Source organism: Geobacillus sp. B4113_201601 (assembly GCF_001587475.1).
GTDB lineage: Bacteria > Bacillota > Bacilli > Bacillales > Anoxybacillaceae > Geobacillus > Geobacillus icigianus.
In genome coordinates this window covers 1-110,691 of the sequence record NZ_LQYX01000099.1, presented here as the reverse complement: position 1 = coordinate 110,691, position 110,691 = coordinate 1, and the positions used below count along the sequence as shown (strand labels likewise).

General features: G+C 53.5%; 107 protein-coding genes, 5 pseudogenes and 2 riboswitches. Of the genes and pseudogenes, 95 read left to right on the top strand and 17 right to left on the bottom strand.

Annotated elements, in window-relative coordinates; genetic code table 11:
• The 20 genes and pseudogenes from B4113_RS20705 to B4113_RS14390 form a co-directional block, all read left to right on the top strand.
• A pseudogene (locus tag B4113_RS20705) lies at positions 1–356 on the top strand (transposase); the annotation flags it as partial.
• Positions 357–528: 172 nt separating this feature from the next.
• Entirely contained in the window at positions 529–1,851 is a 1,323-nt protein-coding gene (locus B4113_RS14485; protein ID WP_061912600.1) for an LLM class flavin-dependent oxidoreductase, read from the top strand.
• Between the two features lie 592 nt (positions 1,852–2,443).
• Positions 2,444–3,421, top strand: a complete 978-nt coding sequence (locus B4113_RS14475) for a YncE family protein (RefSeq protein ID WP_033023607.1) — start codon at positions 2,444–2,446, stop codon at positions 3,419–3,421.
• Entirely contained in the window at positions 3,418–4,092 is a 675-nt protein-coding gene (locus B4113_RS14470) for a response regulator transcription factor (RefSeq protein ID WP_033023606.1), read from the top strand. The genes B4113_RS14475 and B4113_RS14470 overlap by 4 nt, the downstream gene beginning before the upstream one ends.
• A gap of 3 nt (positions 4,093–4,095) precedes the next feature.
• The gene (locus B4113_RS14465) at positions 4,096–5,547 is read left to right on the top strand and encodes a cell wall metabolism sensor histidine kinase WalK (RefSeq protein ID WP_051962712.1); all 1,452 of its coding nucleotides are present in this window, start codon (positions 4,096–4,098) and stop codon (positions 5,545–5,547) included.
• A 23-nt stretch (positions 5,548–5,570) separates the two neighbouring features.
• Positions 5,571–6,155 (top strand): Uma2 family endonuclease, encoded by a 585-nt coding sequence (locus B4113_RS14460; protein ID WP_033023604.1) that lies wholly within the window; start codon positions 5,571–5,573, stop codon positions 6,153–6,155.
• Between the two features lie 791 nt (positions 6,156–6,946).
• Positions 6,947–8,995 (top strand): methylmalonyl-CoA mutase family protein, encoded by a 2,049-nt coding sequence (locus tag B4113_RS14455; protein ID WP_033023602.1) that lies wholly within the window; start codon positions 6,947–6,949, stop codon positions 8,993–8,995.
• On the top strand, positions 8,979–11,174 hold the full coding sequence (gene scpA, locus B4113_RS14450) for a methylmalonyl-CoA mutase (RefSeq protein ID WP_033023598.1): 2,196 nt from the start codon (positions 8,979–8,981) through the stop codon (positions 11,172–11,174). The genes B4113_RS14455 and scpA overlap by 17 nt, the downstream gene beginning before the upstream one ends.
• Complete coding sequence (meaB, locus tag B4113_RS14445) at positions 11,171–12,319, top strand: methylmalonyl Co-A mutase-associated GTPase MeaB (protein WP_033023597.1); 1,149 nt, start codon at positions 11,171–11,173, stop codon at positions 12,317–12,319. The genes scpA and meaB overlap by 4 nt, the downstream gene beginning before the upstream one ends.
• 32 nt (positions 12,320–12,351) lie before the next feature.
• Complete coding sequence (locus B4113_RS14440; RefSeq protein ID WP_033023596.1) at positions 12,352–12,789, top strand: BrxA/BrxB family bacilliredoxin; 438 nt, start codon at positions 12,352–12,354, stop codon at positions 12,787–12,789.
• 223 nt (positions 12,790–13,012) lie between these two features.
• Positions 13,013–13,298: pseudogene (locus B4113_RS14435) on the top strand (nucleotidyltransferase domain-containing protein).
• Positions 13,299–13,578: 280 nt separating this feature from the next.
• Complete coding sequence (locus B4113_RS14430; protein WP_235598015.1) at positions 13,579–15,453, top strand: N-6 DNA methylase; 1,875 nt, start codon at positions 13,579–13,581, stop codon at positions 15,451–15,453.
• Positions 15,454–15,727: 274 nt separating this feature from the next.
• Positions 15,728–16,141: pseudogene (locus B4113_RS20700) on the top strand (type I restriction enzyme endonuclease domain-containing protein); the annotation flags it as partial.
• Positions 16,142–16,159: 18 nt separating this feature from the next.
• Positions 16,160–16,330 (top strand): type I restriction enzyme endonuclease domain-containing protein, encoded by a 171-nt coding sequence (locus B4113_RS21260; protein WP_235207666.1) that lies wholly within the window; start codon positions 16,160–16,162, stop codon positions 16,328–16,330.
• Positions 16,331–16,542: 212 nt separating this feature from the next.
• The gene (locus tag B4113_RS14415) at positions 16,543–18,063 is read left to right on the top strand and encodes a hypothetical protein (protein WP_235598014.1); all 1,521 of its coding nucleotides are present in this window, start codon (positions 16,543–16,545) and stop codon (positions 18,061–18,063) included.
• Positions 18,060–20,042, top strand: coding sequence for a hypothetical protein (locus tag B4113_RS14410; RefSeq protein WP_033023585.1), 1,983 nt, complete (start codon positions 18,060–18,062; stop codon positions 20,040–20,042). Before B4113_RS14415 ends, B4113_RS14410 begins: the two co-directional genes overlap by 4 nt.
• Before the next feature lie 19 nt (positions 20,043–20,061).
• On the top strand, positions 20,062–21,015 hold the full coding sequence (locus B4113_RS14405) for a hypothetical protein (RefSeq protein ID WP_033023583.1): 954 nt from the start codon (positions 20,062–20,064) through the stop codon (positions 21,013–21,015).
• Positions 21,012–26,372 carry a DEAD/DEAH box helicase gene (locus B4113_RS14400; RefSeq protein WP_061912599.1) on the top strand — a complete coding sequence of 1,787 codons (5,361 nt, stop codon included), beginning with the start codon at positions 21,012–21,014 and terminating at the stop codon, positions 26,370–26,372. Before B4113_RS14405 ends, B4113_RS14400 begins: the two co-directional genes overlap by 4 nt.
• 142 nt (positions 26,373–26,514) lie before the next feature.
• Positions 26,515–27,495, top strand: coding sequence for an aromatic acid exporter family protein (locus tag B4113_RS14395; protein ID WP_033023579.1), 981 nt, complete (start codon positions 26,515–26,517; stop codon positions 27,493–27,495).
• A gap of 70 nt (positions 27,496–27,565) precedes the next feature.
• Complete coding sequence (locus B4113_RS14390; protein ID WP_061912598.1) at positions 27,566–28,072, top strand: L,D-transpeptidase; 507 nt, start codon at positions 27,566–27,568, stop codon at positions 28,070–28,072.
• A gap of 169 nt (positions 28,073–28,241) precedes the next feature.
• Here the strand turns inward: B4113_RS14390 and prli42 are convergent, their stop codons facing one another.
• Positions 28,242–28,334 (bottom strand): stressosome-associated protein Prli42, encoded by a 93-nt coding sequence (prli42, locus tag B4113_RS19645; protein ID WP_153017164.1) that lies wholly within the window; start codon positions 28,332–28,334, stop codon positions 28,242–28,244.
• 150 nt (positions 28,335–28,484) lie between these two features.
• Here prli42 and mce point away from each other — a divergent pair, with 150 nt between their 5' ends.
• The 6 genes from mce to gndA all read left to right on the top strand — a co-directional run bounded on the left by mce (position 28,485) and on the right by gndA (position 34,606).
• Entirely contained in the window at positions 28,485–28,910 is a 426-nt protein-coding gene (mce, locus tag B4113_RS14385) for a methylmalonyl-CoA epimerase (protein ID WP_033023576.1), read from the top strand.
• The gene (locus B4113_RS14380; protein WP_033023574.1) at positions 28,907–30,457 is read left to right on the top strand and encodes an acyl-CoA carboxylase subunit beta; all 1,551 of its coding nucleotides are present in this window, start codon (positions 28,907–28,909) and stop codon (positions 30,455–30,457) included. Before mce ends, B4113_RS14380 begins: the two co-directional genes overlap by 4 nt.
• Positions 30,458–30,687: 230 nt before the next feature.
• A complete protein-coding gene (locus B4113_RS14375; RefSeq protein ID WP_033023573.1) occupies positions 30,688–31,812 on the top strand; it encodes a tripeptidase T in 1,125 nt (374 codons plus the stop codon).
• A gap of 120 nt (positions 31,813–31,932) precedes the next feature.
• On the top strand, positions 31,933–32,406 hold the full coding sequence (locus B4113_RS14370) for a chemotaxis protein CheW (protein WP_033023571.1): 474 nt from the start codon (positions 31,933–31,935) through the stop codon (positions 32,404–32,406).
• A 204-nt stretch (positions 32,407–32,610) separates the two neighbouring features.
• Positions 32,611–32,805: a hypothetical protein gene (locus B4113_RS14365; RefSeq protein WP_033023570.1), complete on the top strand. Its 195-nt coding sequence runs from the start codon at positions 32,611–32,613 to the stop codon at positions 32,803–32,805.
• Positions 32,806–33,196: 391 nt separating this feature from the next.
• Complete coding sequence (gene gndA, locus B4113_RS14360; RefSeq protein ID WP_033023567.1) at positions 33,197–34,606, top strand: NADP-dependent phosphogluconate dehydrogenase; 1,410 nt, start codon at positions 33,197–33,199, stop codon at positions 34,604–34,606.
• A 135-nt stretch (positions 34,607–34,741) separates the two neighbouring features.
• Here the strand turns inward: gndA and B4113_RS20155 are convergent, their stop codons facing one another.
• The 6 genes from B4113_RS20155 to B4113_RS14330 form a co-directional block, all read right to left on the bottom strand.
• Positions 34,742–34,918 carry a hypothetical protein gene (locus tag B4113_RS20155; protein WP_165570960.1) on the bottom strand — a complete coding sequence of 59 codons (177 nt, stop codon included), beginning with the start codon at positions 34,916–34,918 and terminating at the stop codon, positions 34,742–34,744.
• Between the two features lie 20 nt (positions 34,919–34,938).
• Positions 34,939–35,586 carry a hypothetical protein gene (locus B4113_RS14350; RefSeq protein ID WP_231559844.1) on the bottom strand — a complete coding sequence of 216 codons (648 nt, stop codon included), beginning with the start codon at positions 35,584–35,586 and terminating at the stop codon, positions 34,939–34,941.
• A 1,123-nt stretch (positions 35,587–36,709) separates the two neighbouring features.
• Positions 36,710–38,635 (bottom strand): FtsX-like permease family protein, encoded by a 1,926-nt coding sequence (locus B4113_RS14345; RefSeq protein ID WP_033844131.1) that lies wholly within the window; start codon positions 38,633–38,635, stop codon positions 36,710–36,712.
• Entirely contained in the window at positions 38,632–39,387 is a 756-nt protein-coding gene (locus B4113_RS14340) for an ABC transporter ATP-binding protein (RefSeq protein ID WP_033844130.1), read from the bottom strand. The genes B4113_RS14345 and B4113_RS14340 overlap by 4 nt, the downstream gene beginning before the upstream one ends.
• A gap of 93 nt (positions 39,388–39,480) precedes the next feature.
• Positions 39,481–40,485 carry a sensor histidine kinase gene (locus B4113_RS14335; RefSeq protein ID WP_033844129.1) on the bottom strand — a complete coding sequence of 335 codons (1,005 nt, stop codon included), beginning with the start codon at positions 40,483–40,485 and terminating at the stop codon, positions 39,481–39,483.
• Positions 40,482–41,171 carry a response regulator transcription factor gene (locus tag B4113_RS14330; protein WP_033844128.1) on the bottom strand — a complete coding sequence of 230 codons (690 nt, stop codon included), beginning with the start codon at positions 41,169–41,171 and terminating at the stop codon, positions 40,482–40,484. The genes B4113_RS14335 and B4113_RS14330 overlap by 4 nt, the downstream gene beginning before the upstream one ends.
• Positions 41,172–41,542: 371 nt before the next feature.
• On the opposite strand from B4113_RS14330, the gene B4113_RS21025 reads away from it, so the two are divergent.
• From B4113_RS21025 to B4113_RS14320, 3 genes are all read left to right on the top strand, one after another.
• On the top strand, positions 41,543–41,665 hold the full coding sequence (locus B4113_RS21025) for a hypothetical protein (protein WP_255358731.1): 123 nt from the start codon (positions 41,543–41,545) through the stop codon (positions 41,663–41,665).
• 113 nt (positions 41,666–41,778) lie between these two features.
• The gene (locus B4113_RS14325) at positions 41,779–43,590 is read left to right on the top strand and encodes a YncE family protein (protein ID WP_033844127.1); all 1,812 of its coding nucleotides are present in this window, start codon (positions 41,779–41,781) and stop codon (positions 43,588–43,590) included.
• A gap of 255 nt (positions 43,591–43,845) precedes the next feature.
• Positions 43,846–45,213, top strand: a complete 1,368-nt coding sequence (locus B4113_RS14320; protein WP_033844125.1) for a glycoside hydrolase family 1 protein — start codon at positions 43,846–43,848, stop codon at positions 45,211–45,213.
• Positions 45,214–45,257: 44 nt separating this feature from the next.
• Here the strand turns inward: B4113_RS14320 and B4113_RS14315 are convergent, their stop codons facing one another.
• The 4 genes from B4113_RS14315 to zwf all read right to left on the bottom strand — a co-directional run bounded on the left by B4113_RS14315 (position 45,258) and on the right by zwf (position 48,633).
• Positions 45,258–45,674: a PIN domain-containing protein gene (locus B4113_RS14315; protein ID WP_025948590.1), complete on the bottom strand. Its 417-nt coding sequence runs from the start codon at positions 45,672–45,674 to the stop codon at positions 45,258–45,260.
• Positions 45,675–45,986, bottom strand: coding sequence for an AbrB/MazE/SpoVT family DNA-binding domain-containing protein (locus tag B4113_RS14310; RefSeq protein ID WP_033844124.1), 312 nt, complete (start codon positions 45,984–45,986; stop codon positions 45,675–45,677). It abuts the gene before it with no gap.
• Between the two features lie 222 nt (positions 45,987–46,208).
• The gene (locus B4113_RS14305; protein ID WP_033023555.1) at positions 46,209–46,826 is read right to left on the bottom strand and encodes a cyclase family protein; all 618 of its coding nucleotides are present in this window, start codon (positions 46,824–46,826) and stop codon (positions 46,209–46,211) included.
• A gap of 295 nt (positions 46,827–47,121) precedes the next feature.
• The gene (gene zwf, locus B4113_RS14300; RefSeq protein ID WP_033023554.1) at positions 47,122–48,633 is read right to left on the bottom strand and encodes a glucose-6-phosphate dehydrogenase; all 1,512 of its coding nucleotides are present in this window, start codon (positions 48,631–48,633) and stop codon (positions 47,122–47,124) included.
• A gap of 511 nt (positions 48,634–49,144) precedes the next feature.
• On the opposite strand from zwf, the gene rnz reads away from it, so the two are divergent.
• The gene (gene rnz / locus B4113_RS14295) at positions 49,145–50,068 is read left to right on the top strand and encodes a ribonuclease Z (RefSeq protein ID WP_033023553.1); all 924 of its coding nucleotides are present in this window, start codon (positions 49,145–49,147) and stop codon (positions 50,066–50,068) included.
• On the opposite strand, the gene namA is transcribed toward rnz, so the two are convergent.
• Together namA and proI are read right to left on the bottom strand one after the other, a co-directional pair.
• A complete protein-coding gene (gene namA / locus B4113_RS14290; RefSeq protein ID WP_033023552.1) occupies positions 50,065–51,087 on the bottom strand; it encodes an NADPH dehydrogenase NamA in 1,023 nt (340 codons plus the stop codon). The two genes, rnz and namA, sit on opposite strands and share 4 nt — an antisense overlap.
• A 135-nt stretch (positions 51,088–51,222) precedes the next feature.
• Positions 51,223–52,062 carry a pyrroline-5-carboxylate reductase ProI gene (gene proI, locus B4113_RS14285; protein WP_033023551.1) on the bottom strand — a complete coding sequence of 280 codons (840 nt, stop codon included), beginning with the start codon at positions 52,060–52,062 and terminating at the stop codon, positions 51,223–51,225.
• Between the two features lie 510 nt (positions 52,063–52,572).
• On the opposite strand from proI, the gene B4113_RS14280 reads away from it, so the two are divergent.
• The 6 genes from B4113_RS14280 to B4113_RS14255 all read left to right on the top strand — a co-directional run bounded on the left by B4113_RS14280 (position 52,573) and on the right by B4113_RS14255 (position 55,774).
• Positions 52,573–53,544, top strand: a complete 972-nt coding sequence (locus B4113_RS14280; protein WP_033023549.1) for an MBL fold metallo-hydrolase — start codon at positions 52,573–52,575, stop codon at positions 53,542–53,544.
• Positions 53,535–54,323: an SDR family oxidoreductase gene (locus B4113_RS14275; protein ID WP_033023548.1), complete on the top strand. Its 789-nt coding sequence runs from the start codon at positions 53,535–53,537 to the stop codon at positions 54,321–54,323. Before B4113_RS14280 ends, B4113_RS14275 begins: the two co-directional genes overlap by 10 nt.
• A 144-nt stretch (positions 54,324–54,467) precedes the next feature.
• Positions 54,468–54,812, top strand: a complete 345-nt coding sequence (locus tag B4113_RS14270) for an iron-sulfur cluster biosynthesis family protein (protein WP_033023547.1) — start codon at positions 54,468–54,470, stop codon at positions 54,810–54,812.
• On the top strand, positions 54,802–55,041 hold the full coding sequence (locus tag B4113_RS14265) for a YqkC family protein (protein WP_033023546.1): 240 nt from the start codon (positions 54,802–54,804) through the stop codon (positions 55,039–55,041). Before B4113_RS14270 ends, B4113_RS14265 begins: the two co-directional genes overlap by 11 nt.
• Positions 55,042–55,325: 284 nt before the next feature.
• The gene (locus B4113_RS14260; protein WP_061912603.1) at positions 55,326–55,523 is read left to right on the top strand and encodes a YqkE family protein; all 198 of its coding nucleotides are present in this window, start codon (positions 55,326–55,328) and stop codon (positions 55,521–55,523) included.
• Between the two features lie 17 nt (positions 55,524–55,540).
• Positions 55,541–55,774, top strand: coding sequence for a hypothetical protein (locus B4113_RS14255; RefSeq protein WP_033023544.1), 234 nt, complete (start codon positions 55,541–55,543; stop codon positions 55,772–55,774).
• A 66-nt stretch (positions 55,775–55,840) separates the two neighbouring features.
• On the opposite strand, the gene B4113_RS14250 is transcribed toward B4113_RS14255, so the two are convergent.
• On the bottom strand, positions 55,841–56,761 hold the full coding sequence (locus B4113_RS14250) for an aldo/keto reductase (protein WP_033023543.1): 921 nt from the start codon (positions 56,759–56,761) through the stop codon (positions 55,841–55,843).
• Positions 56,762–56,878: 117 nt separating this feature from the next.
• Between B4113_RS14250 and B4113_RS14245 the strand changes: the two genes are divergently transcribed.
• The 21 genes from B4113_RS14245 to lysA all read left to right on the top strand — a co-directional run bounded on the left by B4113_RS14245 (position 56,879) and on the right by lysA (position 74,699).
• A complete protein-coding gene (locus B4113_RS14245; protein WP_033023542.1) occupies positions 56,879–57,442 on the top strand; it encodes an NUDIX domain-containing protein in 564 nt (187 codons plus the stop codon).
• The gene (locus B4113_RS14240; protein ID WP_033023541.1) at positions 57,432–58,622 is read left to right on the top strand and encodes an endonuclease Q family protein; all 1,191 of its coding nucleotides are present in this window, start codon (positions 57,432–57,434) and stop codon (positions 58,620–58,622) included. The genes B4113_RS14245 and B4113_RS14240 overlap by 11 nt, the downstream gene beginning before the upstream one ends.
• A gap of 187 nt (positions 58,623–58,809) precedes the next feature.
• Positions 58,810–59,472: a stage II sporulation protein M gene (gene spoIIM / locus B4113_RS14235; RefSeq protein ID WP_033023611.1), complete on the top strand. Its 663-nt coding sequence runs from the start codon at positions 58,810–58,812 to the stop codon at positions 59,470–59,472.
• A gap of 97 nt (positions 59,473–59,569) precedes the next feature.
• Positions 59,570–60,028, top strand: a complete 459-nt coding sequence (locus B4113_RS14230; protein ID WP_033023540.1) for a Fur family transcriptional regulator — start codon at positions 59,570–59,572, stop codon at positions 60,026–60,028.
• Between the two features lie 101 nt (positions 60,029–60,129).
• The gene (locus tag B4113_RS14225; RefSeq protein ID WP_033023538.1) at positions 60,130–60,342 is read left to right on the top strand and encodes a YqzK family protein; all 213 of its coding nucleotides are present in this window, start codon (positions 60,130–60,132) and stop codon (positions 60,340–60,342) included.
• Between the two features lie 6 nt (positions 60,343–60,348).
• On the top strand, positions 60,349–61,245 hold the full coding sequence (gene xerD, locus B4113_RS14220; RefSeq protein WP_033023535.1) for a site-specific tyrosine recombinase XerD: 897 nt from the start codon (positions 60,349–60,351) through the stop codon (positions 61,243–61,245).
• A gap of 397 nt (positions 61,246–61,642) precedes the next feature.
• Positions 61,643–62,836, top strand: a complete 1,194-nt coding sequence (gene deoB, locus B4113_RS14215; RefSeq protein WP_172418505.1) for a phosphopentomutase — start codon at positions 61,643–61,645, stop codon at positions 62,834–62,836.
• Positions 62,837–62,881: 45 nt separating this feature from the next.
• The gene (locus B4113_RS14210) at positions 62,882–63,703 is read left to right on the top strand and encodes a purine-nucleoside phosphorylase (RefSeq protein WP_033023531.1); all 822 of its coding nucleotides are present in this window, start codon (positions 62,882–62,884) and stop codon (positions 63,701–63,703) included.
• Positions 63,704–63,718: 15 nt separating this feature from the next.
• Entirely contained in the window at positions 63,719–65,020 is a 1,302-nt protein-coding gene (locus B4113_RS14205; RefSeq protein WP_033023529.1) for a pyrimidine-nucleoside phosphorylase, read from the top strand.
• A 122-nt stretch (positions 65,021–65,142) separates the two neighbouring features.
• A complete protein-coding gene (locus tag B4113_RS14200; protein WP_033023527.1) occupies positions 65,143–66,318 on the top strand; it encodes a D-alanyl-D-alanine carboxypeptidase family protein in 1,176 nt (391 codons plus the stop codon).
• Between the two features lie 125 nt (positions 66,319–66,443).
• Positions 66,444–66,794 (top strand): anti-sigma F factor antagonist, encoded by a 351-nt coding sequence (gene spoIIAA, locus B4113_RS14195; RefSeq protein ID WP_033023525.1) that lies wholly within the window; start codon positions 66,444–66,446, stop codon positions 66,792–66,794.
• The gene (spoIIAB, locus tag B4113_RS14190) at positions 66,795–67,235 is read left to right on the top strand and encodes an anti-sigma F factor (RefSeq protein WP_033023524.1); all 441 of its coding nucleotides are present in this window, start codon (positions 66,795–66,797) and stop codon (positions 67,233–67,235) included.
• Between the two features lie 13 nt (positions 67,236–67,248).
• Positions 67,249–68,001 carry an RNA polymerase sporulation sigma factor SigF gene (sigF, locus tag B4113_RS14185; protein WP_033023522.1) on the top strand — a complete coding sequence of 251 codons (753 nt, stop codon included), beginning with the start codon at positions 67,249–67,251 and terminating at the stop codon, positions 67,999–68,001.
• Between the two features lie 139 nt (positions 68,002–68,140).
• A complete protein-coding gene (locus tag B4113_RS14180) occupies positions 68,141–68,764 on the top strand; it encodes a stage V sporulation protein AA (protein ID WP_033023520.1) in 624 nt (207 codons plus the stop codon).
• A complete protein-coding gene (locus B4113_RS14175) occupies positions 68,751–69,182 on the top strand; it encodes a stage V sporulation protein AB (RefSeq protein ID WP_033023519.1) in 432 nt (143 codons plus the stop codon). The genes B4113_RS14180 and B4113_RS14175 overlap by 14 nt, the downstream gene beginning before the upstream one ends.
• 17 nt (positions 69,183–69,199) lie before the next feature.
• A complete protein-coding gene (locus B4113_RS14170) occupies positions 69,200–69,628 on the top strand; it encodes a SpoVA/SpoVAEb family sporulation membrane protein (RefSeq protein WP_033023516.1) in 429 nt (142 codons plus the stop codon).
• Between the two features lie 16 nt (positions 69,629–69,644).
• Positions 69,645–70,685: a stage V sporulation protein AD gene (gene spoVAD, locus B4113_RS14165; protein ID WP_033023514.1), complete on the top strand. Its 1,041-nt coding sequence runs from the start codon at positions 69,645–69,647 to the stop codon at positions 70,683–70,685.
• Between the two features lies 1 nt (position 70,686).
• Positions 70,687–71,037: a SpoVA/SpoVAEb family sporulation membrane protein gene (locus B4113_RS14160; RefSeq protein WP_033023512.1), complete on the top strand. Its 351-nt coding sequence runs from the start codon at positions 70,687–70,689 to the stop codon at positions 71,035–71,037.
• A gap of 5 nt (positions 71,038–71,042) precedes the next feature.
• Positions 71,043–71,651: a stage V sporulation protein AE gene (locus tag B4113_RS14155; RefSeq protein WP_033023511.1), complete on the top strand. Its 609-nt coding sequence runs from the start codon at positions 71,043–71,045 to the stop codon at positions 71,649–71,651.
• Positions 71,602–73,077 (top strand): spore germination protein, encoded by a 1,476-nt coding sequence (locus B4113_RS14150; RefSeq protein ID WP_033023510.1) that lies wholly within the window; start codon positions 71,602–71,604, stop codon positions 73,075–73,077. The genes B4113_RS14155 and B4113_RS14150 overlap by 50 nt, the downstream gene beginning before the upstream one ends.
• Positions 73,078–73,379: 302 nt before the next feature.
• Positions 73,380–74,699, top strand: a complete 1,320-nt coding sequence (lysA, locus tag B4113_RS14145) for a diaminopimelate decarboxylase (RefSeq protein WP_033023610.1) — start codon at positions 73,380–73,382, stop codon at positions 74,697–74,699.
• A gap of 67 nt (positions 74,700–74,766) precedes the next feature.
• Here lysA and B4113_RS14140 read toward each other — a convergent pair whose 3' ends face one another.
• Positions 74,767–75,657: a DUF1002 domain-containing protein gene (locus B4113_RS14140; protein ID WP_033023508.1), complete on the bottom strand. Its 891-nt coding sequence runs from the start codon at positions 75,655–75,657 to the stop codon at positions 74,767–74,769.
• Positions 75,658–75,794: 137 nt separating this feature from the next.
• On the opposite strand from B4113_RS14140, the gene B4113_RS14135 reads away from it, so the two are divergent.
• From B4113_RS14135 to B4113_RS14110, 7 genes are all read left to right on the top strand, one after another.
• Complete coding sequence (locus tag B4113_RS14135) at positions 75,795–76,235, top strand: peptidylprolyl isomerase (RefSeq protein WP_033023507.1); 441 nt, start codon at positions 75,795–75,797, stop codon at positions 76,233–76,235.
• On the top strand, positions 76,222–76,350 hold the full coding sequence (locus tag B4113_RS21020) for a hypothetical protein (protein WP_255358730.1): 129 nt from the start codon (positions 76,222–76,224) through the stop codon (positions 76,348–76,350). Before B4113_RS14135 ends, B4113_RS21020 begins: the two co-directional genes overlap by 14 nt.
• A 44-nt stretch (positions 76,351–76,394) precedes the next feature.
• Positions 76,395–76,528, top strand: a riboswitch (FMN riboswitch).
• 211 nt (positions 76,529–76,739) lie between these two features.
• Positions 76,740–77,840, top strand: a complete 1,101-nt coding sequence (ribD, locus tag B4113_RS14130) for a bifunctional diaminohydroxyphosphoribosylaminopyrimidine deaminase/5-amino-6-(5-phosphoribosylamino)uracil reductase RibD (protein ID WP_081917083.1) — start codon at positions 76,740–76,742, stop codon at positions 77,838–77,840.
• On the top strand, positions 77,840–78,487 hold the full coding sequence (ribE, locus tag B4113_RS14125) for a riboflavin synthase (RefSeq protein ID WP_033023506.1): 648 nt from the start codon (positions 77,840–77,842) through the stop codon (positions 78,485–78,487). The genes ribD and ribE (B4113_RS14125) overlap by 1 nt, the downstream gene beginning before the upstream one ends.
• A gap of 27 nt (positions 78,488–78,514) precedes the next feature.
• Positions 78,515–79,708 carry a bifunctional 3,4-dihydroxy-2-butanone-4-phosphate synthase/GTP cyclohydrolase II gene (locus B4113_RS14120; protein WP_061912597.1) on the top strand — a complete coding sequence of 398 codons (1,194 nt, stop codon included), beginning with the start codon at positions 78,515–78,517 and terminating at the stop codon, positions 79,706–79,708.
• A gap of 18 nt (positions 79,709–79,726) precedes the next feature.
• Positions 79,727–80,191 carry a 6,7-dimethyl-8-ribityllumazine synthase gene (ribE, locus tag B4113_RS14115; protein WP_033023504.1) on the top strand — a complete coding sequence of 155 codons (465 nt, stop codon included), beginning with the start codon at positions 79,727–79,729 and terminating at the stop codon, positions 80,189–80,191.
• Between the two features lie 111 nt (positions 80,192–80,302).
• Positions 80,303–80,659: a GNAT family N-acetyltransferase gene (locus B4113_RS14110; RefSeq protein WP_033023503.1), complete on the top strand. Its 357-nt coding sequence runs from the start codon at positions 80,303–80,305 to the stop codon at positions 80,657–80,659.
• A 40-nt stretch (positions 80,660–80,699) separates the two neighbouring features.
• Here the strand turns inward: B4113_RS14110 and B4113_RS14105 are convergent, their stop codons facing one another.
• Positions 80,700–81,212, bottom strand: coding sequence for a DUF309 domain-containing protein (locus B4113_RS14105; protein ID WP_033023500.1), 513 nt, complete (start codon positions 81,210–81,212; stop codon positions 80,700–80,702).
• Between the two features lie 209 nt (positions 81,213–81,421).
• Here B4113_RS14105 and B4113_RS14100 point away from each other — a divergent pair, with 209 nt between their 5' ends.
• Complete coding sequence (locus tag B4113_RS14100) at positions 81,422–82,177, top strand: segregation/condensation protein A (RefSeq protein WP_033023498.1); 756 nt, start codon at positions 81,422–81,424, stop codon at positions 82,175–82,177.
• 142 nt (positions 82,178–82,319) lie between these two features.
• Entirely contained in the window at positions 82,320–82,946 is a 627-nt protein-coding gene (gene scpB / locus B4113_RS14095) for an SMC-Scp complex subunit ScpB (RefSeq protein ID WP_033023497.1), read from the top strand.
• A 361-nt stretch (positions 82,947–83,307) separates the two neighbouring features.
• On the opposite strand, the gene B4113_RS21255 is transcribed toward scpB, so the two are convergent.
• On the bottom strand, positions 83,308–83,481 hold the full coding sequence (locus tag B4113_RS21255) for a hypothetical protein (RefSeq protein ID WP_160331379.1): 174 nt from the start codon (positions 83,479–83,481) through the stop codon (positions 83,308–83,310).
• Between the two features lie 145 nt (positions 83,482–83,626).
• Between B4113_RS21255 and B4113_RS21065 the strand changes: the two are divergent.
• The 29 genes and pseudogenes from B4113_RS21065 to B4113_RS13950 all read left to right on the top strand — a co-directional run bounded on the left by B4113_RS21065 (position 83,627) and on the right by B4113_RS13950 (position 110,403).
• Positions 83,627–84,885: pseudogene (locus B4113_RS21065) on the top strand (superoxide dismutase).
• Positions 84,886–85,170: 285 nt separating this feature from the next.
• Entirely contained in the window at positions 85,171–86,316 is a 1,146-nt protein-coding gene (locus tag B4113_RS14085) for a D-alanyl-D-alanine carboxypeptidase family protein (RefSeq protein WP_231559843.1), read from the top strand.
• On the top strand, positions 86,309–86,905 hold the full coding sequence (locus B4113_RS14080) for a nucleoside recognition domain-containing protein (protein WP_033844099.1): 597 nt from the start codon (positions 86,309–86,311) through the stop codon (positions 86,903–86,905). Before B4113_RS14085 ends, B4113_RS14080 begins: the two co-directional genes overlap by 8 nt.
• Positions 86,905–87,438, top strand: coding sequence for a spore maturation protein (locus B4113_RS14075; RefSeq protein WP_033844098.1), 534 nt, complete (start codon positions 86,905–86,907; stop codon positions 87,436–87,438). Before B4113_RS14080 ends, B4113_RS14075 begins: the two co-directional genes overlap by 1 nt.
• A 118-nt stretch (positions 87,439–87,556) precedes the next feature.
• Positions 87,557–88,288, top strand: coding sequence for a pseudouridine synthase (locus B4113_RS14070; RefSeq protein WP_033844097.1), 732 nt, complete (start codon positions 87,557–87,559; stop codon positions 88,286–88,288).
• A 263-nt stretch (positions 88,289–88,551) separates the two neighbouring features.
• Positions 88,552–89,076 (top strand): thiol-disulfide oxidoreductase ResA, encoded by a 525-nt coding sequence (resA, locus tag B4113_RS14065; RefSeq protein WP_033844096.1) that lies wholly within the window; start codon positions 88,552–88,554, stop codon positions 89,074–89,076.
• Positions 89,077–89,089: 13 nt separating this feature from the next.
• Entirely contained in the window at positions 89,090–90,748 is a 1,659-nt protein-coding gene (locus tag B4113_RS14060; RefSeq protein ID WP_033844095.1) for a cytochrome c biogenesis protein ResB, read from the top strand.
• A complete protein-coding gene (gene ccsB, locus B4113_RS14055) occupies positions 90,735–91,922 on the top strand; it encodes a c-type cytochrome biogenesis protein CcsB (protein ID WP_033844094.1) in 1,188 nt (395 codons plus the stop codon). The genes B4113_RS14060 and ccsB overlap by 14 nt, the downstream gene beginning before the upstream one ends.
• Before the next feature lie 94 nt (positions 91,923–92,016).
• Positions 92,017–92,742 (top strand): response regulator transcription factor, encoded by a 726-nt coding sequence (locus B4113_RS14050; RefSeq protein WP_033021090.1) that lies wholly within the window; start codon positions 92,017–92,019, stop codon positions 92,740–92,742.
• Positions 92,742–94,535, top strand: a complete 1,794-nt coding sequence (locus tag B4113_RS14045) for an ATP-binding protein (protein WP_033844093.1) — start codon at positions 92,742–92,744, stop codon at positions 94,533–94,535. Before B4113_RS14050 ends, B4113_RS14045 begins: the two co-directional genes overlap by 1 nt.
• A gap of 243 nt (positions 94,536–94,778) precedes the next feature.
• Positions 94,779–95,999: an N-acetylglucosamine-6-phosphate deacetylase gene (gene nagA / locus B4113_RS14040; RefSeq protein WP_033844092.1), complete on the top strand. Its 1,221-nt coding sequence runs from the start codon at positions 94,779–94,781 to the stop codon at positions 95,997–95,999.
• Positions 95,971–96,732 carry a glucosamine-6-phosphate deaminase gene (gene nagB / locus B4113_RS14035; RefSeq protein ID WP_033844091.1) on the top strand — a complete coding sequence of 254 codons (762 nt, stop codon included), beginning with the start codon at positions 95,971–95,973 and terminating at the stop codon, positions 96,730–96,732. Before nagA ends, nagB begins: the two co-directional genes overlap by 29 nt.
• On the top strand, positions 96,729–97,460 hold the full coding sequence (locus B4113_RS14030) for a GntR family transcriptional regulator (protein WP_033844090.1): 732 nt from the start codon (positions 96,729–96,731) through the stop codon (positions 97,458–97,460). The genes nagB and B4113_RS14030 overlap by 4 nt, the downstream gene beginning before the upstream one ends.
• Positions 97,461–97,472: 12 nt before the next feature.
• A pseudogene (locus B4113_RS14025) lies at positions 97,473–97,655 on the top strand (glucose PTS transporter subunit EIIB); the annotation flags it as partial.
• 169 nt (positions 97,656–97,824) lie between these two features.
• A complete protein-coding gene (locus B4113_RS14020) occupies positions 97,825–98,439 on the top strand; it encodes a PH domain-containing protein (protein ID WP_033844950.1) in 615 nt (204 codons plus the stop codon).
• Between the two features lie 261 nt (positions 98,440–98,700).
• A riboswitch (cobalamin riboswitch) is annotated at positions 98,701–98,900 on the top strand.
• A 141-nt stretch (positions 98,901–99,041) separates the two neighbouring features.
• Positions 99,042–100,001 carry an ABC transporter substrate-binding protein gene (locus B4113_RS14015; RefSeq protein WP_061912596.1) on the top strand — a complete coding sequence of 320 codons (960 nt, stop codon included), beginning with the start codon at positions 99,042–99,044 and terminating at the stop codon, positions 99,999–100,001.
• Positions 99,967–101,022 (top strand): iron ABC transporter permease, encoded by a 1,056-nt coding sequence (locus tag B4113_RS14010; protein WP_061912595.1) that lies wholly within the window; start codon positions 99,967–99,969, stop codon positions 101,020–101,022. The genes B4113_RS14015 and B4113_RS14010 overlap by 35 nt, the downstream gene beginning before the upstream one ends.
• Positions 101,019–102,491 (top strand): adenosylcobinamide amidohydrolase, encoded by a 1,473-nt coding sequence (locus tag B4113_RS14005; RefSeq protein ID WP_061912594.1) that lies wholly within the window; start codon positions 101,019–101,021, stop codon positions 102,489–102,491. Before B4113_RS14010 ends, B4113_RS14005 begins: the two co-directional genes overlap by 4 nt.
• Complete coding sequence (gene cbiB, locus B4113_RS14000) at positions 102,488–103,459, top strand: adenosylcobinamide-phosphate synthase CbiB (RefSeq protein ID WP_061912593.1); 972 nt, start codon at positions 102,488–102,490, stop codon at positions 103,457–103,459. The genes B4113_RS14005 and cbiB overlap by 4 nt, the downstream gene beginning before the upstream one ends.
• Positions 103,416–104,486: a threonine-phosphate decarboxylase CobD gene (cobD, locus tag B4113_RS13995; protein WP_061912592.1), complete on the top strand. Its 1,071-nt coding sequence runs from the start codon at positions 103,416–103,418 to the stop codon at positions 104,484–104,486. The genes cbiB and cobD overlap by 44 nt, the downstream gene beginning before the upstream one ends.
• Positions 104,483–105,040 carry a bifunctional adenosylcobinamide kinase/adenosylcobinamide-phosphate guanylyltransferase gene (locus B4113_RS13990; RefSeq protein WP_061912591.1) on the top strand — a complete coding sequence of 186 codons (558 nt, stop codon included), beginning with the start codon at positions 104,483–104,485 and terminating at the stop codon, positions 105,038–105,040. Before cobD ends, B4113_RS13990 begins: the two co-directional genes overlap by 4 nt.
• Complete coding sequence (locus tag B4113_RS13985) at positions 105,037–105,825, top strand: adenosylcobinamide-GDP ribazoletransferase (protein ID WP_061912590.1); 789 nt, start codon at positions 105,037–105,039, stop codon at positions 105,823–105,825. The genes B4113_RS13990 and B4113_RS13985 overlap by 4 nt, the downstream gene beginning before the upstream one ends.
• Complete coding sequence (locus B4113_RS13980) at positions 105,783–106,433, top strand: histidine phosphatase family protein (protein ID WP_033021124.1); 651 nt, start codon at positions 105,783–105,785, stop codon at positions 106,431–106,433. The genes B4113_RS13985 and B4113_RS13980 overlap by 43 nt, the downstream gene beginning before the upstream one ends.
• Positions 106,367–106,783 (top strand): bifunctional adenosylcobinamide kinase/adenosylcobinamide-phosphate guanylyltransferase, encoded by a 417-nt coding sequence (locus tag B4113_RS13975; protein ID WP_033844085.1) that lies wholly within the window; start codon positions 106,367–106,369, stop codon positions 106,781–106,783. The genes B4113_RS13980 and B4113_RS13975 overlap by 67 nt, the downstream gene beginning before the upstream one ends.
• Before the next feature lie 18 nt (positions 106,784–106,801).
• Positions 106,802–107,380 carry a cob(I)yrinic acid a,c-diamide adenosyltransferase gene (locus B4113_RS13970; RefSeq protein ID WP_033844084.1) on the top strand — a complete coding sequence of 193 codons (579 nt, stop codon included), beginning with the start codon at positions 106,802–106,804 and terminating at the stop codon, positions 107,378–107,380.
• Positions 107,377–107,865 carry an ECF transporter S component gene (locus tag B4113_RS13965; RefSeq protein WP_061912589.1) on the top strand — a complete coding sequence of 163 codons (489 nt, stop codon included), beginning with the start codon at positions 107,377–107,379 and terminating at the stop codon, positions 107,863–107,865. Before B4113_RS13970 ends, B4113_RS13965 begins: the two co-directional genes overlap by 4 nt.
• Positions 107,858–108,574, top strand: a complete 717-nt coding sequence (locus tag B4113_RS13960) for a hypothetical protein (protein ID WP_061912588.1) — start codon at positions 107,858–107,860, stop codon at positions 108,572–108,574. Before B4113_RS13965 ends, B4113_RS13960 begins: the two co-directional genes overlap by 8 nt.
• Before the next feature lie 193 nt (positions 108,575–108,767).
• Positions 108,768–109,313, top strand: a complete 546-nt coding sequence (gene sigX, locus B4113_RS13955) for an RNA polymerase sigma factor SigX (protein WP_061912602.1) — start codon at positions 108,768–108,770, stop codon at positions 109,311–109,313.
• Positions 109,291–110,403: a GerMN domain-containing protein gene (locus tag B4113_RS13950; protein WP_061912587.1), complete on the top strand. Its 1,113-nt coding sequence runs from the start codon at positions 109,291–109,293 to the stop codon at positions 110,401–110,403. Before sigX ends, B4113_RS13950 begins: the two co-directional genes overlap by 23 nt.
• The last annotated feature ends 288 nt before the right edge of the window (positions 110,404–110,691 follow it).

Here is a 110,691-nt window from a genome sequence, read left to right as displayed (position 1 = left end):
TGGAGATGAACTTCTCTTTCTTGAAAGACCCGTTCTTTACGGATGAGATTTACGTCAAAAAACCAGAACGGGTCGCAGTATTGGGTTATTTGTTTCTGTTGGCCTTGGCCATTTACCGCGTCTTCCAGTGCCGGGTGCGTCAGCTCATTACCCCGGAACGCCCATGAAAGGGCGCGGGAGGCCGGAAACTGACCCGACCCACCGGACAGGCAATTTTTCAGTTGTTCCGGTATGTGAACGTCGTCCTACTGGAGCTGCCGGATGGGCACATCCAACGCGCGTTAGGGAAACCGCTCACCCTTGATCAGCGAAGGATCCTGCAGGGATTGGGCATGGATGAGAACATTTACGTGTAACGTCATACGGAACGACTAGAGATGGTAAAAAAAGGATTGCCGTTGCTCGTTGTGTTGGTCGAAATGGTATTCTAAAAAACGAAATAAAAAATCCTTTCTTTCTACCCTGTTAGGGTGCGAAATGTGAGTTAAAAAATAAAAAAACCTAAATAAATATTAGGAGGGGAATATATTGGTAAAAAAAATCTATATTAATGCATTTGAAATGAATTGTGTAGGTCATATCGCTCATGGGCTTTGGAGGCATCCTGAAAATCAGAGGCACCGTTATACAGATTTAAATTATTGGGTAGAACTTGCACAATTATTAGAAAATGGGAAATTCGATGCTTTATTTTTAGCTGATGTAGTTGGGATTTATGATGTCTATAAACAAAGTAGGGATACTGCGGTTCGTGAAGCTGTTCAAATTCCTGTAAATGATCCCTTTATGCTTGTTTCAGCGATGGCCTATGTAACAAAACATCTAGCATTCGCTGTTACATTCTCAACAACCTATGAGCATCCATATGGCCACGCAAGACGTATGTCAACACTGGATCACTTGACAAAAGGTAGAATTGCTTGGAATGTTGTAACTTCGCATCTCCCGAGTGCTGATAAGAACTTTGGTATTAAAAAAATACTTGAACATGATGAGCGTTACGATATGGCAGATGAATATCTAGAAGTGTGTTATAAACTATGGGAAGGGAGTTGGGAGGATAATGCAGTAATTCGAGATATAGACAATAATATATATACTGTTCCGAGCAAAGTACACAAAATAAATCACTCAGGAAAATATTTCGAAGTTCCCGGTCCCCATTTATGCGAACCCTCTCCTCAGCGTACGCCAGTCATTTATCAAGCAGGTATGTCCGAACGGGGACGCGAATTTGCGGCAAAACATGCAGAATGTGTATTCTTAGGTGGAAAAGATGTAGAGACTCTAAAATTTTTTGTCGACGACATAAGAAAAAGAGCCAAAAAGTATGGACGTAATCCAGATCATATTAAAATGTTTGCTGGAATATGTGTAATTGTTGGAAAAACACATGAAGAAGCAATGGAAAAATTAAATTCTTTCCAAAAATATTGGAGCCTAGAAGGGCATTTAGCACATTATGGAGGTGGAACAGGATACGATTTATCTAAATATAGTTCTAATGATTATATAGGTAGCTTATCTGTTGGAGAAATTATTAATAATATGAGTAAACTCGATGGTAAATGGTTTAAATTATCTGTAGGTACTCCAAAAAAAGTTGCTGACGAAATGCAATATTTAGTTGAGGAAGCAGGTATTGATGGATTTAATCTAGTACAATATATATCACCAGGTACTTTTGTTGACTTTATTGAACTAGTAGTTCCTGAATTACAGAAACGAGGTCTATACCGAGTAGATTATGACGAAGGAACCTATAGAGAAAAATTGTTCGGTAAAGGAAATTATCGATTACCGGATGATCATATTGCTGCACGATATCGAAATATTTCTTCAAATGTATAAAAGCTACCCGTGGTGCTAGTTGAGCGCTAGCGCTCAACTAGCACCACGGGTATATATTTACTTATTTTACCGATAATAGGTGTTTTATGGTTTTTAAATTTGGTGAGCTTTTTAAAGAATTTGTACAGAAATGAAAGCACACATAATCAAACAATGATCGGGGCTTTATTAACCTTTCTCTTTGTCTTTCTATATATGTACGGGTTTTTAGGGACACATTAATATTCAATCATCCTCCTGTACTAAAAAGATGGGACCGCCTCCACTTATTGGCTAATGCCGGTGGAAGTGGGGGATTCTTATTTCCTTTGCAAACAAAATACTGTCGATGATCCCTTCTTTCATGCCTTTGTCCTTTGGATCCCGCCTGGCGTTCAAACAATCCGTCTTGTACTCATTGAGCCAACTCTTCCATTCCGTTTCATCCCTTTTGAAGGAACGAAACCATATTTCCCTGTTTTTCTTCTTTTTAACGCTTCCCCCATCGCCATCGGTTGGCGGTGGGGGTTTTTGCATGGCGCGATTTCAAACTTCTTTCACAAATGTGAGGTATAATGAGGGCAGAAACGAACGTGCGGAGGAGAAAAACGAGATGAAACGAGCGAGCGTGTGGATGCTGTTAGGTTGCTTCTTTCTGCTAAGCGGCTGTGCCCATCCGTCGTTTCCCCCGGTGGCTGATTCGCTTTCCGTCGTCATCAGCCTCGATGTCAAAGGGGAAACGGTCACCTTTTTGAACGCGAAACATGGCGGCAAGGTCGCCCGTTGGAACATCAACGAACCGTTTCAAGGCGGGGCGTTGAGCGCGGACGGCCGGACGCTGCTTTTGTACGGGCGGGATCTTGACGGCGTTTACCGGTACGACCTTGCGACTGGGAAGCCGCTCGCCCAGTGGAAAACGGGGAGCGGCATTGTGAGTGCTGCTCCATCCCCGGATGGCCGCACGTGGTTTTTTGGCGACAGCGAACATCACGCGGTGCGCGTTGTGAGCCGGGACGGGGAAGAGATCGCCCGCCTTTCGGTCGGACGCTCTCCGATGACGTTGCTTGTCAATCGCGCTGGAACGAGGTTGTATGTGATCGATTTTCAAGACGAACGGGCGAGGGTCATCGATGTGGACCGCCGCCGCGTCATCCGTTCGTTTGCCGTGCCGAAGTTCGCTTTAGGCGGAGTGGTGCGCGAGAAGCAAGGGGAGCTGTGGGTCGGCGGGCACGGCAGCGGAAGCCGTGTGGAAACGAATATTCATGTTTACTCGCTGCAAGACGGCCGCTTGCTTCGGACGATCGCCGCGCCGGTCATGCCGGTCGATTTTGTTGAAACGGATCGCGGCGTGTTTGTGCTATGCCATGGCTCGAACACGGTTTATCGGGTTTTGCCAAGTGGGAAGCGGCTTGACTCTGTCTCGGTCGGCGCCAACCCGTTTGCCATGGAAGCGGCAGGAGGTCGTTTGTATATCGCGAGCTATGACAGCGATGAAATGATCGTGGTCGATGAAGCGACGCTGCGGCCGCTTGCCCGCTGGAAGACGGGCGACGGCCCGCTGCAGCTGCTCATTCGGGAGGGACGAACATGAGCGAACGAACCGTTTTGATCGTCGATGATGAAGAAGAAATGCGTCTATTGGTCAGCATGTATTTAGAAAACGCCGGCTTTCGCTGCTTGGAAGCGGAAGACGGGGAGGAGGCGCTGGCGCTGCTTTCCCAACATTCGGTCGATGCCGTACTATTGGACATTATGATGCCCAAACAGGACGGATTCGCCGTCTGCGCCCGCATCCGCGAGCAGTCGGACGTGCCGATTTTGTTTTTGACTGCGCTCGGCGAAGAATGGGATAAAGTGAAAGGGTTCAAGCTAGGCGGCGATGATTACATCGTCAAACCGTTCAGCCCGGGAGAGCTCATCGCCCGTCTCGAGGCGGTGCTGCGCCGGGTGCGGCGCGGGCGCGAGAACGATGGGCGGTTGCAGTTTGGCGACCTCGTTATTGACGAAAAAGGACGAACCGTGACCGTTGGCAGCGAACCGGTGAAATTGACGTTGAAAGAGTTTGAGCTGTTGCTGTTTTTGGCGAAACACCGCGGGCAAGCGTTCAGCCGCGATGACTTGCTCGTCCATGTGTGGGGGTATGATTACACCGGAAACGCCCGCACCGTTGACACTCATGTGAAAACATTGCGCATGAAGATGAAAGACGCCGGCCGCCACATCCAAACCGTCTGGGGCATCGGCTACAAATTTGAGGGATGAGAAATGAAACGGCTCCGCTTAGGGCAAAAAGTATGGCTGGCGATCGGCGCCGCGGTCGTGGTGACGCTGGCGTTTTCCTTTGGCCTTTTGAATTATTTTTACCGGACGGTGTACATGAAAGAAGTCGAGCGGACGTTGATCGCGGAAGGGACGAGCCTCGCCCGCGACTATCGGGGCGGGGCGATCGCTCGGGAATACCGCCGGCAAATCGAATGGTATGATGAAAAATCGACGGCCACCATCCTATTGATCGACAACCCGCGCGAACTGAGCGCCTGTTTTCCGTTTCCGGTCCACTATGACGCGTTAGTCAGCGGCCGCGACCGGGAAACGCTGCTAGCCGGGAAGCCGGTTGTCAAAACCGGCTACGAAAAGCGGTTTGGCCGCCGCGTGATGGCGGTCGCCGTTCCGCTTCTTGATGACAAGCGGCTTATGGGAGCGATTTATTTGTATATGCCGCTCGCCGACGTCCAAGCAGCAACGAAACAGGCAGCCGCCGCGTTTTGGCCGTTGGCCGCCGTATTCGCCGCCGCGCTTTTGGTTGTCGGCCGACGGATGGTGCGGCAACTGGTCGAGCCGTTGCAGGCGATGGAACGGGCTGCTGAGCGCATGGCGGAAGGGCGCTACGAAGCGGGCATCCCCGTGCGGAGTGATGATGAAATCGGCCGCTTGGCGAAGGCGTTCAACCAAATGGCCGACGCCATTGCCAAAGAAGACGAGCAAAAGCGCGAGTTTTTAGCGAACGTCTCGCATGAATTGCGCACGCCGCTCAGCTATATGAAAGGGTACAGCGAAGCGCTTCTCGCTGGTTTTGCGAAGACGAAGGAAGAAGAAAAGGCGTATCTTCGCCTCATCCACCGCGAAACGGAACGGATGGAGCGGCTTGTTGGCGATTTGCTCGATTTGGCGCGCCTTGAAGGGCAAAGCGTGCCGCTCGAGCGCGCGCCCGTGGCGTTCGCTCAAGTGATCGAAGATGTCATCGCCATGTACGAACCGATCGCCGCGCAAAAGCGGATCAAACTGTCATGCGATTTGGACTATGACGTCATCGTCAACGGCGACGCCGATCGGCTCGAACAAGTCGTGCGCAACTTGCTTGACAACGCCATCCGCTATACTCCGGAAGGCGGCGCGGTGACGGTGCGGCTTTCCCGCCTGTCGGAAGCAGAAGGAGAACTCGTGATCGAAGACACGGGAAAAGGCATCCCGAAAGACCAGCTCCCGCTTCTTGGCCAGCGCTTTTTCCGCGTCGACCGCGCCCGCACCCGCAAAGAAGGCGGCACCGGCTTAGGGCTGGCCATCGTCAAGCAAATCGTCGCCCTTCATGGCGGCGCCATTCAGTTCGACAGCGACCTCGGCCGCGGAACGACGGTATCTGTCCGCCTGCCGCTCGTTAGGGAAGGGGAAGAAACATACGTTCAAGACAAAGGAACGGATGGTGTATCATCAATATAAAAATTCGGAGGCAGGTGGAGGAAATGGGTTCAAGGGAAAAGGAACAGGCCCCGATGACCTACAAAGAGTATGCGACATGGCCGGAAGGAAAACGGTGCGAGGTGTTGGACGGGAATATCATCAGCATGGCGCCGTCGCCCACACCGGAACACCAATCGATTTCGCTCCAGCTTTCGATCGAATTCGGAATGTATTTCAGAGGGAAGGATTGTCGCGTGTTGGCCGCCCCGATCGATGTGTACCTTTTTGAAGATCATCGCAAGGGATGGATGGATGAAAACGTCCGAAATTGGGTATGTCCCGATCTTGTGGTCATCTGTGACAAAAACAAAATTCAAAAAAACCGCATTGTCGGTGCTCCAGATTTGGTCATCGAGATCTTGTCTCCCGCTACGGCCAAAATCGACCGGATGGACAAACGGATCGCGTACGAGCGGGCTGGGGTGAAGGAATATTGGATCGTTGACCCGGCGAATCAAGTCGTGGAAGTGTATTTGCGTGAGAAAACAGGGAAGTTCGAACTTCGCGGAGTGTACAGCCGCGATGACACCATTCCCGTTCATGGATGGGAGGATTTGTTCATCGATTTGCGAAACATTTTCGAATGAACAAATGGCCATTGACATCTTCGCTAGGCAGTATGTTGTCTAGAAGGCTAGTGAAAAACCGCTGTCGCACACCAATCGGCGGCATTTTCATTCAAAAAAGAAAGCTGGTTCTGCAAAGTTTCTCTAATTGAGAAATGGATGGAATCAGTAGCATTTTGCACGAAATCACCAGCCTCCTAGAAGGCTGGTGATTTACTCGTGGATACGGATTTACAATGTTATTTCTCAATTAGAAAAACCTTGTTCCATCGGTCCTGCTTTTCGCTCATTCCCCCATTGATGAAGGGAATCCGCCGTTTTTCCCCAGCCTTCTAGAAGCCCGGTGATTTAAAGAAGTATGCCGCTTACCAGCCTCGTTGCTCAAAGTAGAAAAGCCCTGTAGCATCGGTATCGCTTTTCACACGTTCCCTCCCATCGCTCAAGGGAATCAGCCGTTTTTCCCCAGTCCAGCCGATGTCGCATTCATTGGACGGCCCAGCGCAACGAACGCGGCATCGGCGGTTGATGGGGAACGTTCAGGGAACGGCTCTTCGGTTGAGTCATGTGGTCGGAAACAAAAGCGCACCTTCGCGGTTTGGTGCGTAGCTCTCCTTTACCAACAGCCAGGAACAAGGTGTTTTGTTCATTGCCCAAACGCGGCCGATGTACTACAATAAACATAGAACCCGTTTTTTCCCACCAAAGCGCGGCTTCATTCGGTTGGCGTGAGGCGCCATCGGGTGCGGCTCGTTTTCAGGCGAAAAAACGAAAGCGGTTTCTTTTTTGGCAGAAGACGCAAAGGGGGATGGGAAATGAGCGATGTCGCGAAGATGAAGGAAGCGGCGTTTCCGGCTCCGCCGATGGAGGAGTGGGAGCAAGAAGCGGAACGGTCGCTGAAAGGCAGGCCGCTCGAGCGGTTGGTGACGATGACGTACGAAAACATAGCGGTGAAGCCGCTTTATACGCGCCGCGATGTAGAGGCGCTCGGCCCGCTGGAGCAGTATCCGGGTTTTGGTCAGTACGTGCGCGGGGCGCGGCCGGAAGGGTATCGGGGCGAGCCGTGGAAGGTGAGCCAAGAGATTTCGGCGGCAAGCCCGTCCGACTGGAACGAGGCGGTGAAGCATGACTTAGCGCGGGGACAGACAGAAATCCATTTCGCTCTCGGGCGGCTGCCGTTTGCCGTCGAGTCGGTGGAGGATGTGGCCGCAATGTTGGATGGCGTGCCGCTTGACCGCTATTCGCTCCGTGTGGACGCCGGGGCGCGGTCGCTTCCGTTTTTGGCGCTTTTGGCCGCTTATTTCAAGGAACGGGGCGTCTTGCTCTCGAGCGTGCGCGGCGCGATCGGCATGGATCCGCTCGGCGCTTGGGCGGAACAGGGGACGCTCCCGTGTTCGCTTGAGCGGCTGGATGATGAAATGGCGGAAGTGACGAAGTGGACGATGGAACAAATGCCGGCCGTTCGCACGATTTTCGTGCGCGGCGAGCCGTACCATAACGGCGGGGCGAACGCCGTGCAGGAGCTCGCGTTTTCGTTGGCGGCGGCCGTCGAGTACATCCGCGCCGGGCTGGACCGGGGCTTGACGATTGATGACATCGCGACAAGGATGCAAGTGTCGCTCGCCGTCGGAGCCGACTTTTTCATGGAAATCGCCAAGCTGCGGGCGGCGCGGCGGTTGTTTGCGCAAGTGATCGAAGCGTTTGGCGGCAGCGAATCATCACGGCGCATCGAACTGCATGTGCGCACGTCACCCTTTACAAAAACGGTGTACGATCCGTATGTGAACATGCTTCGCGCCGGAGCGGAAGCGTTTGCGGCCGTTGTCGGCGGCGCCGATGGCGTGCATGTGTCGCCGTTTGACGAAGCGATCGGGCTCGCTGATGCGTTTTCGCGGCGCATCGCCCGCAACACGCAGCTCATTTTGCTTGAAGAGGCGCATCTCGCCCAAGTCATCGATCCGGCGGGCGGCTCGTATTATGTGGAGACATTGACGGCAAACATTGCCGAAGCAGCGTGGAAGCTGTTCCAGCAAGTCGAGGAAAAAGGCGGCATGAAACAAGCGCTTCAAGACGGCTTCGTGCAGTCGGAAGTGGAGGCGATTGCCAAGCGGCGGCTTGAGCGCGTCAAACAGCGGAAAGAAAAAATCGTCGGCGCGAACGTGTACGCCAATTTGGAGGAAACGCCGATCGAAAAGCCGAAGCAAGCCGCAGTGAACATGGTGCTGTCGTTGGATGAACAGCGGGTGGCCGACATTCGCCGCACGCTTGTCAGCGGAAAGTGGATGGAAACGATGATTCGTGCGACCCGCCGTCGAGCAACCGCTCGGGAAATGGCCGCGGCGCTCGCCGATGGGAACGAGGCGGCGGCCATTGCGCCGATTCGCGCATGGCGTTTGGCTGAGCCGTTTGAGCAGCTGCGGAAGGCGGCCGAGGAGCATGCGGAGCGCACGGGAAGCCGGCTTTCTGTTCACTTGATCAATCTCGGGCCGCTTGTCCGCCATCAGGCGCGCGCCGATTTCATCGCCGGGCTGTTTGCGGCCGGTGGGGTGGCGGCTGAGCGAAGCGACGGCTTTGCCTCGGTCGAGGAAGCGGTCGAATGGGTGCGGAACACGAACGGGACGCATTATATCGTGTGCGGCGCGGATGACGACTACCTAGGGTTCGTTCCGGCGTTGGCCGCGGCGTTCAAGCAAGCCAAGCCGAACGCGAAGCTGTATGTCGCCGGAAAACCGCCGGAAGAGCTCGAGAACACGTACGCGGAAGCGGGCGTGGACGGGGCGATCCATCTCGGTTCGAACGCGTACGATGTGATCGTGGCGTTTTTCACGGAAAGAGGGGTGGCGTTGGATGGCGAAGGACGTTGATTTTACCAAGATGCCGCTTTCCGCGGCGGCGGCCGATGTGGAGGAGAAACAGTGGAGAGACGCGGTGGAGCGGCGCGTGCAAGCGTCGATCGATGAGCTGTTGTTTCAGACGAACGAACACATTGCCGTGAAGCCGCTTTATACAAAAAATGACATCGATGGGCTCGATTTTCTTGATTACTTGCCCGGGCTGCCGCCGTACTTGCGCGGACCGTACCCGACGATGTATGTCGTGCGGCCGTGGACGATCCGTCAATACGCCGGTTTTTCGACGGCGGAGGAAAGCAACGCGTTTTACCGGCGCAACTTGGCGATGGGGCAAAAAGGGCTGTCGGTCGCCTTTGACCTGGCGACGCACCGCGGCTATGACTCCGACCATCCGCGCGTCGTCGGCGACGTCGGCAAAGCAGGGGTCGCCATCGATTCGGTGCTCGATATGAAAATTTTGTTTGACGGCATCCCGCTCGACCAAATGTCGGTGTCGATGACGATGAACGGGGCGGTGCTCCCGATCATGGCGTTTTACATCGTCACCGCCGAAGAGCAAGGAGTGACGCAAGACAAACTGTCGGGCACGATCCAAAACGATATTTTGAAAGAATATATGGTGCGCAACACGTACATTTACCCGCCGGAGATGTCGATGCGCATCATCGCCGACATTTTCGCTTATACGGCCAAATACATGCCGAAATTCAACAGCATCAGCATTTCCGGCTACCATATGCAAGAAGCCGGGGCGCCGGCTGATTTGGAGCTGGCGTATACGCTCGCGGACGGGCTTGAGTACGTGCGCACCGGCTTGAAGGCGGGCATTGACATCGATTCGTTCGCCCCGAGGCTGTCGTTTTTCTGGGCGATTGGCATGAACTACTTTATGGAAGTGGCGAAACTGCGCGCGGCACGCCTCATGTGGGCGAAAATGATGAAAACGTTCAACCCGAAAAATCCGAAATCGCTCGCATTACGGACGCATTCGCAAACGTCAGGCTGGAGCTTGACCGAGCAAGATCCGTTCAACAACGTCGTGCGCACGCTCATCGAAGCGCACGCGGCGGCGATGGGGCATACGCAGTCGCTCCATACGAACGCGCTCGATGAGGCGATTGCCTTGCCGACCGATTTCTCGGCGCGCATCGCCCGCAATACGCAGCTGTACTTGCAGGAAGAGACGGGCATTTGCCGGACGATCGACCCGTGGGCCGGTTCGTATTACGTCGAGACGTTGACGAACGAACTGATGAAGCGGGCGTGGGCGCATATTGAAGAAATCGAAAGCTTAGGCGGGATGGCAAAAGCCATTGAAACCGGCATCCCGAAAATGCGCATTGAAGAAGCGGCAGCCCGCCGCCAAGCGCGCATCGATTCAGGGGCGGAAACGATCATTGGCGTGAACAAATACCGTCCGGAAAAAGAAGAGCCGATCGACATTTTGGAAGTGGACAACACCGCCGTGCGAAAGCGGCAAATCGAGCGGCTGAACGAGCTGAAGGCGACCCGCGACAACGAGCACGTCGAAGCAGCGCTAGAGGCGATTACGAAAGCGGCGGAAACGGGCGAAGGGAACTTGCTTGAGCTCGCCGTCCAAGCCGCGCGCGTCCGCGCCACCCTCGGGGAAATTTCGTATGCGATCGAAAAAGTGGCGAAGCGCCATCGCGCTACCATTCATTCAATTAGTGGTGTATATAGTTCAGAATATAAGGATGAAGACCAACTCGTACGGGTGAAAGCAAAAGTCGAGCAGTTTGCAAAGCGGGAAGGGCGGCGTCCGCGTCTACTGATTGCAAAGATGGGACAGGATGGACATGATCGCGGAGCGAAGGTAGTTGCGACCGCATTTGCTGATTTAGGATTTGACGTCGATATCGGGCCGCTCTTCCAGACGCCGGAAGAAACGGCGCGCCAAGCGGTCGAAAACGATGTGCACGCCGTTGGCATCAGCTCGCTCGCCGGCGGCCATAAAACACTTGTTCCACAGCTCGTTGCAGAACTAAAAAAATATGGTCGCGATGATATAGTCATTGTTGTCGGCGGCGTCATCCCGCCGCAAGACTATGCTTTTTTGTACGAACACGGCGCCGCCGCCATCTTCGGACCAGGAACAGTTATCCCAGTATCGGCGGAAACCGTGCTTGATGAAATTAACGCCCGACTTGGTTATGAGGACGTGAGCGAATGAACGGCGAAGAAAAACGACGGGAACAGACAAGCGCCCAGAGCGCGGCTTCGGATGGGTCGCCGCGCCGCCCGGAATGGGCGGACGGCGAGAGCGCGTCATCCTACGTGCACGCCGAACGCCCGCCGGCGCCAAAGCGGATCGTGAGGCGGAAAGAGCGGTCGGTAGACGAGTACGTCCAAGGGGTGCTCGCCGGCGACCGCACGATGTTGGCGCAGGCGATTACGTTGGTCGAAAGCAATGCGGCTCGTCATATCGATCTTGCCCAGCACGTGCTTCATGCCCTCCTTCCGCACGTCGGCCGCTCGATCCGCATCGGCATCACCGGGGTGCCGGGGGCGGGGAAAAGCACGTTCATTGAAGCGTTCGGGACGTTTTTGTGCGAACAAGGGCACCGGGTCGCCGTCTTGGCCGTCGACCCGACGAGCTCGTTGACCGGCGGCAGCATCCTCGGCGACAAAACGCGGATGGAGACGCTCGCCCGACATCCGCTTGCGTTCATCCGCCCGTCGCCCTCCGGCGGGGCGCTTGGCGGCGTGCACCGGAAAACGCGCGAGACGATGATGCTGTGCGAAGCGGCCGGCTATGACATCATCCTCGTTGAGACGGTCGGCGTCGGGCAAAGCGAGTTTGTCGTCCGCGGGATGGTCGACTTTTTCCTCCTGTTGGCGTTAACCGGCGCTGGCGATGAGCTGCAAGGGATGAAGCGCGGCATCATGGAACTTGTGGACGCCATCGTCATCAACAAGGCCGACGGCGATAATAAAGAAAAAGCGAAAGCGGCGCAAACAGAATACAATCAGTTTCTCCATTACCTGCGCCCGGCCACGCCCGGCTGGGAGACGAAAGCGTACACGTGCTCGGCGCTGCTGGGCGAAGGGATCGCCGACATGTGGCGCGTCATCGAAACGTTCGTCGCGACGACGAAGCGATCCGGCGTCTTTTTCGACCGCCGCCGCCAGCAGCAAAAAGACTGGATGCACGCCATGATCAAAGAATATATCGAAACGCGCTTTTTCACCGACCCGATCGTGAAAGAAAAGCTCCCGATGCTCGAAAACAGCGTCATTTCCGGCGCCAAGCCGGTCACCGCCGCCGTCAAAGAGCTGATCGAGGCGTATGAGCGGAAGCGGAGCGGCGAACTATGATATGATAAAGGGAAAGCGAAGGAGGTGTCACGATGTTCCCATTTCAATTTCCGCTCTATAATGACATCGTCGAACAAGCGCGGCGCGAAGCGGTCGAAGCCGGATTTGCAGAGCTGCGCACGCCGGAAGACGTCGATGCCGCGTTTCGCCGTCCAGGCACAACGCTTGTCCTCATCAACTCCGTGTGCGGCTGCGCCGGTGGCATCGCCCGTCCCGCAGCGGCCCACGCCGTCCACTACGACAAGCTTCCCGATCATTTAGTGACCGTCTTTGCCGGCCAAGACAAAGAAGCAACAGCCCGCGCGCGCGAGTATTTTGTCGGCGAGCCGCCGTCCTCGCCGTCGTTCGCTCTGCTAAAAGACGGGAAATTGTGCGCCATGCTCCACCGCCACGACATCGAAGGGCACGAACCGGTGGCGGTCGTGCAAAAGCTGCAAGCGCTGTTTGACGAATATTGTGAGGAAGTGTGAAAGAAAGACCCGGGGGACGAAAAGGTCAAACTCCGGGTCTTTTTGCGCGATTAATTGGATCTTCTCCATCAGGGGACCAAACTACAGCATCTATACCGATTGTTTTTCGTTAGAGTCAATGATGCGATAGGAAGAAGAGAACCGTAGTTTTAAAGGGATAGAACGGAATGAGCAATAAACGATCCATCTTTATATAAAGAAATGATCGACCGTGACCGATGGAATGAGCCCGACCGTGTTTGAACGGCTGATGGCGTATTTCGCCGGTGAAGAGGACATTCAAAAAGCCGTTTTGTTCGGCTCGCGGGCGCGCGGCACGGCCGCCGCAACTCCGCCATTGATTTGTGCATTGATTATACCGGCAAACAAAAGGGGAAAATCAACGAGGAGATTGACGACATTGTCGGCGTTTACTCATGCCCCGCGCTGTTTTCGCCGCGCTGAACGAAGCGGTCGGGCGCGAAATCGAGCGCGATGGGAAAACGATTGATGAGAAATCTCCGTCGTGAGCCTAGGCGGCTTGCCTTGCATGAGTGGGCGGCTGTTTTTTTGTGTCCGGCGGCTGTAGGATGGGCGCGCACTATGTTAAAAAGGTGCAATTGCCACTCTTTGGACAAGAGAACAAAAAAGTAACTCAATTACTAACTTATTGTTGACTTTTTATTATTATTGGCATTATAATGCAGATAGAAAGTTTTTTGGTCGATACTTAAAGTAAGTAATTTTATTACTAAAGGAAAATAATGAGGTGACTTTTAAATGGTGTGTGAAAGAGAATTATCTCATTTCATGAATCAGTTGCGCAGCGAGGCGAATATAAGCGTAATCGATTCTGTGCAGACGATCGCGTCGATTGCAAGCGTGAAATTTTTAGAACTGGATAAGGAGCGTTACAGCCTTCCAGACGAACTCTCTTTAGGGGCGATTTTAAAAGAAGGAGCTTTTTTGGCGGAGAAGGTAAAGGCAGTTTTAAACGAAATAGAAGCACATGTCCCTTTCCTAAAGGGAGTATATGAGTTTTCCGACTTGTTTGACCGATTAAGTAACAATACATTATATCATTTGTTGTCGCGGATTCATTCTTTTGCATTCACGAAAGAGCAGTGGAAACAATGGATTGAATCGTTGTTTGTGTACGCAGGCAATATGGCCGGGGTTGAAGGTGTAGAGCTGATCACGCCGGCTGGTGTTAATGAGCTAGGCATTCGCCTTTTAAGTATGGAAGGAGGGGAGTTTTATGATGGTGCTTCAGGGCTGTCCGGCACGTTGTGTGCAGCAAGCGAATATGCACGGCGACATCATTGCGAAGTGGCGCTGTACGGTCAGGAAATCAATCAGCGAGCATGGGCGCTTGGAAAACTGCGTCTGTTATTTCACGACCGGACCGATGCTCGTTTGGTCAAAGGAGATACGCTTACTGAGCCTGCATTTGTAGAGGGAAACAAGTTGAAAAAGTTTGATTACATTATGATGAATTTTCCGTTCGGTATGAGAATAAACAACTATGAACAACTGATGAATGACCGTTATGATCGGTTTGTATACGGCCGATTGCCGCGAACGAGCGCTGACATGGCTTTCATTTTGCACGCTCTCTCTTCGTTGAAGGAAAACGGAAAAGCAGTTCTTGTCGTCACAAACGGAACGCTGTTTAGACGAGGGCCAGAGGAGGTGATCAGGGAGCATTTATTGGCCGCCGATATGATTGAGTCCATAATCGCTCTGCCATCATCTTTGTTTCATGGTGCAGCCATTCAGATCAACCTTCTTGTGCTGAATAAAAATAAAAGTGCAGAGAGGGAAGGAAACATTTTATTCATTAACGCGGAAAATTATTATGGTGAACGGAGAAGAGGCAGAAAATATTTGCGCCAAGAAGATATCGACCGGATTGTCGCCATATATCATGAGGGGCTGGAGATGGATGAAGTAAGCAAATTCGTATCTGTCCAGGAGATTGAAGAAGCGAACCTTTTAAGCAACCGCTATTTGCAAAGCAGTGAATGGACGATCGAGCCGTACGGAAAAGTGAAGTTTTACCATGATCACATAAAGAATTTGCCATGCGTACAACCATTGAAACGGATCGGCACTTTCTACCGCGGCATCAATATCTCAGCCAAAGACGCAGAAACAGAGAATGGGCCATATAAAGTGATTAAGTTATCTGACGTCCAAAATGGGGAGGTGTTGATCGATCAACTCGCGTCTTATGAAATTACAAACAATGCCAAAATTGAATCATATCTTGTCCAAGAAGGCGATGTTATTATATCGGTTCGGGGAGCGGGGATCAAAATAGCGGTCATCCCGCCGCATGAGGGAGATATACTGATTTCCCATAACTTTATCGGCATTCGTCCGCACCGCCATGTCGACCCATTTTACTTAAAGATATTCTTGGAAAGCCCTGTTGGGCAATATCTTCTTTTGAGCAAACAGGCAGGGACAAATGTTACGATTTTGAATATGAAAGATTTGGAGAACATTCCGATTCCGATGCGTTCGTTCGAAGAGCAGAAGGAAATCATCATGTCATATCTCGAAGAACAAAAACACATTCAAGACATGATGAAACAACTCGAGAAGCAACGGCTTGAATCGAGTTTAAAACTGTACGAAAAAATGGGAATTCGTTCGACGTTTACACTGATGCAATCGTAAAACTCAAAACGCCGCTCTCCCTGTTGTCGCCTGCCGATAGGTTGGATGACAGGGAGAGCGGGGCTATAGGAAATTAGTTCCTTAATGGCAAAGATTTTTATGGTAAAATGGACTCTAGAGGGGCGGTGAAAAACCGCTGTCACACACTAATCGGCGGTATTTTCATTCAGAAAAGAAAGCTGATTCTGCAAGGTTTCTTTAATTGAGAAAAGGATGGAATCAGTAGTGTTTTGCACTAAATCACCGGCCTTCTAGAACCCCTTTAAGAAAAGGAATGTTGGCCAAGATTGTTGATTACATCAGCTTAAAGAAAAATTTAATAGAAGCGTTGCAAACGCATACGAAGCGCGACCAAGATAAAGTGCAAGAAAACACCCAAGCCCGCGACATCGCGTTAAACATCCTCGAAGTGTTGCGCAATATGTTCCATTCGTTTGATTATCGCGCCTTTTTCGGTGATAGCGACAAAAAGCGTTATGAAGTCATTCGTGAAGGAGCAGAATTTGTGTAGCAAACGGAAAAAAGAAAATTGCTGTTTATGACGGAAACGAAAAAGCTGAAAGATGTTTATAAAATTTGCACCGGCTTGCTTTCGAAAGAACAAAAAGAGGAAATTTCCTATTTTATCGCTGTTCGTTCCTTTATTATGAAATCTTCGCGAACAGGCACACCTGACTTAAAAGAAGTGAATGAACGAATCGCGAAAATGTTGGAAGAAGCGATTTTGGAAGATGAAGTAATTCAACTCGCAAAGGATTTGGCGAAAACGGTAAAGGAAAACCGGACGCACGATTGGGATAAAAAAGCGCAAGCCCAAGCGTGCATGCGCCTTGAAATTAAGAAGGTGCTGCGCAAGTATGATTTATCCGCCAAATAAACAGCCGAAAGCGGTGGAAGATGTGCTTGAGCAGGCGAAGCTGCAGTGCATGAATATGTAAGGGATCAATCGGTGCTTTGAGGAGAGACAGTTATGGAGAATATGCTGTCTCTCCCCGCGAAATTCATCGTTTTGTCGCATTAGCAATAGTTTATTGAAGTGGTCAAGATATAAAACAACATCCAGTCATTTTTGTAAGGGGTTCTGTTCATATGGAAAGAGCATTTAACCCGTTAGGACAACTTGTTCATGCGAAAAACGCACATAAGTATGGGGTTGTCTATACGTGTCCATGCTGCGGCGCGAGAGTATTTAAAGCAGAAGGAAGGGTGCAGTCCGCTCACTTTCGTCACGAACGCGGGCAAGGGTCTGAACGATGCGAACTTTATGTTCAACGTTTGTCAGGTTCATCTCATCTTCATGATTATTCAGTGATGATAAGCCGCCCCTTTATTACATTTGAACCATTGGAACGTGATTGGGAGCTTTTTATTACCTTTCCTTATTTAACGCCTTCTCAAGTGATGCAATGTGACGTGCATCATTTGCACTTTAAAATAAAATGCAATGAAATGAATTCCTTTATTTCCTCTGCACAGCTTTGGCCTAACTCTAGTGAAAATAAACTGTGGATTGTTCCAAAGCAGAGCTACAGTTTTTCTTTTGCGACTAGAAAAGATGAAGAATGTTATGAGAAACTCCGCTTGTTTTGGCCTGAATATATTAAAGGGTTTCAAAACCATACATATTTGTTTCGGCCAATAAACCAAAGCTTTTGCATGATTGAGCCTAGAGAACTATCACTGAGTGACACGTTTTATATGATGTCACGGAAAAAAATAGAGTTTCCGAGGGAAATGGATGTAACACCATTAAATCAAAAGTATGGATGGTTTGCCTATAAAATCCGTCTTCCTTTTCTATTGGCGGAGCCGTTAATAGAGTGGTTTCGGCAATTTGGATATGACTTGAAACCGCCGTATTATTATTTGGATATAGTCGATCCTTCAGTTTTTGGAAGAAAAGGCGAAGCGATGTTAATCGGAACAGGAAAATGTAGAATCCAAATATCTTTTCGTGACTTTCAACTGCAAAAGTACAGCCTAGTTCATATTCAACCGGATTATACGAGTCGGGAATATCCGCTGTCGAGTTCTTATGTTGACATTATATTGCATAAAAAGGGCTTTCATACTTTTTACATTAAAAAACATGAAGGAAAGATGTTATATCTATTTTATGATCCAAACGCGAACCCATGTTTTTCGGAACGATTGGAATCCGGGGTTGTGGTTGACCAGCGGACATTGGCGCTGTGTGAGGAAAAGAGCATTTTGAAATATACAACGGTTTCAGTAACAGATCCTCTTTTGTTTCCTTACTGGATCAAAGAAAAAAATCGGTTTGCCAGAGAGCTCAGTCAAGGGGGAGAGTTTTTTCATCCATCTGTTGAGAAGCTTTTTATTCCTGGGGTTTGGGCGTTTGACTTTTCTGCTCAAGAGATGTGCGATTTAGCCCATCCCGATTGGCGCAAAGTTTTATTGGCGTATATGCAGCTTGAGCAAACAAAGTGTTGTTGGATTTCAAATGAACAATATCGTTTCCTAGAGTTTTGGTTGCAAAATGTAGGAGATAAAATATTGCGGGCAAAACTAGCCTACTATGTAAAGACGTATCGAAACAAGGTTCCAAAAATAGTAAAGGAATTTATTGATGGGGGGAGATCGTCGTGAAGACGATATTTGGGATTGTCGAAAAAGAAAGAAAGCCAAATAAAAAATATGTGTTTGTTAAAGTTTTAGCGGAATATCGCGATCACCAGTTAATTGAGGTTCAGGAAGCACGATTGCATTATCCAAGTGAGGGGGAAGTGATATGGTCTCCTGCTCCTGAAGACATTCACGCAGGGAAAGTGGGATTTTATACAATCGAAGAAAGAAATGAGGAAGACTACGCGGGAAGACTTGTATATTCAAAGTTTATCGTAAAAAAGGAATTGGAGAATTTGAAATATTACGAGGTATTTCCGATACCGTTTTCACTTGCGCAAAATCATGACATTGTTTATTTGATTCAGAACGGGGTTGATGCCCCGCAGCAGTTTAGTTCAGAAATTTTACTCTTAACGAACGATGATTATTTAGTTGGACCTTATCGTGTCAAACAGACAAAAGAACAAAAATGGGTGATTGATTCGTCCGACGATAAGTTGCTCGAAATACGAAAAAAAGGGATGCATCTCGTTAAATATAATGATAAGAACGTCGGGATCGAGCGATACTTTGTATCGGCGATGCTAGCGAGTCCTGTCGAAGATTATCTCGATTGTGCCACTAACGATCGGATTATGCGTTATGCTTTAAAAACGTTGAAAGATCAGCAACAGGTTCAGGAAATTTCACGAAAAGTCATCAGCCAGCTATCCGAATTGGTTAGCGATCTCCCTCCCCAAGTTCGTTATGAGCGCATTATGCGAGCCGTTGAGTTGTTGGATAAATATCAAATAACAAAGGAAGATATTGGTCAATTTGAAGAAGAATTATTACAGTACCCAGTGATTCAAAGGGAAATAGAGGATAAATTAGAAGAAAGGCTTGCTGCGGAGAAAGCAAGAATCGAAGATGAGCATCGAAAAGTATTGAACGAAACAGAACAGTTGCGTAGAAAAAAAGAGTATTTGCTCGTTGAGATGGAAGAAATCGAAAGACAGATAAAAGAAAGGGAAGAAAGACTAAAAAAAGCCGATAAGGCATTGGAATTAAAGATTAAGGAAATGAAAGATAATATTTTCCATACTTTGGTTGATTTACTACCTTTTACGAATTTAGGCTTAAATATCTCTGTGCATAATGAATCAGACGATCGAAATCATTCGCAATGGGTGGTGAAGGATGTTGATGAAACAACAGTTTATTATGAAGATATAAATCATTTAATGGCATCCATTGCAGAAAACCTATGCATGATTGGCATGCAGGAGAATAAAGCATGGTTGACAGCGAAAACGATCATCGGAGCGATTTTGTTTCGTAAACCAGTCGTGGTCAAAGGAGAATTTAGTTTTGAACTGTCACAGGCAATCGGCTGGGCGGTTTCAGGAAATGATCATCTAACGGTTTTTCCAGATATAAAGAATTTTACTAATAAAACGTTGATCAATTGCTTTTCTCATTATACACGGCCTGATTGTGTAAAGTCTCTTCATTTATGCCAAATTGAAAATTCGCCTGCTGAATTGTATTTACAATCGTTTCTCGACCATTGGCGCGTGTCTATTGATGAGTCGTTGCCAGAATTGATTTTGATAAGCATAAAAGAAGAAAGTGAGTTGACCGATTCGTTCATTCAAAAGCTATCGTTTTCGCCTGTGATTAGCGCAAATGAAATGATAACAACTCCTGATATTCGGTTACTAAGAAGGACGCACCGTTTAGTCTTTGGGTCCATCCCTGTACCTTTACTTGTAGAAGCTAAGATATTAAAAGAAAAGTCCAGTGAGTTCAATAATTTTGTGGAAATTGTGCAAGAAGTCATGTCGTTTACGAAACAAAAAGAAGCATTTAAAAAATGGTTTCGGTTATTAGAGGATGAACGGCTCGAGGAAGAAGCTGTGTCTGTATGGGTCACCAAGGTGCTACTGGAGCCGTACATTGCTCGTGAGCACGCAAAAAAGATCTTAGAAGAGTTTGACAGCGAAAATATTTTGATTTAGTAAGGGGGGAGCTCGGGAGATGTTGACAGATGCATGGAGGGATACAATTATACAGTTTAGACAGATAAAACGTCATGCCCTTTCTTTGGTGCACTTTTATGCGTTCGAGGACTATAAAATGAACGCGGTGCATTTTCAGCGGCTTATCCCGCCTTTGCAAAGATTGATAAAGGGATGTTTTTTTGAAGATCTTCGAAACGTTATGAAAGAAGAAGGTCAAACCGAAGCACAGTCATTGCTCGAATTGTTATCTGGTTTAGGGGAAATATTGAAGCTTGCCAATGGATATTATTTGCCGTTGCCCCCGCGCTGTGTCGAACTTCCCGTGTCTAAAAGCTTGGTTGTGCTTAGCAACCCTGAAGGAAAGAGCGACAAATATTACGGATGCGGCAACGGCTATATGGAAGAGGGGAGTCATGTTCCAACGTTGATGATTGACGAATGGATGCCTTCCCCGACTGTAAATGAATTTATCGAAACGCTCAAATTGCAGAACCCAGTAAAACTAAGCGATGAACCAACAGAACTATTTTTGCCTCAAAAACGGCGCAAATGGCACCCATTTCAAATGAATCTTGTATCAAAGTCTGATTGTTATATTGCTAGGTATGCATTAAAAAACAGTCAACCGCTCTACTTTTGGGTTGAGAACATGGGGAGGGGGGATGCGCGTTATTACAAGATACCCGAATATTATTTAGAAACGGCCAAGTATGCCTTAGAGTATAAGGCTCAGGTGAAAACAACGATAAAGTGTGCAAAAATTCGTGAGGATGTTATTTATGTCCGCCTTTTCAAAAAGCTTCCTATGTTTGAACAGAAGATGGCGATGCTTTTTTGTTTTCCCCTTTCTTTTATCAAACTGGTTGAGTGGATTGTGCCTTTGTGGCATTATTCAGATTTTATTTGGATTTTGCGGCGTTTGGGGATTGGTGAGGATTCAATACGATGGGAAGGAGTTGAAATGGAATGATGGAATTTACCATTAACTCTGTTTCTGCGCGGCTGCATCAAAAATTGCGCGAATATATTGAAGCGCAATATCCAATCAGTCATCCCTCTTTGCTGTTAGAGCGTAGAGAGTTATTGGATTCACCAGGGGTTATTTCGAAGGAGCCGTATATTGAGGCCACTCCTGTTTATGAGCTGGGGCCTACCTACGAGCAGATGAATTTGCCTGCTCATTGCAAAGAAGCAATGACTTATTTTTCGGAGTTATTTCCTAGTGTAGGAATTTATAAGAGGCCGTACGTCCATCAGCAGGAGGCGCTTGAATCATTTTTAGTGGACGGACATGATTTAGTTGTAGCGACTGGAACCGGCTCAGGTAAAACGGAATCATTCTTACATCCCATTTTAAACTCATTAATTGATGAAGGATTTAATAGAAGGGAGCAGTTTCAAACACATGCGGTTCGGGCGTTAATACTTTATCCGATGAATGCGCTAGTCAGCGATCAAATCACAAGATTGCGCCAGCTTTTTGGTGATGAGAGAGTGTCCAAGTACTTTCGAGATCATTTTGGTCGTCATCCATTATTCGGTATGTACACATCAAGAACACCTTACCCGGGAGAGCGGACAAAGGAAAAAGACGACTACCAGTTGAAGGAGATTATTGACTATTATTTGGATATTGAAAAGAATCGGCCACAGCTAGCGCTGGAAATGAAAAAAAGAGGAAAATGGATAGCGAAAAATTTAACAAACTTCTGTTCAGGCAAAAGAGGCGACTGGAAATCTCGATATTTGACCTCTCCTGATGACCGGGAATTGTTTACTAGACACGAGATGCAAACGATTCCCCCGGATATTTTGGTAACGAACTATTCCATGCTGGAGTATATGTTGATGCGCCCGATTGAGCGGCCAATTTGGGAGAAAACAAGACAATGGCTTGCAGAAGATGAAGCGAACACATTGATTCTAGTGCTTGATGAGGCGCATATGTACCGAGGAACGAGCGGTGCAGAGGTGGCTCTACTCATTAGAAGGCTGCAGGCAAGATTAGGAATTACACGCGATCGATTGCGCTGCATTCTAACGAGTGCAAGTTTGGGCGCGGAGGATGATGATTCGGCGGCTATTGAATTTGCTGAACAATTAACGGGTAAACTGAAAAAACGTTCGTTTAAGTTGATCAAAGGAGTGAAAGAAAAAAGAAAGCCCGGAAGAATTGGCACGACAGAAGAGGCCTATGCATTCGCCTTGCTAGACAGCGAGCAGTTTACCAATCGCATTCATCAGTACGATACATTGCGGTCGAATCTCCAGGCTGTAGCAAAGCGGCTTGGATGGGGAGATGTCCCACATAATTTAGATGAGCTGCCGTCGTATCTATATAAAAGTTTAGACGGATTTGGACCGCTCGAATTAATTATTGAACAAATAAGCGGAAATGCTAAAAAGTTCAGCGATATTGCCAAGTTGGTATTTCCAAGTGTCGATATGAAAATGGCCCAAAAAGCGACGAGCCATTTATTAATGTTGGCCAATGCAGCTAAAAATAATGAGCGAGTGTTATTGCCGGTAAGGATCCATTTATTCTTTAAAGGTGTATCAGGCATTTATGTCTGCACCAATCCGAAATGTGAGGAAAAAAGAGTAAAAGGAAACGATTCGATTTTAGGAAAAATGTATGATTCTCCGAAATTACAATGTACTTGCAGCAAGGAAGCAAGGGTCTACGAATTGCTTACCCATCGAAAATGTGGAACTGCATTTATTCGAGGGTATATATCGAAAAAGGACGGCAACTACTTATGGGCTGAAAAAGGGAAAGGCATTGTTGGCGAGGAGTTGACAGAGATTCACTTGCTGGTTGAACCGCCCTATGAAAAAATACAAAAAGGAGAACGATCGGTGCGTCCTGTATGGCTCGATATCAGGACGGGATATTTAATGAAGTCGCCGCCGGAAGATCCTGAAGGTTATCTAAAATTGTATTTGCCTCATGATGAGGCAAATAAGAACAAAAAGAAAAAGCAAACAATTACATTCCAACAATGTCCGTGCTGTATGAGAAAAGTGCAGGGAACGATTACGGACTTAAAAACAAAAGGTGAGCAGCCTTTTGCTAATTTAGTTCGCGAGCAATTTTTATTGCAACCTCCTGTAAAGCTGAATAAACAATTGCCTAATGAGGGACGGAAAGTGCTACTGTTTTCTGACGGACGCCAAAAGGCTGCACGTCTTGCCAGGGATATTCCCCATGAAGTAGAGCTCGACTCTTTTAGACAGTCCATTTTATTGGCGGCTCAAAAATTAATTGATCAAGATATTGAACCGAAACTGAGCGGCGCTTTATATTGTTCGTTGTTGCAAGTGATTGATGAGCATAAATTATACTTTTTTGAAGGACAGGATCGAAAATCGTTGGCCTATCATGTTCAAATTTTACACGAGGATTTTGATGGCGACTATGAGGAGCTGATTGAAAACGGCGACATTGAACTGCTGCCTCGTTTCAAAACAGAACTTCTTCGCCAGCTTTGCCATCCACTCTACTCGGTTTATACAACGGCCACAGGCTACGTAGAGCCTGTTAAAAGAGAAATGGCAAGAGTAGAAAGAAAGCTAAAAGAGATATTGTCGAAGGAAGACATTTATGTACTGACTATGCTGTTCATTCAAGAAATGCTGGATAGAGTGGCCATAGATTCAACCATTCATTTCTATGAGAGGCTGAAGATTAGAGGGTTCGGGGGCGATGATTGGGGAGTTGAGAAAGGTTATATACCGAAAAACTTAGAGAATATCATTCATCTTTATGTTCAAAGTGAGGAGCATAAGAAGGAAATTGTCGATGCATTGTTTAAATTGTGTACAGAGTCGGAAGGGAGATATTATTTATCTCCTAGAAAATTAAAACTGATTCCCGGCATTTATACAACTTGGTATAAATGCAATGATTGCAAAGAAATGAATATCGTTGCAGCAAAAAACAAATGTGTGAATTGTTTATCGGAAAATATCGAGATATTAAACGTGAACAGTAAACGGTTGGATTCAGAAAAAGGATTTTGGCGTTCACCTATACAAAAAATATTGACAAACCATGAGAAAATTTCGAACATCACCGTTGAAGAGCATACCGCTCAACTGTCGCAAAAGGATGCGAAAATAGCGATCGCAACAACAGAAGAGTACGAATTGCGGTTCCAAGATATCATATTAGATGTTTTGGAAGGACCTGTCGATATTTTAAGCTGTACAACCACAATGGAAGTCGGCGTCGACATCGGTTCACTGACTGCCGTTGGACTACGAAATGTTCCGCCACAACGGGAGAACTACCAGCAGCGTGCGGGACGTGCTGGACGGAGGGGAACGGCTTTATCGACCGTAGTTACTTATGCCCAGGGAGGGCCGCACGATTATTATTATTTTCAACAGCCTGAAAAAATGATCAGCGGTTCGGCTCGCAAACCCATTGTTTATATTGATAATAAAAAAATCACCAAAAGGCATTTGAACGCATTTCTCATTCAAACGTATTTTCATGAAAACGTTTCTACAAGTGCCGTTGCGTCAAGCATTCTCAGCAGTTCGTTAGGTGATACAAAATCATTTTTTGAAGGTACTCCGCCTTTTAATTATGAGCAGTTTAAAAAATGGCTGAATGACAATATCGCCTGTCGTTTTCGCGACTATCCGGTGATTTTTGACTTGATTCCGGATGAGGTTGTTTCGACAGAAGGAATATTAGGCGGGGATATGGTAGAGCGAAAATGGTATATTGTTAAGGAAGCATGTAATGAGCTAGTAAGCGAGTTGGAACGGAATTATGAGAAAGTCAAACATACAATACAACCCATCGATGGTGACGATATAGCGGAAGTAAATCCGAACGATAAATTTCTCGATTTTTTGTTCAATCACGGCTTGCTTCCAACCTATGCATTTCCACAAGATTTATGCAGTTTTTACATCGAAGGGAAGGATGAAAGAACGGGGAGAATAATCGTTAAACAACGACCGCAATTGGAGATAAACAGAGCGTTGAGCGAGTATGCGCCAGGAAGACAAATTGTTGTTGATAAGAAAACATATCGAATAGGGGGAATTTATGTACCTAATCCACACGATCCGTTAAAACCGGCTAAAGATTTGTTGCTTGACAGTTTGCCGGTTATCACCTATTGTGAATCGTGCTTATTTGTTTCTTTGGATCCAATCCAAACGAAAAAATGTTCAGTGTGTGGTGGTGAGTTGAAAAACAGTCCGTTGTTGCGACCAACGGGGTTTTCGCCTGAGAAAGGGATGGAGGTGAAGGAAGGAGATAGGGAGCAGGAATTCACCTATGCAGTTCCTCCTCAGTTACCTATTCCTGTGTCTGGCGAAAAACTAAGTTTGAAGGCTTATTCAGGTTCAGAACGGCTTCAATATGCTAATGAGATGAACAAACAGCTTATCGTCATGAATAAGGGGACGGATCGACAGGAAGGATTCGAAATCTGCACGGACTGTGGGGCTATTTGGCCAGCAGGGGAGAGTGAACATAAATTGGCCCATGATGTACCTTACAGGTTGAAAACACATCTTGGTCAAAGGGATAGCCGCTGTAGAGGAAGTATTATGAAAGTGTTTCTTGGAAATATATTTAACTCTGATTTATTACTATTGCGGATGAGTTTTGATGAAAAAGTCGATTTTCACCCGAATCATCAATGGGTTCATGACGGTTTGAAGACGATTGGCGAGGCGCTCGTATTGGCTGCAAGCCGGGTATTGGACATCGATTATAATGAATTGCTGTCAGGATATCGCATTCTTCCATTAGAAACAAAAAGTCCACAACATCTGTATCAAGCCGATGTTTATCTGTTTGATACTTTATCCGGGGGAGCTGGGTATTCACACATTGCAGGGGAAATGCTCCCTGATATTATTAAAATGGCAAGGGAAATTTTGCATGAATGCGAAAACCATTGCGAGACATCTTGCTATAAATGCTTAAGACATTACTCCAATCAATTTTATCATCATCAGTTAAATCGTTTTGTCGCCTTAGAGTTGCTTGATTATATCGTTAAAGGTGAATTGAAGGCATTAACATTAACGGAACAACAAAAAGTGTTAGCCCCTATTAAGCGCATGTTAGAAATACACAATGAAAAATTCGAGGAATTCGAAGAAGGAGGACAATATCTCATTAAAGTCAAATCGAAAGGGAATCGCTTAATTGGCGCAAAAAATAATATAGAAAGGATGTTGGTATGCGCATACAGCCATCCTGCTATTGCGTATGTTTCGGCTTATGAAGTTTTGCATGATTTGCCCAATGTATATTTAAATGTTGTAGAACGCAAACAACAGTTGCTCGTTTGAGGATGGTTAGAATCAATGCTAGCCGCTCAAAAAGAGGAATGGATTTATTTAGGATATACTCAACTCACGCAATGTCATCTTGCATCGAAAGCGCCGTCATCGGTACAATGAAGTCGGCAACCATTGGCAAAGGAGACGCGCGATGAAAATCGGCTATCGGACGTTGAAAACGGCGGTCGGTACGGCGCTGGCGATCGCCATCGCTCAGTTGGTCGGCCTTCACAACTTCGCTTCTGCCGGCATTATCGTCATTTTGTGCGTTCAAGTGACGAAAAAGCGGTCGCTGGAGACCGCGCGGGCCCGTTTGGCGGCGTGTGTTGTCGCGATCGGGTTTGCGGCGTTGTTTTTTGCCGTCTTCGGCTACCATCCGTGGACGATCGGGCTGCTGCTGTTAGTGTTTATTCCGGTGACGGTTCGGCTGAAAGTCAACGAAGGCATTGCGACCAGTTCGGTGATCATTTTGCATTTGTATGCGGCCAAGGAGATCACATGGGAATGGGTCGTCAATGAGCTGCTGCTGGTCGCTGTCGGCATCGGGGTGGCGCTCATCGTCAACATGTACATGCCGAGCGCCGAGAAGCAGCTCAAAGAGTACCAGCACATTGTCGAGGATTTGTTTCGCATCATTTTAAAAGAAATCGTGCGCTATTTGCGCACGAATGAGCTCGATTGGGACGGGAAGGAGCTGCCGCTTGCCGCGGAGATGCTTGAGCGGGCGAAAACGCTCGCGATGCGCCACGCCGACAACCAGCTATGGCGGAACGAAGACGAGTACGTCCGCTACTTCCGGATGCGCGAGCGGCAGCTGGAAATCATCGAGCATATGCTTCCGCTGGTGACGTCGCTGACGTACACGGTTGAGCAGCGGATGATGATCGCTGATTTTATCGACGAACTAAGCGATGCCATTCACCCGGGAAATACAGCTGCTCGGTTTTTGCGGCGTCTTTCGGCGATGCGCGAGGAATTTAAGGAAATGCCGCTGCCAACGACCCGCGAACAGTTTGAGGAGCGGGCGGCGCTGTTTCATTTGGTGCGCGAATTGGAGCGATATTTGCTGATTAAAAGCGAGTTCCGTCCGAAAAATGAACCGGAAAAACGGCGGTGGCCGTCGCTTGGTTGACCGAAAGGCGGCGCATACGCCCGCTTTTGTTGGCACACACTAAAGCCAAACGCCGCAAAGGGTGACTGATATGCGTAGATCGTTGCTGGTAGGTTTGTTGCTTGCTGTGCTGGTGGGGACGCCGTTTCGGACGGGGGCGGAGACGAAGCCGCTTGTGATCGTGAACAAAGCGATCAACAAACTTGCGCTCGTCCGCGACGGCCGGATTGAGGCCGTTTATCCGGTGGCGACGGGGGTGAATGCTGAACTGACGCCGGAAGGGCTGTTTACCGTCACGGTGAAGGCGGAAAACCCGTATTATCGGAAAAAAGGCATCCCGGGCGGAGCGCCGAACAATCCGCTTGGCACGAGATGGATCGGCTTTAACGCGCGCGGGACGGACGGGCGCATTTACGGCGTTCATGGAACAAACAACCCGGCCTCGATTGGCAGCTACGTTTCGCAAGGGTGCGTGCGCATGCACAACCGCGATGTCGAGCATTTGTACGAACGAGTGCCGATCGGCGCCCGCGTGCTCATTCTCCGCAGCCATGAGCCGTTTTCTGCCATTGCAAAACGATACGGAGCGGTTCGATGAACACCGCAAGCTCCCTTGCTTTGGAGCTTGCGGTGTTTGACGTCTAGGCGCAAAGAGTGCTCCCGCCGGAAAAGGCTGGGGCGTTTCCGTTTCTTTTCGTTCCGAAGGCGGCTTTCATCGGCGCCACGAAACACCTGCGCCCTAGCTGTTTCAACAGGTAGTGATGAAGCTAAAACCACATGCTGATGCCGGCAAGGAGCGTCGTCAGCAGCATGCAAGCGAGCATCAAATAGACAATAAATTTTTGCGTTTTGCGCGACAACGGTCCGTCCTCCTTCCGTCCGCTGTTCTACGTTTATTGTAACGGCAAACGGCAGGGCGGACAAGAAAAAACAAAAAGCAGGATTTTTCGCCGAAACGGCGAATAGTAAGACGTTGGCCTGATCATTTTGCCGCAAAGGGGATGACGACCATGCGTGTGAAAAAAGTCGATCATATCGGCATCGCTGTCCGTTCGATTGAGAAAGCGCTTCCGTTTTATACGGAGGTGCTCGGCCTGCCGTTTCTCGGCATCGAGGAAGTCGAGTCGGAGCAGGTGAAAGTGGCGTTTTTGCAGGCCGGAGAGGCGAAACTGGAGTTGCTCGAGCCGCTGTCGCCAGAGAGCGCGGTGGCGACATTTATCGAAAAGCGCGGTGAAGGGATCCATCACGTGGCGCTTGGCGTCGAGGACATCACCGAGCGCATCCGCGAGCTGAAGGAGCACGGCATCCGCATGATTCAAGAAACGCCGAAACGCGGCGCCGGCGGGGCGCTCGTCGCCTTCATGCATCCAAAATCGACCGGCGGTGTGTTGTATGAACTTTGCGAGCGAACGAACCAAACGGAGGGACACCAATGAGCGACATGTATGACAAAATCAACGAACTGTATGACCGCCGCCGCGAGATTGAACTGGGCGGCGGCGACGCGAAAATCGAACAGCAGCACGCGAAAGGGAAGCTGACCGCGCGCGAGCGGATTGACTTGCTTTTGGACGAAGGAACGTTTGTCGAACTCAATCCGTTCATCGAGCACCGTTGCACCGATTTTGGCCTCGGAGAAAAAAAGGGGCTGGGCGATGGGGTCGTCACCGGCTACGGGAAAATCAACGGCCGCATGGTGTTTGTCTTTTCGCAAGATTTCACCGTCTTCGGCGGGGCGCTTGGGGAAATGCACGCGAAAAAAATTGCCAACATCATGGATTTGGCGGCAAAAACAGGGGCGCCGGTCATCGGCTTGAACGATTCGGGCGGCGCCCGCATTCAAGAAGGGGTCTTGTCGCTGGACGGGTACGGGCACATTTTTTACCGCAACGCCATTTACTCCGGGGTCATCCCGCAAATTTCCGTCATCATGGGGCCGTGCGCCGGCGGGGCCGTCTATTCGCCGGCCATCACCGATTTTGTGTTCATGGTGGAAAAAACGAGCCAAATGTTCATCACTGGCCCGAAAGTGATTGAAGCGGTGACCGGGGAGAAAATCAGCGCCGAAGATTTAGGCGGCGCCCGCGTGCACAACACGATCAGCGGCAACGCCCACTTTGCGGCGGCGAATGAAGAGGAGGCGCTCGCCGAAGTGCGGCGGCTGCTTGGCTATTTGCCGTCAAACAATCACGAAAAGCCGCCGTTTGGCCCGATTCCGGACGGAGACGACTACCGGCCCGACTTGGCCGACGTCGTGCCGATTGACGCCGTCCGCCCGTACGATGTGCGCCACGTGATCGCCCATGTCGTTGATGACGGATCGTTTATGGAAGTGCAAAAAGATTTTGCGAAAAACATCGTGATCGGCTTTGCCCGCATTAAAGGCGAAGTGGTGGGGCTTGTGTGCAACCAGCCGAAATTTATGGCTGGCGGCCTTGACATCGATTCGTCCGACAAGGCGGCGCGCTTCATCCGTTTTTGCGATTCGTTCAACATCCCGATCATTACGTTTGAGGACGTCACCGGCTTTTTCCCGGGCGTCAAGCAGGAGCACGGCGGCATCATCCGCCATGGGGCGAAAATTTTGTACGCCTACTCGGAAGCGACGGTGCCGAAAATCACCGTCATTTTGCGGAAAGCGTACGGCGGTGCCTACGTCGCTTTAAACAGCAAATCGATCGGCGCCGATGTCGTCTATGCGTGGCCGAACGCCGAAGTGGCCGTCATGGGGCCGCAAGGGGCGGCGAACATCATTTTCGCGAGCGAAATTGAAAACAGCCCGAATCCGGAAGAAACGCGGGCGCAAAAAATTGCCGAATACCGCGAGAAATTCGCCAACCCGTACGTCGCCGCCAAATACGGGATGATCGATGACGTCATCGACCCGCGCGACACGAGAATCAAGCTCATCCAAGCGCTCGAGATGCTTCGCCATAAGCATGAAGAGCGGCCGAAGAAAAAGCATGGCAACATTCCGCTGTAAAAACGGGGTCAAACGGCCCCGTTTTGTCGGTTGGCCTCTATTTTGGCAAACCGATTCGCGTTCATCAAGCTTTTTCCGCTGCCTGTCTGTCAGCGTTGAAACTTGCGCTAGAACTTTTCCAACGCGTCTGTCAGCGCCTTGCCTGCCGATCGTTCCGCTGTCCGGTTGGCGTTGAGTGGAAACTTTCGGTATACTTGAGGTGGAATACATAAACAGGAGGAAGAAAGTTTATGGTCAATGAACAGCGTCTTGTCGACGAGTTTTTGGAGCTCGTGCAAATCGATTCAGAAACGAAGCATGAAGGTGAGATCGCCCAGGTGCTGAAACAAAAGTTTGCAGCGCTTGGCCTTGAGGTGATCGAAGACGATGCCGCCGCGAAAACAGGGCATGGCGCCGGCAACTTGATTTGCACGCTGGCGGCCACGAAAGACGGGGTCGACCCGATTTACTTCACCTCCCATATGGATACGGTCGTGCCCGGCAAAGGGGTAAAACCGTCGATTCGCGATGGCTATGTCGTCACCGACGGAACGACGATTTTAGGCGCCGATGACAAAGCCGGCTTGGCGGCGATGTTGGAGGCGATTCGGGTGTTGAAAGAGCAGCACATCCCCCACGGCTTGATTCAATTCGTCATCACGGTCGGGGAAGAGTCGGGGCTCGTCGGGGCGAAGGCGCTCAATCCATCGCTGCTCAAAGCGAAATACGGCTATGCGTTGGACAGCGACGGCAAAGTCGGCAACATCGTCGTCGCCGCGCCGACGCAGGCGAAGCTGAAAGTCGTCGTGCACGGCAAAACCGCCCATGCCGGTGTGGCTCCCGAGCGCGGGGTGTCCGCCATTACGATCGCAGCCAAAGCGATCGCGAAAATGCCGCTCGGCCGCATCGATGAGGAGACGACGGCGAACATCGGCCGCTTTGAGGGCGGCACGCAAACGAACATCGTCTGCGATCGCGTCGATATTTTAGCGGAAGCCCGCTCGCTCGTCCCAGAAAAAATGGAAGCCCAAGTGGCAAAGATGAAAGAGGCGTTTGAAACGGTTGCTGCGGAAATGGGCGGCCGCGCCGAGGTCGAGGTCGACGTGATGTACCCGGGCTTCAAATTCAGCGACGGCGATCATGTCGTCGAGGTCGCCAAACGGGCGGCGGCGAACATCGGCCGGCCGTGCGAGCTGCAGCGAAGCGGCGGCGGCAGCGACGCCAACGTCATTGCCGGCTTCGGCATTCCGACCGTCAACCTTGCTGTCGGCTATGAAGAAATCCATACGACGAACGAGCGGATGCCGATTGAGGAGTTGGTCAAACTGACGGAAATGGTCGTCGCCATCATCAAAGAAGTCGCCAATGCCGAGTGAGCATCCCGAAGACGGATGCCCTTTTTTTCTTTGGGTGCCGAAATCCGCTGAACATTCAGCTGGAATCGGCCGATAAAAAAAGCAGACACGATGTCAATCATTGAGAGAGGTGGCGGGGGAATGGACAAATATGTGGTCTTTCGCGTCGAGCGGGAACAGTACGCCGTTTCGATCGCGTATGTCGTCTCCATTGAAAAAATGACGGCGCCGACCGCGGTGCCGCATATGCCGGACTATATGGCGGGTGTCGTGCGCATCCGCGGCGAGCTCGTGCCGGTGCTTGATATGCGCAAGCTCCTGTACGGCCGGGCCATCGAAGAAACGGACCAGACGCGCCTTGTCGTCGCGGCGGTTGATGGTTTGTCAGTGGCGCTGATCGTCGATGAGGCGAAGGAAATCGCTGATATTGAGCCTGAGGCGATTCAGCCGCTTCAACTGATGTCCGCGGAACGGACGCCGTATCTTGTCGGGATGGCAACGCTTCCGGATCGATTGTTGACGGTGCTCGATCCGCGCGTGTTGTTCAACCATTTGGAAGAAGCGGAAGAGATCCGAGAACAAATCGCTGCTGTTCAATCGGATGAAGTGGTATAGAAGGTTGGTGAAAAACCGCTAATTTCCTTCACCAATGAGGGCAGGACCGCTGCAACAAAGTTTTTCTCGTTGAAAAATGAGATGGCAACGCCGCATCTACGAGTCAATCACCGGTCTCATAGGTGTTTGCCTATACCGTTTTGTTTTCCGCGCATATCCTAACCATGGAAACGAACTTCACCCGATGAAGAGGAGGCGCATTCCATGGTTCGACCGTTCGGCCCGTATATGGACGGCTTTTATCCGCCGTACTATGGCGGCTACGGCCACTATCCGTATGGCTACCACCATCATCATTGGCACGGGGGATATGACGGCTACCCCCATTTCCCATACGGGATGCCTTATGGCCATTACCCGTTTTCGCCGTATGGGTTCCCGCATTACGGGGGGTATTGAGCACGAGGGGCATTCAGCCCCTCCCTCGATGAGAGGGAAGGGGGTAGCCCGGATTAGCGAGCAAACAAACGTCCATGGCCGGCCAGTTCATCCGTTGATGTTGGGCGGTCTTTTTGAGATTCCATAGGACGGTGTAGAGCCGTTCTGCCAATGTCCGCGGGCGGCGTTTCCCAAACAGCCCCGATTGCATGCGGGGCAAGGCTGCTCTTTCTGATTGGCTGGGTGCAATGCGATTGGATTTTTAGCAACTTCCGCGCTTTCGCCCCCATTCTCACGGCTGATCAGCCTTTTTGCGCGCGCATCCATAAATCGATTTAGAAAACTTGCAGCCGATCCGTAAACTATGATATGTTCTTTGATGAACAATCAAAACAGAAAGGGACGTTGAAAGATGGCAAAACAGCAAATCGGCGTCATCGGACTGGCGGTCATGGGGAAAAACTTGGCGCTCAACATCGAAAGCAAAGGCTATTCGGTGGCGGTCTACAACCGTTCGCGCGAAAAAACGGATGAGTTTTTGCAAGAAGCGAAAGGAACAAACATTGTCGGTACATACAGCATCGAAGAATTCGTCAATGCCTTGGAAAAACCGCGGAAAATTTTGCTGATGGTGAAAGCGGGAGCGCCGACGGACACGACGATCGAACAGCTGAAGCCGCATCTGGAAAAAGGCGATATTTTAATCGACGGCGGCAACACGTATTTTAAGGATACGCAGCGCCGCAACAAAGAGCTCGCTGAACTCGGCATTCACTTTATCGGCACGGGTGTGTCCGGCGGTGAGGAAGGGGCGCTGAAAGGCCCGTCGATCATGCCAGGGGGACAAAAAGAAGCGCATGAGCTCGTGCGCCCGATTTTTGAAGCCATCGCCGCCAAAGTTGACGGCGAGCCGTGCACGACGTACATCGGCCCGGACGGCGCCGGCCATTACGTGAAAATGGTGCATAACGGCATCGAATACGGCGACATGCAGCTGATCGCCGAAGCGTACTTCCTGCTCAAACATGTGCTCGGCATGGACGCCGCTGAGCTGCACGAAGTGTTCGCTGACTGGAACAAAGGCGAATTGAACAGCTACTTAATCGAAATCACCGCTGACATTTTCACAAAAATCGATGAGGAGACGGGCAAGCCGTTGGTTGATGTCATTTTGGACAAAGCCGGGCAAAAAGGAACGGGCAAATGGACGAGCCAAAACGCGCTCGATTTAGGCGTGCCGCTGCCGATCATCACCGAGTCGGTATTTTCCCGCTTCATCTCGGCGATGAAAGACGAGCGCGTCAAAGCAAGCAAAGTGCTGGCAGGCCCGGCGGTGAAGCCGTTTGAAGGCGACCGCGCCCACTTCATCGAAGCGGTGCGCCGCGCGCTTTATATGAGCAAAATTTGCTCGTACGCCCAAGGGTTTGCGCAAATGAAGGCGGCGTCTGAGGAATACAACTGGAACTTGCGCTACGGCGACATCGCCATGATTTTCCGCGGCGGCTGCATCATCCGCGCGCAATTTTTGCAAAAAATTAAAGAGGCGTACGACCGCGATCCGGCGCTGCCGAACTTGCTCTTGGATCCGTACTTCAAAAATATCGTCGAAAGCTATCAAGACGCGCTCCGCGAAATCGTCGCCACCGCGGCGATGCGCGGCATTCCGGCGCCAGGATTCGCCAGCGCCCTCGCCTACTATGACAGCTACCGCACGGCGGTGCTCCCGGCCAATTTAATTCAAGCGCAGCGCGACTACTTCGGCGCCCACACGTACGAACGCGTTGATAAGGAAGGCGTTTTCCATACAGAATGGCTGAAGTAAGCAAAAAACCCTTAGAGCCGCATGAGGTTCTAAGGGTTTTTTGCGCTTGGTGAAACTTCGTCAACCGTTGCCATCGCATGGAAGTCGCCCGACATGATCGCCCGACGGACCTTTCTGTTCACGCTGGGCATCTGATTACGCGCGGCGATAAATGGCATCGCCGACAATAATCGTGATTAAAGAGATCAGCATCGTCAATTTGACCGCTTTGTAGTCTAAAAAGCGCAGCACTTGTTCTTCAAACATGTAGATGAAAAAGAATATGACCATCAGCACGGCGAGAAATAAGATAAATCGTTTTTTTCGATTCATGAACATAGATTCTCCTTCTATCAGAATGTATCCAATACATTGCCTGTCGTTTTGATCATATCATCAGAAATGTATACTCGCTTCAGATTTGTTCGCTTACTGTCGCTATAAACAAAATGATACGCATCGTATATATACTGATCATAATATTCACTGTAATAGCGTATGATTTTCACTGTTGTCCAGTATGGTTTTAGATTAATATATTCCCCTGCTAATGTACAAATCGAAGCAATAGTTGTTGCTGCTCCAGGGCCAAAGGTATACCCAGCTGCTGTAGCGATAGCAGTTAATCCTGTCTTTAATACACTGCTTACAAATTTAGCTGTATCGTTGTCAAAAGCATAATATCTAGTTCCAATCACAGTTCCATCGCCTGGATTAGGGATCACTTGGGGGATCACTAGGTTGTTATTTGAGGCGAAAAATGGTGAAGAATGTAGTAACTCTGAATCAATCATTTGCTCTGCGATCCTTATTTTCTCTGATGTACCCATGTTGTTTACGGAATCAATAATTATTTCAACTCCATTATATGTAATTTGATATGCATTGCTTTTTCTGGTCAAGCTATCCCTATTCTCTCGTGTTTCTGCCTCTGCTATCGAAAAACCAAATGACATAATGAGGAAACTGATAACAAGAACAGAAGATAATAGTTTCTTCATAATAAAAACCTCCTTCACGAATGATCTATCAATTGACCTTCTTATTCCTTTCAGTCAACAAAAGAAGATTCTTCTTACAAAAAAGGTTGTTGGACAAATTCCCAATTAGTTTAACGATATTACATGTCCATTACAGGTTATGGTGATGAACTAATATCATCAAACAAATACCTCCTTATCCTAATGAATATATTTATAGGCTCTTCACCAAAAGTTATACTTGATTTTTCCATCACACATCTTACTTATGCATTCACGAAAGAACAGAAAACAAATCATTTTTTTGCATACACCTATTCAGAGAAGTGCACCGTCTGTCAAGTACACATTGTGGCTAAGAACCATTTATAACTAATTTTACCGAAAATTTTTCAAAAAACAAGAGCCTTTATTCCCATTTTTCAACCTGTAGATAGGCAAATTCGATACATTGGCAACCAAAAAAAGAGACATGAACCGGACTTCACGGGTGGAATTGATGTCCACCGCCTGTCGACAAGGTCCATGCCTCATGGATCGATGAGCCGATGATCAAGGAAAAGGACAGCCTGATCCTTTCCTCCCCGGCCTTCTAGGAGACTGGTGATTTAGTGTAAAATGCTACTGATCCCACCTGTTTCTCAATTAGAGAAACCTTGCAGAATCTGCTTTCTTTTCTGATTGAAAATGCCGACGATTGGTGTTTGACATCGTTTTTTCACCAGCTTTCTAGAAGGATGGTGATTTCGTGCAAAATACTGCTAATTCCATCTGTTTCTCAATTAGAGAAATCTAGAAGAATCAGCTTTCTTTTCTGAATGAAAATATCGCCGATTCGTGTGTAACAGCGGTTTTTCACCGCCCCTCTAGGGGGGCGGTGATTTACTAGCGCAACCGCTTCCCAGAATCGTTTCTGAAGTAGAAAAACAGCTTGTATCAGCTTCTATGTTATCGATCAAGGCAAACATCGATTTTCCCCAGCCTTCGAGGAGGCTGGGGATGAAACCGTGCATACCGCTTCCTAGCATTATTTCTCAAATAGAAAAACCTTGCAACACTGCACACATTGATTCATCGATCAACGGAAACCGCTGTTTTTCCCAGCCTTCTAGGTGCTACATTCTGCCCGAGACCCGTTCTAAGCTCATAGCGCCTCACGAAGCAGCTGTTTGTCATAACGTACAGCCAACATGCCAAACAGCGAATAGCAGACCGTGTAAATCGCCATCACCGTCAACATCGGTGTCCACAGTTCGGTGCCGAAAAAGAACCAGCCGGAACGGACGGCAAAGTAGCTGTGAGACAATCCAAGAAGCAACGGAACCCCAAAGTAGAACAGCTGTTTCTGTCGGATGCCCGTGAAAAAGTCGTTTTCGGTGAATCCGAGTTTGCGTAAAATGGTGTAATTCGGCCGCTCTTCTTCGCCGGCGCCCATTTGCTTAAAATAAAGAATACAGCCGGAGGTGACCAAAAAGGCGAGCCCTAAAAAGGTGACAACAAACATGATCAATCCGAATGTCTGTTTTTGATAGCGGCTCATGATCAGGCGCGAATCGGCGATGGAGGAAAACTCCATGCGTTGAAACAGCTGATCAGCCCGCTCGATATTTGTTTCGTCAGTCAGGTGAATTCCGATATGCACCTTTTTCATTTGTGGATCGGTTTCTTTTTGCAAACGAGCAAACATCGTTTGATCGACGACGACGGTGGGCATGCCGTGCGTGAAATGGTAGTTGACGTAATAGTCTTTTTTCATCCCAAGGTAATGAAGCGGGACCATGCGGCCGTTTGCTTCTAAGCGAATCATTCCCGTTTCTTTAAACGGCAAGAATTGGCGGAGGATGTCCTGATATCCCGTCAGCACTGCTTCCCCGGGCTTGACATCGATGCGGCCTGTACTTGTGTCGCTGATCACCGATAGCGTAGCGGCGGACGGCTGAAACTGGAGCCGGCTTTGATCAGCGATGTCTAAAATCATTGAAATATCAGTCGGTGTTTCAATGACATCGATCATCGTTTCCCGATAGCGAATATCATGAGATCGCAGCGCCGCCGTAAAACGGGCGGCATCTTTTTTGTCCGTGAACGCAAAGTCGGCGGCAACGTAGTTTTGCGCGGCCTGTTCGGCGGAATAGTAGGAAATATAGCTTAACGAAATCAACCCGATCGCGATGGCCGACACGGTCGTGATGATGGTGAGCAGCAAAGCATTTGATTTGATGCGAAACATAAGCGATGACATGGAAAGCACGTCGTCGATCGACAAATAACCGCCTTTCCGCTTTCGCCATAGGTGGAAGAGAAAGCTGATCGTTCCTTTAAAAAACAAGTAGGTGCCGATGATGACCGCGCCTAAAATGAACGCCATGGCCATGAATAAGCCTTGAACGCTCTTCCAGTCGCTGCTAAACAATTTCATCGATATCCCATAGCCGCTGCCGATGAGGACGATCCCCGCCATTCCCACGACCATGTTCCATACGGATACATGTTTTGCTTCGGTTGTCGATGTCGTTCGGAACAAGGAGACAATCGTCTGTTTTTTGAGAAACAAGCGGTTCATCCCCATCATGAACACATTGATCACACTAAACACAATCAACGTTTGCACCAATGCTCGGCCCGAAAAAGAAAGAGACGCCTTGACTGGAATATCGATGATTTTAAACAAAATCATCATCAACAGCTTGGAAGCGGCAAATCCCATCGATATGCCGATGATTAGCGTGCCGTAATAAAGGATGGCGTTTTCGGCCGCCAGCATCAAAAAGATGTTTCGTTTCGTCATGCCGATCAACTGCAAAAGAGCGATCTCATGGCCGCGCCGTTGGATAAACAAGGTATTGGCGTACAAAAGAAAGATGGCCACAATCACAATAAGAAGCACCGCGCCCGTGCGGACGGCCGCCGCCCCTTTCACTCCCCCTTTGATGGCATCAAGGGCTGGGTCGTACTGCAATGTCACGAACGCGAAATACAAGGCGGAAGCAAACATCAAAGCAAATACGTACAAATAATAATGTTGAATGTTTTGTTTCAAGTTGCGGAAAACGAGTTGCTTCATGCTCATGACCGAACACCACCTAGCACGCCTTGTGTTTGCATAATGGCTTGGAAAAACTGCTGCTGCGTTTCGGTTCCTTTATACAGTTGCGTATACAATTGTCCGTCTTTGATAAAAACGACACGGCTCGAGAAACTGGCCGCGACCGGATCATGGGTGACCATGATGATCGTCGTCTTCCGTTGTTGATTCAGTTTTCGCAGCTTGTGCAATAAATCGGAAGCCGATTTCGAATCGAGTGCGCCGGTCGGCTCATCGGCAAAAATGATGCTCGGCTCATGGATGAACGCCCGCGCCGCGGCCGCGCGCTGTTTTTGCCCCCCAGAAATTTCGCTTGGATAGTGGTTTTGGATATCAATAATGCCAAGTTCAGACGCCAATTCGGCAAATTTCTTTTCCGCTTCTCGCTTGGGCGTTTTCGTAATCGATAAAGGCAAAAGGACATTTTCCTTCACCGTCAGCGTGTCAAGCAAATGATACTCTTGAAAAATGAATCCGACATGGCGCTTGCGAAATTCCGCCAGCTCCCGGTCTTTCATGGCGACGATGTTGTTTCCTTCGATGAAAATCGCGCCCTCGCTCACCCGATCGATGGAGGAAAGAACGTTGAGCAGTGTCGTCTTCCCTGATCCCGACGGGCCCATGATCGCGAGAAACTCTCCTTTCTCCACGCGCAAATCAATGCCTTTGAGCACTTCTTGTTGATTTTTCTTTGTTCCGTAAATTTTGCGGATGTTGGTTGCTTCGAGTATCATCATTTCTGTTTTCCTCCTTCGTTTCTATCATAAACAAAACGGTTCTTTTTCTCCTTTGTTTGCTCGAACAAAACAAGACAGCATGTGACAGTTTTGTCACATGCCGTGCATTCGGATCAGGTCGTTTTCTTGGGGAAATACGATCGTAAAGACCGTCCCGCGCCCCGGTGAAGATTCGACGTGAAAGTCAAGCAGAAGCGGTTGGGCGGCTTTTTTCGCCAAATACAGCCCCATCCCCGTCGCCGTTTCGTTTTGGTGTTCGGCGGTGGAGGTGAAGCCCTTGTCAAAAATGCGCGGCAAGTCCTTCGGATCAATGCCGCGGCCGAAATCTTGAATCTGCAAGTGGATATGGCCGTTTTCTAGAAAACTTTTCACGATAATGTCGCAAGACTCGCTATATTTCACCGCGTTCGTCACGATTTGCCGGATGATAAACGAAAGCCATTTGGCATCGCTGAGCACCGAGCGGACGTTCAATTGCAGATCAAAGCCGATGCCTTTTTGCATGCACCATGGCTGCAACGGTTTGATTTCATTGATGAGAAGCGGCTTGAGCTCGACGTGTTCGATGTATAAATCGTTTTCCATGTGAGGGAGCCGCCGCTGATGGAGCTGCTGATCGAGCAGCAAATGAATGCGCAGCCATTCGTATAGGAGCGATGATTTGGCGTTTTCCTCCTCGACTCGTTCGATCATGAGCCGCATGGCCGTCAGCGGCGTTTTCATTTCGTGAATCCATGTCAGCAGTTCGTCTCTCTCTTGTTCCAACGCTGTTCGCCAGACGGCCAGTTCCTGTTTCCATTGATCCATTTGGCTGGCCAGGGCGCGCTCAACGATGCGTTCAAACGGACTGGCCGCCTGCAGGCTGGAAGCGGGGTCCAAGGCAAGATGGCACGTTTGCAGCCGCTGATAAAATGCTGTTTCCTTTTTCCACCGGATGATGACAAAGACGGCAAAGAGGATAGATGTTAAAAAGACGATATAAAGAGCGGAGGAAAAGGGAATCGTCGGATCAAGATAAGCGACAAACAGAATGAACAGCTCGAGGAACAAAAAGAAGGCAAGCCAGCTTTTTCGTTCCATCAAGTAGTCTTTGATCATGAGCCGATCCCCTCTTCCTTTGCCATATACCCTTGTCCCACTTTCGTTTCGATGAAACGGCCCAAGCCCAGTTCGTCAAGCTTTTTCCGCAGCCGATTGACATTGACGGTCAGCGTGTTGTCGCTGATAAACCGTTCGTCCTCCCACAGCTGTTCGATCAGTTCTGTCCGCGTTACAATCGTGTTTTTCTTGTTCAACAGATGTTTTAAAATCAACAGTTCGTTTTTCGTCAGCTCCACCGTTCCTTGTTCATTGGTGACCGTGCTTTTGGCATAGTCGATGGTGGCGCCGCACCACGTTTGCAGGTGGATGGGGCCTGCATTGTAATCGTACACGCGCCGGAGCAGCGCCTGGATTTTCGCGATCAGCACGTCAAAATGAAACGGCTTTTGGATGTAATCATCCGCGCCAAGCTGCATGGACATGACCATGTCGGTCGGATGGTCGCGCGACGATAAAAACAAGATCGGGACGTTCGAATGCGCGCGGATTTGGCGGCACCAGTGAAATCCATCAAATTTCGGCAGCTGGATGTCAATGATGACAAGGTGTGGCTGGCAGTGCGAAAATTCTTCCATCACCCGGCTGAAATCGCGGATGCCGCAAACGTTGTATGACCATTGTTCGAGACGTTGTTTGATTTCTTGAAACAACGTGGCGTCGTCTTCAATGAGTAAAATGTTCAATTTTCTCTCACCACACTCGTTTCGATTCAACACTCTGTTTTCATTATACTTGTTTGAACGCGGGGGGGAAAGAAGACTAGGGGGATGGGGATTTACAGCGCATGCCGTTTCCTAGCATTGTTTTGCAAATAGAAAACTTTGTTGCATCGGTCCTTCTTTGCCCACGCTTACTCATCGATCAAGGGAAATGGCGGTTTTCCACCAGCCTTCTAGAAGGTTGGTGATGGAAGGTGAGATATCGCTTCTCAGCTTTGTTTCATAAATAGAAAAACTTTGTCGCATCCGTCCTGTTTTTCATGCATTTACCCATTGATGAAGGGAAACAACGGTTTTTCACCGCCCGGAAGATGGGAAAGCAATGAGAGACAAACATGGTCATGTTCGTGGCCTTGCCACTCATGAAAAAACAGCGATTGGCAGCAGTTGATGGGCGCGGCCGAACGGCGTGCGTATGGCAAAAAGAGCTTGAAGTGATGAGCAACGGTGGGCTATGATGGATATGGAGGATGGTTCAGGAATGGGCCAATAGCGGCGCTTGATTGTTTGCGCGATGCTATGCGCAAGGAAGGCATTGAAGTTAGAAATTATCGTTTGACGGGGGAGTGGAATGGGAACAACATTCAGGAAAGGTTGTTTATTTTGTCTCTTCTTGTTTATCTGTCTTGTCCATGTGTCTCCTTCCGCTAAAGCGGAAGCGGCCGGACCGCGTACGCAACAGCTTCCTGGGCGCGTGCTCGATTGGGTTATGGACGATCAAAACGGGTATATTTATGCGCTCACGGAAAAAGGGACGTTATTGTTTATTGAAGCCGGCACATTGTCGATCAAAAAGCAAGAAACCGTTTCTCTGCGGGCATACAGCGCTTTATGGCGGAAATATGCCCAACGGTCGATCACTCTTCTTTTGCGGAACGGGAAGCTGTATGTGCCGTCTGAAACATCGATAGACGTTTTTGACGTCAAAACGAAACGGCTGATTCAACGAGCCCCGTATAGCGGATTGCCGTTTGGCCTGTTGGGCAACAAAATCGTCACTTTCGGAGAGCAGTACGGGCGTGGGAAGACGACGTATGAGATGTATATGTGGGATTTGGCAACGAAACGCCAAACAAGCCGGCTGATTGCTGACCCCAACTTTTCTGCCGTTTTTTCAGCGGAAAATACGTTGGTGTTCGATGAGAAGCGAGGTCTTGCTTTCATCGGCCGCAATTTTGCCATTCCTGATTTAGCGGTGTTGCGCCTGTCCGATTTGAAGGTGGTGAAGCGAGTTTCGTATCAAGGGCCGACGGGCAGCGAGCCCACCCATCCGCTCATCGTTGACGGAAACGATGTGTTTTTTGCGGGTCGGCGCATTGATGCCGGAAATATCAACATGGTGCACGACTGTTATAACGGCCCTGTTTTGGATGTTCAACGGACCTACGTTGTGACAAATGAGGCGGTGTATGACCGTTACACCTCTGCCAAGGTCAGCGCGCTCCCGTTCCCGACGAACTATGCGCTGATGGATGTGAAGTACAATTTGTACTTGATCAAAGAAGGGGAAAATCGAATTTACAAATATCTATTGCCGGCCGATGAGAGCTATTACGTTCCATCGTCCCATTATGCTTTCACCAATGTGCCGATTTCCCATTTGGCTTATGATTCATCGACCGGATGGTTGTATGTGTTGTCCGCTGAAGACAGCAAACTGTTTGTCATTCGCGCCAGCGACATGAAAATAGTGAAAGAAATTCATCCCGGACCGCAGCCGACGGATATAGAAATTGATGGCGGCAAGGTGTATGTTGCACTGTCGGGAGCGACGAAGATAGCGATTTACGACGCCAAAACCATGCGGTTTCTTGGAACGGTGCCGCTGATCGCTGCTCCGCGCACATTGGCGATCGGGGGCGGGAAAATTTTCTTCACCGACAATAGCCGCACATTGACGGGAGCGGTAGCCGTTTATGATATGAAAACGAAAAAACAATGGCGGATCCCGAAGGCATTCATCAATCCGATGATTGTGTATGACAAAAAACAAAATGTATTGTATGTCGGACAGGAAGGAACATCGGATCACGCCTTGTATGCGGTCCGGCTTTCCGATTGGCATGTTTCGGAACTGTTGTCCCTCCCTGGAGGGGACGATGCCTTTTTTATGAACGGCGGGGAGATTTTTTACGGAACGGCGCGCATCCATCCAGCCCATTCTGGCGCATTGGTGGCCGCACAATTTTCGGAGCCGTTGCGGGCGGCGAGCCGTCAATATATCATTACCAGCCGAGCCATTTATAACCGGGCAACAGGAACGAAAATCGCCGATTTGTCATCGGAAGCGTTGCTTGCAGCGGCTGGGGATGATGGAATGATCTTCACGTATCAAAAAGTGGCTGGCAACCATTATTTGATTAAGCAAAAACCGTCTCGATAAACCGCCGCTGCTTGGGGAGACGGGTGCTTTGCCAGAGCGGCATGGAAAAGAAGCGAACCAAAACGTGTTCACAACGTCTAGACGGGCTCGCACCTCCGCCCGTCTAGTTTTATAACGCTGCCATACAAGCAGTCAAGGACGCATCAACATGCAGTCGCCTCATGACGTCTAGTTTTATAACGATGCCATGCAAGGATGATGTTTAAGGCGTTCAATCACGGAAACACGTCCGTTCATAGATAGGAGGGTCGTTCCATGTCACAACAGTGCAAATCGATCATCCCCGACGGCTTTTTATGGGGCGGGGCGGTGACGTCGTTCCAGACGGAAGGGGCGTGGAATGAAGGCGGCAAGGGGTTGTCGATCGTCGATGCGCGCCCGATTCCGGAAGGCCATTCCGACTGGAAAGTGGCGGTTGACTTTTACCATCGCTACAAAGAAGACATCGCTTTGTTCAAGGAGCTCGGCTTTACCGCCTACCGGACGAGCATCGCCTGGACGCGCATTTTTCCGGATGGGGAAGGGGAGCCGAATGAAGCGGGCTTGGCGTTTTATGACGCCGTGTTTGATGAATTGAGGGCGAACGGCATCGAACCGGTTATTACGCTGTACCATTTCGACTTGCCGCTGGCGTTGGCGAAGAAATACAACGGCTTTGCCTCGCGGAAGGTCGTTGACTTGTTTGAGCGGTACGCGCGCACCGTGTTTGCGCGCTATCGCGGAAAAGTGAACTATTGGCTGACGTTCAACGAACAAAACTTAGTGCTCGAACAACCGCATTTATGGGGGGCGATCTGCCCGGATGATGAAGACCCGGAAGCGTTTGCCTACCGCGTCTGCCATCACGTCTTTCTCGCCCACGCCAAGGCGGTGAAGGCGCTGCGCGAGATCGCTCCGGAGGCGAAGATCGGCGGGATGGCGACGTATTTGACAACGTATCCGGCGACATGCCGGCCGGAAGACGCTTTGGCGAACGTGCAGGCGAAAGAGCTGTTCATTGATTTCTTCTTTGACGTGTTCGCCCGCGGCGTCTATCCGCGCTATGTGACGAGGCGGCTAGAGAAAAAGGGGATCCGCTTGCCGCTTGAGGCAGGCGATGAGGAATTGCTGCGCGCGCAGACGGTCGACTTTTTGTCATTTAGCTACTATCAAAGCCAAATCGTCCGCCATCAGGAACAAGATGAGCGGATCATCAAAGGGCTTGCGCCGAACCCCCACTTGCCGAAGACGAAATGGGGCTGGGCGATCGATCCGCTCGGCTTGCGGATTGCGTTAAAAGACGTGTACGCCCGCTACCAGATGCCCATTTTCATCACCGAAAACGGCATCGGGCTTGAGGAGGAGCTAAACGAGAACGGCACGGTCGACGATGACGAGCGGATCGACTATATGCGCCGCCATATTGAACAAATGAAACTGGCGATCGAAGAAGGGGTCGAGGTGATCGGCTATTTAATGTGGGGGGCGACCGACTTGTTAAGCTCGCAAGGCGAGATGCGCAAGCGCTACGGCGTCATTTTCGTCAACCGCGATGATCAAAACTTGCGCGATTTGAAGCGTTATAAGAAAAAAAGCTTCTACTGGTTCCAGCGCGTCATTCGGACGAATGGGGAGGAGCTGTAAAACAGGAACGAGTTTCGGAAAAGGGCGGGGAAGCGCCCGCCTTTTTACCAGTCCTTAGGGCGACCGTGGCGAATGTTCAATCGTTTAAAATGTTTGTCCCAAGTAACGACATCTTCTGGGGGATTCGCTTTTGCATGAGCGGCGATATACGCGTCAATAAAATCGACCTTTTTCTCGCCGTAATCTCGAAGCGCCTGTTGCACAACATCTTTTTCCTCTGTTTCGATCCCAATCCCGTTGGTAAACTTTAATAAGGCGGCGGAAATGTCGGACGGCGATGCTTGATAGACGGAGGCCAGCACCCAGCAACATTCTGCGACGACGAGCGGATTAAGGCGCAAAATCAATTCTCCTGCTTCTACTTTCTGCAACATGTCCCCAACTTCTTCCGCAAGCTCTTGGGGATGGCCGGTCATGATTCGAATCACGACATTTGTGTCGATCCACAGCTTGCGAGCCACTTAGTTTTCCTCCCCGTCTTTCAATTCTTTTGCTCCTATCGTACGATATACTTCATCTCGGATTTCCTCAATGGGGCGGAACGGTTGATTGGTTTTGAGAATGCCGATTAATTGTGACAAGCGATATTTCTTCGTGACTTCCACTTTTATTTCTCCATCTTGGTTGACGATAAACGTCAGATCATCGCCTTCGTTGAGGCCTAATGTTTTCCGGATTTCAACAGGAATGACCACTTGCCCTCGGCTGGACAGCTTGCTTGTCGCTTTCATGACGACCGGTGATGGTTGATCCGAAACATTCATTTTCTCCATTGGTGCGTTTCGCTCCTTCCTAAACCTTTTTTATACTTACTTTTATTATATGTCTTATTTGTATGCTTGATCAATCATTGAAAATCATATTATTTTCGGTGTAGTAAGAAGTTGTGTGAGGGACAACAACAATGATAAGAATGTATGTTCATGCGTGGAAGAGGTCGGCTTCTCGGTTTGGTAATGATAAAAAAGCCGGTCCCATCAAGGGGCCGGCTGTTTTTACAGCTCACGGTCAAACAGCAAGACGCGCGCCGGGGCGGCGTCGGTGCCGACGAGTTTGAGCGGGGCGGCGACCATGAAATAGCGGCCTTCGGGGACCTCTTTTAGCCGCAGCCCTTCGATGACGATGACGCCGGCCGAAAACAATGTTTTATGGGTCGGATGGCCTTCTTGCGCCCGCTCGATGCCGAGCGCGTCGATGCCGACACCGCGGATTGATTTGGCGGCCAAATAGCGGGCCGCGTCTTCGGCGACGAAAATAAACTCGAAATTGAACGCATCCTCAAACGAATTTTTCGTTTTAAACAGAACGAAGTCGCCTTCCTGAATGTCGAGATGAGCGATGTCGTCTTTCGTAATCCGGTCGTTGACATGCGTCAAATCAAACAGTTTGCACGGGCCGACGAGGCGGTCAAGCGGAATCGTTTCAAATGTCGCGCCGCCTTCGACCATATGAAGGGGTGCGTCAATGTGCGTGCCGGTGTGCACGTCCATGTCAATGCGTGATTCAGTCACATAGCCGTTCGTCACCGTCGTGCGCTTCGGCTGTTTTTCCGGTTTGTTTTTGTAAACCGGCATGCCTTCGTAAATCGGGGCGGTGACATCATACATCTTCATCGTTCCTTCACTCCTTTGCTTCAACGACGGCGGGCCAGCGGTCGAAAACCAGCATGCCTGTCAGGGACTGGCGTTGTTGGGCGACGGCTGAGCCCGCTCTTTGTTTTGCCCGTGATCGTCCAGACGAACGGTGATGAAAACGGATCGCCTGACAACGTCTCGCCGAAGGGAAACGGCTGTGGATCGCCGGCCTTCTAGAAAGCCGGCGGTCACCGGTGCGTGCCGCTTCATTTCGTTGTTTCCCATTTTTGCGGCTCGGTTTGCGCGCCAGAAGGTGTGAGCGGAGGGGCGAGCGCTAGTTTGCCCCCGCCTTTTCGGAACGCGGGTGGCTGATCGGCCACCAATGGAAGCCGTCTTTTTGCAGTAGTTCATCGGCCGCTTTCGGCCCCATCGAACCGGCTTCATAGTTCGGGAAATCGGCCGCTTTTGTGTTGGCCCACACGTCAGAAATCGGGTCGATAAATTGCCATGACGCCGCCACTTCATCCCAGTGGGTGAAGTTCGTCGCATCGCCGCGCATGCAGTCGTACAGCAGCTTTTCGTACGCTTCCGGCGTGTTGATGCCGTCGATGCAGTTGTTGCAGTAATCGAGTTGAAACGGGGCGGTCGTCGTCGTTGACTCCCCGGTTTTTTTGCCGTTTAAGTGAAGGGTGATTCCTTCATCCGGCTGGATGTGAATAACGAGCAAGTTCGGGGCGATCGTTTCGTTTGTCCGGTAGTATAAGTTCATCGGTACATCTTTGAATTGGACGACGATTTTCGTTGACTTTTCCGCCATTCGCTTGCCGGTGCGGATGTAAAACGGCACCCCGGCCCAGCGGAAGTTGTCGATCAGGAGCTTCCCGGCGACAAACGTTTCCGTGTTTGAGTCCGGATCGACGTTCGGCTCTTCGCGGTACGCCGGCACGGCCTTGCCGTGGATCATCCCCCGCTCGTATTGGCCGCGCACGAAATAGCGGTCGACGTCATCGTGGGAAATCGGGCGCAAGGCGCGCAACACTTTCACTTTTTCGTGGCGGATGTCATCGGTCGTTAATTTGATCGGCGGCTCCATCGCCAAAAGCGCGACCATTTGCAGCATATGGTTTTGCACCATGTCGCGCAGCGCCCCGGAATGGTCGTAGTAGCGGCCGCGATCTTCCACGCCGAGCGTTTCGCTCGATGTAATTTGAATGTTGGCGATGAACCGGTTGTTCCAGAGCGGCTCGAAAATGGCGTTCGAGAAGCGGATGACCTCGATGTTTTGCACCATTTCTTTGCCGAGGTAATGGTCGATCCGGTAAATTTCCCGTTCGGAAAAGACGCGGCGAATCTCATCATTCAGCTTTTCGGCGCTCGCCAAGTCATGCCCGAACGGTTTTTCGATGACGAGCCGTTTAAAGCCGCGCGTTTCCGTCAATCCTTCCGACTGCAAGCGGGAAGTGACGGTGCCGAAAAATTCCGGCGCCATCGCCAAGTAAAAAATGCGGTTGCCTTCGGTCGCATATGTGTCATCGAGCTGTTCGAGGAGCGACTTTAAGCGTTGGTACGACTCGGCTTCCGTCACATCGAACGGGTGGTAATAGAAATGGGAGATGAATCGCTCGTCCGCGAGCGGTTGCTGAAACGCTGTTTCAACCGAGTCGCGCACATCGTTTCGGAACTCGTCGACCGACAACGGGCGGCGCGCGACGCCAACGACAGCGAATCGCTCGTTCAAATGCCCTTTTTCATACAGGCGGTAAAGAGACGGAAACAGCTTCCGTTTCGCCAAATCTCCCGTCGCTCCGAAAATGACGATGATCGATTTCGGGTTCATATTGTCCACCGTATGTACCTCGCTTTTGCCAAATTGACGTCTTCAATGAAACCATTGTAGAGGTTTGCCGGACAGAACGCAAATACTTTGTTGCGTTCCGAGGGCAGAGACCTTTGCCGGATAGGGCGCAAGGATTTGATTGCGTTCCGACGGCAGAGACGTTGGCCGGACGAAACGCTAAGGTTTGGTTGTGTTCCGGCGACAGAGACTTTTGCCGGATAGGGCGCAAGGATTTAATTGCGCTCCGGCGGGCGGAGACGTTGGCCGGACGAAACGCTAAGGTTTGGTTGTGTTCCGGCGACAGAGACTTTTGCCGGATAGGGCGCAAGGATTTGATTGCGTTCCGACGGCAGAGATGTTGGCCGGACGAAACGCTAAAATTTGAGCTAGGCACGCCCATTCATAAAGCCGGGCGGTGCTGAGCCGGCGGTGGTAGAGCGCAAAAGGAAGTTGAAAAGCCGTTCCGACATTGGTACGCTAACAACAGGCAACGTTGAGCGAGAACAAGGAGGGACGCCTGTTGGAACTGTTGTTTTTAGGCACCGGTGCCGGCGTGCCGGCGAAAGAGCGCAACGTCTCATCCGTCGCCTTGCAGCTGCTCGACGAACGGGGGGCGACATGGCTGTTTGATTGTGGCGAGGCGACGCAGCATCAAATTTTGCATACCGCCATTCGTCCGCGCCGCATCGAGCATATTTTGATTACGCACTTGCATGGCGACCATCTATTCGGCTTGCCGGGGCTGCTTGGCAGCCGTTCGTTCCAAAGCGGTGAGACGCCGCTCACTGTGTTTGGTCCGCGCGGTCTGCGCGCGTTTGTCGAAACGGCGCTCGCTGTCAGCGGAACGAAGCTTCGTTATGAACTGAACATTGCCGAGATCGAGGAAGGCGTTATTTTTGATGATGAAACGTTTCAAGTGATCGCCAAACGGCTCGATCACGGCATGCCGTCTTATGGCTTCCGCGTTGTCGAAAAAGACTTGCCCGGCCCGCTCTTGGTTGACCGGCTGCGAGCGCTCGGCGTCCGCCCCGGCCCGATTTATCAACAGATTAAGCAAGGAAAAACGGTCGTGCTCGAGGACGGTACCGTGCTTGACGGGCGCGAGTTTGTCGGCCCGCCGCAAAAAGGGCGAATCGTCACCGTGCTAGGCGACACCCGCTTTTGCGAAGCGGCGATTGAGCTCGCCCGCGATGCCGATGTCGTCGTCCATGAGGCGACGTTTGCCGCGGCGGAGCAGCAGCTAGCCCATGACTATTTTCATTCTACGACCATCGATGCGGCCGAGGTGGCGAGGCGGGCGCGGGCGAAACGGCTCATTTTAACCCATATCAGCTCCCGCTACCAAGGTGCGGCGGCGCAGCAGCTCGTCGCCGAGGCGCGCCGCGTATTTCCGAACACGGAGCTTGCGGCTGATTTCGCTTCGTTTTCGATCCCGCGCGGTTAAAACCGCCAGCCGCGCTCGTATTGCACCGGCGCTTCGATGCTCACTCCGAGCTCCCTCGCCGCGGCGTACGGCCAATACGGGTTGCGCAGCAGCTCGCGCCCTAAAAAGACGAGATCGGCGCGGCCGTTGCGCAGCACTTCTTCCGCCTGCCAGCCGGAGGTGATCAAGCCGACGGCGCCGGTCGGGATGTTTGCTTCGCGGCGGATCAGTTCGGCAAACGGCACTTGGTAGCCGGGATAAACGTCGATGCGCGCCGGCACGACGGCGCCGGAGCTGACATCGATGAGGTCGACGCCTTGTTCTTTCATGCGTTTGGCGTACGGAACGTAGTCGCTGGCTGTCAGCCCGTCCGGATGGTAGTCGGACGCTGAGATGCGCACAAACAGCGGGCCGTCCCACACTTCGCGGACCGCCTCGATCACTTCGCCCAAGAAACGGTAGCGGTTTTCCGGCGAACCGCCGTATTCGTCTTGGCGGCGATTGGCGAGCGGCGATAAAAATTCGTTGATCAAGTAGCCATGAGCGGCATGGATTTCGATAACGTCAAAGCCAGCTTCCTTCGCCCGCCGCGCGCCGTTTTGGAACGCTTGCACCGTCTCTTCGATGTCCGTTTTGGTCATTTCTTTCGGTGTGCGCGACGATTCTTGGAACGGAATGGCGGACGGGGCGATGATCTCTCCCGGCACTTCCGCTTTTCGGCCGGCGTGGGCAAGCTGGATGCCGATGGCGGCTCCCTGCTCTTTCACAAGCCCGACGAGTTCGCGAAGTCCGGCGATATGGTCATCGCTCCAAATGCCTAAGTCGCGTTCAGAAATGCGGCCTTGCGGCGTCACGCTGGTCGCTTCGACGATGATGAGGCCGACTTGGCCGACGGCGCGCGCCGGGTAATGGATTTTATGCCATGTGCGCACCGTGCCGTCTTTTGTCTCGCATGAATACATGCACATCGGCGACATGACGATTCGGTTTTTCAGTGTCAGCCCGCCGATCGTATACGGCGAAAACAGCATCGTGTTCATGACAAGCAGCTCCTTTCTATGCCACTGAATGGTTCATGACTGATGATAGCATGCCGCTTGTCAAAAACAAAATGAAACGGATTGATGCCCTGTTCGAATTAAGTGGAAAAGAGCGGTGCCCTGGGGCTATCGTGTTTACGCTTCGGCGATGGCGGCGAGCAGAGCGCTGCCGAGCTCCTCGGAGCGGGCCGTCGCCCGGCGGATGCAAGCGATGACCGCCTCCTGAAATCGGTACTGCTCAAGCACGCCAATGCCGGCTTCAGTCGTGCCGCCCGGGCTCGTCACTTCGCGGCGCAGGACGGACGGATGTTTGTCGGACGCTTTGAGCATTTCAGCCGCGCCGATGATCGTTTGCAAAATGAGCGGTTTCGCCACTTCAGGCTCAAGGCCGATGTCGGCCGCCGCTCTTTCCATCGCTTCGACCAAGTAGTACACATACGCCGGACCGCTTCCGGACAGGCCGGTGACCGCGTGCAAGTCGCGTTCCGGCACTACAGCGACGATGCCGACCGTTTCAAACAGTTGTTTGGCCACCTCAAGATGTTCTTTCGCGGCGAAGCGGCCGCCGGCGATCGCGGTCGCCGATAAGCCGACGGCGGCCGATGTGTTCGGCATCGCGCGCACGACAGGGATGTCGCGTCCGGCGAGCCGTTCGATCGTTTCGGTCGTGACGCCGGCCAGCAGCGAAAGGATGAGCGGGGTGGCGCCAAGGGCGGGGGTGATGGTGTGCATCGCTTCGACGACGTCTTTTGGTTTCATTGCTAAAACGATGATGTCCGCCTGTTCGGCAGCTTCACGGGCGTTTGGGGCCACCCGCACTCCGTAGCGGCGCGCCAGTTCCTCGAGACGGGCGCGGTTTTGCCGATTGGCAACGATGACGTCAGTTGGGCGGCAAAAAGCTTTCGTCATGCCGGCGATGAGCGCTTCTGCCATCGAACCGGCGCCGATCAGCGCAATCGTCTGTCCGTTGTTCATCTTTTCACTCCTCCTTCGCTTGCGGGTGTCGGGGCAAAAGAAAAAGGTTTTCCGTCCTTGCAAAAGGACGGAAAACCTTCGTTTCCGCGGTACCACCTTTTTTGGCCTAGCTTGGTCCAAACGCCAAACAGGCCCGACTCTGTCCCGATAACGCTGGGAATGCGTTTAGGTTGGCCTAACAGCTCCTAGGGTAGGTTCAACCGCAAAGAGGGCAGCAAAGCCTTCCAGCCGCGGGCTTCGCTCTCTGGTGCCGTTTGCGGTTTACTGGCCCTGTTCATCGCCAGTTTGGCCGTATCGGTGATGTTATTTGTCATTATGCCGCGGGACAAGGCTGGTTGTCAAGAGAGAAGCGTGAATTTTTTGGCCATTTTCGATGCGCGGCAGAAAAAGGAATGACAAACGTATGAAATCGTTGTAAACTGTAAAATAACAAGATTTGTGAATCATCATTCAGTCTGGTTCAATGTCTGAACGGATCGCTACCGAACTGAAGGGAAAGAAGGGAATGCGATGAACGAGGAACGAGTGCATCGGATCACGGTGCCGACGCCGTTTCCGGTCGGCGATGTGCATATGTACGTGATCGCTGGCGATCGGCTGACGTTAGTGGATGCCGGAGTGAAAACGGAAGAAGCGTGGCAGCGATTTGTCCATCGTCTCGCTGAGATCGGCTACCGACCGGAAGAGATCGAGCAAATCGTGATCACCCATCACCATCCAGACCATGTCGGGCTGCTGGATTACTTTCCGCACGCCCCGATCATCGGCCATCCGAAAGCCGACCCGTTTTTGCGCCGGGAGCGGGCGTTTATGGAGCGGTACGTCCGCTTTTTTGAAGGCTTTTTCACCGAATGCGGCGTCGATCGTCGCTTGTTTAGCCGGCTGTCCAAAGAAGGCGGATCGCTTCGCTACGCGAGCCGGCGGGCTGTTGATATCGCCGTGACCGACGGGGATGCGGTTCCCGGTTTGCCGCGGTGGCGCGTGATCGAAACGCCGGGCCATGCGCAAAGCCATATCGTTCTCTATCGCGAGGAGGATGGTTTGTTGATCGGCGGCGACCATTTGCTCGTCCATATTTCCCCGAATCCGATGATGGAGCCGCCGGCGGAAGGGGAGACGGAGCGGCCGAAGCCGTTGCTGCAATACAACGAGTCGCTTGAGAAAATGCTGAATTACGACATCGTTCGTTCGTTAAACGGCCATGGCGATGATGCGACCGACATCCGAAGCCTTGTTCGCGAGCGGTTGACGAAGCAGCGCCAGCGCGCCGAGCGAGTGCTCGACATGGTGAAGGAACGCCCGCAAACGGTGTTTGACGTGTGCCAAAAGCTGTTCCCATCGGTTTACGAACGGCAGTTGATGCTGACGATGTCGGAGACGATCGGCCAGCTTGATTATCTCGAGGCGAACGGATACGTGACGAAAAAACAGGAAGCCGGCCGTTACGTCTATGAAGCGGCGGGGGTGTCGGTATGCGGTTGAAGGGTCGTCATGTCGTCATTACTGGAGCGTCGGGAGGAATCGGCGAGCACATTGCTGATGAAGCGGCGCGCCAAGGGGCGCTTCCGGTGCTGTTGGCGCGCAGTGAAGGAAAGCTGAAAGAAATCAGCGCGCGGATTGAGGCACAGACCGGCATTCGTCCGCGCTATGCGCGGCTGGATGTCGGCGACCGGGAAATGGTTGAGGCCGTTTTTTCCCGGTTGATGGCGGAGTTGGAAACGGTTGATGTGTTGGTCAATAACGCGGGGTTTGGCGTCTTTCGCTATGTCGAGGACATCGACTTGGCGGAAATGGAGCGAATGTTTGCCGTCAACGTCTTCGGCCTCATCGCCTGCACGAAGGCGGTGTATCCGCACATGAAAGAGCGCAAGAGCGGCCATATTATCAACATCGCCTCGCAGGCGGGAAAAATCGCCACGCCCAAATCAAGCGTCTACTCTGCGACGAAACACGCGGTTCTCGGTTTTACGGACAGCCTCCGCCTCGAGGCGGCGCGCTTCGGCATTTTTGTCACCGCCGTCAACCCCGGGCCGGTGGAGACGAACTTTTTTTCCGCGGCCGATGAATCGGGAGAGTATGTGCGCAACGTCTCGCGTTGGATGTTACGGCCGGAGGCGGTGGCGAAGCGCGTCGTTGCCGCGATGATGACGCCGACGCGCGAGGTGAATATGCCGCGTTGGATGGACTTCGGCAGCCGGTTGTACCGGCTCGCTCCGGGGCTTGTCGAAACGGTAGCGAAGCGGGCGTTTTTCCAAAAGTAAACGGCTGGCCTCGTGTGGGCCAGCCGTTTCATTTCTGTGACTTTGCTTTGCCCTTTTGCCATTGGATTTTCCTCCTTTTCGTTTTGACAGTCTTGCATGCCAACGGGTAGAATAGTAAAGAAACAAACGGAAAAAGGAGCAACGATGAGCGTGAACATCACGTTTACTGATGCAGCAAAACAAACGCTTACCCCTATTGTAGCCAAATCGGGGCGGCAGTTAAAGCTCAACTATGACACCGACGGCTGCGGCTGTTTGGTCGATGGCGTGCCGGCGCTATGGCTCGTTGACAAGGCGGATGAAGACGATGTCGTCGTCGAGACGAATTTCGTGCCGGTGCTCGTGGAACGGCCGCGCCTCATCTTTTTTGATGAGGAGATGACGATTGACATCAAGCCAGGGACGACCGTTTTTCAGCTCAAAAGCCCAAGGCAAATCTTGAACGGCCATATGCCGCTTGTCGAGGTGACAGCCGGCCATGAACGGTAAGCTCGAGCAGCTCGCAAAGGTGGCGAAGCAAAAAACATGGGTGTCGTTCACCCATGAAAACGACCCGTACAGCCTGCTTCATTGGTCGGTCGCCGGTCCGTACCAAGACAAAAAGGACGTGTGGCTTTTGCAAAATGAGATGACGTTTGAAACGAGAGAGTTTGCGACGCTTGATGACGCGATCGCTTGGCTCGGCGAGCATATGCCGCACATTACCGAGGTGTTGTAAAAACCGTAACCGGGCCGGTTACGGTTTTTCTATGATCTTTCTTATTGCGGGCTGTTTTGCCGCTTTGTTGGGTGGATCGCTTTTTCCAGCTCTTCTTTGCCGATGACCGGTTTGACCGTATCGGCGGACGGTTTTCCTTTTTGAGCGCGGTTTTTCGTCATTGGTCATCTCTCCTTTTCCATGTCGTTTCGTTGTATTGTTTGACAAACAAGCGGCTGTTATGCAAGGGGGTGAGCATCGTGAAAACAGAGGCGGGGCGGAGAAAAGAGCGAGAGCAGTCGACGATGACGCTCGCTGACCGGCTTGGCGCCGACATCGAAGCGAAGCTGCTTGCGAAAAAGAGGGCGCTTGCTGAGGAACAACAGCGGCAGCGGGCGGCGGAAGAAGCGCGGCGCCGCGAGGAAGCGCGCCGGCGCGACGAGCGAAAGTCGTTTGCTGAGCTGCTTGAAGAAAGCGAGCTTGACTGGCGCAAGTTTAAATAATAAGGAGGGCACGATGGATGCTGTTTACGTTGCGGACGCGCCGTCCGCTGGAAGCCGCCCAGCTCTCGGCTATGGCCCAATCGGTCGGCTACTTGCTGTCGGCGGCCGGCCCGCTGCTGTTTGGGGCGCTGTATGATGCAGCCGGTCATTTTCTCCCACCCCTCGTTTTATTGCTAGCCGTTTGCGCGGTCATGATCGTGTTTGGCTTGGGGGCGGCAAGGGACAAGTATGTAGATGATGAGGTGGCCTGATGAACAGGGAAACAGGATGAAAAAAGAGCCCGCAAGCGGCCATGTTGGCGCTGTGGGCTCCTTTTTTCATCGGTGCATGTCATAGATCGAGCGCTTCGTTACTTGTTTTAACCATTCGTATTCGTCAGCGTCAAGCGGCGGGGCGGAAGCGGCGGCGATGTTTTCCTCAAGCTGCTCGAGCCGGCTCGCCCCCGGAATGGCGGCGGCAACGACCGAGTCATGCAGGCAAAATTGCAGCGCGGTCACGGTCAAGGAACGGCGGCCGGCCGTTTTTTCTTTCAGCTTCGGGATGAGCGCCTGCAAGTCTTCGTATGAATAATCGAGGTAGCCGTGTTCTTTCACGGCGCGGCTCGCTTGCTCGAGCCGGCGGTTGGTGAGCAAGCCTTTAGCGACCGGGCCGCGGGCGATAACGCTGATGTTATGTTCGCGCAAGAGCGGAAACCACTCTTCCGGACGGCGGTCGAGCAAGCTGTATTGCATCATAACGCTGACGATGTTCGAGCGCTTCACGTATTCGCGGATGACGTTCGGGCGGATCGAGGAGATGCCGTACCAGCGGATGACGCCTTCTCGCTTCAGCTCTTCGAACGCTTCGATCGTTTCGTCGATCGGGTCGTCGATCGTGCCGCCATGGAGCTGGTATAAATCAATGTAGTCCGTTTGCAGGCGGCGCAGGCTGTCTTTGACCGCTTGTTTGATATAGGCTTTTGACGGATCCCAATCCCAACCGCTTCCGTCCGCGCGCCAACGGTTGCCGACCTTGGTGGCGATGATCACTTGGTCGCGTTTTCCTTTCACCGCTTTGCCGACCAATTCCTCGTTTAAGCCGCGGTCGTATAAATCGGCTGTATCCAAGTAGTTGATGCCGCGCTCTAATGCTTCATGAATGAGATAGATGGCATGGTGTTCATCCGTGCCGAGCGACATGCAGCCGAGCCCAATTTCACTGACGTATAAGTCGGATGTGCCGATGCGGCGCTTTTTCACTTTGCCAGCCTCCTTTGTACATGGATGATACGTTCATTGTACAACGGAGGCGAAAAAATGGCCAACTTTGTAGTACAATGGAAAAGAGTCCACCAATCGATAGGGGAGAATGAAGAGATGGAAAAGTTGTATGAAAAAACGGTCCGCAAAGAGAAACTGTTCAGCGGCCGCATCATTGACTTGTATATCGAGGAAGTCGAGCTGCCAAACGGGAAAATGAGCCGGCGCGAGGTGATCAAACACCCGGGGGCGGTGGCGGTGCTGCCGCTGTTGCCGAACGGGAACATCGTTCTTGTCCGCCAGTACCGAAAAGCGCTCGAGCGCGCATTGGTCGAGATTCCGGCGGGCAAGCTAGAACATGGGGAAGAGCCGCTCGCTTCCGCACGCCGCGAGCTTGAAGAAGAAACCGGCTACCGGGCCCGTTCGCTGCGCCATCTCATTTCGTTTTATACGTCGCCCGGTTTTGCCGATGAGCTCATCCATTTGTACGTTGCGGAAGGGCTCGAAAAAGTCGAAGATGGCGCCGGATTGGATGAAGATGAGTTCGTCGAACTGCTGGAAGTGACATTGGAGGAGGCGCTTGCGATGCTTGAACGACGCGACATTTACGATGCGAAAACGGCGTACGCCTTGCAATATTTGCAGCTGCGCCGCGCGCTAGGGGAGCAAAATGGCGAATAACAAAAACGAGGGCGGCCTCGGCCGTTATTACGCCGATTTACATATCCACATCGGCCGCACCGCCTCCGGCCGCCCGGTGAAAATTACGGGGGCGCGGACGTTGACGTTGGCCAACATCTTGCGTGAGGCGGCTGAGGTGAAAGGGATCGACATCATCGGCGTCATTGACAGCCATGTGCCCGACGTGCTGGGCGAGCTGGAGCAGGCGATGGAGAAGCACGGGTGGCGCGAACATGAGGAAGGCGGCGTCAGCGCCGGAAAGGTGACGCTTTTGTTGGGCAGCGAAATCGAAGTATATGACGGACATTGCCATGGACCGATCCACGTCCTCGTTTTTTTGCCGACCGTTCAGGCGATGCGCGCGTTTTCCCGCTGGCTTGGCCAACGGGTGAAGAACATATCGCTCAGTTCGCAGCGCATTTACGCCTCCGGCCGCGAGCTGCAAGCTGCCGCGAAAGAGCACGGCGGCTGGTTCATTCCTGCGCACGCGTTCACCCCGTTTAAAAGCTTGTACGGAAAAGGGGTCCAACACAGCTTGACAGAAGTGTTTGACCCGGATCGGATCGATGCCATTGAGCTTGGGTTAAGCGCCGATACGGCGATGGCGGACCAAATCGCCGAATTGCACCGTTATCCGTATTTGACGAACTCTGATGCCCATTCGTTGCGAAAAATCGCCCGCGAATATGAGCAAGTGCGGCTTGCCGCCCCGACGTTTGCGGAGTTGGAAAAAGCGCTCCGCGGTGAAGACGGGCGTACGATCATCGCCAATTACGGCTTGAATCCAAAGCTTGGCAAATATCACCGAACGGTGTGCGAACGCTGCCTTGCGCCGGTCTCGCCTGAGGCTGAGCGCTGTCCGGCGTGCGGCCACCACCGCTTTGTTAAGGGGGTATTCGACCGGCTGGCGGAGTTGAAAACGGCGGAGCACGGACCGAAGCGGCCGCCGTATATTTATCAAGTGCCGCTTGAATTTATCCCCGGTCTTGGCCCGAAGGCGTATGAAAAGCTGCTCGCCCGCTTTGGCACCGAAATGAGCGTGCTGCATGAGGCGGCGGAAGAAGCGCTGGCCGAGACGGTCGGGGAAAAGCTCGCTCGGCTGATCGTGCTCGCCCGCAGCGGGGCGCTCGCCATCGAAGCCGGTGGCGGCGGAAAATATGGAAAAGTGCAGGAGAGCTGAGCGCGAAGAAAGCGTTGGCGGCGAAAGGTAGGCAAACATGCGGCCGTTTGCCGAGCGCAGGCGGAACGATGGGGATGGAAAGCGGGATGTCCGGCGCGGCGGCGGTCCCGCTTTTTCGAAAAACAGTCATATCCAAGGCGGATGGACATACAATCTACTAAGAGACAAAGTAGGAGGACGAAGCACGATGAGAACCCATCCGCTGAAATCGGCTGCCGCTGTTCATTTGCGCGAACACGCTTCGCTGTACGTATTTGTGATCGTCCTATTTTTAATGGGCGTCATTTTTGGCGCCATTGTCGTCAACAGCCTCAGTTTCAGCCAAAAACAAGACTTGTACTATTATTTGACGCAATTTTTTGGACAAGTATCGAAAGACAATTTGGCGAGCGCTCACGACATGTTCCGCCAAAGCTATATGCATAACGTCAAATACATCGCCTTGATGTGGGTGCTCGGCATTTCCGTCATTGGCTTGCCTATTATTTTCGTCCTGCTGTTTTTAAAAGGAGTCGTCGTTGGCTTTACCGTCGGGTTTTTAGTGAGCCAAATGAGCTGGAAAGGCTTTTTGTTGTCGTTTGTTTCCATCATGCCGCAAAATGTTGTCGTCATTCCGCTGATGATCGTCATGGGGGTAGTTTCGATCTCCTTTTCTTTGCAAATGGTGCGTCATCAGTTTATGAAACGTCCGCATGGACCGGTCTTTCCGCTTGTGATGCGCTACGCGGCGGCGATGGCGCTGACCGCTGTCGGGCTGCTCGTTTCTTCGGCGATCGAGGCGTATGTTTCGCCTTCGCTGATGAAGCAGACGGTCAAATGGGTGGTAAATATAATATTAATTATTATATAATAATCGTTATTATTCTCTTGTAATAGTGATTTTACTTTGCCCCTTTCCTCGCATCTCTGCTATAATGGAGGGTGAATGGCGAGGGAGGAATGAAATGATGGAAGAACGCGTGGAACGAATTAAAAAGCAGCTGCATTCGGCTGGCTATAAGCTGACACCGCAGCGGGAAGCGACGGTAAGAGTCCTGCTCGAACATGAAGAAGACCATTTAAGCGCTGAAGACGTCTACCTCCTCGTAAAAGAAAAATCCCCGGAAATCGGACTGGCGACGGTTTATCGGACACTGGAGCTGTTGAACGAGCTGAGAATTGTCGACAAAATCAACTTCGGGGATGGGGTATCGCGCTACGACCTCCGCAAAGAAGGAGCGGCCCATTTCCATCACCATCTCATTTGCCTTGAGTGCGGGTCGGTGGCGGAAATTCAGGAAGATTTGCTTGAGGACGTCGAAGCCATCGTCGAGAGGGAGTGGAAGTTCAAAATTAAAGATCACCGCTTGACGTTTCATGGCATTTGCCACCGCTGCCAACAAAAACATCAGGAAGAAGAAAAATAAAAAACCTTTTCCGATGGGAAAGGTTTTTTGCGTATAAATAAGGAAGTCAATGGCATATCCTCATACTAGCAAATGGCCAAGCTGCCAGTAAGGAGGATGCCATGAAAACCGTTTGGCAAATGGTGAAAGTGTTTCTTTTGTTTACGGGATGCACCATTTTATTTTATTATAGTCTTGTATGGTTTCACCGTGAATATGAATACTATCACCGGTACGATGAGCCCGAGGGGGCGGCGGTCAAGGTGTCGGCGGTCGAACAGGCGCCCCCGACTTGGCTTGACCGGCTGTTATTTTTTTACCGCGATGGGGAGTAGAGAGCGTTGGAACACGAACTGAGCGATTTTTTGCACTATTTGATGGTGGAGCGGAATTTGGCGCACAATACGATCGTTTCATACGAGAGGGATTTGAAAAAATACGCGCGTTATTTGCGGCAGGTGGAGCAGCTTCAGGCGTGGGGCGAAGTCGAGCGCCTTCATATTCTCCATTTTTTAAAGTTTTTAAGCGAACAAGGGCAATCGGCAAGGACGATCGCCCGCCATCTGGCGTCGATCCGTTCGTTCCATCAGTTTTTGCTAAGGGAGAAAATCGCGGCGCAAGACCCGACCGTCCATATTGAAACGCCGCAGTTTGAACGGACGCTGCCGAAAGTGCTGTCGGTCGAGGAAGTGGAAGCCCTGCTGGCCGCGCCGCAAACCGATACGCCGTTTGGGCTGCGCGACAAGGCGATGCTCGAGCTGTTGTATGCGACCGGCATGCGCGTCAGCGAGTTGGTGCAGCTCAACCTCGGCGACGTCCATTTGACGATGGGGTTTGTCCGCTGTTATGGAAAAGGGCGGAAAGAGCGGATCGTTCCGATCGGGCGCATGGCGATTGAAGCGCTTACCCACTATTTGGAGCGAGGGCGCCCGCAGTTGGTCAATCCGCGCCGACGGGCAACGGAGGCGCTGTTTTTGAATCATTACGGTCAACGCTTGACACGGCAAGGGTTTTGGAAAATTTTAAAGCGCCTCGCGAAAGAAGCCGGCATTGAAAAAGAATTGACGCCGCATACGCTTCGCCATTCGTTTGCGACGCATCTGCTTGAAAACGGGGCCGATTTGCGCGCTGTCCAAGAGCTGCTCGGCCATGCTGATATTTCGACAACGCAAATGTATACGCACGTGACGAAAACGCGTTTGAAAGACGTATACAAGCAGTATCACCCGCGCGCCTAGAAGGTTGGGAAAGACGGCTGATTCCCTTCATCGATGAAAGAATAAGCGAATGGAAGGATCGGTGCACGAAGGTTTTTCGAGTTGAGAATTGACATGGCAAATTCGTATTCAAGATTTGATCATCGGCTCCCTAGGAGACTGTTGATTCAATCGTTCATACCGCTTCCTGCCATCGTTTCTCAGATAGAAAAACTTTGCAACACTGCACACTTTTCCTCATCGACCAAAGGGAAACACTGTTTTTCACCGCTCTTCTAGGCCGTGATCAAATCTGTTGGAGCTTGATGGTTGTCCTTGTTGTCAGACTTCTGACCAATAGTAAGGCTGACTTGTTTTTGGGATGTGGTGGGTACAATAGAACAAAGAGAATCACCATTTTCGACTGGAGACGGGAGGAATGAGTATGATTACAATGTACCGGCGCGTCTTTTTGATTGTCATGGATTCGGTCGGCATCGGCGAGGCGCCGGATGCCGAAAAATACAACGACAAAGGGGCGGACACGCTCGGCCATATCGCCGAGCATCGCGGCGGTCTTCATTTGCCCAATATGGCGAAGCTCGGCTTAAGCCATATTCGTGAGATCAAAGGGGTGCCGAAAGTCGATCAGCCGCTGGCCTACTATACGAAAATGAAAGAAGCGTCGGCCGGCAAAGATACGATGACCGGCCATTGGGAGCTGATGGGGCTTCGCATCGACAAGCCGTTTCGCGTGTTTCCGAACGGATTTCCGGATGAATTGATCGCCGAGCTTGAGCGGCGCACCGGTCGGAAAGTGATCGGCAACAAGCCGGCGAGCGGAACAGCGATCATCGAAGAACTCGGTGAGGAGCATATGAAAACAGGGGCGCTCATCGTCTATACGTCCGCCGACTCCGTTTTGCAAATCGCCGCCCACGAACAAGTCGTGCCGCTTGAAGAATTGTACCGCGTTTGTGAAATCGCGCGCGAGCTGACACGCGATGAGCCGTACATGGTCGGGCGCGTCATCGCCCGGCCGTTCATCGGTGTACCCGGCCGTTTTGAGCGAACGGCCAATCGACACGACTATGCGCTCAAACCGTTCGGCCGCACGGTGATGAATGAGCTGAAAGACGCGGGGTATGATGTCATTGCCATTGGGAAGATCGCCGATATTTACGACAATGAAGGAGTGACGCAGTCGTTGCGGACCGCGTCGAATATGGACGGCATGGATAAGCTTGTGGACACGCTCGGCAGCGATTTTACCGGGTTGAGTTTCGTCAATCTCGTCGATTTTGACGCCAAGTACGGCCATCGCCGCGATCCACAAGGATACGGCGATGCGCTCGAAGAGTTCGACGCCCGGCTTAACGATGTGCTGCCGCGTTTGAAAGAAGACGACTTGCTGATCATCACGGCCGATCATGGCAACGACCCGGTGCATCACGGAACGGACCATACGCGCGAATACGTGCCGCTGTTGGTGTACAGCCCGCGCTTTCAAGGCGGAAAGCCGCTCCCGATCCGCGAGACGTTCGCCGATGTCGGGGCGACGATCGCCGCTAACTTCCACGTCGCTATGCCGCCTTATGGAACAAGCTTTTTGTCGGAACTTTCGCCAGCGTAGCCGGCCATGTTCCGGATTAGAATAGAAGGCAAGGGGGAAAGACAGATGGATCGACAAGCGATTGAAAAAGCAGCGGATGTGTTGCGGCAGCGCATGCCGGCATCGCCGGCGATCGGTTTGATTCTCGGTTCGGGGCTCGGCGTGCTCGCCGATGAAATCGAAGAGGCGGTTCGCATTCCGTATGAGGAGATTCCCGGCTTTCCGGTATCGACGGTTGAGGGGCACGCCGGCCGGCTCGTGTACGGCCGGCTTGAAGGGGCGACCGTTGTCGCCATGCAGGGACGGTTTCATTATTATGAAGGATACTCGCTTCGCGAAGTGACGTTCCCCGTCCGGGTGATGAAGGCGCTCGGCGTCCGCGAATTGATCGTGACAAACGCCGCCGGCGGCGTCAATGAACGATTCCAACCCGGCGATTTGATGGTGATCTCCGACCATATCAATTTGCTTGGCACGAATCCGCTCATCGGCCCGAACGACCCGGAGCTTGGTCCGCGCTTTCCAGACATGACCGAAGCATACAGCCGGCGCCTGCGCCAGCTCGCCAAAGACGCGGCGGCAAGGCTCGGCATTCGCCTGCACGAAGGGGTGTATGTCGCCAACACCGGTCCATCATACGAAACGCCGGCGGAAATTCGCATGATCCGGGCGCTTGGCGGTGATGCGGTCGGCATGTCAACCGTTCCGGAAGTGATCGTCGCCCGCCATGCCGGCATGGAGGTGCTCGGCATTTCATGTATTTCCAACTTAGCGGCTGGCATGACTGATGCTCCTCTCCATCATGACGAAGTCGTCGAAACAGCCGAGCGGGTGAAAGCCGACTTTTTGCGGCTCGTGAAAGCGATTGTCGCCGAACTGGCGAAATAACGAGAGGTGATCGGGATGAGAATGGTCGATTTGATTGCCAAAAAGCGCGATGGAAAGGCGCTGATGACGGAAGAGCTGGAGTGGATCATCCGCGGTTATACGAACGGAGACATTCCCGATTATCAAATGAGCGCGTTGGCGATGGCCATTTATTTTCGCGGCATGACCGCCGAAGAGACAGCGGCGTTGACGATGGCGATCGTGCACTCCGGCGAGGTCATCGATCTGTCAGGCATTCGCGGCGTGAAAGTCGATAAGCATTCCACAGGCGGCGTTGGCGATACGACAACGCTCGTGTTAGGCCCGCTTGTCGCGTCCGTCGGCGTGCCGGTGGCGAAAATGTCCGGGCGCGGTCTCGGCCATACGGGCGGCACGATCGACAAGCTCGAGTCCGTGCCCGGATTTCATGTCGAAATCAGCAAAGACGAATTTCTCCGGCTCGTCAATGAGAATCAGATCGCCATTATCGGCCAAACGGGCGACTTGACGCCGGCGGATAAAAAATTGTACGCACTCCGCGACGTGACCGCCACCGTCAACAGCATTCCGCTGATCGCTTCCTCGATCATGAGCAAAAAAATCGCCGCCGGGGCTGACGCGATCGTCTTAGACGTCAAAACGGGGGCCGGAGCGTTTATGAAGGATCTCGATGGCGCCCGCCAGCTTGCTCGGGCGATGGTCGAGATCGGCAAGCGCGTCGGCCGCCGGACGATGGCGGTCATTTCCGATATGAGCCAGCCGCTCGGTTACGCGGTCGGTAACGCCTTGGAAGTGAAAGAGGCGATCGCTACTTTGCAAGGAAACGGGCCGCGCGATTTAACGGAACTTTGTTTGACGCTTGGCAGCCATATGGTGTACTTGGCCGAAAAAGCGCCGTCGCTTGCCGAAGCGCGCCGCCTGCTGGAGGAAGCGCTTTGCAGCGGAAAGGCAGCCGCAAAAATGAAAACGTTTTTGGCGGCCCAAGGCGGCGATCCGTCGGTTGTTGACGACCCGGACAAATTGCCGCGCGCCGCGCATACGATCCCCGTTGCCGCTGGCGAGGACGGTTATGTGGCCGAGATCGTTGCCGATGAAGTCGGCACGGCCGCCATGTGGCTTGGCGCCGGGCGGGCGACAAAGGAAGACGCCATCGATTTGGCGGTCGGCATCGTGCTTCATAAGAAAATTGGCGACCGTGTGCAAAAAGGGGAAACGCTCGCCACGATTCACAGCAACCGCGCCGATGTGCGCGACGTGGAAGAAAAACTGGCCGCGGCCATTCGGATTTCGCCGCAGCCGGCCGCTCCGCCGCCGCTCATTTACGAGACGATCGGCTGAGGCGAAGCTGTTAGAAAACGCTCGAAACAGTGGGTTTCGGGCGTTTTTTTATTTTGGGTTCGTTTGTATAAAAATATCTCTGTTGGAAAAAATGGCATGTATAAAGAATGGAGGTTTGGGAGATGAAAACGACAGTCATTCGTCTGCTTTTCTTGCCGCTTCTTCTGTTCCTTCCCCTTTCCGTGCACGCCGAGGAAAAAGAGGCGAAGGGAGCGAAGGCCGAACTAGCCGCTGAGGCGAAATCAGCGATTTTGATCGAACGCGACACAGGAAAAGTGTTGTACGAGAAAAATGCTCATGAAAAACTGCCGCCGGCGAGCATGACGAAAATTATGACGATGTTGCTGATCATGGAGGCGATCGATGAAGGAAAGCTCTCCTACGATGAGAAAGTACGGGCGAGCGAATACGCCGCTTCCATGGGCGGCTCGCAAATTTTCCTTGAACCGGGTGAGGAAATGACGGTTGACGAGCTGCTGCGCGGCATCGCCATCGGTTCGGCGAACGATGCTTCGGTCGCCCTGGCCGAACGGATTGCCGGGTCAGAAGAGGCGTTTGTCGAAATGATGAACGAAAAGGCAAAGCGGCTAGGCTTAAACGACACTCATTTTGTCAACGCGACCGGTTTGCCGGCGGAACATCACTACAGCAGCGCTTATGATATGGCCATGATGGCGCGCGAATTGTTGAAGTATGAAGATATTACGAAATATACGAGCAAATACGAAGACTATTTGCGCGAACAGACGGACAAAAAGTTTTGGCTTGTGAATACCAACCGGCTTGTCAAGTTTTATCCCGGTGTTGACGGGCTGAAAACCGGCTTTACGAGCGAGGCGGGTTATTGTTTGACCGCGACAGCGAAAAAGAATGGCATGCGCGTCATTGCCGTCATTTTTGGGGCGCCGACGCCGAAAGCGCGCAATGCGCAAATGACGAAAATGCTCGACTATGCGTTTCAACAATATCAGACCCACCCGGTATACGAACGGAATCAAACGATCGCTCGCGTGGAAGTGAGCAAAGGCAAGCAAACATCGGTGGCAGCGGTGACATCGGAACCGGTATCGGTGCTGACGAAAAAGGGGCAGTCGGTCGAGCAGATTGAGAAAATCGTCAAGGTGAAAGAACGGGTACAAGCCCCAATTCGCAAAGGTGATGAGCTTGGCGTTTTGATTTTGAAAGAGGATGGAAAAGAGATCGTGCGCAGCCCGCTTGTCGCCAAGCAAACGGTCGAAGAAGCGAGCTTTTGGGACTTGTTTAAGCGGGTGTTTAGTCGTTTCGTGCAGGCGGGATGATGTCAAGTTTTGCCGCCTTTTCACTCTCTTTGGCGAACGGGTACTAGTTTTGTCGGGCGGCAGGATTTCCGAGCGCGGGCAGCGAAACTTCTCCGTATCCTGAAATGGACAAGGAGGAAGACGCTGTGAGTCTCGCGATTGACTTAGAAGTGAAACAAGACGTGCTGATCGTTCGCCTGTCCGGGGAGCTCGACCATCATACGGCCGAAGCGTTGCGCGAACAAGTGACGGATGTGCTCGAAAACCAGGGCATCCGCCATATCGTGCTCAATTTAGGTCAGTTGACATTTATGGACAGCTCAGGTCTTGGCGTCATTTTAGGACGCTACAAACAGATCAAAAACATGGGCGGTCAGATGGTCGTCTGCGCGGTGTCGCCGGCCGTCAAGCGCCTGTTTGATATGTCGGGACTATTTAAAATTATTCGCTTGGAAGCGGATGAGCAATTTGCTTTGCAGGCATTGGGGGTGGCGTAAATGCGCAACGAAATGCACCTCCAATTTTCCGCGCGCAGCGAAAACGAATCGTTTGCCCGGGTGACGGTGGCGGCGTTCGTCGCCCAGCTCGATCCAACGATGGACGAGTTGACGGAAATCAAAACGGTCGTCTCAGAGGCGGTCACCAACGCCATTATCCATGGCTATAACAACGACCCGAACGGCATTGTCTCTATTTCCGTCATCATTGAAGACGGCATCGTCCATTTGACCGTGAGGGACGAAGGGGTCGGCATCGCCAATATTGATGAGGCGCGCCAGCCGCTGTTTACGACCAAACCGGAACTAGAGCGTTCGGGAATGGGATTTACCATTATGGAGAACTTCATGGACGAAGTCATCATTGAATCGGAAGTGAACAAAGGGACGACCGTGTATTTGAAAAAGCATATTGCCAAAAGCCAAGCGCTATGTAACTGAGGGAGACATGCCTATGGATGTCGATGTCAAGCAAGATCAGTCGCCAATCAAAGACCAGGAGATGAAGGAGCTGATCCGCCGCAGCCAAGCAGGCGATCAAGAAGCGCGCGATGAAATTATTGAAAAAAACATGCGCCTCGTCTGGTCGGTCGTCCAACGTTTTTTAAATCGCGGCTATGAGGCCGACGACTTGTTCCAAATCGGCTGCATCGGCTTGTTAAAATCGGTCGACAAATTTGATTTGTCGTATGACGTCAAGTTTTCGACGTACGCCGTGCCGATGATCATCGGGGAGATTCAGCGTTTTCTTCGCGATGACGGCACTGTCAAAGTGAGCCGCTCGCTGAAAGAGATGGGCAATAAAATCCGCAAGGCCAAAGACGAGCTGTCAAAAGCGCGCGGACGGGCGCCGACGGTCACCGAAATCGCCGATCATTTGGGCATTGCCAAAGAAGAGGTTGTCCTCGCTCAAGAGGCCGTCCGCACGCCGACGTCGATTCACGAAACGGTGTACGAAAACGACGGCGATCCGATCACGCTGCTCGATCAAATCGCCGACGATGACGAGGCGTCATGGTTTGACAAAATCGCTTTGAAAAAAGCGATCGAAGAGCTTGATGAGCGCGAGCGGCTCATTGTCTATTTGCGCTACTACAAAGATCAAACCCAGTCCGAAGTGGCAGCAAGACTCGGCATCTCTCAAGTGCAAGTATCCCGGCTGGAGAAAAAAATCTTACAGCACATCAAAGAGAAAATGGATGGCTAGAAGCCTGCTTGATGAAAGAATGGGCCTTCGCTGCCCATTCTTTTCTATTTTTATGAAATCGATGGTGAATGCGGCCGAACCGCATGATCGGCTTGACTGTCCACCAAACTAATGAAAAAAAGACAAAGGTGTGAAGCAAATGGCCAACACCGTATTCATTAAGCCGCGCCATCGCGTGCAAGTCGAGCCGGGGGCGGCGGTCACGCTCGGACAAGCGGCGCAAATCGCTGCGGCGGATGGCGAACTCGTCGAGCGGCTGCGGGCGGTCCCGCTCTACCGGGTGCAGCCAAGCGATAAAACGATCGTCATTATCGACATGATGCAAATGGTCAAGGCCGTGCTCGATGTCGATGAATCGCTCGATGTGCAGATGGTTGGCCCATCGCAGACGATCGTTGAAGTCGTGTATGAAAAGCGAAAAGTTCCGTTCGTCGTGTTCCTGCTCGTTTGGCTTCTTCTGTTCGTCGGTTCGGCGATGGCGATTATGAATTTCCACGAAGATGTGAGCATGCAACGGGTGCATCGCCATTTGTATGAAATGATCACCGGTCAGACGGTGGATAAGCCGCTTCTTTTGCAAATTCCATATTCGCTTGGGCTCGGGATCGGGATGATTTTGTTTTTTAACCATTGGTTCCGCAAACGCATCAACGAGGAGCCCAGCCCTCTGGAAGTCGAAATGTTCAACTACCAGCAGGCCATTGACCAGTATGTCATTTTGCATGAAAACAAGGAAAGCATGAGGCACCTTGACGACGCTTGAGATTTTGCTGGTAGTGTTCGTCGGCTTCGCTGGAGGGTTGGCGGTCGGAACCGGCTTTGTCGCCTTTTTGGTCGTGCTTGGCGTCATCCCGCGCCTGACGCAGCTGACGAAAACGATGAAGCGCATTCACGCTTATGAATGGGGCGCGGTGTTTGGCGCTCTCGTCGGCGGTTGGGTGAGCCTTCGCCATTCGGTTTTCCATTTGTCCAACTATTGGCTGGCGCCGATTGGGCTTCTGCACGGCATATTTGTCGGAATGCTCGCCGCCGCGCTCACCGAAGTGCTGAACGTTTGGCCGATTTTAGCGAAACGAATCGGGGTCGATGAGAGAATCGTCGCTTTATTGATGGCCATCGCCTTTGGCAAGGTGGCGGGCTCTTTGTTTCACTGGCTATATTTTGTCGATCATTTTCGCTGACAAAGGGGGACGAAAACGTGGGATTGAGAACCGATTATCTCCGTGAAGTCAAAGCGTTCCAACCTTCTCCCCCGTACGCGGCCAATGCGGGAAAAGCGTTTCTTGTCGGCGGGGCGCTTTGCGCGCTGGCGCAATGGCTGGCTAATTGGTATGGCGGTACGTTTGCCACTTCAGCGCTCGAGGCCCATTTATGGGCGTCGATCGTCATGGCTGGATTGGCGATCGGACTGACCGCTGTCGGAAAATATGATGACATTAGCCAATTCGCCGGCGCGGGGGCGACGATGCTTCTTACCGGGCTCGCCAATGCGCTCGCTAGCGCCGCCATCGAGCACCGGAGCGAAGGGTGGATGGCCGGGGTGGGCGGGCAGATGTTGAAAGCCGGCGGCGCGGCGATCATTTACGGAGTGATTGCCGCCTATGTGCTCGGTCTGTTCTGGCCGTAGGAAAGAGGGGGGCGCCATGAAGCGCGTCGGAAAACAGACGTGGTTGTTTGATGAAGGAGTCTACATTCAAGCGGCCGCGGCGGCGGTCGGGCCGTTGGAAGCGGATGGGCCGCTCGGAAAGTATTTTGATATTTGTTATCGCGACCTATATTGCGGGGAAAAGACGTGGGAGCTGGCCGAGCGGCGGCTGATGCGGGAGGCGGTCGGCCGCTGCTTGCAAAAGGCGGGCGTTTCCGCTGAAGAGGTCGATCTGTTTTTGGCCGGCGATTTGTTAAACCAACAGGCTACATCCAACTATGTCGCTCGCGAGCTGCCGATTCCGTTTTTATGTTTGTTTGGCGCCTGCTCCACTTCGATGCAGACGTTGGCCGCCGCCGCCGCGTTGGTTGCCGGCGGATTGGCCGATCGGGCGCTCACGGCGACAAGCAGTCATAACGCCACGGCTGAACGGCAGTTTCGCTATCCGACCGAACTCGGAGTGCAAAAGCCGAAAACGGCGACGTTTACGGTCACCGGCGCCGGCGCAGCGCTCATCGGGCGCACCCCGGGGCGCTGGCGCATCCGGGCGGCGACGATCGGCAAAGTGATCGATGCCGGGCTGACCAATCCGCTCGATATGGGAGCGGCGATGGCTCCGGCTGCGGCCGATACGATCGAGCAGCATTTCCGCGACTTAGGCGCATCGCCAAGCGATTACGACTTGATTGTCACCGGCGACTTGTCGCGCGTCGGCAGCGTCATCGTTCGGGAGCTGCTTGCCGAAGCGGGCTATGACGTCAGCGAGATGTACAACGATTGCGGGCTGATGATCTACCGGCCGGATCAAAAGGTGTTCGCCGGCGGCAGCGGCTGTGCGTGCTCGGCCGTTGTCACGTACGGCTATTTGCTTCATGAACTTGCCCGCGGTGCGTTTCGCCGTCTGTTTGTCGTCGCGACCGGGGCGCTGTTGAGCCAAACGATGGTGCAGCAAAAACAGTCGATCCCGGCTATCGCTCACGGTGTCGTCATCGAAGCGGCCGGGCAAGAGCCGGATGGGCCACGATCGGGGGGAATGTGAGATGGAATATGTCCGCGCGTTTTTGGCCGGCGGGCTTGTATGCGTCATCGCCCAGCTCCTGATCGACCGCGGCCGATGGACGCCGGCCGGGGTGGCCAGCCTGTTGGTCGTCCTCGGCGTCATCCTCGGGTTTGGCGGCGTATACGATCGATGGGTCGCTTCGGTCGGTGCGGGGGCGATGTTGCCGTTAAGCGGGTTGGGCTACGTTTTCGCGAAAGGCGTCATGGTCGGGCCGCCGCCAAGCGGACTTGTCGCGACCGGGGGAGCCGTCTTCCGCTTCGCTGGCGCGTTGCTCGCTTTTATGGTGGCGGGTTCGTTTGCCGCGGCGCTTATTTGCAAACCGAAAGGGTAGAGACGATGGAAAAACGACGGGTCATTTTAGTGACGGACGGAGACGAATTCGCCTGCCGAGCGATCGAACGGGTCGCCGCCGACGTCGGCGGCCGCTGCATCTCCTGCTCGCGAGGCAATCCGACCAAGTTGAGCGGCGAGGAGCTCGTCAAACTGATTTTGCAGACGCCGCACGATCCGGTGTTTGTGATGTTTGACGACTGTGGCGCCATCGGTGAGGGAGCGGGCGAAGAGGCGCTTCGCTATGTGGCGACGCACGAGCAAATCGAGGTGCTTGGCGCGCTGGCGGTTGCATCCAACACGCATCAGCACGAATGGACAAAGGTGCATGTGAGCATCGACCGCGACGGCGTGATGACCGAATACGGGGTCGATAAAGAAGGGATCCGCGATTTGGATGTGGGCCGCATCAACGGCGATACCGTCTACTGTCTTGACCAGCTGAACATCCCGCTGATTGTCGGCATCGGCGACATCGGAAAAATGGGGCGCCGCGACCGTGCCGAACATGGGGCACCCATTACGCGCAAAGCGGTTGAGTTGATTCTTGAAAGGAGTGGTGGCCATGGCGGAAAAAGAAAAAAAGAAGACGCCGATAGCGGGCAATCTCATTGACAATGCCAAGTTTTTGCAGGCGCGAATCGGCGTCGGCACAAGCTTTGATTTAGGCGTGCGAAAAATTCGTGTCTTAAACCGGGAAGTACATATTTATTACTGCAACGGTTTATGTGACACGCAATACATCATCGAATTATTGAAGCAAATCGTGCGCGTCAACGATGATGAACGGCAAGAATCGCAAGCGTGGAAAATCATTGAAAATCGGCTTGTCCATCAGCAAGTGAGCCCGGTGATGAGCCTCGATGAGGCCGTCGATAAGCTGCTTTCCGGGCTGATCATCGTCCTTGTCGAAGGGGAATCGACCGGGTTTGCGGTCGACGTCCGCAGCTATCCGGGCCGGCAGCCGCAGGAGCCGGACACAGAAAAAGTGGTGCGCGGCGCCCGCGACGGCTATGTCGAGAACATTATCGTCAATACGGCGCTCACCCGCCGACGCATCCGCGACGAGCGGCTGCGCTTTGAAATGTTGCAAGTCGGTGAGCGATCGAAAACAGACGTATGCATCGCCTATATTCAAGATATCGCCGACCCCGGGCTGGTTGAGCTGATCAAAAAAGAGCTTCAACAAATCCATGTTGATGGCTTGACCATGGGCGACAAAACGGTTGAAGAGTTTTTAGTCAAGCAAGGCTACAACCCCTATCCGCTCGTCCGGTACACGGAGCGGCCTGATGTGGCGGCGACGCATTTGCTTGAAGGGCATGTGCTCATTATGGTCGATACATCGCCAAGCGTCATCATTACGCCGACGACGTTTTTCCACCATGTCCAGCACGCCGAAGAGTATCGGCAGTCGCCGGGGGTCGGAACGTTTGTCCGCTGGGTGCGGTTTTTAGGCATTTTGTCGTCGCTGTTTCTGCTGCCGCTGTGGGTGCTGTTCGTTTTAGATCCGTCGCTGTTGCCGAAATCGTGGGCGTTTATCGGCCCGAACAAACAAACGAACATCCCGATTGTCGTGCAAATTTTGTTGGCCGATTTTGGGATCGAATTTCTGCGCATGGCCGCCATCCACACGCCGACGCCGCTCTCAACGGCTATGGGCTTAATCGCCGCCGTCCTCATCGGGCAAATCGCTATCGATGTCGGCTTGTTTGTGCCCGAAGTCATTTTGTACGTCGCGGTGGCCGCGATCGGCTCTTTTGCGACGCCGAGCTACGAATTGAGTGTCGCCAATAAAATTTCCCGGCTTGTTCTCGTTATTTTTGTCGCGCTGTTTCACGTGCCGGGGCTCGTCATCGGCACGACCGTTTATTTGCTTTGGCTCGTCAGCATTCGCTCGCTCAATACCCCGTATTTATGGCCGTTCATTCCGTTCGATCCGGCAGCGTTTATGCAAATTATCGTCCGCCGTTCCGCCGCCGGGGCGAAAGTGCGTCCGAGCATCGTCCATCCGCAGGACCGGCAAAAACAACCGACGTGATCCCGCGCCCCTTTACCCGGCGGCCGCTCCCGATGGCATGGATGGGCGGCCGCTTTTTCGCTGTTGGCGCTATTGCAACTTTTTTGTCATTATGATAACGTAATATTTGATATTTACCGCCTTTTCCGAGCGGTGAAGCGGACGTTCGTTTTGGTGCGAACGCGCCAACGGGCATGTCCGAATCGCAGCCTAGTGCGCGGCAGAGCCGGTTGCTCTGCGGTTTTGTTTTTTCAGGGTCGCTGTCGGCGGCCAACGGCTTTTGGCTTTTCGTGCGCCATTTTGATGAGGAATGAGGGATGGTCGTGTTTTTGCATGGAACAAGCCGCGTCAATGAAAAAGGACATTTGGAAATCGGCGGCGTCGATGTCGTCGAACTGGCTGAGACGTACGGCACGCCGCTTTACATTTATGATGTTGCCTTGATCCGCGCCCGGGCGCGCGCGTTTCAGGAAGCGTTCCGCCGCCATGGCGTGCGGGCGCAGGTCGCTTACGCCAGCAAGGCGTTTTCTTCCATCGCCATGGTGCAGCTCGCCGCCGAGGAAGGGCTGTCGCTTGACGTCGTGTCGGGCGGGGAATTGCATACAGCGCTTGTCGCCGGATTTCCGCCGGAGCGCATCCATTTTCACGGCAATAACAAAAGCCGGGAGGAGCTGGCGATGGCGCTCGAATCCGGCATCGGCTGCATCGTCGTCGACAATTTTTACGAGTTGGAGTTGATCGAAGAGCTGGCAGAGGCCTCCGGTCGAACGGTGCCGATTTTGCTGCGCGTCACGCCGGGAGTTGAAGCGCATACCCATGACTATATTTTAACAGGACAAGAGGACTCGAAGTTTGGTTTTGATTTGCACAATGGACAAGCTGATCAGGCGTTTCGGCGCGTGATGTCGGCGAAGGCGTTTCGGCTGTTGGGCGTCCATTGCCATATCGGCTCGCAAATTTTTGAAACCGCCGGATTTGTGCTCGCGACGCAAAAAGTGTTTGCCAAGCTGGCCGAGTGGAATCGCGAGCACCGTTTCGTCCCCGAAGTGGTCAACCTTGGCGGGGGATTCGGCATTCGCTATACCGAAGAGGATGATCCGATTCCCGTGGCGATGTACGTCGATTGCATCGTTGAGGAAGCGAAAAAACAAGCCCGCGAATACGGGCTGTCGCTTCCGGAAATTTGGATTGAGCCGGGGCGCTCGCTTGTCGGCGATGCCGGCACGACGATTTATACGATCGGCTCGCGCAAAGACGTGCCAAACGTCCGAACGTACGTGGCCGTTGATGGTGGCATGAGCGACAACATTCGCCCGGCGCTGTATGGGGCGAAATACGAAGCGATGCTCGCCAACCGGATGTGGGGAGAGCGGACGGAAGTCGTATCCATTGCCGGAAAGTGCTGCGAGTCAGGCGATATGCTCATTTGGGATTTGGCGCTCCCGGAAGCGAAACCGGGCGATTATTTAGCCGTTTTTTGCACGGGAGCGTACGGCTATTCGATGGCGAACAACTACAATCGCCTGCCGCGCCCGGCTGTCGTCTTTGTTGAAAACGGCGATGCCCAGCTCGTTGTGAAGCGGGAGACGTATGACGATTTGATTCAGTATGATTTGCCTTGGAAAACGAAAGTGAAAAAGTGAAGGCCGCCGGTTTGGGAAGCGGCCTTGACAACCGATCGGCGCCCGTTGTCCTTGCGGGCGCCGATTTTCATTGCTGATCTTGGCTGGAGTTCGAGGAAAATGCTGATTTAATCGCGTTCCAAATCTCTTTCAAGATGTCGATCACGTTTTGAATGAACGTTTTTCCTTCTTTCGACTGCAAAAACGCCGACAGCTGTTCTTTCGCTTTGCTCAGCTGGTCATTGACTTGATCCCAGTTGATATTGGCGTTTTGCATTTTATGAAGGAGAGACATAAGGCTGTTGATTTCATTCTCGCTCAGCGTAATGCCGAGGTCAGCGGCGATTTTTTCGATCAGAGCCCGCAAATCGGCATCCGTTTGCGGCGGATTGGCGGCCATTTCTTCTTTGATTTTTGCCAGCAAAGCGACCGCCTTGTCCGGACCGATCGAATCAGCCAGCTTCGCCGTTTGCACCATTTCCTCGTTCGCCACTTTTTTGACATCATCAGGGATGGCTTGGTCCGAGGAAATTTCATACGCCTTCATCAATCCGGTCAGCGCCGCGGTGCCGGAAACGGGAAACGGAGCGGTGATGTAAATGTCGGCGTCTTTCACCCCGGCGGTAATCAAGGCGTTCGTATACATCTCTTTCGTCACCCATGTGATGTTGTGGGTTTCAACACGCAGCCCTGAGCCGGGTTCGCGAATCGTGATCATGGACGAAGAAATGGCGCGCGTCCCGATTTGGGCTTTCGGGATGAGCCCGCCCAAATATTTATGCTCTTCGGCGTTCGAGACAGTGATCGTTTGCGCCCCGTCCGGCGCTTTCATTTCTTCAAGCACTTTTTGCTTTTGGTCGCTTGTTAAATTTTCGCCGAGCGTCACAATGACGTCGCCCGGTGCCGCATCGGCCGCGGCGATCGCCGGCAACATCAGCATGATAACCGCCAGCAGCGATGAAGCGATCATTCGTTTCACCTAGCTCGCCTCCTGTTCATGGAACATGCACCATCATTATATCGCATCCCCGCCGTTTTTGTCTTTGACTTTCTTTCTCCCAATCATCCATGGTATGATAGAAGCGATTGAGGCACAAGCAAAGGAGCGAAAGCATCATGGCGAAAAAAGGGTATATTTTGATGGAAAACGGCGGGAAAATTGAATTCGAACTGTTTCCGAATGAGGCGCCGGTGACGGTGGCCAATTTTGAAAAATTAGCGAATGAAGGATTTTATGACGGATTAACCTTCCACCGCGTCATCCCCGGGTTCGTCAGCCAAGGGGGCTGCCCGCGCGGCAACGGGACGGGCGATGCCGGCTATACGATTCCGTGCGAGACGGACAACAATCCGCACCGCCATGTCGCCGGGGCGATTTCGATGGCGCACCGCGGCCGCGACACCGGGAGCTGCCAGTTTTTCATCGTTCATGAGCCGCAGCCGCACCTCGATGGGATGCATACCGTCTTCGGCCAAGTAACGTCTGGGCTGGACGTTGTCAAGGCGATGAAAAACGGCGATGTGATGAAGGAAGTGAAAGTGTTTGACGAACAATAAGCGGCCGGCGGGGGACGATGAGCGGACAAGGCGCAACAACTGGCGGCTGTTTTTTCTATTGGTAGCGGCCAGCCTGTTATGGGGGGCGGCGTATTGGATTTGGATTGTCAAATGATGACGCTTGGAAGCTGACATGGTATAATAAAAACAGCATGGTGATGCATCCTTCGGGGCAGGGTGAAATTCCCGACCGGCGGTGATGAGGCGACGCGCCTCTCAGCCCGCGAGCCTGATTGGCACGATCCGGTGCGATTCCGGAGCCGACAGTATAGTCTGGATGGGAGAAGGATGGCGATGTGCGCATGGTGGCTGATGGCGCTGTGCCGAAAGCGGGCAGCCCTCGGCGGCCAACAGGGCAACGGTGTCTAGACGGCACGTGCAGCCATAGGAGGCGAACGAATGTTTTGTTCGCTGTTATGCGCATCATGACTCATTCTCTCGCATCCCAAAGCCCCGGAGTCGTTCCGGGGATTTTTATTTTTGCGAAAGAAAAAGGTGAAAGCCGTGTATCGAGACGAAGATTACATGCGCTTGGCGTTGAATGTCGCGAAAGCCGGCAGCGGACAAACATCGCCGAACCCGCTTGTCGGCGCGGTTGTCGTCAACGGCGGGGAAGTGGTCGGGCTTGGCGCCCATTTGAAAGCCGGACAGCCGCACGCCGAAGTGCATGCGATTCGTATGGCCGGCGACAAAGCGCGCGGCGCCACGGTGTATGTGACGCTGGAGCCGTGCAGCCATTACGGCAAAACGCCGCCGTGCGCCGATTTGCTTATCGAAGCCGGCGTCCGCCGCGTCGTCGTCGCCACGACCGATCCGAATCCGCTTGTGGCGGGAAAAGGAATTGACAAGCTGCGCCAAGCGGGCATTCACGTCGACGTTGGCATCTTAAAAGAAGAAGCGGATGAACTCAACCGGATGTTTTTCCATTCCATTGCGACAAAGACGCCGTTTGTGACGCTGAAATACGCGTGCAGCCTCGACGGCAAAATCGCGACGGCGACAGGGGAAAGCCAATGGATCACATCGAGCGCGGCCCGTGAGGATGTCCATCGTCTCCGCGCCCAGCATGACGCCATTTTGGTCGGCGTCAACACCGTGATCGCGGACAACCCAAAGCTCACCGTTCGCATCGGGGAACAGCGGAAAAACCCGCTGCGCATTATTTTGGACACCCGCTTGCGCACCCCGCTTGACGCCCACGTCGTCACCGACCGTGAGGCGGAGACGTGGATCATCGCCGGCCGAGGCGCCAGTCGGGAAAAAGCGGCGGCATACGAGCGTCGGGGCGTGCGCGTCGTGTCGCTGCCGACCGATCGAGTGGAGGTCGGCGATGTGCTTCGCTTGCTCGGCGAACAGAAGGTGATGTCGCTGTTTGTAGAAGGCGGTTCGCGCGTCCATGACAGCTTTCTCCGCGCGGGAGCGGTCAATGAAGTGGTGGCCTACATAGCCCCGAAGCTGATCGGCGGGCAGGATGCCCCTACGCCGATCGGCGGCCTCGGCTTCCCGCGTCTCGCCGAAGCGCTCGAGCTTGACATCCGGCGGGTCGAAAGGATCGGTCCGGACGTGAAAATCGCCGCTGTTCCGAAGCGAAAGGAGGAAGCGTGATGTTTACCGGCATCATCGAAGAGATCGGCACGATCGAGCGGATGAACGCAACCGGGGACGCCATCGTCATGGCCATCAGCGCCAAGCGGGTGCTTGAAGATGTGCAACTTGGCGACAGCATCGCTGTCAATGGCGTCTGTCTCACCGTCACATCGTTTGACGACCGCCGGTTTACGGTTGACATCATGCCGGAGACGGTGAAAGCGACGGCGCTGAAGACGCTAAAGCCCGGATCGAAGGTGAACTTGGAGCGGGCGATGGCGGCCAACGGGCGGTTTGGCGGCCATTTCGTCAGCGGGCACGTGGACGGCGTCGGACGCATCATTCGCCAGTGGCCGAAAGCGAACGCGGTTTATTATGAAATCGAAGTGCCGGCTTCACTGCGCGCGTATATGATGGAGAAAGGATCGGTGGCGGTCGATGGCACAAGTTTGACCATTTTCGGGTTGAGCGAGCGCACGTTCACCGTTTCGCTGATCCCTCATACACGGGCGGCCACCATTTTAGGTGAAAAGCGGCCCGGCGACCTCGTCAATATTGAGTGCGACATGATTGGCAAATATGTCGCCGCTTTTCTTGCCGCCAAAGCAGCGCCGCCAGCGCGCGGGTTGACGGTTGACTTTTTAGAGCAGCACGGGTACAAATAAGCCGGAAAAAGGGGGGGCACTGGGCTGATGTTTGATTCCATCGCAGCGGCGCTGACCGCGCTTGCCAACGGAGAAGTGATCATCGTCTGCGACGATGAAGACCGGGAAAACGAAGGGGATTTTGTCGCGCTGGCCGAAAAGGTGACGCCGGATATCATTAATTTTATGATTACGCACGGTCGCGGGCTCGTCTGCGTGCCGATCACGGAAGAGTTGGCGGAACGCCTCGGCTTAGAGCCGATGGTTGCCCATAACACCGATGCGCACGGCACGGCGTTTACGGTGAGCATCGACTACAAAACGACAACGACCGGCATTAGCGCTCATGAGCGGGCGGCGACGATTCAGGCGCTGCTTGACCCGAATGTCAAAGCGAGCGATTTCAAGCGGCCAGGCCATATTTTTCCGCTCATTGCGAAAAAAGGCGGCGTGCTGCGGCGCGCCGGCCATACGGAAGCGGCTGTTGACTTGGCCCGGCTGTGCGGGGCGGCGCCGGCCGGCGTCATCTGCGAAATCATTAAAGAAGACGGAACGATGGCGCGCGTTCCCGATTTGCGGCAGATGGCTGACCAGTTTGGCTTGAAGATGATCACGATCAAAGACTTGATCGCCTATCGGAGCGAGCGGGAAAAGCTTGTCAAGCGCGAAGTGGACATCTGGCTGCCGACCGAATTTGGCGAATTCCGCGCCATCGGTTATACGAATGTGCTCGACGGAAAAGAGCATGTGGCGCTTGTCAAAGGAGAGATCACCCCGGACGAGCCGATTCTCGTGCGCGTCCATTCCGAATGCTTAACGGGCGATGTGTTCGGCTCTTACCGGTGCGATTGCGGACCGCAGCTGCACGCGGCGCTTCGGCAAATCGAGGCGGAAGGGCGCGGAGTGTTGCTGTACGTGCGCCAAGAGGGGCGCGGCATCGGCCTTATGAACAAGCTGCGCGCCTACAAGCTGCAGGAGCAAGGCTATGACACGGTCGAAGCGAACGAAAAGCTCGGCTTCCCGGCCGATTTGCGCGATTACGGCATCGGGGCGCAAATGTTGAAAGACCTCGGCGTGACGAAAATGCGTCTGCTCACGAATAACCCGCGCAAAATCGCGGGCTTAAAAGGGCACGGGCTCGAGGTCGTCGAACGTGTGCCGCTCGAGATGCCACCGAAAAAGGAAAACGAACAGTATTTGCGCACGAAATACGAAAAATTAGGGCATATGCTTCATTTTTAGATGAAAGGGGAACGAATGATGAACGTCATTGAAGGCCATCTCGTTGGTACAGGACTGAAAATCGCCATCGTCGTTGCACGCTTTAACGAATTCATCACCGGCAAACTGTTGTCCGGGGCGATTGACGGTTTGACGCGACACGGCGTCAGCGATCATGACATCACCGTCGCCTGGGTGCCGGGCGCGTTTGAGATTCCGCTTGTGGCGAAAAAACTGGCCGAATCGAAGCAGTTCGACGCCGTCATTACGCTTGGCGCCGTCATCCGCGGCGCCACGAGCCATTTTGACTACGTCTGCAGTGAAGCGGCCAAAGGCGTTTCTCAGGCCGCGCTTGCGAGCGGCGTCCCGGTCATTTTCGGCGTTTTGACGACCGACACGATCGAGCAGGCGATCGAGCGGGCCGGCACCAAGGCAGGCAATAAAGGCTGGGAAGCGGCCGTGTCGGCCATCGAAATGGCAAACGTGTTGCGGGCATTTGCGTAAAAAAGCAGGAAACGGTTCACAATATCGGTGAGAATGTTTATAATACGTATAGAGAAAATGACAAAAACGTTTCCTGTTCGGAAGCATGTTTGTCGATAATGAGGGATTTTTATGTTCATCCGCTATCGAAAAAACTACGAGAAAATCGCCATGGGGTTGCTGTCGTTTATGCCGACGGAAAAGGACTTGAAACGGCTCCAGCAGACGATCAAACAGTATGAGACGAACGATGACTGGCAGCTGTTTTTATGGAAAGAGGACGAGGATATCGTCGGCCTGATTGGCGTCCTGTTGCGCGCTCCCGATGTGGTGGAAATTCAGCACATTAGCGTCAACCCATCGCACCGCCACCAAGGGATCGGAAAGCAGATGGTCAAAGCGTTGAAAGAGACGTATCCTGACCGTCGACTGTGTGCGAACGAGTGGACGGCTTCGTTTTTGGATAAATGCAACGCCTGCCATGAATAAGGGAACGAGTGCGGCGCGGCTGCGGGCAGCGGAGGGGCATCTATTTCCCCTCCGCTTTCGCCCGTTTTTTTCGTTCGCGCTCAGCGAGAATGCCCGAACGGTCACGACGTTGATGTTTGTTGACCACATCGACGTTGCCAAGGTCGCTTGGCTGCCCCCAAGCGAGCTGCTGTTTGGCGCAGGCGGCGAGGCATTGCTCGTAAAGCGAGCGGTCGCGAATCGGAAGCTCGACGCTTCGGTACGGTTCGCCGCGGACGATTCGCGCGGCGGTGTCGCCAAGGAGCGCTTCGAGCGCCTGATCATCGAGGCCGAGTTGGCGAATCATTCCGCGGGCCTCCTCAAGCAACGCCTGCGCTCGCCGAATGAGGCGGAGCGCCCCCGACATGTTGCCGCGCCGATAATGGTAGAAGGCGACGGCGATTTGAATGAGCACGAGCCATCCGTTTGGCCGTCCGTCTCGCTTCCATTGTTCTTCTAGCAGTTCATGACATTCAAAATAATCGCGGTCGCCGTGAAAATGGACCAAATAGTCGATATACGCTTTCGGGTACACGCCTCACCGTTCCTTTCCCCATCGCCGCCTTCGCCTTCCCTCGTTCAGCCGGGAAGCGCGGGCGCCGTTTTTCTTTCATTATACGCCGCATCGCTGCCGAGGGCAAAAAAGCAACCGATTTCTGCTCGCCCCGCCGCCTGATTATGATACAATAAAATGGGCTGTACGTACGGAAGCCGCTGAGGCGGCGCGCCGAAAAAAATGGTGGGATGGATGTGCAATTGTCATACAATGTGAAAATTGAAGCGTTTGAAGGGCCGCTTGATTTGCTTTTGCATTTGATTCATCGTTATGAAATTGATATTTATAACATCCCTGTGGCGCAAATCACCGAGCAGTATATGGCGTACATTCACGCCATGCAAGAGCTGGAGTTGGACATGGCTAGCGAATATCTGGTCATGGCGGCCACACTGCTCGCCCTAAAAAGCAAAATGTTGCTGCCGGCGCCGGAAGAGGAGGCTGGCGACGGCGAACTGGAGTTCACCGACGACGTGGATCCGCGCGAAGAACTGATGCAGCGGCTGCTCGAATATAAAAAGTTTAAAGAAGCGGCGCGTGCGCTGAAACAGCGCGAAGAAGAGCGGGCGCTCTTGTTTACGAAACCGCCGAGCGATTTGAGCGCCTATGCCGATGAAAAAAAGGCGGCGCCGCTCGATGTAAACGTGTATGATATGCTTGGCGCCCTGTCAAAACTGCTGCGCCGCAAGAAGCTGCAAAAACCGCTGCGGGCCAAAATCGCCCGCCAAGATCTTTCTGTTGAAAAGCGAATGGCAGAGATTTTGCAGGAGCTGCGAGAGACGAACGGGCGGAAAAACTTTTATGATTTATTTCCCGTCTATGACCGCGCTTATATCGTGGTGACGTTTCTAGCCGTTTTGGAGCTGATTAAGCAAAACGAAATCATTGTGGAACAAGAGCGAAATTTCAGCGATTTGTTTCTCGCGGCTAGGCCGAGCGGCTGAGACGCCCATCCGTCGCTTTCTGTTTACGGCTGCAGGCGAGACCGCACCGGATGGGGGCAACGCCGCTAGGTGATGACGGAGCGCAAACAACGGGAAAGGAGGAGGTTGCGCCGGCTCGACGGCCGGACGCGACGGACGAGTGATGGAAGAAAAAGAAGCAGGAAAAACGGGGACGGCTGGCTCACAGCCAGCGGCGCAAGCGATTGTGGAGGCGCTCTTGTTCGCCGCCGGCGATGAAGGGTTGTCGCTCGCCCAAATCGCCGCCGTGCTCGAAATCGACGAGGCGGAGGCGAAAGCGGTGCTCGCGAAGCTGCAAGAAGACTGCGAGCGCGAAGAGCGCGGCATCCAACTCATCGAACTGGGGGGCGTATTCTTGCTGGCGACAAAAAAAGAGCACGCCCCTTATTTAAAGAGGCTTGTCGAAGCTCCGGGTGCATCGCCGCTGTCGCAGGCCGCGCTCGAAACGCTGGCCATTATCGCCTACCGCCAGCCGATTACGCGCGCTGAAATTGAGGAGATTCGCGGGGTGAAAAGCGACAAGCCGCTGCAGACGCTGATGGCGCGGGCGCTCATTAAAGAAGTCGGGCGCGCGGAAGGAACAGGGCGCCCGATTTTGTATGGAACAACGGCCGAATTTCTCGATTATTTCGGGTTGAAAACGCTCGAGGAGCTGCCGCCGCTGCCGGAATGGGCGGACGATCACGAGCCGGAGCGGGAGGCGGATTTGTTTTTTGAAAAATTGACAGAACAATGGAGCGATGAACCATAGCCGTATGGTAAAATAAAGAAAAACAGCTGATCGAGGAAGGGGAGCGCTCATGGACGTTTGCCGCCTGCCGGAGTGAGCAGCGCGGCTTTTTGGTTTGACCGGAGAGAAACGTTCCGTTTGACGTGAGAGCGTGCGCTTTCGTTTTCGTTTGCGAACCGCTCTTTTTTTCTGTCTAACCGAGCCGCTGGAGAAACGGTTGCCGCCAGTTATTCGGTTCGCGGTTTGGTCGGATCGCACGTTGGCGGTTTCACTTCACCGGTCGTTTCCGCAAGTTTTTGTAAGTAGTAGCACTCTTCACGGGCCATATGGTCGGCCATGAGCTTGCATCGTCTTCCACGCCGAGCATGTGCCGATGAAAACTTTACGGGCCATATGGTATGAGCGGCGACAGCACGCCAAGCACTTCCCCTTGCCATGCCATTTCTTCGAGCTCATGAAAAAAGCGTTGGCAGATGGCCATCTCGAGTTCGATTTGATGGTGGAAGCGGGAGAGCGCCGGGAATTGGTGAATGTTAGCCCGCAAGTAGCCGGCCATGTCAATTGCTTTTGCGATGTCTTTGTTTGTTGCCTCGCTCCTATAGGTATGTGTGGCCGGGAATTTGGGTGAATGCGGACAAGAACGATTTCGATGAACCGGCATACGATATGGCGAAAAAAGAGGAGGAGGAGGTTTTTTCCAAATGGACGATCAAACGTTGTTGGCCCAGTATGTGGCCGAGTTGAGCGAATGGGGAGAACAAGTCAGGCAGGCGCTGGCGTGGCGCGGGGCAAGCACGGAGGGAGTCGCGGCGCTGCTGTCCGTAATCGCCGAACATGACGGGGCGTGGACAAAAGAGGAGGTTCGCGAGCTCCAGCGCCGCGCCGATGCGGTGTATGCGGCGGCGCTCCGCCATTACGCCTTCGAGGCGGCCGAGTGGGGAAAACAGGTGGAGCAGGCGCTGGCGTGGCGCGGGGCTGCCGGGGATATCGGGCTTTCCGCCTTGTCTGCTTACATTGACCAACACAACGATGCATGGACCGAAGAAACGATCGCTGCGCTGCAGCAGCTTGTCGATGAGGTGTACGAGCGGGCCGTCCGTCTCATTGGTGCGCCGTCCGGCGAACAAGGGCAAGCGGCGGGGCTAGCCGCTGCCCAGACAGCGGGGGTGATCGTGGCCGAAGCGCGGACGGAGGTGGACGGCGAACGGGAGGATGAACAACGATCAACGCTTGTCGATGAGAAGGAAGAAGCGAACGCGTTGGTGGCGGATGCTGGGAATCAAATCCTATTTCCGGATTCATCATGGGACTCTCTCGGGCGCGAACGACAGCCGGCCGTTCCTCCCGGCAAACATGTTTTGCCGCCGCTGCCGTACAAATATGATGCGCTTGAACCTCATATTTCCGAAGAAATCATGCGCCTGCACCACACGAAACACCATCAAAGCTACGTCGACGGCCTGAATCAAGCGGAGCGGATGATGGCCGAGGCGCGCCGCACGAACCGATTTGAGCTGCTCAAGCATTGGGAGCGGGAGGCGGCGTTCCACGGTTCCGGCCACTATTTGCATACTATTTTTGGTATAATATGGATCCGAACGGCGGCGGCGAGCCGCGCGGGGAACTGCGGGCGCAAATCGAGCGCGATTTCGGCAGTTTCGCTGCCTTTCGCCGCCATTTCACCGAAGCGGCCAAAAGCGCGGAAGGGGTGGGCTGGGCGCTGCTCGTTTGGGCGCCGCGAGCGCATCGGCTTGAAATTTTGCAGGCGGAAAAACACCAGCTGATGGCGCAATGGGATGTGATTCCGCTTCTTGTGCTCGACGTTTGGGAACATGCGTATTATTTGCAATATAAAAACGACCGGGCGGCGTATATTGCCAATTGGTGGAATGTGGTGAATTGGCGCAATGTCGAAGCGCGCTTTGCTAAGGCACAGAAGCTGCGCTGGCCGCCGTTTTAACCGGATGTCCAAACAGGGAGGGTGTTCCAAAAGGGTGGGACACCCTCTTTCATATCGTACTGACCGCTTCTGTCACGCGATAAGTGGTCCCGATCTGCACGGTAGACACCCTTTTTGGTCAGCCGCTATTTTTTCATCATATTTGTCCGCGCCCCGCATACACTTGTACCAAGCACGGCTTGGACGTTTCAACGGTTTTCCTCGCTCGCGCTCATGTCAGCCCAACTTGGAAAGGGGGACAGGCGGTTTCCCTCGCTCGCCGAAGGGAGAGCCTCGCCGATACGCGTGGACAAATGGAAGCGGCTCATAGCTTTGATGGCCCTCGCTGCGGGGATCATCGCATTGATCCCGGGACGGATGGATGCGATGAACGGGGTGAGCGCGAAAAGCGCGATTTTAATGGAGCAGCATTCCGGACGGGTTTTATTTGCCAAAGACGCCTATACAAAGCGGCGCATCGCCAGCATTACGAAAATTATGACCGCCGTTTTAGCGATTGAGTCAGGAAAGATGGATGACCTCGTCACGGTCAGCGCCCGCGCCGTTCGAACGGAAGGGTCGTCGATTTACTTGCGTCAAGGGGAAAAAATCAAGCTGCGCGATTTAGTGTACGGATTGATGCTTCGCTCCGGCAACGATGCGGCGGTGGCGATCGCCGAACATGTCGGCGGCAGCGTTGAAGGGTTTGTGTTTTTAATGAACAAAAAAGCGGCTGAAATCGGGATGCATGATACGGAGTTTGCCAATCCGCACGGCTTGGATGACGCGGAAAACCATTATTCGACCGCTTACGACATGGCGCTCTTGATGCAATACGCGATGAAAAACAGCGAATTTCGCCGCATCTCCGGGACGAAAGTGTATCGCGCGCCCGCCCCTCCGGGAGAGGAAGGTGCAAGGGTGTGGCGGAATAAAAACAAGCTCCTCACCGGCCTTTACGAATATTGCACCGGCGGAAAAACCGGCTATACGAAGCGGGCGCATCGCACGCTGGTGACGACGGCGTCCAAAGATGGGGTCAATTTGATTGCCGTCACGTTGGACGCTCCGGACGATTGGAACGACCACATCGCGATGTACGAATACGGGTTTTCCCATTATCATATCGCGAACGTGAGCGGAAAGCGAATCGTCGGCAAAATCACTGATCCGTTTTATGAAGGACGGCTGCGCGCGGCCCGCGATTTGCAATATCCCGTGACCAGCGAGGAAGAGAACGAATTGCGGGTGAACGTGTATTTGCTGAAGCCGCGCGCCGAGTGGAAAGAAGATCCGGATCGCGTTCCAGCGGCGGTCGGAAAGGCGGTGCTTTATTTGCACGATAAAGCGGTGGATGAGACGCCGCTGCTGTACGAACATAAGAAGGAGGAAAGCGGCGAAAACTCGTTTTGGGATTTATTTTCCTTTTTAGGTGTGAGAAGCGATGGTTAACCTCATTTGGGTCATGATGGCGGTCGTCGGCATCGTCTTTGCAGCGATCAACGGCACGATGGAAGAAGTGAACAAGGCGGTGTTTGAAAGCGCCAAGGAAGCGGTGACGATCAGCATCGGCATGATCAGTGTGTTAGTGTTTTGGCTTGGATTGATGGCCATCGCCGAGCGGGCCGGCCTGCTTCATAAAGTCGCGCGCCTGTTCATGCCCATTGTGCGCCGGCTATTTCCAGAGGTGCCGCCCGGCCATCCGGCGCTCGGCTACATCGTTTCGAACATGGTCGCGAACATGTTCGGCCTTGGTAATGCGGCGACGCCGATGGGCATCAAAGCGATGGAACAGCTAAAACAGCTCAACGGCGGCCGCGATGAGGCCAGCCGGTCGATGGTGACGTTTTTGGCCATTAACACGTCAAGCATTACGCTCATTCCGGCGACCGTCATTTCGATTCGCATGACGTACGGTTCGGCGGCGCCGGGCGAAATTATCGGCACGACCGTCGTCGCCTCGACGATTTCGACGGTCGGGGCAGTATTGATCGACCGGTATTATTACTGGAAACGGACGCGGAAAGGCGGGAAACGGTGATGGCCATCGTCCAGCTTCTTTCCACATGGTTGATCCCGGCGCTCATCGCTTTTATTTTGCTTTACGGTACAGCAAAGAAAGTGCCGACCTACGAAACGTTTGTCGAAGGCGGCAAAGAAGGAATTGAAATCGCGTTTTCGCTTATTCCGTATTTGGTCGGCATGCTGGTGTCGGTGGCGATCTTTCGGGCATCGGGGGCGCTTGATGCGTTGATGGCAGCTATCGAACCGTTCGCCGAGGCGATCGGGATGCCGGCGGAAATCGTTCCGCTGGCGGCTCTGCGCACGATTTCCGGCACGGCGGCGCTCGGCATGACGACCGATTTGATCGCCACCTACGGCCCCGATTCGTTTATCGGTCGCCTCGCTGCTACGATTCAAGGAAGCACGGAGACGACGCTGTACGTGCTTACGGTGTATTTCGGCGCCGTCGGCGTCAAAAAAATGGGCGACGCGTTAAAAGTCGGCGTTTTAGCGGACATTCTTAGCTTGATCGTTTCCTTTTTCATCGTCTTGCTCGTTTTCGGGCGCTGACAGCGTCCGCTTTCCCGCCAAACCGGCGGGTTTTTTCGTTTGTGATGAAGAAAAAGAGAAGCGCTGCGCTTGTATCTATGTCGCGGAAAGGGTAAGATGATGAAAGAGGTGAGGAACAATGGAACGGTTGCAAAAAGTGATCGCCCGCGCCGGCATCGCATCAAGGCGCAAAGCGGAAGAACTCATCTTGCAAGGGCGGGTGAAAGTCAACGGCCGCGTCGTCACCGAACTCGGCGCCAAAGTCGGGCCGCGCGATGATGTCGAAGTCGACGGCATTCCCGTCGAGCGTGAGGAGCCCGTTTACTATTTGTTGTACAAGCCGCGCGGGGTGATCTCGAGCGTCAAAGATGACAAGGGGCGCAAAGTGGTAACCGATTTTTTCAAAGATCTGGACAAACGGATTTATCCGATCGGACGGCTCGATTACGATACGTCCGGCTTGCTTTTGTTGACGAATGACGGCGATTTCGCCCATTCGCTCATGCATCCGCGCTATGAGATCGAGAAAGTATACGTTGCTAAGGTGAAAGGCATCCCGACAGGCGAACAGCTCAGGCAGCTTGAGCGCGGAGTGAAGCTCGAAGACGGCATGACGGCGCCGGCGAAAGTGAAGCTGCTTTCCACCGACCGGAGGAAAAACACCGCCATCGTGGAAATCCGAATTCACGAAGGCCGGAACCGACAAGTGCGCCGTATGTTTGCGGCGATCGGCTGCGACGTGCTGAAGCTGAAGCGAGAGCGGTACGGGTTTCTCGATTTAAAAGGGCTGCGCCCCGGCGAATACCGCGAGCTGACGCCGCACGAGGTGAAGCTGTTGCGCGCGATAGCGCTTTCCGGGGGAAGAAAATGACAAGTATTTGTTACATCACAGCTAGATGGATATTACTTTAATGGAATAAAATTACAAATATTGTTACATCACAGTTAGTTCCGATACCGCATGGACCTAACTGTCGCTAAGGAAAATGACAAACGTTGTCACATAACGTTCATATCTCCGCGCATAGAAACGAGACGAGTTTTGCTATAATGAAAAATGGGAGATTGTGAACTTCCATGTCGAATCCTTGCGGCCGGTGCCGCGGGGGATGAGAAATTAAAGGGGTTTGAACGATGAAAAAGCAGCAGCGCTTAGTGGTGAGGACGGCGATTTTGCTCGTGTTGCTTGCCGCGGTTGGCTACACGATTTACGCCAACTTTTTCACCGAAAAAACGGCGGTGGCTGTCGGTTCGACAGCGCCGGATTTTGTGTTGACCGATTTGAACGGACAGAAGCACCGCCTCTCCGATTACCGCGGCAAAGGCGTGTTTTTGAACTTTTGGGGGACGTGGTGCAAGCCGTGTAAGCGGGAAATGCCGTATATGAACGAATGGTATCCGGTGTACAAGCAGCAGGGAGTGGAAATATTGGCGGTCAACGTCGGCGAACCGAAGCTGAGCGTCAAAAAGTTTGCCGAGCGCTTCGGGTTGACGTTTCCGATCGTCATCGACCAAGAAGACCAAGTGTTGAACGTGTACAATGTCGGGCCGTTGCCGACGACGTTTTTAATTGACAAAAACGGCAAAGTGAAGCAAATCATTACCGGAACGATGACGAAAGAAGACATTAGACGGCATCTGGAAAGCATCAAACCGTAAGGAGTTTTGCGTCATGGAACAGGTGAAATGCGAATGCGGCCACGTGAATCCGCACGGCACGGCGTTTTGTGAATCGTGCGGCAAGCCGCTTCAAGATGTGGGCGAAAAGCCGCTTTTAGACATGCGCTACGAAGGGAGCGCGCGCCGGTCGCAAACGTACAAACGGACGATCATCGATCAAATTTGGGCGTTTTTTTCATCGGTCAAAGTCGGCGTCGCGCTCATTGTCATCACGCTCATCGCGTCGGCGATCGGGACGATTTTTCCGCAGCAAATGTACATTCCGCCAAACGCCGATCCGGCCGAATACTATGAAAAGCAGTACGGCTTGGCGGGGAAGCTGTATTACGAGCTTGGATTCAACAATTTATACGGTTCATGGTGGTACATTTTGCTTATCGCCTTGATCGGTGTCTCGCTCGTCATCTGCAGTCTCGACCGCGTCGTGCCGCTGTATCGCGCCTTGAAGCGGCAAGGAGTGAAGCGCCATCCGCACTTTCTCGAGCGCCAGCGGCTGTTTGGCGTTTCGCGGGTGAACGATCCTGACGACGCGATCGCGACGTTGACAGAGCGGCTTGCGAAACAGCGCTACCACGTCCGCGAAGAAGACGGCCATTTGCTCGCCGAAAAAGGGCGGTTTTCACGTTGGGGTCCGTACGTCAACCATATCGGCCTCATCATCTTCTTGATCGGGGCGATGCTCCGTTCTGTTCCGGGGATGTACATCGACCGCGCCATGTGGATTCCGGAAGGTGAAACGAAGGAAATTCCGGGGACAAACGGCCGCTATTTTTTAAAAAGCGAACAATTTATTTTTGAAACGTATCAAAAAGGGAAAGAGAACGAAGCGTTCAACGCCGCTATTGACCGCGTCGGCAACGGAATGATCGCGAAAAACTACCAAACGAACGTCGTGCTGTATAAGCGCGTCGGTCCGGTGATCGCTGGCGCTGAACCGAAGCTGAAAAAAGTCAAAGAATACGCGATTCGCGTCAACGAGCCGTTGAAATTCGACGGTTATGCGCTTTATCAGGTCGACTTCCGCCTTGGCGAACCGAAGGCGATGTCGTTTCAGCTCACCGATAAACGATCGGGCGCGTCGTTCGGCACGGTTCACATCGATTTGTACAACCCGAAAGAAGAATATGATCTAGGGCGAGGATATCGCGTGAAGCTATTAAGCTATTTCCCTGACTTTGAGTTTGACGAAGATGGCAACCCGTCGACAAAATCGCGCGTGCCGAACAACCCGGCGTTCGTGTTCAAAATGTATGCTCCGGATCGTCCAAAAGGGGAGACGAGCTTTGTCGCCATCCAACAGACGATCGAGCCGTTTGGCGACAACAAGTACAAAATGGCGTTTGCGGGGCTGGAGACGCGCAACGTTTCCGGTTTGACCGTCCGCCGCGATTTCACGCTGTGGATTTTAGGGATAGGTGGGGCGATTTTCATGATCGGGCTGATCCAAGGCATGTACTGGAACCACCGCCGCGTTTGGGTGCAGCGGGTCAACGGCGAACTATGGATCGCCGCGCATACGAACAAAAACTGGTTTGGCTTAAAAAACGAGCTGCGCCGCCTGCTTGACGGCACCGGCTTGACAATGCCGGCCGATCGGCTCGAGGAAGGAAAGAAAGCCCGACAAGGGGGACAAGCGCATGGTACAGCTTAGCAGCACATTGCTCTATACGGCGTTTATTTTGTATTTAATCGGCACCTTTTTCTTCGGCGGTTCGATTCGCGACAGACGGAAAGAGCGGGAAGGGAAAGACCGTTGGTCGCAGCTTGGCATCGCGGTGACGATCATAGGTTTTCTTGCTCAGCTTGGCTATTTCATCACGCGCTGGATCGCCGCCGGGCACGCGCCGGTCAGCAACTTGTTCGAGTTTACGACCTTTTTTGGCATGATGCTGGTCGCTGCGTTCATTATTATTTATTTTATTTACCGGCTGAGCGTGCTCGGGCTGTTTGCCCTTCCTGTCGCTTTGCTCATCATCGCCTATGCGAGCATGTTTCCGCGCGAAATTTCGCCGCTCATTCCCGCTTTGCAAAGCGACTGGCTGCACATTCACGTTACGACGGCGGCGGCCGGGGAGGCGATTTTGGCCATCAGCTTTGTCGCCGGGCTCATTTATTTGATTCGCGTCGTCGATCAGTCAAAACCGTCAAAGCGCACGTTTTGGCTCGAAGTGGTCATGTTTTGCTTAATTACCACGCTCGGCTTTGTCGTCGTTTCGACCGCGTTTGGTCTTTCCGGCTATGAAGCGAAGTTTACATGGGTGGATAAAAACAAACAGCGGGATGAGATGATTTACGAGCTGCCGGCGCTTGTCGGCCCGCATGAAGGCAAGCTCACCAAAGACAGCGCCGACCGCATGGAGCCGTTTTTGGAAATGCCGGCCATTATCAACGCCAAAAAGCTGAATACGGTTCTTTGGTCATTGATGGCGGGGACGGTGTTGTACATCGCGCTTCGGCTTCTTTTGCGCAAACGCATCGCCGCGGCGCTCCAACCGTGGGTAAAAAACGTCAACCTCGATTTGGCGGATGAGATCAGCTATCGGGCGGTGGCGATCGGGTTTCCGGTCTTTACGCTCGGAGCGCTCATTTTCGCCATGATTTGGGCGCAAATCGCTTGGACCCGCTTTTGGGGCTGGGATCCGAAAGAAGTGTGGGCGCTCATCACCTGGCTGTTTTACGCTGCCTTTTTGCATCTTCGTTTGTCAAAAGGCTGGCACGGCGAAAAGTCGGCATGGCTCGCCGTCATCGGCTTTGCCATTATTATGTTTAATTTGGTGGCGGTCAACCTCGTCATCGCCGGGCTGCATTCGTACGCCGGAACATAATGGAACAACAACCGGATGCTCTGTTGGCGAGCATCCGGTTTTTCGGTAAACTAGAAAATAGGGATGTTTCCATTGATGATGGGGGTGCAAAGCATTGGAAAAACAAGAAAAAACCATCCGTATTTTAGTGGTTGACGATGAAGAGCGCATCCGGAGGCTCTTGAAAATGTATTTGGAGCGGGAAAATTACGTGATTGACGAAGCGGGCGACGGCAACGAAGCGCTGGAAAAGGCGCTGGCGAACGACTATGACGTCATTTTGCTCGATCTGATGCTGCCGGGCAAAGACGGCATTGAAGTGTGCAAAGAAATTCGCGAGCAAAAAACGACGCCGATTATTATGCTGACGGCAAAAGGCGAAGAAGCGAACCGCGTGCAAGGGTTTGAAGTCGGCACCGATGATTACATCGTGAAACCGTTCAGCCCGCGCGAAGTCGTGTTGCGGGTGAAAGCGTTGTTGCGCCGCGCCGCGAACGCCGCCTACGCGCCGGTGGAAACGACGGCGAAAGACGTGCTCGTGTTTCCCCACTTGACGATTGACAACGATGCCCACCGGGTGACGGTCGATGGGAAAGAGGTGAGCTTGACGCCGAAAGAATACGAGCTGCTCCTTTTTTTGGCTCGTTCGCCCGATAAAGTGTTTGATCGCGAGCAGCTGCTGAAAGAAGTCTGGCATTACGAGTTTTTCGGTGACTTGCGCACGGTCGACACCCATATTAAACGGCTGCGTGAAAAGCTGAACAAAGCGTCGCCGCAAGCGGGAAAAATGATCGTCACCGTCTGGGGTGTCGGCTACAAGTTTGAGGCAGTGAGCGACTGATGTGGCTGTTCCGCAGTGTCGTCGGCAAACTGTGGTTCACGATTTTGCTGCTCGTCTCGTGCGTGCTGTTTATTTTAAGCATTTTGCTCATTAAATTTTTGGAAGACTATTATGTGCAGGAAGCGGAAAACGACCTCACCCGCCTGGCGACAAAAGTGGCCGAGGTGATGCACGATCACCGCGATGAAGAGCTCGCCCGCTCGATCGCTTGGACGCTGGTCGACAATCGCACGAAAGCGATCATCGTCGCCGATGAGGCGCATTATTGGTATTCGCCCGGCGGGGCAGACTCCGATGATGTGCCGCTGTCGTTCATCCGCCGCGATCGGGACTTGCGGCGGGTGCTGACAGACGGGAAAACGGTGAAAAAGCGTTTGTATATGCCAAAGTGGCAGCCAAAAGAAAAGCTGCCCCGTGATGTGATTATGGTTGGCGTGCCGATGACGATGCCGGACGGCAGCCGCGGGGCCGTGTTTATTTATCAATCGCTCGAAGCGATTGCCGATGCGACAAAGCAGACAAAGGAACTCATTTTCCTTGCCGCCTTTATCGCCATTATCATGACGACGTTTTTTGCCTTTTTCTTGTCGACGCGCATCACCGCTCCGCTCCGGAAAATGCGGCAAGCCGCGTTCGAAATGGCGCGCGGCCACTTCGATATGAAAGTGCCGATTTTAACGAATGACGAAATCGGCGGGCTGGCGATGGCGTTCAACCAAATGGGGCGGCGGCTGCAGTTTAACATTAACGCGCTCAATCAAGAAAAAGAACAGCTCGCCAGCATTTTAAGCAGCATGGCCGATGGCGTCATTACGTTTAACCGCGACGGGGAAATGTTGATTACGAATCCGCCGGCCGAGCGGTTTTTGCAGGCGTGGTATTTCGAGCAAGGAAACGGTGGGGAAGCGATGGCGCCGCTGCCGCCGCAAGTAAAAGAGCTGTTTGCCCGCGTCGTCCGCGAGGAGAAGGAGCAATCGACAGAAGTGACGCTGCAAGGGCGGACGTGGGTGATTTTAATGACGCCGCTGTACGGCAAAACGATGGTGCGCGGCGCGGTCGCCGTTTTGCGTGACATGACCGAAGAGCGGCGGCTTGACAAGCTACGCAAAGACTTTATCGCCAACGTTTCGCACGAATTGCGCACGCCGATCGCTATGCTCCAAGGCTACAGTGAGGCGATCATCGATGATATCGCGGCGAGCGAAGAAGAGAAGAAAGAGATGGCGAAAGTTATTTACGACGAGTCGCTGCGCATGGGCCGCCTTGTTAACGAGTTGCTTGACTTGGCGCGCATGGAAGCGGGCCATATCGAGCTGGAGTACGAACAAGTCAAGCTTGTTCCTTACATCGAGCGGGTGATCCGCAAGTTTTACGGGCTGGCGAAAGAAAAGCAGATTGAGCTGACAGCCGAGTTTCGTGATCGGGACATCGAAATCTCTCTCGATCCGGATCGGATCGAACAGGTGCTGACGAACTTGATCGACAACGCGATCCGCCACACGGAATCAGGCGGCACCGTTCGCCTCATCGTCGAACCGAGCGGCGATGGCGTGACGATTCACGTTCAAGACTCCGGTTCTGGCATTCCGGAGGAAGACTTGCCGTTTGTGTTTGAGCGCTTTTACAAAGCGGACAAAGCGCGGACGCGCGGACGCGCGGGCACCGGACTCGGTTTGGCCATCGCCAAAAATATCGTCGAAGCGCATAAGGGGCTCATTACCGTCCACAGCAAGCTGAACGAAGGAACGACGTTTTCTTTTTATTTGCCGAATCACGGGTCGAAACGGACGTAGGGCCGTTGGAACGAAAGGGGCTAACCGAAAAGGCGGTCTCCCCTCAAGAAAGACACAACATAATAGTGTGTCAAGGAAGCGGATGGCGCTTATATCTTATATAGCGATGAAAGAGGGTGTCCCAGTCCGTTTGGGACACTCCTTGCCTTCGTTCGCGCTACAGCGAACGGTGGATTCATTTTAGTGGTATAGACAACTAGAATATATAATGTTATAATAAGAGACAGAAAGTGGGGAAGTGCGATGAAGCGGTGGATATTGAAAAATGCCGCGGTGTATGCAGAAACAGGAACCATTGAACAAGGGTATGTGCTGATCGAAGGGGAAAAAGTGGCCGCGATCGGGCCGATGTCGTCATGCCCAACTGATGCAGGGGCGGAAGTGATCGAGCTTTCCTCGCAGTTTTCCATCGTGCCGGGATTCATCGACGTCCATATTCATGGGGCGGCCGGGGCGGATGTCATGGATGCGACCCTAAAGGCGCTTCACGCGATGGCTAAGGCGCTGCCGGCGGAAGGGACGACGAGTTTTTTGGCGACGACGATGACGGCGCCAAGCGAACAAATCGAAGCCGCGCTTCGCAACGTCGCTCGCTATATGGCGGAGGCGAACCGGCCGGGAGCCGCCGAAGTGCTCGGTGTTCATCTGGAAGGGCCGTTTTTGTCGCCGAAGCGCACCGGCGCGCAGCACCCGCGCCACCTCGTCGACCCCAATGTCTCGCTGTTTCAGCGCTGGCAAGAGGCGGCCGGCGGCCACATCCGCCTTGTCACCCTTGCCCCGGAGCGCGAGGGGGGGCTTGAGTTGGCCGCTTATTTAAAGCAAACGGGGGTCATCGCTTCGATCGGCCATTCCGATGCCGTTTACGACGAAGTGAAAGCGGCGATTCAAGCAGGAGTGACGCACGCCACCCATTTGTTTAACGGGATGCGCGGCATCCATCACCGCGAACCGGGGGTTGCCGGTGCTGTGCTGATGTTTGAAGAAGTGATGTGCGAACTGATCGCCGATGGGCTGCATGTCGCGCCACCGATGGTCCGCTTGGCTTATCGGAATAAAGGAAGCGAGGGGCTCATCTTAATCACCGATGCCATGCGGGCCAAATGTCTAGGTGATGGGCGGTATGAACTTGGCGGCCAAGAGGTGACCGTCCGCGGTCAAGAGGCGCGGCTTGCCGACGGTACGCTGGCGGGAAGTGTACTCAAGCTTGCCGAGGCCATCCGCCGTGTGCTCGATTACACCGGCTGCACGATTGAAGAGGTGATCCGCATGGCGAGCTGGAATCCGGCAAAACAGCTTGGCCTCCTTGATCGAAAGGGCAGCTTGCGATCCGGCAAAGACGCCGATGTCGTCGTGTTGAATGAACGATATGAGGTCATGATGACGTTTTGCCGCGGCGCTCTTGCTTATCGCCAGCGGGATGAAAGGGGGGAGAGCGATGGCGTTGAAGCTTTTGGAAACCGCTGACTATACCGAGATGAGCCGCCGGGCAGCGGACATCATCATCAAAGAAGTCAAGGAAAAGCCGAATGCCGTGCTCGGCTTGGCGACCGGCTCGACCGTGCTCGGTGTGTACCGCGAATTGGCCGCCGATCATCGGCAACATGGGACATCGTATCGGCACGTGCGCACGGTCAATTTGGATGAGTATGTCGGGCTCGGTCCGGATCATCCGAACAGCTATCGCTATTATATGAATCACCATTTGTTTACCCACTTGGACATCCCGCTTCACGAGACGCATGTGCCGGATGGCTTGGCTGCTGATCTTGACGAAGAATGCCGCCGCTACGAGCGGCTCATCGATGAATTGGGCGGCATCGATTTGCAGCTCTTAGGCATCGGCCGCAACGGCCATATCGGCTTTAACGAGCCGGGAACGCCGTTTTCATCGCCGACTCATGTCGTCAAGCTCGCCCCGTTGACGCGTGAAGCGAACGCCCGCTTTTTCCCGTCGTTGGATGATGTGCCGCGCTATGCCATAACGATGGGAATTGCGACCATTTTGCGGAGCCGCCGCATCGTGCTGTTGGCGTCAGGGGAGGAAAAAGCGGAAGCCATTGCCCGGCTTCTCGAAGGCGTTGTCACACCGGATTTGCCGGCTTCGGCGCTTCACCTTCATCCGGACGTGACGATCATCGCCGACTGCGAGGCGCTCTCGCTCATCCCAAAGGAAAAGCGGAAAGGGGATGCGCCATGATCGATAAACAGTCGCCGATTCCGATTTACTATCAGCTCGAGCAATATATAAAAGAGAAAATCGAAAAAGGGGAATGGCGGCCGGGCGAGATAATCCCGTCGGAGCGGGAGTGGGCAGAAACGTATGACATCAGCCGGATGACCGTTCGCCAGGCGGTCAACAATTTAGTGAACGATGGCTATCTCGTCCGCCGGCGCGGGAAAGGAACGTTTGTCGCCGCCAAAAAAATCGAGCAGCCGCTGAAAGGGCTGACGAGCTTTTCCGAAGATATGCGGGCGCGCGGCATGGAGCCCGGCACGATCGTCCTCCGCTTTGAGACCGTTCCCGCTTCCGAGAAGCTTGCTGAAGGACTTGGCGTCACAAAAGGCGATGACCTTTATGAAGTCCGCCGCCTCCGGTTGGCCGATGGCTTGCCGATGGCGCTGGAGACGCTCTACATTCCCGTCCATCTTGTTCCCGGGCTGACGCGTGATGTTGTAAGCGGTTCTGTCTATGAATTTATCGAAAAGGAAACAGGATTGATCATCGGTTCTGCTGTTCAAACATTGGAAGCGTCCGTCGCCCGCAAGCTGGAGGCCGAGCATTTGCAAGTGAAAGAAGGGGCGCCGGTGCTGCTGCTTGAGCGCCGCACCTGCCTTGATGACGGCCGGCCGATGGAAATCGTTAAATCGGTGTACCGCGGCGACCGATACAAATTTATGATTGAAATGGAAAGGGGAGGAGTATGAATGTTAGGCTTTTTACAGCGAATTGACAATTGTGTCACACGCTTGCGCCTAAAAGTGAAAGACATGTCAAAAGTCAACGAAGCAGAATTGAAACGTTTGGGAGCGAAAGGTGTGCTTCGCCTCAACCAAACGGACTTGCAAGTGATTGTTGGCACGGATGTCGAATTTTTAGCCAATGCGATGAGAAAACGGTAAAAAGCGAGATGGTTGGGCCGTTCAATGGTTGGCAAACATGAAACTTTTTTTTGCCCTCCACGTATGACTATAGAGGATGCGGTGCTCTGCCAAAACAACGTGCGTTGCTGCCCGTTGCGGAGCGGCGCGAGCCAATGAAAAATGGAAGGGGTCGGGGTGAGAAATGAGCATGTTTGGAAAAGTCGCGGCCGATGTGCTTGGATTGAGCGACATCGGTTCGGTCATTCAACCGAAAGACTACGACAAAGTCGATGCCGATGATTACGTGATGCACGAGGATGGAGAAAAAATCTACTTCCTTATTAAATCGAAATCCGATGAGTATTGCTTCACCAACCGTGCGCTCATTCATCTGGACGGCACGAGCGCAACAAGCAAAAAACGGACGCTGCGCCGCTACGATTACTACAAGCATCCGATTTCCGACGTGTCGCTCGAGACGGCCGGAACGGTCGATTTGGACGCGGAAATCAAATTCAAAATCGGGACGCACGCCTACTCGATTGATGTGCATAAAAAGCATATCGAGGAACTGAAAGATTTGTATAAATCGCTGCTTGCGATCGCCGATATTTGCCGCGAAAATGAAATGAAGCTCGACTATGCCGAGCGGAGCCTCGAGCTGGCGGCCAAGGTGTTTGCCAACATGCGCGGCGACGGCGCCAATGTGTCGACGGATTTTCAGGCCGTGAATGAATACGCGTTTCGATGGCTGACAGAAGCGAAAAAGAACTATACGGTGAAAGATTTCGGCTTTGTATTTGAAAAATACATCGAGCAGTGAGGAGATGAAACTTGCATTCGGGAAAGACGCCGGGCTAGAGGGAGGCGTCTTTCCCTGTTTTTCAAAGGAGCGCGGCGTTGCCAAACGGTGAAGGGGGCGAGAGTGGAAGTAGGCAACGTGGGGAAGTTTTGCGATCTCATGCGGACACGAACGCTGAGACACCGCAAGGAGCAGCGCTTGTTTGTTGTCGCTCGGTCGCAAATTGATGGTTGTCAAATGAGCGATGTTGCTTTAATATAAAATTGTCCATATCCGAATTATTTCGTCGATTCGCAGCAAGGTGCCGAAAAGGCTTAATAGGGAATCCGGTGGGAATCCGGAGCTGTCCCCGCAACTGTCAATGCGGACGAAATGAAATCGCCACTGTACGGACGGATGGCTTGCGCTGTTTTCCGTACGGGAAGGCTTCAGAGTAGGATGACGCATGAGCCAGTAGACCTGCCTTGCTTGCCGCAGTTTCCGAATCTTCGGGGGGTGAGACGCGGAAACAGTCGCATAGGGCATAGTTGTGCCCATTGGTGGTCTGTTTCCCGCTCATTCCCCGACCGGACGGAATGGGCGTTTTTTTATTGTCCATACATCATTGAAGGGGGGACGTACGGATGAAGCGTTGGAAATGGTCTGCGGCGCTCGCTGCTCTCCTCCTTTTGGCCGCTATGCTTGCCGGTTGTGGCAGCGGAGCGGGCAGCAGCGCCCAGCCGACAAAAAAAGAGGAGCCGAAGACGGAGCAATCGGCGTTTCCGGTGACGGTGAAAGACGGGTTGGGGGAAGAGGTCACCATCAAAGCGGAGCCGAAAACGATCGTTTCGCTCATCCCGAGCAATACGGAAATCGCCTACGCGTTGGGGCTCGGTGAAAAAATCGTCGGCGTCAGCGATTTTGACAATTACCCTGAAGACGTCAAGACGAAAACGAAAATCGGCGGCATGGAGTTTAACGTTGAGAAAATTCTTTCGTTGAAGCCGGATCTTGTCTTGGCTCATGCGTCAAGCGCCCATAACTCGCGCGATGGCTTGCAGCAATTGAAAGACGCCGGCATCACTGTGCTTGTCGTCAATGATGCGAAATCGTTTGCGGACGTGTACGCCTCGATCGAGCTCATCGGCAAAGCGACGGGAACGGTGGACAAAGCGAAGCAAGTGATTGAAGGGATGAAAGAAAAGCTTTCGCAAATCGAAGAAAAAGCGAAACAAATTCCGGCGAACAAGCGGGCGAATGTGTGGGTGGAAGTGTCGCCGCCGCCGCAGCTGTATACGGCCGGCAAAGGAACGTTTATGGACGAGATGCTGCAAGTGATTTCAGCGAAAAACGTCGCCGGCGATTTGGAAGGCTGGCCGATGGTGACCGAGGAAAAAGCGGTGGCCTATAAGCCGGATGTGATCATCACGACATACGGCGGGGCGAAACAAGTGCTCGAGCGCGCGGCCTGGAAAGATGTGCCGGCGGTGAAAAACAAGCGGGTGTATGATGTCAACACCGATTTGGTCAGCCGGCCGGGCCCGCGCCTCGCCGAAGGGGTCGAGGAACTTGCCAAAGCCATTTACCCGGAAGTGTTTCAGTAAACTACCGATGTATATCATGGCCGTTACGGCGGCTGTATTTTCGCTGCTCGCAGGGGTATCGACAGGGTCGCTGTCGATTCCCTTTTCTTCTATTATCGAGATTCTCGCGTCACAATGGCTCGGAATGCCGCTCTCGTCGGACGTTCCTTCCGACTGGGTGCCGATTGTGATGGCGATCCGCCTGCCGCGCGTCGTGCTCGCCTTTTTGGTTGGCGCTTCGTTGGCGCTGGCTGGGGCGGCGTTTCAGGGGCTTTTGAAAAACGCGCTCGCCGACCCGTACACGCTCGGCGTTTCATCCGGCGCGTCGGTCGGCGCGGTGCTCGTGATCTTCCTTGGCTGGCAATGGCCGTTGTTCGGCACGTTTACATTGCCGATCGTCAGTATCGTATGCGGCATGGCGACGCTTGCGGCCGTCTTGGCGTTTACTCGCGCCGTCGATCGGCGAATGTCGGTGGAGACGATCATTTTAGCCGGCATTATTTTCGGGGCCTTTTTTAGCGCCTTCATTTCGCTCATGATCGCTTTGACCGGCGACGAATTGCGGCAAATCATCTCTTGGCTGATGGGGAGCGTGGCGATGCGCGGATGGAAATACAGTGGATTGCTGTTTCCGTTTTTCCTCATCGGTGCCGTGGTGTTGATCGCCAACGGCCGCGAGTTGAACGCGTTCGCGTTCGGCGAGGCGGTGGCGCTTCATGTCGGCGTTGACGTTGCGCGCCGGAAAATCGTTATTTTGACGGCGGCCGCCTTGCTCACCGGAGCGGCGGTGTCGGTGTCGGGGACGATCGGCTTTGTCGGGCTTGTCGTTCCCCACATCGTGCGGCTTTTATGCGGGCCGGACTACCGGGTGCTTTTGCCGCTATCGCTCTTGTACGGGGGGGCGTTTCTTGTGTTCGCCGATCTGGCGGCGCGGACGATCATCGAGCCGCGCGAGCTGCCGATTGGCGTCATCACTTCGCTCGTCGGCGCTCCGCTGTTTGCCGTTTTGTTTTTCCGAAAAACGAAGCGAAAGTTGGGATGACGATGCTGCAAGTGCGAGAGGTGTCGCACCGATACGGGACGACTCAAGTGCTTGACCGGGTGACGTTTTCCGTGGAGAAAGGGGAGCTGTTTGGCATCATTGGGCCGAACGGCAGCGGCAAGACGACATTGCTCAAGCTCATCAGCAAAGAGCTGCCGCTGGCAAGCGGCGAGATTGCCATCAGCGGTTGGCCGCTTTCCGAACTGTCGACAAAACAGTGGGCGCGCTTGGCCGCCGTCCTGCCGCAAACGTTGGAAACGGCGCACGGCTATACGGTGAAAGAAACGGTGGCGCTCGGCCGCTACGCCCATCAGCGCGGCTTGCTTCCAGCGTGGACGGCGGAAGATGAAGCCGCCGTTCAAGAGGCGCTCGCCGTTGTCGGCCTCGCCCACAAAATGGATGCGCCGCTGGAGCGGTTAAGCGGCGGCGAGCGGCAGCGGGCTTATTTGGCGCGGGCGCTCGCTCAAGAGCCGCAGCTGCTCTTGTTGGATGAGCCGACCAACCATATGGATGTAAGCGGGCAAGTCCGGCTTTTGGACCGGCTTACTGCAGCGGCTCGTGCCCGCGGTTTGACGGTGGTCGCGGTCTTTCATGAGATGAACGTCGCCAGCCTGTATTGCGATCGGGTGCTCGTTTTAAAGGACGGGAAAACAGCCGCGCTCGGCGCGCCGGCGGACGTCATGACGCCAGCGCTGCTGAATGACGTGTTTGCCGCTCCGGTCGTGCGCCAAGCGCATCCAGCGGCGGCCAAGCTGATGTTTTCGTTTGTGCCGCAACATCGCGAGGAGAAAACGCCGCTCGGTGGGCTGCGCCCGGTTTTTTTGGCCGATGCGGTCGTTCTTGCTTCACCAAGGCCGCTGCGCGTCTTGTCGTCCGCTTTGGTTGGCGCCGGATTTCAATGGGCGACCCATTTCGTCAACCGCCAAGTCGGCCTGGATTACGACTGCGGCGACGCGGAAGAGGAGATGCGCCGCTATTTGAAACGGCACGGCTTTTCCCCGGAGCGGACGATCGGCATGATGACTGCTGTCGATGTCCATGACGCCGTTTGGCTTCAAGAGGAAAGGAAAGGGTGTTCGGCCGCGGTGTTAGTCACCGCCGGGGTCGGCAATGCGGTCGACGCGGCCCGAGCGTGGCGGCATCAGCCGGCCGCCGCGAAGCCAGGGACGATCAATATGGTCATTGTCGTCGATGGGACGCTAACGGAAGCGGCGTTCGTGCAAGCGGTGATGACGGCGACGGAGGCGAAGGTGAAGGCGCTTGCCGAGCGGTCGGTTTGCGATCCGGAAACGCGAACGCTGGCTACCGGCACATCGACCGACTCGCTGGCGGTGGCGGCGACGCAAACAGGGCGGTCGTTTTCCTACGCTGGAACGGCGACCGAGCTTGGCCGCACGCTTGGCCGGCTTGTGTATGAAGCGACCATCGAGGCGCTCGATCGCTGCGAGCGGCGGAGGGGAAAGCGATGACTCATATGACGGCATTGGCGTTAGCCTTGTTTTTGGATGCGCTGGTGGGCGACCCGCGCTGGCTTCCGCATCCGGTGCGAGGCATGGGAAAACTGATCGCTTCGCTCGATCGCCGCTGGAATAACGGAACAAAGAGAAAAGCGAAAGGGACCGCGGCTTTGGTCGTCGTGCTGGCTGTTGTTTACGGGCTGTCGGCGCTCGCGGTGGCGGCAGGGTATGCGGTGTCTCTGTACGTAGGGGTGGCGGTCGAGTCGGTGCTCATTTTCACCGCCATTGCCACGAAAAGCTTGGCTGTTGCGGCGGAAGAGGTGCGTCGGCCGCTTGAAGCGGGCGATCTTTCCAAGGCGCGCCAGGCGCTGTCGATGATCGTCGGCCGCGACACCGAGCGGCTCGATGAAGCCGGCATCACTCGCGCCTGCATCGAGACGGTGGCGGAAAATACGAGCGACGGCATCACGGCCCCGCTCTTTTACGCCGCCATTGGCGGCGCTCCGCTCGCTTTGTTGTATCGGGCAGTAAACACGTGCGATTCTATGATCGGTTACAAAAACGAGAAGTATCGCGAATTTGGCTGGGCGGCTGCCCGGTTCGATGATGTGTTGAACTATGTTCCGGCGCGGCTGACGGCGCTCGTGATGGTGCTTGTTTTCGGCGGGCGCCGCCTCCGTGCGGCGCTGGCGATTTTGTTTCGCGACGCCCGCCGCCATCCGAGCCCGAACAGCGGGTGGCTGGAAGCGGCGATGGCCGGTCTGCTTGGCGTGCAGCTTGGTGGAACGAATACATACGGCGGCCTTGTTTCCGTCCGGCCGACGCTCGGCGATGCGGTGGTGCCGCTTTGTCCCGCTCACATTCGCCGGGCGGTCGCGATCATGATCGGGACCGTGCTCGTGTTCGCGTTTTTATTATGGATAGGAGGGATGATCGTTGCCATGGCCAGCGCATGGGGCGAATCCGCGCGCGCTTTATGAGCAATGCGGACTGAAGCCCCCCGATCAGTATATCGATTTCAGCGTCAATACGAACCCGTACGCGTTGCCCCCGTCCGCCTGGCCGACCGGAGAAGACTGGGCGCGTTGGGCGAGCGAATATCCCGATCCGGAAGCCAAAGCGCTCAAAGAGAAAGTGGCTGAGCGAGAGCGCATTCGCCCTGAGCAAGTGCTTGTCACCAACGGGGCGGTGGAGGCGGTGTATTTGTTGGCAGCCATGTTTGCCGGCCGCCGCGTCGGCGTCTTGGAGCCGGCGTTTTCTGAATATCGGCGCGCCTCTCTTGCTTACGGTTGCGAAGTGACGTCATTGATGGCGGAGGAAAGCCGCGGATTTTTGCCTGATCTTGACGAAGCGGCTGCGTGGGTGGCTGAGCGTGAAGCGGTGTTTCTTTGCCATCCGAACAACCCGACGGGAACGGTGCTCTCAAAGGGGGATCTTCACGCCCTCATTGCCGCCGCCCATCGGGCTGGAACGTACATCATCGTGGATGAGGCGTTTTACCCGTTTTGGTGCGGCGGATTTACAGCGGTGCGTTGGCTAGACTGCTACCCCCGCTTGATCGTGCTTCGCTCGCTGACGAAAATCTACCACTTGGCCGGGGCGCGCCTTGGCTATGTGGCAGCCGATGAAGCGGTCATTGCCTCGCTGCGGAAACGGCAGCCGCCATGGAGCGTAAGCCGCGTCGCCCAGCAGCTCGGGCTTCGCTTTATGGAGATGGAGTCGTTTGCCGTTTGGACGAAAGAGCGGATCGCCGCCGAGCGGGAGCGGGTGTTTCGCTCGCTGCCGCTGAATCGGTATCGTGTGTTGCCGTCGGCCGTCAACTTTTATTTGCTGCGGCCGCTGTCCGGCCGGACAATGGAGCTGTTTTGGCATCTGTTGGAGCGCGGGATCGTTCCGCGCCATACGATGAATTTTCCCGGCTTGGATGGGCGCTACTTGCGCTTCGCTGTCAAAACGCAGGTGGAAAACGATCAGCTGCTTGAAGCGTTGGCGGGGTGGGACGGTTGATCGTTTTTGTGAGCGGCGCGGTGCGGAGCGGGAAGAGCGAGATTGCGGAAGCATGCGCCATCCGGCTCGCTTCTGTCGGAAGGATTCATTATATCGCCGCTGCGCCGGCCGACGATGAAGAAATGGCTGGGCGCATCCGCCGTCATCAAGAGCGGCGGGCGGCCACCGCGGCGCGGTGGGTCGTGTGGGAAGTCCCGTTTTCATCGCGGGGGCTGGCCGCTTCTTTGCGGGCGGACGATGTTGTCCTGCTAGATTGTTTGACGACTTGGTGGGCGGCAGAACTGTTTGTAGGAGATGATTGGAAAATGATGAAAACGGCTGACGAAGCCGCCCGTCGCCTGCTTGATGAGGTGCGGGCGTGGGCCGGACGGTGCCGGGCGGTGGTGGTCGTATCCAATGAGCTGTTTTCCGGCGGGGTGCCGGATGATGAGGGCACGTTTCGCTACATGAAAACGCTTGGGTGGCTTCATCAGCAGTTGGTTGCCGCTGCCGGGGCGGCCGCTGTAGTCGAATGCGGCCTTCTGCGCGTGAAAAAAGGACGGTGGCCGCAATGAAGAGGGCGTGGAGCGGTTGGTGGCTGGCGCTCCAGCTGCTGACCGTCTTTCCGATCCGGCGCGCCGTCGAATGGAATGAGTGGCACGTCCGTTGGCTCGTGCGGTGCATGCCGTTGGTCGGGGGGCTGATCGGCGCATGTTCGGCTGCGCTGTATGCGCTTTATCTGTCGCTTTCCTTCGGTTCGCCGCTTTTTTGGTCGTTTCTCCTTCTTTGGCTCGGCGTTTGGCTGGCCGGAGGGCTGCACGCCGATGGGCTGATGGATGTCGGCGATGCGTTTTTTTCCTACCGCGATGTGAAGCGGCGGCAAGAAATTATGTCCGATTCGCGCGTCGGCGCATTTGCGGTGCTCGTGCTTTTCACCGTGCTGTCGTTCCGTTGGCTGTTTTTGTACGAATCGCTGCAAACCGGTGTCCCATGGGCGCTGTTGGTGGCGGTTCCTTGTTTATCGCGGGCTGGCGCCGCCTCGCTTCTTGTCGTCGCAAAGCTGGCAAAGCCGACAGGAATGGCGGCTTCGCTCCGCGAATACAGTTCATGGCGCGATGCGGTGGGCGCGCTGATGGCTGCTTTGTTCGTGCTCGCGTTATTGGCGGCGATCGGCGCTGTCCCGCTCCCAACCGGCTTGGCGTTGTTGGCGGCGACCGGATTGTTGGTGGCGGCGGCTCGGCGTTGGGCGGAAACCCAGTTTGGCGGCATTACCGGCGATGTGCTTGGCGCGTTCATTGAAGGGGGGGAAACGGTGCTGTGGGGCGTCATTTGGCTCTTACACTCATCCGGCATGGCATGACGGAGGAAAACCGGCGCCGCGCTTACATCGGTTGGCTTGATGTTCCGCTGGCGGCCGAGGAGCGCGAGCGGCTTCGCCGGCTGCGCACAGAACGGTTCGCTCCGCTCGATCTGTTAGTGGGCAGCGATCTTCGCCGCTGCCGCGAGACGGCCGCTTGCTTGTTTCCGGGACGGGAGGCGGATTGGTGCGCCGCGGAATGGCGTGAGCTGTCCTTCGGGGCTTGGGAAGGGCGGACGTTTGCGGACTTGAAAGACGACCGTGCGTATCGGCGCTGGCTGGAGTCTCCCGAAGCAGCGGCCCCGCCCGGCGGTGAATCGTATGCCGAGTTTCAGAGGCGCATCATGCAGGCGCTCGCAAAGACGCTTGCCTTGGCCGAACGATCAGGGGCTTGCCATGTCGTTGTTGTCACTCACGGCGGCCCGATCCGCCTTTTGCTGGAGCGGTATGCGCCGGATCTTCGTCCGTTTTGGGAATGGGAGGTGCCGTTTGCCGGGGGCTATACGTTGGAATCAACGCTTGAGCGTTGGAAGGAGGGGAAACGATGCATTTCGTTGTCGGCGGTGCGTTTCAAGGAAAGCGAAAATGGGTGCGGGAACGGTACGGAGTAGGCGATGGCAGCCACATCGTATGGCAGGACGGCTATCAAGCACCATACCAAGCGCCCGATGATGTCCACGGGGCGAAAACAGTCGTCCTTGACGGGCTCGAAGCCGCCATTCGTCGCGTTCCGGATGTGGACGAATGGGAGAAGCGCTTTGGCGACTGGCGGCGCTGGGAGGCGGCGGCACCCGGCCGCGCCGTCGTTTGGATCGGCACCGATGTGACGCAAGGCATCGTCCCTGTCGATAGGGAAGAGCGGCGTTGGCGTGATGCGGTCGGCCTCTGTTACCAACGGCTGGCCGCTATGTGCAGCCGCGTTGACCGACTTTGGTGCGGGCTGGTTGAACGATTGAAATAAGGAAAGGGGAGAGGGCGAATGAGGCTGTATACACGGACAGGAGATCAAGGAAAAACGAGTCTAGTCGGCGGGCGCGTCGACAAAGACCATTTGCGCGTCGAGGCGTACGGGACGATCGATGAGGCCAATTCGGTGATCGGTTGGGCGTTGGCTTTGCTTGTGGACGATGAACGGTTTCGCGACCTTTGCGCCGAGCTGCAAACGATCCAGCATGAGCTGTTTGACTGCGGCGGCGACTTAGCCATTGTCAACGGCAAGCTGCCGTATAAAGTGAACGATGAGATGGTCGCTCGTTTGGAGGCGCGCATCGACGCGTATGTCCAAGAAGCGCCGCCGTTGCAAAAATTCATTTTACCGGGCGGGTCGAAGGGGGCAGCGGCGCTTCATATGGCGCGCACCGTGACGAGAAGAGCGGAGCGCTGCATCGTTTCTTTGCAAAAAGCCGAGCCGATCAACGATGTGGTTCTCAAATATATGAACCGCCTATCCGACTATTTGTTCGCTGCCGCGCGGGTTGTGAATGCGCGGCTAGGGGTGAACGATGTCGAGTACGAACGAAGCGCCATCGTGTTTCGCGACAAGGAGGAGACGCCATGAGCCGTCGCTTGGCATGGCTGGCCGTTTGTTTGGCGTTGTCCGCCGTTGGGTCGTTCATCAAGCTGCCAACGTTTGTCGGCAGCATCGCCTTAGACAGCGCTCCGGCTCTTGTCGCCGCAGCCATCCTCGGTCCGCGTGCCGGGGCGGCGGTGGCGGGAATCGGGCATTTGATTTCCGCGTGGCTCGGCGGTTGGCCGATCGGACCGTTTCATTGGCTGATTGCTTTGGAAATGGCCGCGCTTGGCGCCCTGTTTGCCTTGCTCTATCAGCGGGGCTGGAAAATAGGAAGCGCCGCGATCTTTATCATTGGCAACGCTTGTTTCGCCCCGCTGCCGCTGGCCGCTTCGTTCGGTTGGTCGTTCGTGTTAGCGGTCATTCCGCCACTGTCGATAGCGGCGCTCATCAATGTCTTGATCGCGATGGCGGTCATCCCGTCTGTCGAGCGTGTCGCGGGAAAAGCAAGGGGGAAAGTACCGCATGCGTGATGTGCTGTTTTTACCGCTGGCGGACGGCGTGGAGTTGGCCGTTGCCGCCGATGGTTCAGCGGCGGTCGGAGACAAGCCGGGCGATGTCGTGTCTGCTCCGGCTGATGTCGTCGCCTATTTCGCCGCCCGCGTCGCTTTGCTGGAGCTGTTGAGCGTCGGGGCCGAAGCGAGGGCGGTCGTGCTGCAAAATTTCATCGCCGACGACCGTTGGGAGGCGCTTTGCCGCGGTGTTGAGCGAGCAGGCCGAGAGCTCGCTCTTTCCCTCCCGATCACCGGCAGTACGGAATCCAACTTTCCAACCGTGCAGTCGGCGCTTGGCGTGACGGCGCTCGGGACGGTGGGCAGCCAGCGAAAGCGGATCGGGATGACGCCAGAGACGGCGCGGTTTGCCGTGATCGGCCGCCCGCTCGTCGGGGCTGCGGTGTTGGCCCAACCCGAATGGGTGCTGCCGCTTTCCCTTTTCGCCGAGCTGCTTGTTTCGCCCCATGTGTATGAGCTCGTGCCGATCGGATCGAAAGGCATTTTTTACGAATGGACAGGGCTGTTGGCCGCCAATCGCCTCCGCTTCCGCAGTTGTTCGTGTCCGCTGTCGCTTTTTTCATCCGGGGGACCGGCCACCGCCGTGCTGATCAGCTATGACCCAGTTGGCGAACCGAAGCTGAAGCAGCAAGCTGGACGGCTCTTTTTCCCGTTGTTTGCCGAACGGTAGCCATGCCCCCATTTCTGTGCAAAAAGTGGTTTTCTTTTTCATCGTCACCCGTTATCATGAAGATAATGGGATTTTTTTTGGTTCGGCTGTCAAGCGAAACAAGGCGATGCCGCCGCTTTCGTACGGGGGCCGCCCGATGGTCAAAAGCAGACGAATGGCCGTGGTCCATGGGGAAGATAGGGGGAGAGAAACGATGGACCCCGTCTTTGAGCAGTTGTATGAAAAATATCACGATGACTTGTTTAATTTTTTGTTTTACATGGTGCGGAATCGAGAGCAGGCCGAAGATTTAGTCCAAGAAGTCTACGTCAAAGTGCTTCGCTCATATAAGCGGTTTGAAGGGCAATGCAGCGAAAAAACGTGGCTGCTGTCCATTGCGCGCCATGTGGCGATCGATTTTTTCCGCAAGCAAAAACGCCGCCGTCAGTGGGTGGGGGCAGCGGATTGGAGCGAGGAACAAATCAGCGCGGATGGTCCGCAGCCTGAGGAACTCGCCATTCAAAACGAGGAAATTCAGCAGCTGTACCGTTGTTTGGCCCGTTGTACGCTCGATCAGCAGCTCGTGCTGGTGCTTCGTTTCATCCAGTCGTTGTCGATCGCCGAAACGGCGGAAGCGCTCGGCTGGACGGAAAGCAAGGTGAAAACAACACAGCACCGCGCCTTGAAGGCGCTGAAGCACTATATGGAGGAAGAGGCGGAGCGGGAAGGTGGGGCATGTGAAAAAGTTTCAGTGGAGTGAGCAGTGCATTGAACATGGGTTAAAGCAGATGCCGACCGTGAAAGACCGCCGTTCCAAAGAAGACGTTTATCAGCAATGGCGGCGCGCTCAGCAGGCGCGCTGGAAACGTCGGTGGCGCGCGGCAGCGGCGGTAGCGACGGTGCTGATCGCCGTTGCGCTCGGCAGCCATCGGTGGGTCGCGCCGGAGCAGGAGGAGAAACAGAAGGCCGCATCGCCGGCGGAAATGACGCCGACCAATAGCGCTTCGGCGCCGGCGGAAATGATGATGACGGCGGATGCGGCTTCAAAGGCGGCGGAACAAAACGAAACCGTGGCGGTGATCGCCTTGCCCGACCGGCGCGGCGGTTTTGTGGTGCCGGTCGCGGTGCCGCTCGATGACCGGCTTGCCCCGGCGGAGCGGGTGGCGGCTGCCATCGATGAATTGAGCCGCACTCGGCTTCGCGATGCGGCCCGCTGGTTCGATGGCGTTACCGTGGTGCCGGAAGCGGAGGACGGGCGCACATGGGCGGTGGACGTTCCGGCCGGGCATCGTGTGTTTGCAGCCAGCGGCAAAGAACAGCAACTTTTTTTGGCGGCGGTGACGGAGACGGTGCGGCAAATGGGCGGACGGCGCCTCCACTTTTTCACCGCTGGGAAAGAAGGATTGAATTTGCCGGCGGTGGGGCGGTTGCACCTGTCAAAAATCGGTGGGCAAAAACGAATGTATTATATTAGCCGTACGTCTTCGTTTCCAGCCGTCGTGCTCATTCCAGCCCCGAGCGACGCCTCGACGCTTCTTGAGGCGCTGCAGCGGATGACCAAGCCGGGGGGAAGCGGGCTGGAACCGGCTGTTCCGCAAGGGGTAGAGATCACCGGAGTGAAGGTGGATGAACGCCACGCGACGATCCGCCTCCGCGTGTCCGTTTCGCTTGACACCCAAGACGCAGCGCGCATGGTGGAAGCGATGTTGCTGACGGCGAAAGAGTTTGGAATACATGACGTGACGCTGGCCGCCGCTGGTCGTTCCTCCCTTGGTTCGTATCGGCTTGGAGAGCGAATCGCCGTGCCGCCGGGGCCGAACCCGGAAGTAGTGGCGGCAGCAGGGCGGTAGCGGGGTGGCGCTGTTTTGTTATCGTTTTGTAAATGGCGGCGCGGTTCTGTTCTAGCGCCGATCGTTTTGACATAAGACTTATATGGTGTGAGAGGAAGAGGTCGTCACCGCGCGGCTCTCTTCTCGATTTGCCAAGCCTCTTTTTGAGCGCAGGAGGCGGCTTAGCCGTTGCGGGGAGCTTCGGTCCGCGCCAGCATGCGGAGCAGGGGATGAAAAAGGAGCATTCCCGTTAGGAGCTTTTCCGGGGACTTGATCAAAAAAAGCCCTCTTGGTATGATGCAGGGGTGT

Coding starts and splice junctions, on each gene's coding strand:
- B4113_RS14475 (WP_033023607.1), top strand. CDS start 2,444: ATGAAACGAGCGAGCGTGTGGATGCTGTTAGGTTGCTTCTTTCTGCTA.
- B4113_RS14470 (WP_033023606.1), top strand. CDS start 3,418: ATGAGCGAACGAACCGTTTTGATCGTCGATGATGAAGAAGAAATGCGT.
- B4113_RS14465 (WP_051962712.1), top strand. CDS start 4,096: ATGAAACGGCTCCGCTTAGGGCAAAAAGTATGGCTGGCGATCGGCGCC.
- B4113_RS14460 (WP_033023604.1), top strand. CDS start 5,571: ATGGGTTCAAGGGAAAAGGAACAGGCCCCGATGACCTACAAAGAGTAT.
- B4113_RS14455 (WP_033023602.1), top strand. CDS start 6,947: ATGAGCGATGTCGCGAAGATGAAGGAAGCGGCGTTTCCGGCTCCGCCG.
- scpA (WP_033023598.1), top strand. CDS start 8,979: ATGGCGAAGGACGTTGATTTTACCAAGATGCCGCTTTCCGCGGCGGCG.
- meaB (WP_033023597.1), top strand. CDS start 11,171: ATGAACGGCGAAGAAAAACGACGGGAACAGACAAGCGCCCAGAGCGCG.
- B4113_RS14440 (WP_033023596.1), top strand. CDS start 12,352: ATGTTCCCATTTCAATTTCCGCTCTATAATGACATCGTCGAACAAGCG.
- B4113_RS14430 (WP_235598015.1), top strand. CDS start 13,579: ATGAATCAGTTGCGCAGCGAGGCGAATATAAGCGTAATCGATTCTGTG.
- B4113_RS21260 (WP_235207666.1), top strand. CDS start 16,160: ATGTTGGAAGAAGCGATTTTGGAAGATGAAGTAATTCAACTCGCAAAG.
- B4113_RS14415 (WP_235598014.1), top strand. CDS start 16,543: ATGGAAAGAGCATTTAACCCGTTAGGACAACTTGTTCATGCGAAAAAC.
- B4113_RS14405 (WP_033023583.1), top strand. CDS start 20,062: ATGTTGACAGATGCATGGAGGGATACAATTATACAGTTTAGACAGATA.
- B4113_RS14400 (WP_061912599.1), top strand. CDS start 21,012: ATGATGGAATTTACCATTAACTCTGTTTCTGCGCGGCTGCATCAAAAA.
- B4113_RS14395 (WP_033023579.1), top strand. CDS start 26,515: ATGAAAATCGGCTATCGGACGTTGAAAACGGCGGTCGGTACGGCGCTG.
- B4113_RS14390 (WP_061912598.1), top strand. CDS start 27,566: ATGCGTAGATCGTTGCTGGTAGGTTTGTTGCTTGCTGTGCTGGTGGGG.
- mce (WP_033023576.1), top strand. CDS start 28,485: ATGCGTGTGAAAAAAGTCGATCATATCGGCATCGCTGTCCGTTCGATT.
- B4113_RS14380 (WP_033023574.1), top strand. CDS start 28,907: ATGAGCGACATGTATGACAAAATCAACGAACTGTATGACCGCCGCCGC.
- B4113_RS14375 (WP_033023573.1), top strand. CDS start 30,688: ATGGTCAATGAACAGCGTCTTGTCGACGAGTTTTTGGAGCTCGTGCAA.
- B4113_RS14370 (WP_033023571.1), top strand. CDS start 31,933: ATGGACAAATATGTGGTCTTTCGCGTCGAGCGGGAACAGTACGCCGTT.
- B4113_RS14365 (WP_033023570.1), top strand. CDS start 32,611: ATGGTTCGACCGTTCGGCCCGTATATGGACGGCTTTTATCCGCCGTAC.
- gndA (WP_033023567.1), top strand. CDS start 33,197: ATGGCAAAACAGCAAATCGGCGTCATCGGACTGGCGGTCATGGGGAAA.
- B4113_RS20155 (WP_165570960.1), bottom strand. CDS start 34,918: ATGAATCGAAAAAAACGATTTATCTTATTTCTCGCCGTGCTGATGGTC.
- B4113_RS14350 (WP_231559844.1), bottom strand. CDS start 35,586: ATGAAGAAACTATTATCTTCTGTTCTTGTTATCAGTTTCCTCATTATG.
- B4113_RS14345 (WP_033844131.1), bottom strand. CDS start 38,635: ATGAGCATGAAGCAACTCGTTTTCCGCAACTTGAAACAAAACATTCAA.
- B4113_RS14340 (WP_033844130.1), bottom strand. CDS start 39,387: ATGATGATACTCGAAGCAACCAACATCCGCAAAATTTACGGAACAAAG.
- B4113_RS14335 (WP_033844129.1), bottom strand. CDS start 40,485: ATGATCAAAGACTACTTGATGGAACGAAAAAGCTGGCTTGCCTTCTTT.
- B4113_RS21025 (WP_255358731.1), top strand. CDS start 41,543: ATGGTCATGTTCGTGGCCTTGCCACTCATGAAAAAACAGCGATTGGCA.
- B4113_RS14325 (WP_033844127.1), top strand. CDS start 41,779: ATGGGAACAACATTCAGGAAAGGTTGTTTATTTTGTCTCTTCTTGTTT.
- B4113_RS14320 (WP_033844125.1), top strand. CDS start 43,846: ATGTCACAACAGTGCAAATCGATCATCCCCGACGGCTTTTTATGGGGC.
- B4113_RS14310 (WP_033844124.1), bottom strand. CDS start 45,986: ATGGAGAAAATGAATGTTTCGGATCAACCATCACCGGTCGTCATGAAA.
- B4113_RS14305 (WP_033023555.1), bottom strand. CDS start 46,826: ATGAAGATGTATGATGTCACCGCCCCGATTTACGAAGGCATGCCGGTT.
- namA (WP_033023552.1), bottom strand. CDS start 51,087: ATGAACACGATGCTGTTTTCGCCGTATACGATCGGCGGGCTGACACTG.
- proI (WP_033023551.1), bottom strand. CDS start 52,062: ATGAACAACGGACAGACGATTGCGCTGATCGGCGCCGGTTCGATGGCA.
- B4113_RS14280 (WP_033023549.1), top strand. CDS start 52,573: ATGAACGAGGAACGAGTGCATCGGATCACGGTGCCGACGCCGTTTCCG.
- B4113_RS14275 (WP_033023548.1), top strand. CDS start 53,535: ATGCGGTTGAAGGGTCGTCATGTCGTCATTACTGGAGCGTCGGGAGGA.
- B4113_RS14270 (WP_033023547.1), top strand. CDS start 54,468: ATGAGCGTGAACATCACGTTTACTGATGCAGCAAAACAAACGCTTACC.
- B4113_RS14265 (WP_033023546.1), top strand. CDS start 54,802: ATGAACGGTAAGCTCGAGCAGCTCGCAAAGGTGGCGAAGCAAAAAACA.
- B4113_RS14260 (WP_061912603.1), top strand. CDS start 55,326: ATGACGCTCGCTGACCGGCTTGGCGCCGACATCGAAGCGAAGCTGCTT.
- B4113_RS14255 (WP_033023544.1), top strand. CDS start 55,541: ATGCTGTTTACGTTGCGGACGCGCCGTCCGCTGGAAGCCGCCCAGCTC.
- B4113_RS14245 (WP_033023542.1), top strand. CDS start 56,879: ATGGAAAAGTTGTATGAAAAAACGGTCCGCAAAGAGAAACTGTTCAGC.
- B4113_RS14240 (WP_033023541.1), top strand. CDS start 57,432: ATGGCGAATAACAAAAACGAGGGCGGCCTCGGCCGTTATTACGCCGAT.
- spoIIM (WP_033023611.1), top strand. CDS start 58,810: ATGAGAACCCATCCGCTGAAATCGGCTGCCGCTGTTCATTTGCGCGAA.
- B4113_RS14230 (WP_033023540.1), top strand. CDS start 59,570: ATGGAAGAACGCGTGGAACGAATTAAAAAGCAGCTGCATTCGGCTGGC.
- B4113_RS14225 (WP_033023538.1), top strand. CDS start 60,130: ATGAAAACCGTTTGGCAAATGGTGAAAGTGTTTCTTTTGTTTACGGGA.
- deoB (WP_172418505.1), top strand. CDS start 61,643: ATGAGTATGATTACAATGTACCGGCGCGTCTTTTTGATTGTCATGGAT.
- B4113_RS14210 (WP_033023531.1), top strand. CDS start 62,882: ATGGATCGACAAGCGATTGAAAAAGCAGCGGATGTGTTGCGGCAGCGC.
- B4113_RS14205 (WP_033023529.1), top strand. CDS start 63,719: ATGAGAATGGTCGATTTGATTGCCAAAAAGCGCGATGGAAAGGCGCTG.
- B4113_RS14200 (WP_033023527.1), top strand. CDS start 65,143: ATGAAAACGACAGTCATTCGTCTGCTTTTCTTGCCGCTTCTTCTGTTC.
- spoIIAB (WP_033023524.1), top strand. CDS start 66,795: ATGCGCAACGAAATGCACCTCCAATTTTCCGCGCGCAGCGAAAACGAA.
- sigF (WP_033023522.1), top strand. CDS start 67,249: ATGGATGTCGATGTCAAGCAAGATCAGTCGCCAATCAAAGACCAGGAG.
- B4113_RS14180 (WP_033023520.1), top strand. CDS start 68,141: ATGGCCAACACCGTATTCATTAAGCCGCGCCATCGCGTGCAAGTCGAG.
- spoVAD (WP_033023514.1), top strand. CDS start 69,645: ATGAAGCGCGTCGGAAAACAGACGTGGTTGTTTGATGAAGGAGTCTAC.
- B4113_RS14160 (WP_033023512.1), top strand. CDS start 70,687: ATGGAATATGTCCGCGCGTTTTTGGCCGGCGGGCTTGTATGCGTCATC.
- B4113_RS14155 (WP_033023511.1), top strand. CDS start 71,043: ATGGAAAAACGACGGGTCATTTTAGTGACGGACGGAGACGAATTCGCC.
- B4113_RS14150 (WP_033023510.1), top strand. CDS start 71,602: ATGGCGGAAAAAGAAAAAAAGAAGACGCCGATAGCGGGCAATCTCATT.
- B4113_RS14135 (WP_033023507.1), top strand. CDS start 75,795: ATGGCGAAAAAAGGGTATATTTTGATGGAAAACGGCGGGAAAATTGAA.
- ribE (WP_033023506.1), top strand. CDS start 77,840: ATGTTTACCGGCATCATCGAAGAGATCGGCACGATCGAGCGGATGAAC.
- B4113_RS14120 (WP_061912597.1), top strand. CDS start 78,515: ATGTTTGATTCCATCGCAGCGGCGCTGACCGCGCTTGCCAACGGAGAA.
- ribE (WP_033023504.1), top strand. CDS start 79,727: ATGAACGTCATTGAAGGCCATCTCGTTGGTACAGGACTGAAAATCGCC.
- B4113_RS14110 (WP_033023503.1), top strand. CDS start 80,303: ATGTTCATCCGCTATCGAAAAAACTACGAGAAAATCGCCATGGGGTTG.
- B4113_RS14100 (WP_033023498.1), top strand. CDS start 81,422: ATGGATGTGCAATTGTCATACAATGTGAAAATTGAAGCGTTTGAAGGG.
- scpB (WP_033023497.1), top strand. CDS start 82,320: ATGGAAGAAAAAGAAGCAGGAAAAACGGGGACGGCTGGCTCACAGCCA.
- B4113_RS21255 (WP_160331379.1), bottom strand. CDS start 83,481: ATGGCCGGCTACTTGCGGGCTAACATTCACCAATTCCCGGCGCTCTCC.
- B4113_RS14080 (WP_033844099.1), top strand. CDS start 86,309: ATGGTTAACCTCATTTGGGTCATGATGGCGGTCGTCGGCATCGTCTTT.
- B4113_RS14075 (WP_033844098.1), top strand. CDS start 86,905: ATGGCCATCGTCCAGCTTCTTTCCACATGGTTGATCCCGGCGCTCATC.
- B4113_RS14070 (WP_033844097.1), top strand. CDS start 87,557: ATGGAACGGTTGCAAAAAGTGATCGCCCGCGCCGGCATCGCATCAAGG.
- resA (WP_033844096.1), top strand. CDS start 88,552: ATGAAAAAGCAGCAGCGCTTAGTGGTGAGGACGGCGATTTTGCTCGTG.
- B4113_RS14060 (WP_033844095.1), top strand. CDS start 89,090: ATGGAACAGGTGAAATGCGAATGCGGCCACGTGAATCCGCACGGCACG.
- ccsB (WP_033844094.1), top strand. CDS start 90,735: ATGGTACAGCTTAGCAGCACATTGCTCTATACGGCGTTTATTTTGTAT.
- B4113_RS14045 (WP_033844093.1), top strand. CDS start 92,742: ATGTGGCTGTTCCGCAGTGTCGTCGGCAAACTGTGGTTCACGATTTTG.
- nagA (WP_033844092.1), top strand. CDS start 94,779: ATGAAGCGGTGGATATTGAAAAATGCCGCGGTGTATGCAGAAACAGGA.
- nagB (WP_033844091.1), top strand. CDS start 95,971: ATGGCGTTGAAGCTTTTGGAAACCGCTGACTATACCGAGATGAGCCGC.
- B4113_RS14030 (WP_033844090.1), top strand. CDS start 96,729: ATGATCGATAAACAGTCGCCGATTCCGATTTACTATCAGCTCGAGCAA.
- B4113_RS14020 (WP_033844950.1), top strand. CDS start 97,825: ATGTTTGGAAAAGTCGCGGCCGATGTGCTTGGATTGAGCGACATCGGT.
- B4113_RS14015 (WP_061912596.1), top strand. CDS start 99,042: ATGAAGCGTTGGAAATGGTCTGCGGCGCTCGCTGCTCTCCTCCTTTTG.
- B4113_RS14005 (WP_061912594.1), top strand. CDS start 101,019: ATGACGATGCTGCAAGTGCGAGAGGTGTCGCACCGATACGGGACGACT.
- cbiB (WP_061912593.1), top strand. CDS start 102,488: ATGACTCATATGACGGCATTGGCGTTAGCCTTGTTTTTGGATGCGCTG.
- B4113_RS13985 (WP_061912590.1), top strand. CDS start 105,037: ATGAAGAGGGCGTGGAGCGGTTGGTGGCTGGCGCTCCAGCTGCTGACC.
- B4113_RS13975 (WP_033844085.1), top strand. CDS start 106,367: ATGCATTTCGTTGTCGGCGGTGCGTTTCAAGGAAAGCGAAAATGGGTG.
- B4113_RS13970 (WP_033844084.1), top strand. CDS start 106,802: ATGAGGCTGTATACACGGACAGGAGATCAAGGAAAAACGAGTCTAGTC.
- B4113_RS13965 (WP_061912589.1), top strand. CDS start 107,377: ATGAGCCGTCGCTTGGCATGGCTGGCCGTTTGTTTGGCGTTGTCCGCC.
- B4113_RS13960 (WP_061912588.1), top strand. CDS start 107,858: ATGCGTGATGTGCTGTTTTTACCGCTGGCGGACGGCGTGGAGTTGGCC.
- sigX (WP_061912602.1), top strand. CDS start 108,768: ATGGACCCCGTCTTTGAGCAGTTGTATGAAAAATATCACGATGACTTG.